The 115,343-nt window shown below is 42.8% G+C and carries 91 protein-coding genes and 1 pseudogene (2 of these 92 cut by a window edge); 42 read left to right on the top strand and 50 right to left on the bottom strand.

The features are described from left to right. Both GVO63_RS00720 and GVO63_RS00715 read right to left on the bottom strand, forming a co-directional pair. Positions 1 to 261, bottom strand: the 5' end (the start) of a protein-coding gene (locus GVO63_RS00720) for a M24 family metallopeptidase (protein ID WP_159577738.1). Its footprint begins 1,083 nt before the window's first position; the window shows 261 of its 1,344 coding nt (coding positions 1-261); it begins with the start codon at positions 259 to 261; its stop codon lies off the left edge, out of view. A 145-nt stretch (positions 262 to 406) separates the two neighbouring features. After that, positions 407 to 787: a VOC family protein gene (locus GVO63_RS00715; RefSeq protein WP_159577737.1), complete on the bottom strand. Its 381-nt coding sequence runs from the start codon at positions 785 to 787 to the stop codon at positions 407 to 409. Between the two features lie 108 nt (positions 788 to 895). Here GVO63_RS00715 and soxR point away from each other — a divergent pair, with 108 nt between their 5' ends. The 3 genes from soxR (at position 896) to GVO63_RS00700 (ending at position 5,524) form a co-directional block, all read left to right on the top strand. Then, the gene (gene soxR / locus GVO63_RS00710) at positions 896 to 1,372 is read left to right on the top strand and encodes a redox-sensitive transcriptional activator SoxR (RefSeq protein ID WP_159577736.1); all 477 of its coding nucleotides are present in this window, start codon (positions 896 to 898) and stop codon (positions 1,370 to 1,372) included. A gap of 6 nt (positions 1,373 to 1,378) precedes the next feature. Further along, entirely contained in the window at positions 1,379 to 2,335 is a 957-nt protein-coding gene (rlmF, locus tag GVO63_RS00705) for a 23S rRNA (adenine(1618)-N(6))-methyltransferase RlmF (protein ID WP_159577735.1), read from the top strand. A 135-nt stretch (positions 2,336 to 2,470) separates the two neighbouring features. Then, complete coding sequence (locus GVO63_RS00700; protein WP_159577734.1) at positions 2,471 to 5,524, top strand: diguanylate cyclase; 3,054 nt, start codon at positions 2,471 to 2,473, stop codon at positions 5,522 to 5,524. A gap of 40 nt (positions 5,525 to 5,564) precedes the next feature. Here the strand turns inward: GVO63_RS00700 and GVO63_RS00695 are convergent, their stop codons facing one another. The 5 genes from GVO63_RS00695 to GVO63_RS00675 all read right to left on the bottom strand — a co-directional run bounded on the left by GVO63_RS00695 (position 5,565) and on the right by GVO63_RS00675 (position 12,645). Further along, positions 5,565 to 6,284: a TorF family putative porin gene (locus tag GVO63_RS00695; RefSeq protein WP_159577733.1), complete on the bottom strand. Its 720-nt coding sequence runs from the start codon at positions 6,282 to 6,284 to the stop codon at positions 5,565 to 5,567. 140 nt (positions 6,285 to 6,424) lie between these two features. After that, positions 6,425 to 7,642: a BCCT family transporter gene (locus GVO63_RS00690; RefSeq protein ID WP_159577732.1), complete on the bottom strand. Its 1,218-nt coding sequence runs from the start codon at positions 7,640 to 7,642 to the stop codon at positions 6,425 to 6,427. A 167-nt stretch (positions 7,643 to 7,809) separates the two neighbouring features. After that, positions 7,810 to 9,462, bottom strand: coding sequence for a choline dehydrogenase (gene betA, locus GVO63_RS00685; protein WP_159577731.1), 1,653 nt, complete (start codon positions 9,460 to 9,462; stop codon positions 7,810 to 7,812). A gap of 21 nt (positions 9,463 to 9,483) precedes the next feature. Beyond that, complete coding sequence (gene betB, locus GVO63_RS00680) at positions 9,484 to 10,950, bottom strand: betaine-aldehyde dehydrogenase (protein ID WP_159577730.1); 1,467 nt, start codon at positions 10,948 to 10,950, stop codon at positions 9,484 to 9,486. Between the two features lie 837 nt (positions 10,951 to 11,787). Then, positions 11,788 to 12,645: an META domain-containing protein gene (locus tag GVO63_RS00675; RefSeq protein WP_159577729.1), complete on the bottom strand. Its 858-nt coding sequence runs from the start codon at positions 12,643 to 12,645 to the stop codon at positions 11,788 to 11,790. A gap of 186 nt (positions 12,646 to 12,831) precedes the next feature. Between GVO63_RS00675 and GVO63_RS00670 the strand changes: the two genes are divergently transcribed. Beyond that, positions 12,832 to 13,347: a DUF962 domain-containing protein gene (locus GVO63_RS00670; protein ID WP_159577728.1), complete on the top strand. Its 516-nt coding sequence runs from the start codon at positions 12,832 to 12,834 to the stop codon at positions 13,345 to 13,347. Between the two features lie 112 nt (positions 13,348 to 13,459). On the opposite strand, the gene GVO63_RS00665 is transcribed toward GVO63_RS00670, so the two are convergent. From GVO63_RS00665 to GVO63_RS00655, 3 genes are all read right to left on the bottom strand, one after another. Beyond that, on the bottom strand, positions 13,460 to 14,116 hold the full coding sequence (locus tag GVO63_RS00665) for a crotonase/enoyl-CoA hydratase family protein (protein WP_159577727.1): 657 nt from the start codon (positions 14,114 to 14,116) through the stop codon (positions 13,460 to 13,462). A gap of 106 nt (positions 14,117 to 14,222) precedes the next feature. After that, positions 14,223 to 14,429 carry a hypothetical protein gene (locus GVO63_RS00660; RefSeq protein ID WP_159577726.1) on the bottom strand — a complete coding sequence of 69 codons (207 nt, stop codon included), beginning with the start codon at positions 14,427 to 14,429 and terminating at the stop codon, positions 14,223 to 14,225. 1 nt (position 14,430) lies between these two features. Next, on the bottom strand, positions 14,431 to 14,724 hold the full coding sequence (locus tag GVO63_RS00655; protein WP_236552017.1) for a hypothetical protein: 294 nt from the start codon (positions 14,722 to 14,724) through the stop codon (positions 14,431 to 14,433). 244 nt (positions 14,725 to 14,968) lie between these two features. Here GVO63_RS00655 and GVO63_RS00650 point away from each other — a divergent pair, with 244 nt between their 5' ends. The 9 genes from GVO63_RS00650 (at position 14,969) to GVO63_RS00610 (ending at position 25,707) form a co-directional block, all read left to right on the top strand. Further along, positions 14,969 to 16,999 carry an aminotransferase class I/II-fold pyridoxal phosphate-dependent enzyme gene (locus GVO63_RS00650; protein ID WP_159577724.1) on the top strand — a complete coding sequence of 677 codons (2,031 nt, stop codon included), beginning with the start codon at positions 14,969 to 14,971 and terminating at the stop codon, positions 16,997 to 16,999. A 66-nt stretch (positions 17,000 to 17,065) separates the two neighbouring features. Then, a complete protein-coding gene (locus GVO63_RS00645; RefSeq protein ID WP_159577723.1) occupies positions 17,066 to 18,301 on the top strand; it encodes a hypothetical protein in 1,236 nt (411 codons plus the stop codon). 18 nt (positions 18,302 to 18,319) lie between these two features. Then, positions 18,320 to 19,177 carry a transglutaminase domain-containing protein gene (locus GVO63_RS00640; RefSeq protein WP_159577722.1) on the top strand — a complete coding sequence of 286 codons (858 nt, stop codon included), beginning with the start codon at positions 18,320 to 18,322 and terminating at the stop codon, positions 19,175 to 19,177. Positions 19,178 to 19,265: 88 nt separating this feature from the next. Next, the gene (locus GVO63_RS00635; protein WP_159577721.1) at positions 19,266 to 20,048 is read left to right on the top strand and encodes an RNA methyltransferase; all 783 of its coding nucleotides are present in this window, start codon (positions 19,266 to 19,268) and stop codon (positions 20,046 to 20,048) included. A gap of 38 nt (positions 20,049 to 20,086) precedes the next feature. Further along, positions 20,087 to 21,094 carry a ribosome biogenesis GTPase YlqF gene (gene ylqF / locus GVO63_RS00630; protein WP_159577720.1) on the top strand — a complete coding sequence of 336 codons (1,008 nt, stop codon included), beginning with the start codon at positions 20,087 to 20,089 and terminating at the stop codon, positions 21,092 to 21,094. A 146-nt stretch (positions 21,095 to 21,240) separates the two neighbouring features. Further along, a complete protein-coding gene (locus tag GVO63_RS00625; protein ID WP_159577719.1) occupies positions 21,241 to 23,514 on the top strand; it encodes a galactose oxidase early set domain-containing protein in 2,274 nt (757 codons plus the stop codon). Positions 23,515 to 23,526: 12 nt separating this feature from the next. Next, complete coding sequence (locus tag GVO63_RS00620; protein ID WP_159577718.1) at positions 23,527 to 24,447, top strand: hypothetical protein; 921 nt, start codon at positions 23,527 to 23,529, stop codon at positions 24,445 to 24,447. Positions 24,448 to 24,558: 111 nt separating this feature from the next. Further along, entirely contained in the window at positions 24,559 to 25,098 is a 540-nt protein-coding gene (locus tag GVO63_RS00615; RefSeq protein WP_236552016.1) for a WbuC family cupin fold metalloprotein, read from the top strand. A gap of 387 nt (positions 25,099 to 25,485) precedes the next feature. Next, on the top strand, positions 25,486 to 25,707 hold the full coding sequence (locus GVO63_RS00610; RefSeq protein ID WP_014950268.1) for an XRE family transcriptional regulator: 222 nt from the start codon (positions 25,486 to 25,488) through the stop codon (positions 25,705 to 25,707). 81 nt (positions 25,708 to 25,788) lie between these two features. Here GVO63_RS00610 and GVO63_RS00605 read toward each other — a convergent pair whose 3' ends face one another. Then, positions 25,789 to 27,072 (bottom strand): pectin acetylesterase-family hydrolase, encoded by a 1,284-nt coding sequence (locus tag GVO63_RS00605; protein ID WP_159577717.1) that lies wholly within the window; start codon positions 27,070 to 27,072, stop codon positions 25,789 to 25,791. A 346-nt stretch (positions 27,073 to 27,418) separates the two neighbouring features. On the opposite strand from GVO63_RS00605, the gene upp reads away from it, so the two are divergent. Then, complete coding sequence (upp, locus tag GVO63_RS00600) at positions 27,419 to 28,048, top strand: uracil phosphoribosyltransferase (RefSeq protein WP_159493793.1); 630 nt, start codon at positions 27,419 to 27,421, stop codon at positions 28,046 to 28,048. A 186-nt stretch (positions 28,049 to 28,234) separates the two neighbouring features. After that, on the top strand, positions 28,235 to 29,260 hold the full coding sequence (locus tag GVO63_RS00595; RefSeq protein WP_159577716.1) for a LacI family DNA-binding transcriptional regulator: 1,026 nt from the start codon (positions 28,235 to 28,237) through the stop codon (positions 29,258 to 29,260). A 469-nt stretch (positions 29,261 to 29,729) separates the two neighbouring features. Here GVO63_RS00595 and GVO63_RS00590 read toward each other — a convergent pair whose 3' ends face one another. Together GVO63_RS00590 and GVO63_RS00585 are read right to left on the bottom strand one after the other, a co-directional pair. Continuing rightward, a complete protein-coding gene (locus GVO63_RS00590) occupies positions 29,730 to 30,317 on the bottom strand; it encodes a thymidine kinase (RefSeq protein ID WP_159493791.1) in 588 nt (195 codons plus the stop codon). A 5-nt stretch (positions 30,318 to 30,322) separates the two neighbouring features. Then, the gene (locus GVO63_RS00585) at positions 30,323 to 32,341 is read right to left on the bottom strand and encodes a bifunctional diguanylate cyclase/phosphodiesterase (protein WP_159577715.1); all 2,019 of its coding nucleotides are present in this window, start codon (positions 32,339 to 32,341) and stop codon (positions 30,323 to 30,325) included. 450 nt (positions 32,342 to 32,791) lie between these two features. Between GVO63_RS00585 and GVO63_RS00580 the strand changes: the two genes are divergently transcribed. Next, the gene (locus GVO63_RS00580; protein WP_159577714.1) at positions 32,792 to 35,302 is read left to right on the top strand and encodes a TonB-dependent receptor; all 2,511 of its coding nucleotides are present in this window, start codon (positions 32,792 to 32,794) and stop codon (positions 35,300 to 35,302) included. 100 nt (positions 35,303 to 35,402) lie between these two features. Here GVO63_RS00580 and GVO63_RS00575 read toward each other — a convergent pair whose 3' ends face one another. Both GVO63_RS00575 and GVO63_RS00570 read right to left on the bottom strand, forming a co-directional pair. After that, a complete protein-coding gene (locus GVO63_RS00575) occupies positions 35,403 to 36,119 on the bottom strand; it encodes a hypothetical protein (protein WP_159493789.1) in 717 nt (238 codons plus the stop codon). A gap of 160 nt (positions 36,120 to 36,279) precedes the next feature. Continuing rightward, positions 36,280 to 38,529 carry an acyl-CoA dehydrogenase gene (locus GVO63_RS00570; RefSeq protein ID WP_159577713.1) on the bottom strand — a complete coding sequence of 750 codons (2,250 nt, stop codon included), beginning with the start codon at positions 38,527 to 38,529 and terminating at the stop codon, positions 36,280 to 36,282. 315 nt (positions 38,530 to 38,844) lie between these two features. On the opposite strand from GVO63_RS00570, the gene GVO63_RS00565 reads away from it, so the two are divergent. From GVO63_RS00565 to GVO63_RS00550, 4 genes are all read left to right on the top strand, one after another. Then, the gene (locus GVO63_RS00565) at positions 38,845 to 39,402 is read left to right on the top strand and encodes an outer membrane beta-barrel protein (protein ID WP_159577712.1); all 558 of its coding nucleotides are present in this window, start codon (positions 38,845 to 38,847) and stop codon (positions 39,400 to 39,402) included. Between the two features lie 220 nt (positions 39,403 to 39,622). Beyond that, positions 39,623 to 39,880 (top strand): DUF3081 family protein, encoded by a 258-nt coding sequence (locus GVO63_RS00560; RefSeq protein ID WP_159493786.1) that lies wholly within the window; start codon positions 39,623 to 39,625, stop codon positions 39,878 to 39,880. A 158-nt stretch (positions 39,881 to 40,038) separates the two neighbouring features. Beyond that, positions 40,039 to 40,974 (top strand): LpxL/LpxP family Kdo(2)-lipid IV(A) lauroyl/palmitoleoyl acyltransferase, encoded by a 936-nt coding sequence (gene lpxL / locus GVO63_RS00555; RefSeq protein ID WP_159577711.1) that lies wholly within the window; start codon positions 40,039 to 40,041, stop codon positions 40,972 to 40,974. Between the two features lie 173 nt (positions 40,975 to 41,147). Next, positions 41,148 to 41,765, top strand: a complete 618-nt coding sequence (locus GVO63_RS00550; RefSeq protein WP_159577710.1) for a TcpQ domain-containing protein — start codon at positions 41,148 to 41,150, stop codon at positions 41,763 to 41,765. 133 nt (positions 41,766 to 41,898) lie between these two features. Here GVO63_RS00550 and glnE read toward each other — a convergent pair whose 3' ends face one another. Further along, entirely contained in the window at positions 41,899 to 44,877 is a 2,979-nt protein-coding gene (gene glnE, locus GVO63_RS00545) for a bifunctional [glutamate--ammonia ligase]-adenylyl-L-tyrosine phosphorylase/[glutamate--ammonia-ligase] adenylyltransferase (RefSeq protein ID WP_159577709.1), read from the bottom strand. 293 nt (positions 44,878 to 45,170) lie between these two features. Here glnE and GVO63_RS00540 point away from each other — a divergent pair, with 293 nt between their 5' ends. After that, positions 45,171 to 46,076 (top strand): DUF350 domain-containing protein, encoded by a 906-nt coding sequence (locus GVO63_RS00540; protein ID WP_159577708.1) that lies wholly within the window; start codon positions 45,171 to 45,173, stop codon positions 46,074 to 46,076. A 103-nt stretch (positions 46,077 to 46,179) separates the two neighbouring features. Here GVO63_RS00540 and GVO63_RS00535 read toward each other — a convergent pair whose 3' ends face one another. Beyond that, positions 46,180 to 46,527 (bottom strand): GIY-YIG nuclease family protein, encoded by a 348-nt coding sequence (locus tag GVO63_RS00535; protein ID WP_159577707.1) that lies wholly within the window; start codon positions 46,525 to 46,527, stop codon positions 46,180 to 46,182. Positions 46,528 to 46,558: 31 nt separating this feature from the next. Here GVO63_RS00535 and hldE point away from each other — a divergent pair, with 31 nt between their 5' ends. Together hldE and GVO63_RS00525 are read left to right on the top strand one after the other, a co-directional pair. Then, complete coding sequence (gene hldE / locus GVO63_RS00530; RefSeq protein ID WP_159577706.1) at positions 46,559 to 47,989, top strand: bifunctional D-glycero-beta-D-manno-heptose-7-phosphate kinase/D-glycero-beta-D-manno-heptose 1-phosphate adenylyltransferase HldE; 1,431 nt, start codon at positions 46,559 to 46,561, stop codon at positions 47,987 to 47,989. Positions 47,990 to 48,150: 161 nt separating this feature from the next. Continuing rightward, positions 48,151 to 49,215 (top strand): XrtA/PEP-CTERM system-associated ATPase, encoded by a 1,065-nt coding sequence (locus GVO63_RS00525; protein WP_159493780.1) that lies wholly within the window; start codon positions 48,151 to 48,153, stop codon positions 49,213 to 49,215. 80 nt (positions 49,216 to 49,295) lie between these two features. Here the strand turns inward: GVO63_RS00525 and GVO63_RS00520 are convergent, their stop codons facing one another. From GVO63_RS00520 to GVO63_RS00505, 4 genes and pseudogenes are all read right to left on the bottom strand, one after another. Continuing rightward, positions 49,296 to 50,978: a TIGR03016 family PEP-CTERM system-associated outer membrane protein gene (locus tag GVO63_RS00520; protein ID WP_159577705.1), complete on the bottom strand. Its 1,683-nt coding sequence runs from the start codon at positions 50,976 to 50,978 to the stop codon at positions 49,296 to 49,298. Further along, a complete protein-coding gene (locus tag GVO63_RS00515; RefSeq protein WP_159577704.1) occupies positions 50,947 to 51,897 on the bottom strand; it encodes an XrtA-associated tyrosine autokinase in 951 nt (316 codons plus the stop codon). The genes GVO63_RS00520 and GVO63_RS00515 overlap by 32 nt, the downstream gene beginning before the upstream one ends. Continuing rightward, positions 51,897 to 53,502, bottom strand: a pseudogene (locus GVO63_RS00510) (XrtA system polysaccharide chain length determinant). Before GVO63_RS00510 ends, GVO63_RS00515 begins: the two are co-directional and overlap by 1 nt. A gap of 31 nt (positions 53,503 to 53,533) precedes the next feature. Next, positions 53,534 to 54,166, bottom strand: a complete 633-nt coding sequence (locus tag GVO63_RS00505; protein ID WP_159577703.1) for an XrtA/PEP-CTERM system exopolysaccharide export protein — start codon at positions 54,164 to 54,166, stop codon at positions 53,534 to 53,536. A 149-nt stretch (positions 54,167 to 54,315) separates the two neighbouring features. Between GVO63_RS00505 and GVO63_RS00500 the strand changes: the two genes are divergently transcribed. The 3 genes from GVO63_RS00500 to xrtA are packed head-to-tail and all read left to right on the top strand — an operon-like array spanning position 54,316 to position 58,087. After that, positions 54,316 to 55,728 (top strand): TIGR03013 family XrtA/PEP-CTERM system glycosyltransferase, encoded by a 1,413-nt coding sequence (locus GVO63_RS00500; protein WP_159577702.1) that lies wholly within the window; start codon positions 54,316 to 54,318, stop codon positions 55,726 to 55,728. A gap of 2 nt (positions 55,729 to 55,730) precedes the next feature. Next, positions 55,731 to 56,570: an XrtA system polysaccharide deacetylase gene (locus tag GVO63_RS00495; RefSeq protein ID WP_159577701.1), complete on the top strand. Its 840-nt coding sequence runs from the start codon at positions 55,731 to 55,733 to the stop codon at positions 56,568 to 56,570. A 41-nt stretch (positions 56,571 to 56,611) separates the two neighbouring features. Further along, positions 56,612 to 58,087: an exosortase A gene (xrtA, locus tag GVO63_RS00490; protein WP_159577700.1), complete on the top strand. Its 1,476-nt coding sequence runs from the start codon at positions 56,612 to 56,614 to the stop codon at positions 58,085 to 58,087. Here the strand turns inward: xrtA and GVO63_RS00485 are convergent. Next, positions 58,068 to 59,093: a right-handed parallel beta-helix repeat-containing protein gene (locus tag GVO63_RS00485; protein ID WP_159577699.1), complete on the bottom strand. Its 1,026-nt coding sequence runs from the start codon at positions 59,091 to 59,093 to the stop codon at positions 58,068 to 58,070. The genes xrtA and GVO63_RS00485 overlap by 20 nt on opposite strands. A 442-nt stretch (positions 59,094 to 59,535) precedes the next feature. Here GVO63_RS00485 and GVO63_RS00480 point away from each other — a divergent pair, with 442 nt between their 5' ends. The 6 genes from GVO63_RS00480 to GVO63_RS00455 all read left to right on the top strand — a co-directional run bounded on the left by GVO63_RS00480 (position 59,536) and on the right by GVO63_RS00455 (position 66,893). After that, a complete protein-coding gene (locus GVO63_RS00480) occupies positions 59,536 to 60,801 on the top strand; it encodes a putative O-glycosylation ligase, exosortase A system-associated (RefSeq protein ID WP_159577698.1) in 1,266 nt (421 codons plus the stop codon). Then, a complete protein-coding gene (locus tag GVO63_RS00475; RefSeq protein ID WP_159577697.1) occupies positions 60,802 to 61,863 on the top strand; it encodes an acyltransferase in 1,062 nt (353 codons plus the stop codon). It abuts the gene before it with no gap. Continuing rightward, positions 61,864 to 63,054, top strand: coding sequence for a glycosyltransferase family 1 protein (locus GVO63_RS00470; protein WP_159577696.1), 1,191 nt, complete (start codon positions 61,864 to 61,866; stop codon positions 63,052 to 63,054). A 23-nt stretch (positions 63,055 to 63,077) separates the two neighbouring features. Then, positions 63,078 to 64,142: a polysaccharide pyruvyl transferase family protein gene (locus GVO63_RS00465; RefSeq protein WP_159577695.1), complete on the top strand. Its 1,065-nt coding sequence runs from the start codon at positions 63,078 to 63,080 to the stop codon at positions 64,140 to 64,142. A gap of 88 nt (positions 64,143 to 64,230) precedes the next feature. After that, positions 64,231 to 65,334, top strand: coding sequence for a polysaccharide pyruvyl transferase family protein (locus tag GVO63_RS00460; RefSeq protein ID WP_159577694.1), 1,104 nt, complete (start codon positions 64,231 to 64,233; stop codon positions 65,332 to 65,334). 110 nt (positions 65,335 to 65,444) lie between these two features. Then, positions 65,445 to 66,893 (top strand): oligosaccharide flippase family protein, encoded by a 1,449-nt coding sequence (locus GVO63_RS00455; protein WP_159577693.1) that lies wholly within the window; start codon positions 65,445 to 65,447, stop codon positions 66,891 to 66,893. Between the two features lie 106 nt (positions 66,894 to 66,999). Here GVO63_RS00455 and GVO63_RS00450 read toward each other — a convergent pair whose 3' ends face one another. The 12 genes from GVO63_RS00450 to GVO63_RS00395 are packed head-to-tail and all read right to left on the bottom strand — an operon-like array spanning position 67,000 to position 82,271. Next, a complete protein-coding gene (locus tag GVO63_RS00450; RefSeq protein ID WP_159577692.1) occupies positions 67,000 to 67,923 on the bottom strand; it encodes a polysaccharide pyruvyl transferase family protein in 924 nt (307 codons plus the stop codon). Further along, a complete protein-coding gene (locus GVO63_RS00445) occupies positions 67,920 to 69,242 on the bottom strand; it encodes a glycosyltransferase family 4 protein (RefSeq protein WP_236552015.1) in 1,323 nt (440 codons plus the stop codon). The genes GVO63_RS00450 and GVO63_RS00445 overlap by 4 nt, the downstream gene beginning before the upstream one ends. A gap of 5 nt (positions 69,243 to 69,247) precedes the next feature. Then, positions 69,248 to 70,144, bottom strand: a complete 897-nt coding sequence (locus tag GVO63_RS00440) for a glycosyltransferase (RefSeq protein ID WP_159577691.1) — start codon at positions 70,142 to 70,144, stop codon at positions 69,248 to 69,250. Next, complete coding sequence (locus GVO63_RS00435; RefSeq protein ID WP_159577690.1) at positions 70,131 to 71,522, bottom strand: hypothetical protein; 1,392 nt, start codon at positions 71,520 to 71,522, stop codon at positions 70,131 to 70,133. The genes GVO63_RS00440 and GVO63_RS00435 overlap by 14 nt, the downstream gene beginning before the upstream one ends. A gap of 2 nt (positions 71,523 to 71,524) precedes the next feature. Continuing rightward, positions 71,525 to 72,634, bottom strand: a complete 1,110-nt coding sequence (locus GVO63_RS00430) for a glycosyltransferase family 4 protein (RefSeq protein WP_308469283.1) — start codon at positions 72,632 to 72,634, stop codon at positions 71,525 to 71,527. Continuing rightward, positions 72,631 to 73,695 carry an acyltransferase gene (locus GVO63_RS00425; RefSeq protein ID WP_159577896.1) on the bottom strand — a complete coding sequence of 355 codons (1,065 nt, stop codon included), beginning with the start codon at positions 73,693 to 73,695 and terminating at the stop codon, positions 72,631 to 72,633. Before GVO63_RS00425 ends, GVO63_RS00430 begins: the two co-directional genes overlap by 4 nt. After that, positions 73,685 to 75,565: an asparagine synthase (glutamine-hydrolyzing) gene (gene asnB / locus GVO63_RS00420; RefSeq protein WP_159577689.1), complete on the bottom strand. Its 1,881-nt coding sequence runs from the start codon at positions 75,563 to 75,565 to the stop codon at positions 73,685 to 73,687. Before asnB ends, GVO63_RS00425 begins: the two co-directional genes overlap by 11 nt. A gap of 12 nt (positions 75,566 to 75,577) precedes the next feature. Next, entirely contained in the window at positions 75,578 to 76,651 is a 1,074-nt protein-coding gene (locus tag GVO63_RS00415) for a GNAT family N-acetyltransferase (RefSeq protein WP_159577688.1), read from the bottom strand. Next, a complete protein-coding gene (locus GVO63_RS00410) occupies positions 76,651 to 77,667 on the bottom strand; it encodes a polysaccharide deacetylase family protein (protein WP_159577687.1) in 1,017 nt (338 codons plus the stop codon). Before GVO63_RS00410 ends, GVO63_RS00415 begins: the two co-directional genes overlap by 1 nt. Beyond that, complete coding sequence (locus GVO63_RS00405) at positions 77,660 to 78,769, bottom strand: glycosyltransferase (RefSeq protein WP_159577686.1); 1,110 nt, start codon at positions 78,767 to 78,769, stop codon at positions 77,660 to 77,662. The genes GVO63_RS00410 and GVO63_RS00405 overlap by 8 nt, the downstream gene beginning before the upstream one ends. 2 nt (positions 78,770 to 78,771) lie before the next feature. Next, entirely contained in the window at positions 78,772 to 79,737 is a 966-nt protein-coding gene (locus GVO63_RS00400; RefSeq protein WP_159577685.1) for a glycosyltransferase family 2 protein, read from the bottom strand. Then, the gene (locus GVO63_RS00395) at positions 79,734 to 82,271 is read right to left on the bottom strand and encodes a hypothetical protein (RefSeq protein WP_159577684.1); all 2,538 of its coding nucleotides are present in this window, start codon (positions 82,269 to 82,271) and stop codon (positions 79,734 to 79,736) included. Before GVO63_RS00395 ends, GVO63_RS00400 begins: the two co-directional genes overlap by 4 nt. A gap of 189 nt (positions 82,272 to 82,460) precedes the next feature. On the opposite strand from GVO63_RS00395, the gene GVO63_RS00390 reads away from it, so the two are divergent. Both GVO63_RS00390 and GVO63_RS00385 read left to right on the top strand, forming a co-directional pair. Beyond that, positions 82,461 to 83,672, top strand: coding sequence for a TIGR03087 family PEP-CTERM/XrtA system glycosyltransferase (locus GVO63_RS00390; RefSeq protein ID WP_159577683.1), 1,212 nt, complete (start codon positions 82,461 to 82,463; stop codon positions 83,670 to 83,672). Then, positions 83,669 to 84,250: an acyltransferase gene (locus GVO63_RS00385; RefSeq protein ID WP_159577682.1), complete on the top strand. Its 582-nt coding sequence runs from the start codon at positions 83,669 to 83,671 to the stop codon at positions 84,248 to 84,250. The genes GVO63_RS00390 and GVO63_RS00385 overlap by 4 nt, the downstream gene beginning before the upstream one ends. Here the strand turns inward: GVO63_RS00385 and GVO63_RS00380 are convergent. From GVO63_RS00380 to GVO63_RS00355, 6 genes are all read right to left on the bottom strand, one after another. Then, on the bottom strand, positions 84,225 to 85,316 hold the full coding sequence (locus tag GVO63_RS00380) for a GNAT family N-acetyltransferase (RefSeq protein WP_159577681.1): 1,092 nt from the start codon (positions 85,314 to 85,316) through the stop codon (positions 84,225 to 84,227). The two genes, GVO63_RS00385 and GVO63_RS00380, sit on opposite strands and share 26 nt — an antisense overlap. Before the next feature lie 3 nt (positions 85,317 to 85,319). Then, positions 85,320 to 88,013 carry a hypothetical protein gene (locus tag GVO63_RS00375; protein WP_159577680.1) on the bottom strand — a complete coding sequence of 898 codons (2,694 nt, stop codon included), beginning with the start codon at positions 88,011 to 88,013 and terminating at the stop codon, positions 85,320 to 85,322. A 130-nt stretch (positions 88,014 to 88,143) separates the two neighbouring features. Then, positions 88,144 to 89,106 carry a PEP-CTERM sorting domain-containing protein gene (locus tag GVO63_RS00370; RefSeq protein WP_159577679.1) on the bottom strand — a complete coding sequence of 321 codons (963 nt, stop codon included), beginning with the start codon at positions 89,104 to 89,106 and terminating at the stop codon, positions 88,144 to 88,146. Between the two features lie 85 nt (positions 89,107 to 89,191). After that, a complete protein-coding gene (locus tag GVO63_RS00365; RefSeq protein WP_159577678.1) occupies positions 89,192 to 90,928 on the bottom strand; it encodes an FAD-binding protein in 1,737 nt (578 codons plus the stop codon). A 106-nt stretch (positions 90,929 to 91,034) separates the two neighbouring features. Continuing rightward, positions 91,035 to 91,874, bottom strand: a complete 840-nt coding sequence (locus GVO63_RS00360; protein WP_159577677.1) for a PEP-CTERM/exosortase system-associated acyltransferase — start codon at positions 91,872 to 91,874, stop codon at positions 91,035 to 91,037. Positions 91,875 to 91,932: 58 nt separating this feature from the next. Next, positions 91,933 to 92,691, bottom strand: coding sequence for a YdcF family protein (locus GVO63_RS00355; RefSeq protein WP_159577676.1), 759 nt, complete (start codon positions 92,689 to 92,691; stop codon positions 91,933 to 91,935). Positions 92,692 to 92,737: 46 nt separating this feature from the next. On the opposite strand from GVO63_RS00355, the gene GVO63_RS00350 reads away from it, so the two are divergent. The 5 genes from GVO63_RS00350 (at position 92,738) to GVO63_RS00330 (ending at position 97,678) form a co-directional block, all read left to right on the top strand. After that, the gene (locus GVO63_RS00350; protein ID WP_236552014.1) at positions 92,738 to 93,526 is read left to right on the top strand and encodes a serine protease; all 789 of its coding nucleotides are present in this window, start codon (positions 92,738 to 92,740) and stop codon (positions 93,524 to 93,526) included. Between the two features lie 283 nt (positions 93,527 to 93,809). After that, positions 93,810 to 94,343 carry a twin-arginine translocation signal domain-containing protein gene (locus GVO63_RS00345; protein ID WP_159577675.1) on the top strand — a complete coding sequence of 178 codons (534 nt, stop codon included), beginning with the start codon at positions 93,810 to 93,812 and terminating at the stop codon, positions 94,341 to 94,343. A 273-nt stretch (positions 94,344 to 94,616) separates the two neighbouring features. Then, positions 94,617 to 95,525: an HprK-related kinase A gene (locus GVO63_RS00340; RefSeq protein ID WP_159577674.1), complete on the top strand. Its 909-nt coding sequence runs from the start codon at positions 94,617 to 94,619 to the stop codon at positions 95,523 to 95,525. Between the two features lie 11 nt (positions 95,526 to 95,536). Then, a complete protein-coding gene (locus GVO63_RS00335; protein ID WP_159577673.1) occupies positions 95,537 to 96,661 on the top strand; it encodes a nucleotidyltransferase family protein in 1,125 nt (374 codons plus the stop codon). Beyond that, positions 96,662 to 97,678 (top strand): NAD-dependent epimerase, encoded by a 1,017-nt coding sequence (locus tag GVO63_RS00330; protein ID WP_159577672.1) that lies wholly within the window; start codon positions 96,662 to 96,664, stop codon positions 97,676 to 97,678. A 23-nt stretch (positions 97,679 to 97,701) separates the two neighbouring features. On the opposite strand, the gene GVO63_RS00325 is transcribed toward GVO63_RS00330, so the two are convergent. From GVO63_RS00325 to GVO63_RS00310, 4 genes are all read right to left on the bottom strand, one after another. Further along, positions 97,702 to 98,595 carry a patatin-like phospholipase family protein gene (locus GVO63_RS00325; protein ID WP_159577671.1) on the bottom strand — a complete coding sequence of 298 codons (894 nt, stop codon included), beginning with the start codon at positions 98,593 to 98,595 and terminating at the stop codon, positions 97,702 to 97,704. Between the two features lie 375 nt (positions 98,596 to 98,970). Continuing rightward, entirely contained in the window at positions 98,971 to 101,166 is a 2,196-nt protein-coding gene (locus tag GVO63_RS00320) for a malate synthase G (RefSeq protein ID WP_159577670.1), read from the bottom strand. 98 nt (positions 101,167 to 101,264) lie between these two features. Beyond that, positions 101,265 to 102,209, bottom strand: coding sequence for a LysR family transcriptional regulator (locus GVO63_RS00315; RefSeq protein WP_071959609.1), 945 nt, complete (start codon positions 102,207 to 102,209; stop codon positions 101,265 to 101,267). Positions 102,210 to 102,491: 282 nt separating this feature from the next. Continuing rightward, a complete protein-coding gene (locus tag GVO63_RS00310) occupies positions 102,492 to 104,087 on the bottom strand; it encodes an isocitrate lyase (RefSeq protein WP_159577669.1) in 1,596 nt (531 codons plus the stop codon). Positions 104,088 to 104,633: 546 nt separating this feature from the next. On the opposite strand from GVO63_RS00310, the gene GVO63_RS00305 reads away from it, so the two are divergent. The 3 genes from GVO63_RS00305 to glsB all read left to right on the top strand — a co-directional run bounded on the left by GVO63_RS00305 (position 104,634) and on the right by glsB (position 108,323). Further along, complete coding sequence (locus tag GVO63_RS00305) at positions 104,634 to 105,593, top strand: chemotaxis protein CheV (RefSeq protein ID WP_159494487.1); 960 nt, start codon at positions 104,634 to 104,636, stop codon at positions 105,591 to 105,593. 231 nt (positions 105,594 to 105,824) lie between these two features. Then, positions 105,825 to 107,183 (top strand): alkaline phosphatase, encoded by a 1,359-nt coding sequence (locus GVO63_RS00300; protein WP_159577668.1) that lies wholly within the window; start codon positions 105,825 to 105,827, stop codon positions 107,181 to 107,183. A 231-nt stretch (positions 107,184 to 107,414) separates the two neighbouring features. Then, positions 107,415 to 108,323 carry a glutaminase B gene (gene glsB, locus GVO63_RS00295; RefSeq protein ID WP_159494511.1) on the top strand — a complete coding sequence of 303 codons (909 nt, stop codon included), beginning with the start codon at positions 107,415 to 107,417 and terminating at the stop codon, positions 108,321 to 108,323. A 57-nt stretch (positions 108,324 to 108,380) separates the two neighbouring features. On the opposite strand, the gene GVO63_RS00290 is transcribed toward glsB, so the two are convergent. The 6 genes from GVO63_RS00290 to GVO63_RS00265 all read right to left on the bottom strand — a co-directional run. Next, positions 108,381 to 109,709 (bottom strand): lipocalin-like domain-containing protein, encoded by a 1,329-nt coding sequence (locus GVO63_RS00290; protein ID WP_159577667.1) that lies wholly within the window; start codon positions 109,707 to 109,709, stop codon positions 108,381 to 108,383. A 66-nt stretch (positions 109,710 to 109,775) separates the two neighbouring features. Next, the gene (locus GVO63_RS00285) at positions 109,776 to 112,748 is read right to left on the bottom strand and encodes an ABC transporter permease (RefSeq protein ID WP_236552013.1); all 2,973 of its coding nucleotides are present in this window, start codon (positions 112,746 to 112,748) and stop codon (positions 109,776 to 109,778) included. Positions 112,749 to 112,814: 66 nt separating this feature from the next. Further along, positions 112,815 to 113,507, bottom strand: a complete 693-nt coding sequence (locus GVO63_RS00280) for an ABC transporter ATP-binding protein (RefSeq protein ID WP_159577666.1) — start codon at positions 113,505 to 113,507, stop codon at positions 112,815 to 112,817. 350 nt (positions 113,508 to 113,857) lie between these two features. After that, positions 113,858 to 114,559: a VC0807 family protein gene (locus GVO63_RS00275; RefSeq protein ID WP_159494482.1), complete on the bottom strand. Its 702-nt coding sequence runs from the start codon at positions 114,557 to 114,559 to the stop codon at positions 113,858 to 113,860. A 47-nt stretch (positions 114,560 to 114,606) separates the two neighbouring features. Continuing rightward, the gene (locus tag GVO63_RS00270; RefSeq protein ID WP_159494481.1) at positions 114,607 to 115,146 is read right to left on the bottom strand and encodes a rhomboid family intramembrane serine protease; all 540 of its coding nucleotides are present in this window, start codon (positions 115,144 to 115,146) and stop codon (positions 114,607 to 114,609) included. A 21-nt stretch (positions 115,147 to 115,167) separates the two neighbouring features. Continuing rightward, positions 115,168 to 115,343: the end of a glutathionylspermidine synthase family protein gene (locus GVO63_RS00265; RefSeq protein WP_159577665.1), read on the bottom strand. Its footprint extends 991 nt past the window's final position; the window shows 176 of its 1,167 coding nt (coding positions 992-1,167); the start codon falls outside the window, past its right edge — the gene reads right to left on this strand; it ends in the stop codon at positions 115,168 to 115,170.

The raw sequence follows: 115,343 nt of genomic DNA, 5'->3' as shown, positions 1-115,343 counted from the left end.
GGTATGGCGTCTAGCGGATATCCACGTAGAAGGCAGCATGGTTTTTAATACGGGGTCTTCGTTGTACTCTCGTGACATCAGCACCCACATATCGATGCCTTCTCGTGCCATAATTTGGGGCAATACGGAATTGAATCGTTCTACAGTGATCCTATCAATTAGCTCGCTGCGTTGCTTCATACTCAGTATGTTATTTGCCCACGAGGTTGCCGATAAAGCAAACATCACCAAACCTATACTTATCGCTAGTACCTTTCTCATCCATGTTTCCTGTCTGTTGTTATTTTTGTGGTCACCGTGCGCGTGTCTCTTCGGTCAATAAGATGAAAGAGTAAAACACGCACCAGTGAAGTTACGTTAATTTAACATCATTACTGAATTTTGAGCTAGGTGAAACCTGTGTGCGCTATGTGTATGAGACGACCTCAATCTCAATATTTTCCTGGGCCATGAAATAAAAGCGTTTACCTGGCTCATAATCACCGTGGTTAAAAGTACTATAGTTAAGTGCCAAAACCCGTTGTTCCGTTTCGCTCAAATCAGGCACGACAATGCCGATATGATTCACATAGGCTAGGGTTTTATAATCGATCTCTACCTTATTAACGGTTTTAGGTCTGTATAGCGCAAGGTAGTCTTTATCGTTTCCTACGTGAACGGTGTAGCCGTCATTTTTTGCGCCGCCGCTCCATCTCACTTTCCAGTCAAAGAGTGTGCAAAGCAAGTTCGCCAGTTCATCTGGGTTTTCAACGGTGATATTTGTGTGCTCTATGTATGCAGTGGCCATGTGTTTTCCTCGTGTAGATAATCAACGAGAAACAGCTTAATATCTAAAGTTAACTTTAGATCAAGCGTTTTTAAAGCGGCATTTGATAATTGTAAAAAGAGAGGCGCAATGGCACCGGAACCCATGGTAAGTATTGGATTTATTGCTAAGCGTACTGGCAATGCAGTTTCCCTTATTCGCTATTATGCCAATGAGGGACTTATTCCTTCTGTGCGCACCAGTGGTGGGAATAGAGTATTTCCTCGTTCTGTCATTCGCAGAGTGTCTTTTATCTTAATCGCGCAAAACATGAGTTATTCCCTTGCGCAAATAAAGCACTTATTGTCCACACTGCCTGATAATAGAACACCAACACAAGCCGATTGGGCAAAGCTAAGTACTGTGTTTAACCGACATATCGAAGAAAAGATAGCGGCACTGACTAGTTTGAAAACGTCATTAGAGGGCTGTATTGGCTGTGGATGTTTGTCATTAGAACGCTGTAGGCTTTACAATACCAATGATAAAGTAGCAGCCCGAGGCAGTGGGGCCCAGTTGCTCGATGAAAATGTACAATCTCAGTTTTTAGTTTCACACAAAAAGTAGCGCTTCATGCATTCAAAAAACCTCCACAAGAGCGGCTATCCGATGGATGCGCTGTGCCTGTCATACCCAGCGCTTAAGCCGTTTCTTGTGAGCGCCAAAAGCGGCAATACCAGTATCGATTTTACTAATCCACAAGCCGTAAAGGTGCTTAACGCCGCCTTGCTGCATCACTATTATCGGCTTGATTATTGGGATATCCCTGAGGGCTACTTATGCCCGCCTGTGCCTGGCAGAGCCGATTATATTCACAGCATTGCAGACTTATTAAAATCAACCTGTGGCAGTGCACAAGACGCTCGGGGGCTGGACATCGGCGTGGGGGCAAATGCTATCTACCCCATTATTGGCGTCACGTCCTATGACTGGTCGTTCGTAGGCAGTGATGTTGATGATGTCGCGGTAAAAAATGCTAAAACTATTGCCAGCAAAAATAGTGTGTTGATGAACAAATTCCAAGTGCGCAAACAAGCGAATAGTACGCATATTTTTAATGGCGTGATTGAAGGTAATGAGCGCTTTACCTTTACTATGTGTAATCCACCCTTTCACAAGTCTGCGCAGGATGCGCTGTCGGGCACCCGCAGAAAAACATCCAACTTGGCCCGCAATAAACAAAAGCGAAGGGGAGGAATACTCAAAGACAATCAAGCTCAAGGTTTTGGTTATGGCACAAGTTTGTTGGAACGAAAAAATCGAGACCAAGCAGCAAACTTGAACTTTAGAGGCCAAGCGAATGAACTTTGGTGCGAAGGGGGGGAGCTTGCTTTCATTCAACGTATGGTGGAAGAGAGCGTTTTGGTTAAAGAAAACGTAGTGTGGTTTACTTGTCTGGTGTCTAAAAGTGCGCACTTAAAAGCCATTAAAACTAGCATTAACTACCATGGTGCTACGCAATGTAAAGTGATCGATATGGGGCAGGGAAGCAAGCTAAGTCGCTTTATTGCATGGTCTTTTTCTCTCTAAACTTATACGAATGTTGATTTGACAGGGTTTGTTATATGAACAACTATTGACGTATTGTTTCGCTGTTAGCTCGCAACGTCATATCATTATGAAATTAAAGTTCTACGCGTCATCTGTTGTTTTATCTGAGGCAAGATGAAGAACCAAATCGTATCTTTGATAGTTACTCTCTGTTCTTTTCTTTTTGCTTTTTCAATGTTTGGTATTGTGAGCAGTGCTTCAGCCAGTTCAAGCTATCGGGTTGAGCAATGGAGCGTGGCCGGCGTACCTACGTATGAGGAGGGGCAATACGTTGCAGCAAAAGGACTTCCGCAGATCTCCATCAAAGCGATAGTGAAAGACAAGCAGGGATTTTTATGGCTTGGTACAGAAAACGGGCTTGCAAGGTTTGACGGACGCAAGTTTGAATTTTTCAACAGCATTAATACTCCAGAGCTAGGCTCCAATTGGATTAACTCACTGTTCTTAGATAATACAGGGCGCCTTTGGATAGTGACAGGAAGTAGACTGGTGAGTTTCGCTGATGGCAAGTTTGAGGCAGTAGATACAGACTTTGATGACAGGCCGATCAGACAGGTCATCGCTGATACTAAGAACAAGGTATGGGTGATGACAGATTCACTGTGGTTACGCCATGAGGATAAAGTTAATTCTGTTAACTACGTCAAAGATGACATTACATCGTCTTACTACGATATGCGCAACCTGTGGCTACTAGACTTCCAGGGTAATTTGCTACAGACAAGCCTCACATCATCAGTGCGCGAAAAATGCCGCTATCCAATTGGCGTTTCAGGTGAAACAGAGCGCTTAATAATACAAAATAACATTGCCTACCTTTTAAAGGAGCAAATACTTCATCGTTTTAAACTGTCTCCTGACCACTGTTCTTTCGAGGTTATGCCAACCATTGCAGAGCACAAATTTAGGAACCTATTTAAGCGGCAAAATGGTGGTGTGGTAGCGATTTCGGATGAAGGTCAGCTTTTTGAAATCACTGCAAAAGCAAAACCAGCGCTTAGTGACCTAACCTCATTCATAGATAAAAAGCTTGTGCTCGACAATAGTGTGCTGCTCAATGACGATGCCGTGTGGTTTCTGGGAACCAAAACAAACGGATTAACGATTTATTGGCAAACAAATGCAAAGCGTGTGGCGCCATCTCAGGATATTTACCATGCTCGAGTATGGTCTTTTTATGCAAATGAAGAGCGCCTTTATGCTGCGACCAATAATGGCGTATTTATTCGTAATTCAGAAGATGACTGGTCATTGGTCGTTCCACCAAGCGCAATCGAAGGCAACGACGCTTATAGTTTTTTTGAAGGGCGCGAAGCGCTGTGGGTGGGAACTCGCAAAGGTCTTTTTAAGGGGCGAAAGGGGGATACGCAGTTTAGCCCAGTACCTGAATTTACTGGCCTACAAATCAATACCCTATATCAAGGAGAAAATGCATTTTATGTGGCGACGGTAAAAGGGCTATTCGAGTTTGACGGTGTCGGCTTTAACCCCATCCCGGTGTTTGAAAATCAGTCCGTTCGCAGCATGCTAAGCGCGAAAGACGGTGTATTGTGGGTTGGCACAGAATCAGGTTTGTTTAGTCTAAAAGAAGGAAGGTGGCAAGAGTCTGAGTTACTCAACGGTAGTAATGTTTTTGCATCTTCATTGCTTGAAGTAGATGACGGAAGGCTGCTTCTTGGAACCTATGGACAAGGTTTGTTTATGCTCGATAAAACCAAGCAGTGGCAATTGTTTAACATCAAAAATGGGTTACCTTTTCAAGATATCTTCAGCATTACAACCCGTGGCGAACAGCTTTGGCTGAGCGGAGCAAGTGGTGTTGCTTATATCGACATTAACGACATGACCAGTACGCATATGAAAAGTACGGTTGTCTTAAGAGATGACGGCACATTCAGTGCGCGCTCAGATTTACGATGTTGCAACGGTGCCGGTAATTTCAGATCTGTGGTGTTCAACGACATCTTATATTTGCCAACGTTAAATGGTGTGGTCGCTGTTAAAAATGAAGCGAGTCGCCCGCTGTCTACGCGAACGTTTATAACGGGAATTTATGTCGATGGAAAACGAGAAAACAGCGTCGGCGAAGAGTTAAATCTGCATATTAAAAGAAATGCAGAGATTTTATTTTCCCGTCCTATTTTCTCCGCTGAGTCTGCTCCAGAGTATCGATATCGTTTGGATGGTAGTGATTGGATCTATGCTGGTTCCCGTGAAGAGGCCTTCTTAGCTAAATTGTCGGCGGGTCAAACTGTTTTTGAAGTTCAGTCTAGAATAGATGGCAAAGACTGGCTGCCGGGAGATTCAATAGCGCTGTACGTAGAGCCCTACTGGTGGGAGTCTATGTGGGTGAAGTCAATTGGAGCCCTGCTTCTACTCACCCTGTTGTTTCTGATTTATCGTCAACGGATTGCTTCGTATCGCCAACGTAATGAGATACTTGAAGCGCGCGTTAATGAGCGTACCGCCGCGTTTGAGCGCGTCAACAGCGAACTTCAACAAAAAAATAAAGCCTTAGAAGAAGCGGCGATTACCGATCCGTTGACCGGCCTATATAACCGAAGGGCTGTTAAAGGTTTTGTTCCTAACCTCTTTAATACCGTCAATACCAGATCAGAACAGCGTGAAGTCTCAATCGATCTCGATGAGGTATGTGCGATTTTCTTAATCGACTTAGATAACTTCAAGCAGTTAAACGACACATACGGTCATGAAAAAGGCGACAGTGCTCTTTATCATGTTGCTAAAGCATTACGTGCAGTAAGTCGAAATACAGACAAATTAATTCGATGGGGGGGAGAAGAATTTTTATTGGTCGTCCCTTCCATAAACCGCAGCGATATTACTGAATTTAACAAACGCCTTCATAAATCCATAGCGTCGCTTCATCATATATTGGAATTACCTACACCCATTTCAATGTCTATCGGGGCGACAAGGCTACCTTGGGATGACTGCACGCTTGATTTAAAAATATGGGAACACGCTATTTTAATTGCGGACTGGGCACTCTATAAAGCAAAAAGTAATGGCCGTAATGGCACTACTTTTATCAGCGCATCAAAAGAAATGGCAGCGTGGTCAGACTGGAGTGTCGATGGTCTTTCCACTGCTGCTGATAAAGGGCTACTGCTTTCAACGTCGTTACAAAACAATAGCCGTGAGTAATACCAGTCCGCATAGATAATTACCCAAAACTCGCTAGCTTTTAGAAGCTAAACGTTTTTGATACGCCAAACACAATGCGCTCATCGGCTGTATCGAAATCTAAGTTTGTGTTTTCAGCGGCAATTTCGAAATCAAAACCTTCGTAACTTGTTTGATAGGCCAAACGATAGTGGTAAAACGATGTATCTTCACCCTGCCAAATCCACTTTTCGCTGTCTAACGAGTTAGATAAATCGAAGCTGGCACGTAAGTTGTGATTGGGCGCAAGTTCGAAAGTGTGAGCAACCATAGCGATCGCGTGTTTTGCGCCTGTACCAAAGTAGTCCCATGTGTACCAGAAGTTTAGTTCTGAGCTACCAAGGTCGCTGGCATAGCCAAACTTGGTGTACACCTCTGGATAGTTGCCGTCACTCGAATCGTCACCACCGTGGTAAGAATAGTATGCAATACCGTAATCGATACTTATAGTATCGGTCAGCATTTGGTAACGCCCTACGTAGAAATCCCACTCTAGGTTGGTATCACCGCCAAAATCAACATTTGATGCCCATGTACCCGCATAGGTGCCATTTTCAAATGCCTTGTCAATACCTCCCTGTAATGCAGGGTCGTTTTGCGTCTGACTTACACCGTTGAACATATAGTCTGAAACTGCAGAAATATTAGCGCTCCAATCAGCGAAAGACAGTGAAGAATAAAGTGCTGCAATAAAAGCCGCCACTAGTCTTTTAGACGGCAGAAAAGCGTTCGATTTTTTCATTTTAAACACCTGTTTTTATCGTTGTTTGTTACAGCATAGTTTGCTTTTCGCACTATGCCTCTAGTGTGAGGGCACAGTGGGACTTCACTGGGTCACAAGAGCCAGTGAAGACAGAGGGAAACTAACTGCTATTAAAGGTTTTAGTTAAGACTTTCTATTTTCGTAAAGTCGATTTTGTTCTCTTTCGGGGAGGTTTTGATGCCGGTTACCGATTTAAACTTCTGACTTAGAATGAAAGCAAAGCAGCTGAAGAAGATGGCGATAACTAACGCGCCCACCCACTGTATTTGCAAGAAGTCTAGCTTAAATAATAAGGTAAGCAGCGAAAGTGCAACGATGTTAAAAGCAATGTATTTGCCTTTACCAATCCGCTCAACCGTCATATTTAGGTTGTCGGTGTACAGTCTGATGAGTGAATCAAGCGAGTTGATCACAAACACAATGCCGACAAGTACCATGGCGATATTCGTTATTCCTTCAGTGGGTATACCTGCACTGTGATAGTGGTAAAGCACCGAAAACCACGCTGCGATAGGTATTGATGGGACGACCATCATGGCCAACATAACTTGGTATGTCTTAAGACCACCTACAAAGCGAGACGTAAATTGACCTATCATAATGCTCCAACTGAACCACCAGAATAAGTAAAACTCATGATACTCATTAATAGGCAGTACAAAATTATGGATATTAGCAAAATAGCCACCAATTAAGCCTAGGTTAGTAAAGTAAGCCGTCATCTTACTTTCACCAAACACGAATGCCGCGGCCCACATACCGACGATAAGCGCAATAAACACCCAGGTTGTCGTAAGACTTAAAATCCGTACATATTTGATGTTGGTACTTGAATAAACGGCAAATGCAATGGCCGCAAAAACAATAAGGTAGAAAGCGGGCACAACCGATTCACCGTCACCTACCGAAGGCAAATACCATGGCAGGTTTGCAAGCAGTAAAGAGGCTGTAAACGCACAGGTACCGATGATTACTACGTTGTTGACAAACTTCACCACAGGGAGCTCAAAAAACTTAACCTTAGGCTCGATTACACAGAAATAAAAACAAGTAAGAAAATAAAACCCCCAAATTAAGAAACCCCAAAAGCCGAACTCGATTGCGAGTGGATTGGTGAATGCATATTCAGGACTTGCGCTTATGTCAGCATAACCTGCAAACTCGGTAAGCGGGAACATGATAAGCCCCACATCTAAACCCGAGGTAAAAAGAATAGCAACAAAGGTGAAGGTTCTTACGGGCATCACGCCAACGACTTTCATATTGCCCCACTTAAACAAAATGTAAGCAACCGAAAGTAGGGTGAATATGATGCCTGCACTAAGCCATACTGTCATTGTCACCCTCCCAGTATTGATAAAAAAGTACCATGTTTTTTCCTTTTTTCGTTATTAAATTGTCCACCCAATTACACGTGAGTGCCATGATGATGGCTCCGTGTAAGCACTATGGAAGGTGTGCTTGTAATACGACGACGCACACTGGTGCAAATTTGTTGAAACGCCTAGCGTTGCTCGGCTTGCCAATTAGGATGAACCGCCACTGCGACATCTTGGGGTGGCAATGCGGGTTTGCCTAAAATCATATCCGCGGCTTTTTCCGCTACCATAATTGTCGGCGCATTCAAGTTACCGTTCGGGATTGTTGGGAAAATAGATGAGTCCACCACGCGCAGACCTTCAATCCCACGTACATTGGTTTGAGAGTCAACCACTGCCATCTCATCTTCTCCCATTTTGCACGAGCACGATGGATGGTAGGCACTCTCAACGGCTTCACGCACGAAGGCATCTATTTCTTCATCCGTCTGGATGTGCTCGCCAGGTTGAATTTCGCCGTCTCTAAAGTCGTCGAATGCTGGCTGTGCAATGATTTCCCTTGTTAGTTTCACGCATGCTCTAAACCCTTCGATATCATCTTGATGTTGCAAATAGTTGAACAAGATTTTAGGCGGAACCGTCGGGTCAGCCGACTGAATGGTAACGCTACCTCTACTTTTTGGTTTATTGTGGCCCACGTGCACTTGAAAGCCATCGCCGTCGAATGCTGACTTCCCGTCATAACGAATGGCCGCTGGCAAAAAGTGGTACTGGATATCAGGCCATTCCACCTCAGCTTTTGAGCGAATGAACGCGCACGACTCAAAGTGATTCGTTGCACCTAACCCTGAACGGGTGAATAACCAGCGAGCGCCGATCAACCCTTTAGAAATCAAGCCCAGCTTGCGATTTAGCGTAATGGGCTGCTTGCACTTATATTGGAAATAAAATTCCAAGTGATCTTGCAGGTTTTGACCCACACCAGGCAGGTGATGCTTAGTCTCAATGCCTGCTTTTTCAAGAATGGCTTTATCGCCAATGCCAGAAAGCTGGAGAATGTGTGGCGAGCCAATGGAGCCAGCGCTTAGGATCACTTCGTTAGATGTGTTTGCAGTGTTTGTTTTACCGTTAACCACATATTCAACGCCCTTAGCGACTTTATCTTCCAGCACTACCTTGGTAACCAGCGCACCGGTCACTATGGTTAAATTTTTACGCGATTTTACTGGGTCAAGGTACTCACGGCTTGCCGAACTGCGCACGCCGTTTTTAACCGTCATGTGCATAGGCCCGAAGCCCTCTTGCTGCTTGCCGTTATAATCGCTGGTAATGTCGTAACCTGCTTGTTCACCGGCTTTGATGAAGGCCTTATAAAGTGGGTTCTTCATTTCGTTGCCGTTATTTACGCCAAGCTCGCCATTGCCACCACGATAGGCATCGTTACCTTTGTACCACGTTTCCGCTTTTTGGAAGTAAGGTAAACAGGCTTGGTAATTCCAGCCTTGTGCACCGTGCGATTCCCACTCGTCAAAATCCTTCGCGTGGCCGCGCACATACACCATACCGTTGATAGAAGACGAGCCACCTAACACTTTACCTCGTGGGCAGTGCATTTCACGGTTGTTTAAATAAGGTTCTTTCTCAGTGTTAAACTGCCATGCATACTTGTCGGTATTCATAGGAATAGACAAAGCAGTTGGCATTTTAATAAAAATGCTTTTATCCGAACCACCGGTTTCAAGCAGCAGCACGTTGTGCGCCGGATCCTCTGACAGGCGGTTTGCCAGCACACAGCCGGCTGAACCTGCACCTACAATAATGTAATCAAATGTCTGCATATACACTCCTTTGATCGCTTATTAAAACGGGCTTTCGATTTGGCTCATACCTACATAAACCGATTTGGTTTGTGTGTAGCTATTCAGCGTTTCAACACCGTTTTCACGCCCAATGCCTGACTGCTTGTAACCGCCTACGGGCATTTCAGCCGGCGAGTTTCCATAGGCGTTAATCCAGCAAATACCCGCTTGCAACTGGTGGATAACCCGGTGTGCACGCTGAATATCTTTACTAAACACACCTGCTGCGAGTCCTAGTTCAGTATCATTCGCTCGGGCAATCACTTCCTCTTCATCATCGAACACCAACACGCTCATTACCGGGCCGAAAATTTCTTCCTTAACAATGGTCATATCGTCGGTGCAGTCGGTGAAAACAGTTGGCTCCACGAAATAGCCATTAGGTGCAGAAGCTGGAGACACCGCGTTACCGCCGGTTAGTAGCGTTGCGCCTTCTTCTTTACCCTTTGCGATATAACCCAATACTAATTCCTGATGCTTCTTAGAGATAAGTGCGCCAAGATTAACGTTAGGGTCAAGCGGGTCGCCCATCACAATGTTATTCTCTGTGCGGGTTTTAAGCTCATCGATAAAAGCTTGGTATACTGAGCGTTGTACGAAAACCCGTGTGCAGTTGGTGCAGATCTCACCTTGGGTATAAAAGTTTCCTAGCATTGCCGCACTCACGGCTTGGCTTATATCGGCATCTTCAAAAACGATGAGGGGCGATTTGCCGCCAAGCTCCATCGTGACGTCTTTCAAGTTCGATGCAGCGGCGCTTTGCATCACTTTTTTACCTGTACCCACTTCACCGGTAAATGAAACCTTTTCAATATCAGGACTGGTAGTTAGCCATTGACCCACTTGTGCTGCGCCTTGAACCACATTGAATACACCGGCAGGAACACCTGCTTCTGTAAAAATTTCAGCCAGTTTTAGTGCACCCATTGGGGTTTCTTCCGAAGGCTTAAATATAAAGGCATTACCTGCAGCAAGGGCTGGGCCCGATTTCCAACACGCAATTTGGATAGGGTAGTTCCATGCGCCGATACCGGCACAGATACCGAGCGCTTCTTTACGCGTGTAAAAGAAATCGCCGCCAACAGATTGTTGGGTACCTAATTGCGTTGGCGCAAGACCTGCGTAATATTCGATGACGTCAGCGCCGGTTTCAATATCCACACAATCGGCTTCTTGAATCGGTTTACCCGTATCAAGCACTTCAAGCTTTGCCAGTTCATCATTCCGCTCACGAAGCAGCGCTACCGCTTTGTTTAGGATGCGGGTTCTTTCCATTGGCGTCATTGTTGACCACACTGCAAACCCTTCTTTCGCGCTTTTTATCGCTTCTTTTTGAATAAACTCATCAGCCACTTCTACGTGATAAATTACTTCACCGGTTGCGGGGTTGGTCACTGCAAAGGTTTCTTTGCTTTTGTTTGCCATCGGTTTTCCGTGAATGAAATTCTGATAAGTCGGTAATGACATGCATAAACTCCTGTTTTGTATGGTGCTGAAAAAGCTCAACAACCAGCATGGTCTGCGAATAAAAAAATTAAATAATTGTTAGTTAATACGTATGTAAAGTTTCAAAAGGATGACTAGTGTTGAAACTATTTTTTTTCGCTGAGCTTTTAAAGCGTCTAAATCAATTGCTTTACTCTCAATAAATTCCACCTTTTCTTTTCGCGCCAGCAGTGCATTTGCGAGCTTTTCACTACAACATCTTTGCTTATCTAAAGGTGATAATTTATTTTGATTGACTGTTCAATAAAAATAAATTGTATAGTGTTCTAATTATTATTTCAACGTTGATGTATCTTTGGACGAAGAAAGAAAGGGAGTTGAGATAAAGTGGTTTAGATTTAAATGTATGATTTATATAAACAAAGTGAGAAATATTAAATATATAAAGAAAACCCTAACTGTTGATGTTAAGGGTCTCACTGTAAGCGAATGAAGGATGGGAAATGTTTAATTGAAATCAATTAGAAATAGGTATCTCAAAAGTGATGATGCAGAGACGCAAGCGGCGATAGTTTGGCTCATCTAATCGTGTTGTAAAAACTCGAACAGAGCTAATCTGGAAAACGTAAATACGTAACAATACAAAAAGGATGCCCTTGTAGTGTGTACTCTTATTAATCTCACACTCATAAAACTTATGAGCCGAAGGCGGGTATACAGTAAAAAGCTGAGTACTCGCCACAGGGTTTCTGAAGCTGACAAATTTTGCCGTGCTGACGGTTTAACGCTTGCGTGTCAGTATTTACGTCTCAGGGCGTAACACGCAGAAGTTATTTCATAGAAGTTAGCTCACAGAAGTTAGCTCACAGAAATTATCTGGCAAAAATAGTGCCCTGAATTTATGGTAAGGGTTGCAGCATCACCTTTGTTCCAAAACACCACACCTTTGTTATTGGTGTATTTAGCGCCCGAAGCAGAACGAGACAATTGCACAATATGATGGGTGTTATTAATAGACAGGGCTAATGTGTCGGCACCTAAGGCATTAACACGTAGCTCTCTAGTACTCGCATTCGGTGTTTCACACTCATATGTCGAGATGTTTGTTGCCACGTTGGCATCAACAACATCTTGTTTCTTTGAAAGCGCCTGGGGCAACGTCTCCATTTCAGTATGGCGTGGTTTAGCGCGTATTTTTGCTGACGTGAGTGATGAATCTGCAATCACCGCTTTTACTGTTTCGTTGCTTTCGCTGTCGTAGAGGACGAGCCACGTGTTATCTAGTATCGCGAACGTTTTCGTCGAAGACAGGGCATCTACAAAGCGTTGTTCTTGCTTCATGAGCGCTGGCGCGCACATCTTTTTAGTCAGTATGATGTTTTCAGTAGCAAATACTTGAGCTTCACTGCGCTCTCCTAATGCGCCATCAGTATGATTTATATTGAGCACACTGGCGTATTGATTACAGCCTGTGCTGCCACTTATTCTGCTCGCACCGTCAATTGAATTCACGTTAAGGCTAACGTGGCTAAAGTCAATAATACCCGCTTGGTTAATGCTTTCGACCTGCCAATGGCTATTCGAGAGCGCCAACTGTTCATCCTCACGAGTTGGTTTTTGAGCGTCTGAGGAATAGATTGAAGAAACTGAACTGCACGCCGTAAGAGAGAGAAGTGTTGGGATCGCCAAAGCTCGGAGATACTTCCTGTAAGTCATGAAAACTCCATATGTTTTTTATCAATAACAATAGGAGTCAGTTTCCTCAACTTAGTTCACCTTTAGCGAAAAGTGGGGAAGAGATGTTGAGTATTCATTGATAAACGTTAGTTTGTCGGCAAAACGACAGTTTGGATAAACGTGGCAAGAGTAAACTACATGTTCGTTTTTTTTGGTTGAAGCAGTATGAAAAATTTAGAACAGCATTTAAGTGAGTATGCGAAGTATCACAGGGATCAAAAGAATATCTACACCCACTATGTCGGAATTCCGCTTATCGTTTTTTCGGTATTCTGTTTGCTAAGCAAGCCAGCCTATCTCGTTAATGTGCCGGTTTTGGGAGCCATGATAGTGAGTCCTGCATTGTTTGTATGGGCTATTGGTAACGCCTTTTATGTTAAGTTAGATGTCAAGCTTGGTGCAGTGATGACAGTGCTCACTGGCGCTATGGTATATTTTGCGTATCCAATCGCGCAGCTTGACTTAGGCCCATGGCTTTACGTTTCTTTAGGTATTTTCATTGCTGGATGGGCGCTGCAATTCATCGGTCATCATTTTGAGGGCAAAAAGCCAGCGTTTGTGGACGACATAATGGGGTTGGCAATAGGGCCTCTGTTTGTTCTTGCGGAATTGAGCTTTGAATTAGGCTTAAGACATTCACTTAAAGAAGAAATTGAACGCCGCTCTGGCCCCGTAAAGTGACCAAACAAACTAAGAATACGCGTTAACACGCTAAGAAGCGGCACTAGTAGCAGGGACGTCTATACATGGATGCCGCTTTAATAAACAGTAACGCGTTTTTACATTGCAGGCTTTACGCTTTCATTTTTGCTAATGTCTCTTTACGCAGCTGTAGCTTAGAATCAGCAAAGGATTGCCTTGGCAACATTTTGAGTTTTTCGGCATAACTCATGGCTGTAGCCAAAACTTGTTCTTGCGGTACTGCAGCATCTAAAAAGCCTGCTTTAACCGCTTCGCTTCCTTGATAAATACGAGAGAAAAGTAACGCTTCGGTTTGACTGGTATTGGCGAGTCTGGCTTTGGCGAGCTCCATGCCAAAAGGCGGAAGGACCATACCAATAGCGGTTTCATTCAGACCATACTTAGTGTCCGCATCTTTTCCTATACGCAGATCTGCAGCCATTAGCATAATTGCGCCCATTGCAATACTGTGCCCTTCTGCAGCAACTATAACCGGGAGCGGAAAGCTATAAAGGCGCACGATTAACTCAGCGCCTTTTGACACTAATTCCTGTTGTTTGGCTTTATCATCGGCTTTCATGACCGATAAATCGAAGCCACCGCAAAATTTTCCTTCGCCCCCATGTAATACAACAGCGCTTGCGTTTTTTTCTGCTTCATCAAGGGCGTCGTTAAATTGTTGTATAAGGGTAAAGCCTACAGCGTTAACTTTTCCGTCGTCGAAAGTAATTACCGCAATATCATTATTAATAGCTAAGTTAAACGCCATGGTATGTCCTGTCACTTTTAAGGTAGAGATTAATGTACGTTACGCTCTTTCAAGCGCAACTTTCATGCAATGATTGTAGGTAATTGATATCTATTATGATAGTGCTTTAGACATCATCTTCGGGATATGCGCTGTGAATATCGCTGATAATTCGGGGAAGTTCTGAAATAAGCTTCTTTTTATACCGGCGTTGCCTGCGGCGCGCCTTTGCATTATTTGCTCTCCATTGCGCCCGCTTGTCTTTGACTATTCGTTCTAAGTCCTGTCCATCTTCAATCAAAATCGCGTCGTAAAGTGATGTGCGTTTTGTCATGTTAAAAGTCCAACCTTAGCTGTTTTTTACGCCAAAATTTCGAACGTTGATTAAGTACGTGAAGCGAAACTTGTTCATTTGCTATCTGCTTCGCAAGTTTCAGTGCGGCGCTGGCTTGTTCATGAGTGAGGTTTTTGTAGGCCGGTGAGGGAATAGTCTCGTACCAGGCGCATCCGCAAATGTTATCTAAGATGACTCGCATGAAGCAGTGGTCATCATGTATGGGCCAAGTATTTTTCTTTGTTGATGCAATAGAAGGAAGTACGTTTTTTACGTAGTGGAGAACTTGATTCATACCCTTTTCATGTTCCGCTGATACGAAACGCACGTGGCCGGTTATCATTGCGTTAGTACATCACTATTTTGAATGTTTACTCGTTTAAAAAGGCTCGGTGTTTTTATGCTATTTATGCTGGCTAGAGAAACTCAAGCTTATAGTTTTGAAGAGTTTACACGACATTGGATAAATTCAGAGTTACACTAATTTTAGTCTTTTGGTTTGAGAGCCGTTTGCTCTTTATTTAATACATGGTTGTTTAATGCGCCCACATTTGAAAATACTCGTTATAGAAGATGCTGTTGACTTACTGGAACAAATTACCTCAAGTATAGGTAATACCATTAATTACTTTGATAGGAGCGATGTCGAAATAAGTCTGTTAGAGGCTAGCTCTGTGGCAAAGGCTCTACAGCTTGTTCGTGAAGACGGTGATATTCAGGCAGTCGTTTTTAGCTGGGATGTTGTCGCTAAAGTTAGCGAACTCTCAGTATCGCTATCGCCGGTTGTGCCTGTTAGAGAAGTTCAACATTTGGGTAATAATGATGCAGAAGGCGCGGTGAACAACGAGAAACCAGTAAAACAAGCGGTTTCAAACACTAGCCCTACCATTGAAAATAATGCCAGAGTCATTGACGCAATCAAACGCATTCGCCCCGAGCTCCCTGTATATGTGCTAGGCGATGCGGTAAAAGGGTTGGATATCGTAAACCAAGCCAGTGGTATTGAGTCGTTTTTCTATCGCAATGACATTATTTCAGACCCGGAGTCTATCCTGGGATATATCATCAACGATTTCGACGATAGAAACGAAACGCCATTTTGGACTGAATATAAAGACTATGTTGTAGAGTCTAATGACTCGTGGCACACACCCGGACACAGCGGCGGAGCAAGCTTTCGTAATTCACCGTATATCAGCGATTTTTACCGTTTCTTCGGGCGTAACGTGTTCGTCAGCGACTTGTCTGTAAGCGTTGACTCACTGGGATCGCTATCAGATGGCACCCATGCTATTGGCAAAGCGCAAGCGGCTGTCGCGAATACTTTCGAGGTTCGTCATTCCTATTTTGTAACGAACGGCTCTTCTACATCGAACAAAATTATTCTTCAGACGCTGTTGCGCGAAGGCGACAAAGTCATTGCCGATAGAAACTGTCACAAGTCAGTTCACTACGGCATTATTCAGGCCCGAGCGATGCCAGTATACTTAGACAGTGTGTTTAACCCTGAATATGGCATTTTCTCACCGCCTAGAATGGCGCAAATCAAGCAGCTTATTGAAGAGAATTCTGACGCTAAGCTAATCGTTCTAACCGGCTGTACTTATGACGGGTTACTTACTGATCTTAAGCAGGTGGTGAATTTGGCCCATGAACATGGCATCAAAGTGTTTATCGATGAAGCATGGTTCGCGTATTCGTTGTTTCACCCTGCGTTGCGTGACTACTCCGCAATTGCTGCAGGGGCAGATTACATAACTCACTCAGCGCACAAAGTGGTGTCGGCGTTTTCCCAAGCGTCGTTCATTCACATTAATGACCCAGACTTCGATAAAGACTTTTTCAAAGAAGTCTTTGCAATCCACACCAGTACGTCGCCCAAGTATCAGCTTATTGCGTCGCTTGATGTGTGTCGTCAACAGCTCGAAATGGAAGGCTACAAAATTCTTAATGAGCTGCTCAGCAACGTTGCCGAACTCAAGTCACAAATGGCCAAGTTTAAGCGGCTCAAAATACTGTCGTCCGATGACTTTGCGAAGATGTTCTCTCACTTTGAGAGCGATAATATTGGTCATGACCCGCTTAAAATCTTAATCGATGTGTCGGCGTTAGATTATTCAAACCAAGAAATACATCGTTTCTTGATGGATGAAGTAGGGTTAGAAATAGAGAAGTTTACACATAGCACTATTTTAGTACTGCTTACGCTAGGGGGTATGCGCTCGAAGATTGTAAGGCTATACAACGCACTAAAACGTCTTGATGATGGTGCCGTTAACTTAAGCAAGCGCAAGAGCAAAAGCCCGTTGCCTGCAGATATTCCGCCTATTCAGTTGGATGACCTTCCGTCGAAAGCGTTTTTCAGTCCAAGGGAAGCTATTGCATGGCAAAACAGTATTGGGCGAATAGCGGCAGGCCTCATAACGCCGTATCCTCCAGGTATCCCGTTGATTGTTCCAGGCCAGAAAGTTGAGCAGGCACATATTGATTATCTTCAGGCTTTGGCAAGTCAAAAGCTGACCGTTCAGGGTATCTACGACGGTGAAATTTATGTTGTTGCTGAAGAGTAAATCACATATAGAAAGCTTAAGCGATAACGAATGAGTATTGATAACAAGAAAGGGATTTTAAAAATAATGAAAACATATCTGCTGTTTTTTTTGCTAACAACGCTAACTATGGTAGTGCCCGTCAGTGCTAAAAACTATATCACGAGCGAGCAGTTGCCTGAGTGGTTCAATAAATCTTTATCAAAAGAGGCAAAGGGTCTGCCGCACACTAGAATATCTCTGCCTGCGTTTCCATTAAATGCTATTGGAGTGGGTACGTGGTCAGGCGCACAATCCGTCGAGGATTACTGGTATTTTACGGTGGATATCGGCTCTGAAACACCTGTTGAATGTTGGGCTTTTAAAGATTATGACGGCTTAGCTAATTCGCTTATCAGCATGATGAAATTTTCAATAACTAATATCTCAACAACGCTAAATAAGGCAGTGGAAAGCCAGTATAATTTCAGCTTAGATATTTCGACCTTAGGCAGCACTCCCGTATTTAGTTACAACATTCTCTATAATTTAGGAGACTCTGATGAACGGGTTGCTGGATTGATCAAGGGCATGTCTGCGGAGTCTGCGAATGGATTGCAGGTTTGTTTGCATAATGAAATTGGCTATCGAGATACCTTCAAAAATGTATTCAACTCGTTTGTTAACGCTGTTGATAAAACGGCACAAGTGCAGCCCTTCTTTTTTGCCATAAATGGAATGACAATGCAGGGGGAACTAGTAGGTATTGTGTCTGAAAAATTCTCTAAAGACGCAGATGGAGATGTGGAAATAGTTGAAACTACCTCATTAATTCTTCCTGTAGACGCTAATACAGTTTCATCAACCGATTCTGTAGTGCGCTCATGGGGCCATTCCGATGGCACCTTGATCAATTCTTATGCGTACACTGTGGAAAATGGTGAACTCAGTTCTTCCATTGGTGTTTCTAGGCCAGAAGAAAAGTGGGTCATAGATGGAGAAATTCAGGGGAAGTCGGTAAGTTCTGAGCTTTTATACGATGGTGTATTTATTTCGAATTATGGCACTTACCTTGAAACGCAGAAATTAGCGAATTCAGACAACGACTCTACACGCTATAACACGTGGAGCGTAGACGCAGATCCAACTCAGCCGACATCTACTGTGATGTATAAAAAGGGCCAAAAAAATGGTTTGCTAGAATTGCTTGCTGAGATTGAGGGCTTTAAGGTTGAGTATACCGTTGATGAAGATTTCATCATGCAGGAGGCGCAAGTTAAAATGGGGCCCATTGAGTTTGACATTATGCCTATGTACGTATCTGGCAAACCGACCAATCTATAAAATGCATGGGCATGCACAATGAAGCTTAGACATTTGAAATCGCTCAAAAGCCTTTGCACTATAACTGTAATGCTATCGAGCCTTCTTTTTAGTCATGCAGGTTATGCGCAAAGTTCTCCTTACTTTGCGCATATTCCATTGATTATCAGTGAAGAAGTTTCATTACCACTCCATCAGCAAATATTATTGGATGTTAGAGTTTATGCGCCTGATTCTGCAACCGCGGTCTTATCGAACTGGAGAGGTATAGCGGTCTCCCAACAGAAAGATAATGAGAGCAGTTTACTTTCGATATCGCTTAGTGATTCGTTAGAAAGCGCATCAGAACCGACTCCCGAAGCGCTTGCTAATTATAAGGCAAACACCTTTGTTATTGATTTTGAAGAGGACTCTGTACAAAGAGTGGTGGCCGAATTTTTAACGGAATATAGCCGCGAACAAGCAGAGGTGCACAATTCTGTATCGGTTGCGGACGATATTGAAAAATTCATGGCTAGCTATATCTCACAACCCTCTTATATTCATAGTTTTTCTTTTGCATCAACAGTGGCTAAGTCAAAAAGTGGAGACTGCACCGAATATTCGGTACTTGCTGCTGCAATAGCTCGTGCGCTTGCGATACCCGCAAGAGTTATTATAGGGACAGTTATCGTAGAGGATGAAGACACCATTGAAGCTTATGGGCACGCATGGAATGAGGTGTGGCTTGATGGGCGATGGCATCGAATCGATGCTGCAATGCATGGTACAAAAGCGCTTAAAATGTTTTACCTTCCTGCTCATATAGTAGATAACGAAGGGTTGGGCTATGCGCTTGGGTTGTCAAACGCTATTCTCAATATGCCAGAGCGCATCACGGTTCGATCAGAACGATAAACATTAAACGGCCATTACGACATGTCGCTTTGCGTTTTGCGCTGTATACCTTACACTTGCGCCGAAAGTTAAGAAAAGGCCTGAATTAATGAAACTAAGCGACGTAAAAAAGCTTCACCAAAAGAAATATCGAACCCAGTTTGGATTTTATTTGGTGGAAGGAGAGCACTTAGTTTTAGAGTTGCTTAAGGTCGTCAAAAAGGGCGTTGAGAATACTCGCGGAATTACACTTTATGTAACCTCAGATTATGAATCTTGGGTAAAAGATCACTGTGATTCATCAACGCCATTCATGAAGGTCGAAACTGTTTCGTCTCAACAAATGCAGCAGTTAAGCGACACAAAATCTCCTCAGGGAATTATAGCGCGTGTACCGCTTCCCAAGATGTCGAGCGGTGTCCAACAAGAGCCGCAGAATCGCACCTCACAAGCGAATGATGGAAACAAGTTTATTTACCTTTATGAAGTTCAAGACCCTGGGAATTTAGGCACAATATTAAGAACGCTAGCGTGGTTTGGTGAATTCACGCTACTACTCAGTCCCAATAGCGTAGATCCCTACAACTCAAAAGTAGTACGCGCAAGCATGGGGGCTATCTTCCATGTCGACATGGAATTAAATGTTTCTCTAGATGACCTAGCATCAAGGTTTGAACGATTTGCTTGTTTAGACATGAGTGGAGAGAGCATCACTTCACGTTCGTTTGGTGATTACCAGTGTTACCTTTTCGGAAATGAGGCGAGAGGCGTCCCTACTGACGCTCTGACATCACTCAATGCCAACGCTTATACCATCGCAGGACGTGGAGATATAGACTCGCTTAATTTAGCTAGCGCTGTCAATGTGTGCGCATATGAACTAAGGCGTTAAGTACAGCGTTTACAACTCGATTACGATAGGAATTAACCATGGCACTACAATGGTTCCCGGGGCATATGCATAAAGCCCTAAAAGAAATAAAAGAGTCGCTGAATCAAGTGGATATTCTTATTGAAGTACTTGATGCACGTATTCCATACTCCAGTGAAAATCCAGAAATTGCGAAAATACGTGGAGATAAACCCTGTATTAAAATTCTGAATAAGTACGATTTAGCTGACCCAGAAATAACCGCGCGTTGGCAGGAAAGTTTAGAGAAAGAGCGGGGCGTTAAAACTATTACGACGTCGAGTGATAACCCGGGAAACAGCAAGCAGATCATGCAGCTTGTCAAAAGCATCTGCTCTTACAAGGAAGGCCAACCCAAAGCGATAAAAGCCATGATCACGGGCATTCCCAATGTAGGGAAATCAACGTTAATTAATATATTGGCTGACCGAATTATTGCAAAAACCGGAAACGAGCCAGCGGTTACCAAAAGTCAACAGCGTATTAATTTAGGTAGCGGCATTATCTTATTTGATACACCTGGAGTGCTATGGCCTAAGCTAGAGAATCCACATTCTATCTATCGTCTGGCTTCGTCTGGCGCAGTGAAAAACACCGCCATGGAATACGATGATGTGGGCTTTTTTGCTGCTGATTATCTTATTAAAGCCTATCCAGAAGTGATTAAAGAACGCTATAAGCTTGATGAATTGCCCGATACAGAGATTGAGTTTTTAGAAGCGGCCGCAAAAAATCGGGGAGCAATTCAGGCTGGGGGACGCGTTAACCTTCACAAAATATGCGAAATTCTGCTTAAAGAACTGCAGTCAGGAAAATTAGGGCGAATTACCCTAGAAACCCCTGAAATGCTAGAAGTAGAGAAAAAAGAAATGGAGCTGGAAGCGATAAAGCGAGCTGAAGCAAAAGCCAAGCGTAAAGCAAAGTTCAAAACCGGATCGCTCACGCCAGATAAGAAAGACCGAAAAGAAAAGCGAGAAGAGAAACGCCAAGAACAGAGCCGCAGAATGAAGGCTAATAATAAGAAATAAAAATTTAAAAAAATAAATTTAAAAAAACTGCATCCAGGCATCCATCTCAGTCGTTTGGTTTACATGTTGTTTACATTTGAGTGATTGTTAATCAATGAAAGCTCAAGTTAAACAGCGTGATAACTCAACGATAATAGGATGCCACAATGCACAAACGTCCACTGTTAGTACCTACACTTACATTACTTACTTTAAGTATAACCTCTCACTTCGCTCTCGCTGATCGCAATAAAGGCAAAGTGCCAATCGTTACGCCAGAATGCTCAAATATGGCTGTTTGTGAGCAGCAGGGTATTTTCACTGACCCATTCGAAGAGCCGCTGGTTACGGGCGAGTTTCCCGACCAAGACAACACTAACATCACTAATCCTCTCAACAACTACCCTGATAACGGTAAGTGCGAAGAAAATGAAGACGGCGTGCTTAAGTGCAAACCTGCGGCGGGTAGTTTAGCACTGTTGAACGATGGCCGAATTCTCTACTTTAACGCGTTAGAAGGCACTGAAAACGTTGAGTATAACGCTTTGCTGGAAATTGGCTCCGCCATTATTAACGACCAAACCCGCGTGTTGACCATGAAAAATGAGAGCGCGAGTTGGATTGCACCTTCTCCTGTAGACGCTGGCGCAAACCCAGATGGCAACGATTCTGAAACCATAATTGGCGACATTACCGGTCTTTTGGGTACATCTCTGCCGCTTGATTTAAATACAGATGACGATAGAACCAATAATGATGGCGCCCTATTTTGTGCTGATTTAGTGGGCTTGCCCAACGGCGAACTCATGGCGGTGGGTGGCACCGATTACTACCACGAACCGGGGGTAAGTACGAGCCTATTGGGTGAACCAATTAATTTTGGGCTTTCTGAGTTAGAGGGCTTGAAGAATAGCCGTATTTTCAACCCTGAAGATAACAGTTGGCGAAAAACGGGGGACATGAATTTTGGGCGCTGGTATCCGAGTGCTTTATCACTCGCTAACGGCAACGTGCTGGTTGCGAGTGGTGTGACTAAGCTCGTTAAACCTGTTTATTTAACCCGCCCAGAAACGTCGGGTCGCAATGTGACCGTCACTGAAACATACGATACATCGTGTGGAGAGTGGACAGACAATGGCCCCTTGGCAGAGCGGTCATTGCCGTTGTATCCGAGGTTGCATCTACTCCCTAATGGGCACGTGTTCTACAACGGGGGCGGGCAAGCTTTCAATCCTTTCGGACAAAGCTACGATCAAGCGCTATGGAATATTGTGGCGGCTTACGACCCTCAATCAAAAACGTGGGCTGATCTAGGCTTTGCCGGCTTACCGCTTCATTTAAGCGAAGCGGGTATTTCAGACTTGGCGAGCTTCCTCAATGTTACTAACACACAGGCTGATGAATCGTTAAGCGGTTTACTAACTGGACTAACGGAAGAATTTATTGCAAATCCCTTTGATGCGCTCGCACCTATTATCGACGACCCATATCGACTTGCTGATGTGCAGGCGCTGCTTGGAGCAGGGTTTAGAGGCTCAACGTTTTCCATGATGATGCCGCTAACACCGGATGAAAATGGGACATACAATAAAGCAGAGTTCCTTACCGCTGGCGGTGTGCTCACAGGTGTTGCTGCGACAAGCCCTGGCCTTTACGTGGGAACGAACTTAGCGCGTATCGATTCTGTAACGATTGACGGAGAGAAAATGCTGTATGACTCGCGCTCTACCGGAAGCCTTCAGCAGGGGCGTTGGTACGGTACGGGCGTGCTACTACCTACCGGAGAAGTACTCGTGGTATCGGGAGCTGACAGGGATGAGGTAGTGTTACCTGGCGCAGGTAAGCCCATTTTAAAAGCTGAAATTTTTGACCCTGAGACCGAAACATTTAGACAAGTTGCCGAGCAAAATCGACCGCGTACCTATCATAACTCCGCGGCACTGTTGCCAGACGGAAGCGTGCTAATAGGTGGACATGCACCTATCAACACCGCTTATGCTTATAGCGTGACGCTACCTGGCTTCTCACCTAATGACGGCAGAGATCCTTCTTTTGAAATCTACAAACCGGCCTACATGTTTGGTGACCGCCCCTCAATCGGAACACGAAGCAAAACTGTTGCTGTAGGAGAACGCTTTCGTATTGGTCTCAGAAACACCGATGCGGCAACCGCTAAAATGAACGGGAATATTGAGTCGGTGGTGTTGATACGACGGACAAACATCACGCATCTTATCGATGGTGATCAGCGCAGCGTAGTACTCCCTATAGTGCGTTACAACTCAGATAGAATTGTCGTACAAATGCCCTCGCAGCAAGCGGTAGTCCCTCCGGGTGATTATATGCTCTTTGTTAATGCGCGCGATGAAAATGGCGAGTTGGTCCCATCTGCGTCAAAAACCATTACGGTAACAGGGCAACTCTCTGCGATGTGTAATTAGGGGGAAGTAATCATGATTATGCGATTAACGACAATGTTGGCACTTGTCCTAACATCTTCAGTTGTTGCCTCGAATGCTTACGCGCACGGTGCGTCAGCCGTGTCGGGGGAATGGCTGCCAGTCATTGATAACCCGGTTAACGATGAAAAAGGAGAAAAAGCCCCCTTTATCGTATCTCAAATACAGAGTTCGCCTTTGGGTAATGAAATACTCGTGCAGTTTGATGGAGAGGGTAAATTGGAAGTCTTAGGTAATGACAATATGCCTTTTATCCGGATTTCTAAAAGTGGTGTGTACGCTAACTGGGACCACCCTATGTGGTTTAAAGTGCAAACCGCAGGCCCAAGGCCGCTTCCAGAATGGGTGATGGATGAAAAGGTTGAATCGAAATGGGGCCGAGTTAGCGATAAAAACTACTTTGGTTGGTATGACAAACGCCTAGAGAAAACGGATGAGCACGTTGACCGTTGGAATATCGCACTAGCGGTAAACGGTGAGCGGCAGGATATCTCGGGTTATTTCAAATCGCTGGCACCGCCTAGTAAACGTACATTGGTGACGGTTGATAATAAGTCAGCACCTATTTCCGACCTGACAGCTATGGTGATCCGTGGCCCTGAACGAGCTATTAGAGTGAGTTATCGGGGCGACCATCATATGGTTGTACTCGATGAATACGACGAGCCGATGTTCAGATTTAGCCCTGAGGGCGTGGAGGCAAATACCCACAGTGAAGGCTGGAAAAAACTTGGCCGTTCACCTACCGATACAACGGCAAAATGGGTAAAACTCTCGACACAGTCAGCCTACACGTGGCCAGATAGTCGTTTAGATAATGATGAACAAAAAAATTGGAAAATCCCTGTTTTTTGTCATCAGGATAAAAAAGTGAAGTTTATTCAGGGAGGCTGGATCGAGATAGCTAGCCTTTGAGCTTGCAACTTTTTTATTGCAAAAGTAACTTAAGCGATAGTTATTTGGTGTTTGCGCCAGTGTTTTGCGCAAACACCTTTCGCTTATTTAAAACTATCAAAGGGGGCGACATTGTCAGATGTAAAAGGGAGCAATAAGAACGACGTGAGTCAAACTAACTTAAACCGCTTTGATAAAACGCTGTTCGAACGGCTTAAATATCAAGCTGAAAGCAGTGACCGTCGCCGCGCCCACTTCAACGTTCACGCAACGTATCAAGACGTGGTTCAGCGGCTCTTTATCGCTATGATGCCAGACTCTTATGTGCGCCCACATCGTCATATTCAGCCTCATAAATGGGAGTTTTTCATGGTCCTTGAGGGGGAGTTAGATATTCTCTTTTTTGATAATGAGAGGGAAGGTAAATTGGTGGAGAGAATCACCCTAAAAGCAGGTGGAGATACCCATGGTGTTGAAATTCCCCCGAATGTTTGGCACGCAACAGTTTGCCATAGCCCAGTCGTTTTTATGGAAGTGAAACAAGGTCCCTATGAGGTTAACGATGATAAGGGGTTTGCAACTTGGTCGCCTGAAGAAGGGAGCCATTTGGTCCCTGACTTTCTCAATTCACTTAAGTGCGCTAGTGAAGGGGAATTTGTCGGTTTGAGGTAGAAAACGATGTCCTTTTTTATATTTCATTATTAAAAAATTGAACACGTGAGCTATCGACTTTCCTTTTTGGAAAGTCGTTGCTATTGCTTATCGACATGGTATGGTTAAGGATGAAGATACAAAGAGGCTTATGCGTACATACAGCAGAGCGCTCTGATAGCAGCGTCGCGGCACATTGCCGTGTGCCATCCATATTGTAGAAAGAGAATTATCATGCAAAACGTTTCAACGGTTTATTTTTATAATTTTAATTACTGATTGCACCTGACCGTCGGTGTTCAGGGGCAACTATTGGCTTCTGGGCGCTGCAGGTAGAACGTTTTGCAAAAGCCCAGAAGGTAACACCATCTGGGCTTTTTTAATGCCCGTAATTCTCGGTAAAAAACAATGAAAGAAATCACACTAGGTGACATTAGAAAGCAGCATAGAGTTAAACAAGAGGTGGTAGCAATGGCGTTATCAGTGACCGCCTCTGGAGTGAGTAAATTGGAATCAAAGCGGATTCAGGATGTTTCACTGCAACGGGCAGCAGCTTACTTAGCCGCGGTGGGTGGTAACATGAAAATAGAAGTGACGATGCCAGATGGCGCTACCCTGCAAGTAGGGTAGCGATTGTGTTAACTGGCAAAGTTAATCGTTTGAGATTGATACAGCCAAGCCCATTTTTAGTAGGCGCGCCACGGTCAAACTTTACTGATAGTAAGCCGCGCTATTTTCTCTAAATCGGCGTGACGTAGCGAACGTGTAAAGCCACTCATTAAATGAAATACCCCGTGCACTGTCTTCATTGTAAAAAGGACTGGGTGAGGATACAGGGAAGGCATTGTCTTCACAGAAATCATTAAGCACCATGTGGCATGTACCTTCACCTAGGTAGAATTGGTAGTTCCAAGTAAACGCAGACAAAGCGTGAATAGAAGCGTTTGCCTGAATCTGCCAACCAAGGATATAACCTAAATCCGACTCTGTGACGCCCCAGGTTGTCGGATCTAAGTTACCTTTTGAGACCTGATCTGAAATTTTAGAGAATTGTATTTGGACAATGTCAGTGCCAGTGGAATATTGAGCAAAACGATTCCAAGGATATTGATAAGCCAAACGCAACATAACCTGCTTGTTGAGGCTTAAGTGATTGAAGTTACCAATTAACGATTGAAAGTTTTTTGGTAGAGAATCTTCTATACCCCAGGGCCCTTGATAATTAAGTACCGTTTTAGTAAATCCTTTTGAAATAACCCCAAGAGATGCATCCGCAAAAAGCGCCACTTTAGTGCGGCCAAATAGTGACTGAAAGTAGGGGAAGTTAAAAGTTGCTCCATAGCCCCCCGCGCTGCTTCCACTCAACAATACTTTGTCCACAGACAAGTCGTTGTTATTCATCTTTTCTTTTATCCACTGCATAACAACCAACGCGTTATCGTGACCGCGGTGTTTTAATGTGACGTCAGCACCCGGTACGCCCGTGACAATACCAAGTTCGTCTATATATTGGGTATCTCTGGAACCTAAATGTAAGTCGCCAGTACAATATGGAATAAAAACTTTTGACCACGTTTGAAATGGATTTTCTTCGGTATCCTCGAATATACCGCCCGAAATAAACGGTGTATTTTCCACTACAGCAGAGGGGTTATATGCCGCACGAGACATAGGATTATCGTCGAATTCGAGCTGCATAGATGCTAAGCAGGTAGCGCTATCCCAGCAAGCGCCTCCGCCGTTGAAGTAAATAAGTAGGTTGTCGCTTTCACCTTGTTCAAAGTAAAAAGAAAATGGGTTTGGCATTAATCCTTCCGGGCCTGGTAAAGCAGGAAGAGAACATGAGGGGTATGCGGTTTTTTCACCGCCGCCAGGCACGGATACAACAACATGGCTATCTGGCGTAATTTGCTCCCATTGGGCAAACGCGTTATGGGTAGAAAAGCAGAGTGCAATTACTGCAAAATAACGAAAACGTTTAGCGTAAGAATGCATAAACAATTCCTTTTGTGATTGAAAGATAAGAATGTAAGTAAAGAGCCTGTCTGAGGCCGTGATATGAGTGAAGTACTTCCTTAATCTTTCACTCCATCTTGTTGGGACGAACAACGCCATCACAAACACAGTAAATGGACGCAATTCATACAAGTTCACAATTTACACTGCGAAAGACGTTATGCAGGTGCCTCAGAACAAGACTTTAGACTAAAGCATTTATTAACGCTGTCTAGCTTTCCTACGATGTTTTGTCCTAGGGAGCCCGCATATTTTCACGACTAATCGCTTTAACAAAAATACACATGGGGTAAAATGTAGCTAAATCGATTACAAGGAGTCTTACATGGCCGTTCACGAAATTACCCATCCGCTTATTGCACATAAAATTGGGCTTATGCGATACGCTAAAATTAGTAGCAAAGATTTTCGCGAATTAGCGTCAGAAGTAGGAAACCTTCTGACTTATGAGGCAACGAGAACGTTACCCACGGAAAAGGCGACAATTAAGAGTTGGTCTGGTGACAATGTTGAAGTAAGACAAATCAAAGGCAAAAAAATAACGGTTGTGCCTATCCTTCGCGCCGGTCTGGGAATGCTTGAAGGGGTACTTAAGCTTATACCTAACGCTAAGATTAGTGTGGTAGGCCTTTATCGTGACGAAGAAACACTTCAGCCAGTTGCCTACTTTGACAAGGTAGTAAAAAATATTGATGAGCGCACCGCCCTTATCGTTGACCCTATGCTTGCGACGGGCGGCACCCTTATTGCAACCATAGACCTACTAAAGGAAAAGGGGTGTACAAAAATTATGGGGCTATTCCTTGTTGCAGCGCCTGAAGGGATCAAGGCTGTAGTAGATGCTCATCCTGATGTGGATATTTTCACTGCCGCTATCGATCAACGATTAAACGATAAGGGCTATATTTTGCCTGGACTAGGCGATGCAGGGGATAAGATCTTCGGTACAAGATAAAAGCAGTAAAAACTTAACATTAAGTTGTTCACTAATTTTGTTAAAAGGATACCTTATAAAACGTTAAATTTATTGAGTTAAACGTTTAAGAAGGTGTTACAATCGACGGGTAGTCACAGCGCATGCTTACTGCCCTTCATCATTTTAGCGATGGGAAGCAAGCTTCGTTAAATGAGTTAATAATTAATGAACAAAACAAAACTAACCCTTAAAGACGTTGCTGAGCAGTTAGGTGTCTCGACAGCGACAATTTCAAACGCCTTCAATCGTCCCGATCAATTATCCAAATCAAAGCGCGAAGAGATACTGGCTCAGTGCAAAAAGATTGGATACAGCGGACCGAACAAAGCCGCACAAATTCTCAGGAAAGGTACATCAAACATCGTCGCATTAGTGCTGGCAGACAGTATTTCCTACATGGTGAGCGACCCGGTTGCGAGTACATTCATCAAGGGCGCTTCTTCGGCGTTGCAAGAAAATGGTAAACACTTACTTTTATACGCTGGTGACTCAGACAGTATTACGGACGTTTTAGATTTCGTAGACGGTTTCATATGCTACGGACAACCTCGCAATGTTAACCTCATCAAGGAACTCGCTGCCTCGCCTAAACCTGTTGTTACCGTCGATTTTGATATTGATAACAAACCATCAATTAATATCGATAACGAGGACGCGGCATATCGTGTTGCTAGCCATGCCCTGAACGAGGGAGATTCGGTCGCAATTTTAGGGCTTCGACTTATTGACTCACCGGCAACGTGTCGCATCTATGACAGCCCTCTTATTGATGTTGAAACTTCTATTGCGCACCGTCGCTTAGATGGTTACATAAGAGCGGCCGAAGATAAGGGGATTACGGTGAGTAATGAAGCCATTTGGCACCTTCCCGAAAGTGATCGACACTTCGCTCGCCAAGCTGCGAAGGAAGTGCTCACTAGTTCTCCAAGACCCAATGTTGTGCTGTGCATGAGTGATATTATTGCGTTAGAGCTTTTGCATATGGCACTAGAAATGGGCATACAGGTTCCAGATGAACTGAGAATTACAGGTTTTGACGGTATTGAAGAGGCTGAGCGGGCGCGTCCCCGCCTTACAACAGTATGTCAATCAAGTTCTCAAAAAGGCGTAGAAGCGGCAAAATCTCTTCTCGAGCACGTTACATCGAAAAGCACGCTGCCCTTTGAAGTACGTTTGGGCGAAACGGTATAGAGGGTTATTTTCCCACTGAAGTTATACAGGGTTACACCTAAGTTATTAAATGGCCAAGCGTAGTGAGCAATAGTGGGTGCAGATTAATGTGCACCCACTTCATTTCCAGCTTAAGTTCGGCCAGTACGGAACTTTCACTTGAACAAGTTTCGTTTACAAATGTGCAGCAAAAGTGATGGGAATCTAACCACAAAAAAATCTTAATCCATTAAGTTTTTTTATTATCTTTTACACCAGGGCGTGTTGAACTTCGCTGTACGAATTTTAGCCTGTATGAAAGCATTTTAATCGCGAAACAGCCCTGCAGGCATAGTCGTTCTACGTCAAACTGCTGCAAAAGAGCACAGCAGTTAAGCTGCTATATTCAAGAGGGCAAGAGGGGAGAGAAGAGAGAAGGTAGGCTAGTGATAATCGTTTAGCCTACGCTTGAGATAGGATGTGTGTTTACTTTAAAGGGATGTATCCAACACTAGAACTGCGCATCCCAAACGAGCGCTTTAAAATGTTTTCGACACATAGACTCGTATCGGTCGTTGCCACCAATTTGAACCTGATCTCCGTTTTTAACAGCATTGCCATTTTCATCAAGCCTCACGACAAAGTTAGCTTTCCTGCCGCAGTGACACACCGTTTTTAATTCAAAAAGTTTGTCGGCCCACGCTAGTAGGTAGTGGCTGCCTTCAAAAGTTTCTCCTAAAAAGTCAGTCCGTAAGCCGTACGCAAGAACAGGAACATCTAATTCATCAACCACTTCAACAAGCTGTCGAGCCTGCTTTTTGGTGAGAAATTGCGCTTCATCAATAAATACGCAATCAGGCTTTCGCGCTTCGCAGTCCTTTTGAATGGATAGAAATAAGTCGTCTTCTTTACTGTAAAGTTTGGCGTCTGCCTGAAGGCCAATTCTGGAAGTGACTTTACCTACGCCATAGCGGTCATCGAGTGCTGCGGTGTAAATGATAGAGTGCATACCTCGTTCGCGATAATTATATGCTGATTGAAGAAGAGACGTTGATTTTCCTGCGTTCATCGCAGAGTAATAAAAATAAAGTTGGGCCATGGTTGTTAGTAATTTTCGTTGTACCAAGAAATAAAGTGATTAGCATTCATAGGCTTTGCAAAATAAAAACCTTGCAGGTAGTCGGCTCCAAGCATTGCCAAGTGTGCTTCATGCTCAGCGGTTTCAATGCCTTCTGCAATGGTTTTGCAGCCAAACTCCTTTGCCATTAAGATTGTCGCTCTCACTATGGTATCACTCTCCTCAGTCGTATTCTGTATAAAAGAGCGGTCGATCTTTATAAAGTCGAAGGGTATCGACTGAAGTCTGCTCAACGAAGAGTATCCAGTACCAAAGTCATCGATGGATATTTTTACTTTCCGTTCAACAAGTTCGCTGACTCTCTTACCGACCAACTTTTTGTCTATTGCAAATACGCTTTCAGTAATTTCCAGATGCAATTGCTCGGGCGCTATTTGGGTTGATTTGAGTGCATGGTCTAACACTTTGGAGAAGTTATCGTCTAACAGCTGCGCAACAGATACGTTAACAGAAATGGATATTTCGTTGCTAAAGCGCCAGTGAGAAAGATCAATAAGCGCTCGATTTAATACCCATGCTCCAATCTCAGGCATCAAACCGCTTTTCTCTGCAAGCGGGATGAAAACAGTAGGAGAGATATAGTCATCGTCACACTTCCATCTTAGCAGCGCTTCAACAGTAGACACAGACTTAGTACTAGCATTGATAATAGGTTGATAGAAAACAGTCAGTTCTCCATTTTCTATAGCAGTGCGAAGCCGTTCGCAAAGTTTTTGCTCCTGCTTGATTTCAGACAGCAAGGCTTCATTAAACACGCTGACCGAACCACGCTGTTTGCGCTTTTGGTCATACATGGTTAAATCAGCATGCTGAATTAAGTCAAGAGCGGTTTCGCCATGCGCAGGAAACATTGCGATACCTATGGTGGCATCAAGAGTAATCTGATTGTCATCGGCAATGATAGGGACGGTGACACCGCTTCGCATCGCAAGTGCAACAGCTTTGGCTGTATCGATATTCGCATAAGGAATAACAGCAACAAACTCATCGCCTCCCCATCGCCCCAAATGGTTATCTTCTGTGTAATTACGAAGTCTCTTTGCGATTTCGACTAATACGATATCACCTATCTTATGGCCAAGGCTGTCGTTGACTTGCTTGAACCCGTCTAAATCGATAAAGAGTACCGCAAGGGAATTTTCAAGTGCGCGCGACGTATCGAGTAGATTGTTTAGATGTTTTAAGAACCCATTTCTGTTAGGTAGATCGGTAAGAGGGTCTTTATTTGATAGCCGATATAATGCCGCCGTTCTGCGCTCGACCTCTGCCTCCAGATTTAAATTCGAGGCGTCGAGCTTTTTATTTGAGGCAATAAGCAATTGATTAACTTTTTCAGTTTCATTTCGCTCAATTTTCATCTGCTCCATTAATTTATTATTTTTAGCTTTTAAGTGTACCGTGCTGATAAAAAACTTATGGTAGCGAAACGCGCTGGTGAAAATGCCAAACCAAAATATAAGTCCGAGTATACCCAAAACAAAAAAACTGCCGTTTTCATCGAATATCGCGCATAAAGACATAGGAACCAGAAGCGCAGTGGAGTAAAAGCCAACAAGGTTTTTATTTGGAGCTAAAACGGTCCCAGCACCTCCAGACATCGCAGAAAGCACCACCATAGTAGCAGCAAGTTCAATCGTTCCCATGGTTGGATAAAAGAGAACAGAGTAGAGTGCCCAAATGCTCGCGGTGAGGTACAAACCGATTGAAAACCTGATGAGCGCAGGTCGTGGATAATATGCCGTGCCCGCAAGGTTAACACGCCAGTATATTGCATCGATAAGACGCGTAATAGACACGGCCATCATTAACATCCAGACCTGAAATTTCTGTGCGAATGTGGAGGGAGAATCGCTTTCAAAAAAAAACAAGAGACCGGAAAAGGCGAATATCGTCATCAAGAACCCGATGAAACTGTTGCCAATCAGCATATCAGTTGTATCTCGATCTATCTCTAATTGTGATATTGACTCTTGTTCTACTTTCAACGAATAAACCTTTTGATGACCGAACGCTGCGCAGTTCATTTAACGCAACTTATAGTTTTTATGCCACTTTAGGCATTTTTCAAATATCTGCGCTATATATAAAGTTAGCACAGAGTGAATATCATACTATTGGTATGATATTTTTGGAATGAGACCATCGACCGATTTGCTATCTTCTGCTGTTCAAATTGCCTGTCCTTTCTTAATCGATGTTTAGGCGTTTAACGTCTTTTTAATTCTCTGTGTTTATCGATGAGTAACCTAAGTATTAACACTTTAGTGAGAACTTGTAATACTTTCGAACTAAATTTTTTCACAGGTTGTTTACAATGTTGATTTTATGTTATACATTCTTAATCGATTAAGTATGTTTGTGTTGCCACCAGCCCTAGTAGTTAGGGTAGCGGCTACTTAGGATTTAACAACTCCAACACATTACCGGAGAAAAACATGAAGAAACATCACACACTCAACACACTGACACTTGCTATTTGTACTGCGCTTTCTGGAACGGTTATCGCTCAAGAATCTGCGACACCAGAGACTGAAGCGAAATCTAAAGAGAAATTCGAGCAGATCGTTGTAACTGCAGCGCCGGGTGGCGCAACAATGCAGGAAGCGAGTGTTTCGGTTAGCGCTTTTGATGAAGCAGATATTTTGAAGCTTGCGCCTCGTTCTACGGCGGAAGTTTTCCGTGCATTACCGGGTATTCGTGCAGAATCTTCTGGTGGTGGCGGTAACGCGAACATCACTATTCGTGGTATTCCACTTGCTACTGGTGGTTCTAAGTTCCTACAGCTACATGAAGACGGTCTTCCAGTATTAGAATACGGAGATATCAACTTCGGTAATGCAGACAACTTCCTACGCTATGACTGGTCAGTAGCGAACGTTGAAGCAGTACGTGGTGGTTCAGCATCAACATTTGCAAGTAACTCGCCAGGTGGTGTAATCAACATGATCAGCAACACCGGTGAAGTAGGTGGCGGCGCCATCGGAACGTCTTTTGGTGTTGACTATGAAGAATTTCGTTTAGATTTCCGCTACGGTGGCGAAATCACTGATGACCTTTTCTACCATATCGCAGGTTTCGCTCGCGGCGGAGAAGGCCCGCGTGAAACAGGTTACAACGGTGACCAAGGCGGTCAGGTTAAATTTAACATTACTAAAATGCTAGATAACGGCCATATCCGTTTCCACTACAAAAACCTAGACGATAAAGTTTCAACCTATCTTCCTTCACCTGTACTTGTAAAAGGTGATGGAGAGTACGGTCCAGTACCAGGTTATGACGCAAGTTCACAAGCGTTAAACTCGGCATACAATACAAACATCTCTACATTTGATAGCTTTGGAAATCCTGAAAATCGCGATGTGCGTGACGGTATCGAATCTAAAGTTAGCTCTTTCGGTGTTGAAGTTGACTTAGAAGTTGCAGAAAACCTGTTTTTACTTAACAAATTCCGTATTTCTGACATCTCTGGTGGCTTCATTGCCCCGTTTACTGATGGCTTCCCAGCAGGCCCAGGTGATGTATCAAATTTCGCATCGGCACTTTGTGCAGGCGCACTTGACGGTGATGGTAACCCTCTAAACTGCGACAGTACGACAGTGACATTGGCCAACGGCCCTGGTGCAGGTGACGTTTACACAGGCCAAGCATTTACTAACCTTCAGTTCGACACGCGTATCAATGATCTTGGCAACATGATCAACGACTTCAGCTTGCGTAAAGAGTTTGACAACGGTATTGACCTAACAGTGGGTTACTACTACTCAAACCAAGATATCGCGACGAGCTGGTCAAGCTGGCAGACCTTTATTCAAACGCTAGACGGTGATAATTCTCAGTTGTTGAATATTACTAATGGCGATGGCGTTGCTCTTGTGTCTGACGGTTTATTGTCAGCAAGTTTCCTTTCTTGGGAATGGGACCTGAACTACGTTACTAAAGCTCCGTACATGAACATTGGTTTCGAATTGTCTGACAACATCCTTATCGATGCGTCAGTACGTCACGATACCACGGAAGCGTCTGGTGAACTTATCAGTACATGCTGTGGTGGTAACGCTGATTTTGACTTAAACGGTAACGGTGTTATTGAGCAAATCGAAGATGCGTCTGCAACTAACAGTGGCTTCATCCGTGGTGGTGTAATCAATCTGAATCGCGCGGGTGCTGCTTCTCAAATCGTAGACTACAGCGCAAATAATACGTCTTACTCTATCGGTGGTTCATACTTATTGAGCGACAGCCAAACATTCTTTGCTCGTTACTCAAAAGGTGGCCGTGCTATTGCTGACCGTCTACTTCAAATTGGCGGAACGCTAAACGCAGACGGCAGCCTAACAAGCACGACGTCTGGCTACGACACGACGAAGCAGTTTGAAATTGGTTACAAATACGGTACGAAAGACCTAATGGTTAACGCTACCTTGTTCGACACAGTTACTGAAGATACACAAGCAGAAGTAACAAGCGGTCTTACATTCATGCGTGAATACGAAGCGTTAGGTCTTGAGCTTGAAGGTCGTTGGAATGCAACGGATAACTTTGTAATGTCTGGTAACTTAACATGGACTGACGCAGAGATTAGCGACGACGTAAACAATGCTGCTTTAGTTGGCAACACGCCTCGCCGTCAAGCAGATTGGATCTGGACTATTACTCCAGAGTATGTGACTGACACATGGTCTGTTGGTGCTTCACTACAAGGCTCGACTGAGTACTTCGTACAAGACAATAACGATCTGAAGCAAGACGGTTACACGCTTGTTAACCTGTTTGCGACATATTGGGTGAATGACCAGTTCTCAGTGTCACTTAACATGAATAATGCGACAGATGAGTTCATCATTACTGAGTCAGAAGAAGGTTCAGCGGCAGTAGGTAGTTACGTTCGTGCACGTCCTCTAAATGGCCGTACCACAGTACTTTCTCTAAAGTATATGTTTGACTAAAAGTGAGTTTTCAAGCTCTCAACATGCATAGATAGGTTCTTTGCATAGCGAGCTAGAAATTAAAGCGATAAAAACGCCCACATCACAGTGGGCGTTTTTTTTAATTCGCGTCGTCGCGTTTCTCTTTTTCAAGTTGTCTTTCTATGGCCGCAGAAAGACGGTCTATCAAATGAGTATGTTTTTTATGGATAACGTGAACCAGTTTATGCTCTACAAGCGGTATGTACTCAATCTTAGTCTGCTCAAATATAGCTTTTTCTGAATAGTCACTAGGTAATATCGCGTAATCAAATCGACCATTCAACAATAAACTGATCACATGATTAAAGTCATCAAATTCAAATATATTGGCATTTAGTTCGGTGGTGTTTACATGCATATTGAAGAAGAAGCGTGTGGTAACGGCTATTACCTTATCTGGGTTTTGAAGAACGCTTTTGTCGCACTGAGCACCTCTAATACACAGTAAAAATGATGCGCCATTGGAAAGGGCTGGAGGAACAACGACAATATTGTTATCAGGTTGTGCGACCACTTCATAGCGAATTACATCTGCATCTGTCATTCCTTCGTTTAAAAGCCGCAGTCCTCGTTCACCACCCACTTTTTCAAATGTTACGTCTAAACCAATATCGCGGTAGGCTTGTGCTATTAATGGTTTATAAAAGCTAATTATACGAGGGTGGTTAAGTTCACCAATAATGAAATTTGAATCATTATTTTGTGCCTTAACATTTGTTGTCAGTATGAACATTGAAGTTAAAAGGCAAAAGAGAGGTGAAACGCTTTTTGTTATAATAACTCGCGCTTTTTTCACGGCTTAAATCCTTGCTTATAAAAATTAGCTTATCTAAAGCATAGAGCACGAATTGAGCAATGAAAAGTTAGGGACGCTTTGTGACAAAGGGTGGCAAAAATAAAAAGCCCTGTCACTGCGATAGTGACAGGGCTTAATAACAATTTAGGATTGTCGCTTGTTATGCTGCGTTTTGACCGCCATCAATTGCTTTAAGCGTTTGTGACGCTGGAACAAGTTCCATATCAAACGTGTACTCGTCCACACGAACAGCTAGCTTACGCTTCTCGTTGTAGTCGTGAAGCTTCGCCGCTTCGTCAGCTGTTACCACACCTTTTTCTTGCAGCTTGTTAAGTGCGTGCTCGAAAGAAATGAACGGCACAACAGGCTCTTTACGAAGTGCTTTTTGCACTTTACCTAGTAGGTGTGCGACAGCGTGCTTAGCTTTGAATGCTTGCTCATTGATGTCGTTGCCATCTCCAGGGATAACGCGTACCAAGTGCGTAAGCTGCGCTTTAACACTGTTATCTTGCATAGCCGCGATAGAAAGCTCACGTACCAAGTCGTCACTAATACCTGCAACACTGTTAGTGTAAGTATTCGTTAGTAGACGCATTAGGCCACGTGTCGCTGTATTCGGGAAATTGTTGATGAAGTTAACAATTGCCTGATCAGCTTGCTGTAAAGACCATTGCATTGCATATTCGAAGTACGGTAGCGCAAGCTTTCTGTCTTCAATGCGCTGCTCGTAGAAACGAATCGCCGCCATCGCACCATATAGATAGCTCATTACGTCACCTAGACGTGCTGATAGAAGCTCTGCTTTCTTAAGGTCACCGCCAAGTACCGCTAGTGACAAGTCAGCAAGGGGCGCTAGCTTTGCAGAGATGCTGTTTACTCGCTTCTCATACTTGCGAACCTCTGGTAATGCAGACTCACTTTCGCGTAGGAAAGGAAGGTAGCCTTTGCCCAAGCTGCGGAATGCATTTTTAACACTGAAGCCAACGGTCTTACGAAGCACCTTGTTGAACTCCGCATCTGCTGAACTTTCGTTGCTGTGGATCAGGTCAACCATATCTTTAAGGTAAGGGTGACAACGCATTGCACCTTGGCCGAAAATCATTAGATTTCGGGTAAGAATGTTTGCACCTTCCACCGTAATCGCAATAGGAAGCGCAGCGTAACCACCCGCTAATGTGTTCTGAGGGCCGCGTTGAATCGCTTTACCTGCTTGGATGTCCATCGCAGAGTTCATTACGTCACGACCAAGTTCAGTCATGTGGTACTTAGCAATCGCTGTCACTACTGATGGCTTCACGCCTAAGCCTAAACCTTCAGTGGTTAAAACGCGCATCGCTTCTAGTAAGAACGTCTTACCAGCGATGTCTGCCATTTTCTCTTGAATACCTTCGAAGCGACCGATTGGAAGACCGAATTGCTCACGTACGAATGAATACTCAACCGTGCCTTTAAACGCAGATTGTGCCGTCGCTACGCCCATTGCTGGAAGTGAGATACCACGACCTGCACCTAGACAGCTAACTAGCATCTGCCAGCCACGACCAATGTTCTTTTGACCGCCAATAATGAAGTCCATAGGAATGAACACATCTTGACCACGAGTAGTACCGTTGTAGAAACGCACACCCATTGGGTCGTGACGGTTACCCAGTTCCACACCAGGGTGAGACTTAGGTAGAAGGGCACAGGTAATACCAAGCTCTAATTTGTCGCCGAGTAGTTGGTCTGGATCGAATACTTTAAACGCAAGACCAAGTACTGTCGCGATTGGTGCAAGCGTGATGTAACGCTTGTCCCAGCTTATACGTAGACCAAGTACTTCTTCACCGTTAAATTCGCCTTTCGTTACGATAGCTGCATCTGGAATAGCACCTGCGTCAGAGCCTGCTTCAGGGCTAGTAAGCGCGAAGCAAGGAATGTCGCGACCGTCTGCCAGGCGCGGTAACCAATAATCTTGCTGCTCGGTTGTACCGTAATGCATGAGAAGCTCGCCTGGGCCTAACGAGTTAGGCACCATTACGGTTACCGCAATTGCACCGCTTTTCGCTGCGATAGTAGCAACGATAGTTGAGTTTGCGTACGGACTAAATTCTAAACCACCAAATTTCTTTGGAATGATCATAGAGAAGAAACGGTTCTTACCTAGGAAGTCTAAAATCTCCTGAGGAATATGCTTGCCATTACCTAACTCAAAATCATCGACCATGGCCAATAGCTCTGCTACAGGACCATCCAAGAACGCTTGTTCTTCGGCGCTCAGCTTTGCCTGAGGAATGTCGCGTAATGCCTGCATGTCAGGCTTACCTTGATAAATAGAAGATTCAATCCAGACATCACCCGCGTCTAGGGCTTCTTGTTCTGTAACTGAAATTGGGGGTAATACTTTTTTTAAGCTAGTTCTGATACTCATTGTAACTCATCCGCTCATCTGACCAGTTGTATAACTTAATACTACACCTTATTTTAAAAAGATCAAATTTTGTAAAAATAAAATAACTATCAACGTGTTATGTAACGATTTATACACTTATTGGTACGAGTGTGAGGTTAAATCGTTTAACATTGCGCACTTTTAATGTTTAAAAATTGAGCGATTAGTGGTTTTTTTACCTTTCTCTGGAATCTATCGAGAGTGTTTGTGGTCAGTTTTTGTTGATGTTGCACGTTTTATTTCCATTCATTGTCTTTTATAGTTAGCGCTCTTAAACAAGGAGATGTCATAAAAATGCGCAAACTTTCACGACCATTCGCTCAATTTTTTATTGGAAGCGCTGCAATTGCCGGCTTGGTTCATTCCAGTTTAGCGAGTGCCGATGTTACTGGTTATGCTGTTGCGAACATAGGTTATGGATATGTCGATACGGAAATAGACAATGAGGCTGATGTTAGCTACTCAGCGGCGCTTGGTTACCAGTTTCATCGCCAGTGGTACATCGAGGGAGGATATATCTCTTTAATTGATGCTGACACTGACGAACAATCAATATCGAGCAAAGGGCCTTACGTTGCACTGCTAGGCAGAGCGAGCAGCCAAAAAGGGGAGCTGTATTACAAATTAGGTATCGCAGATATTGATATTGAGCATGTATCAATAAATAGTTCAGTCTGTGTTTCAGACGCCATCTGTGGTTACGACGACAATATTATAGCTGGTCTGGCAGGATTGGGGTTTGATTATTATGTAGGCCTTCAATCGATGGTGCGTGTCGAATATACGTACTTCGGCGGAAAAGACGATTTCTCAGCTCATATCGTAAATCTAGGTTTTAGATATAATTTTTAAGCATTGTCACATTTAAGCTCTCGATAGAAATAGCGAAAACTTGTCTCCTGCCAATTTTTTCCAACAATTTTGATATTACGTTGGGGGGACTTGAAGACGCAGAAATCGGTGTTAAGGGTTCTGCAAAGGACCCCTTATTTTAGTGAGTAAAAATCTTCAGATAAATCCAAAACCCGTTTGTTCATGTAAAAACAAGTAAATTCACAACCATGGATTTACAATGAAAAACGAATTAGACAGCAAGTTCTTACTTCAAGTTTTCGATAAAATTCGCCAGCACGGTGCCAAAGAAAATGAGCAGTATAAGCTAAACGGAATTACTGCGTTTACTGATCATGACGGGTACACTCTCTTTATTGAGGACGTGCATGTGAAATTGCAGTTTGGTTTTCATAACCAATATCACTTCGACTACGACTCAAAAGATCACTATGAATCGTTTGAGAAAAAGTTGAAGGAAATCGACAAAGAGTATTAAGCGGCAGAACTGCCAACGTCTGAAAAGTGCGGTGATAACCCATCACCGCCCATCTGTTTTATTTCACCGCATTCTTCCTAAAGGATGCCTGCCGTTATTAGCCCCCGAAAAAACCTTCTGCTACAATGCCGACCACTTCATTTCAAAGGAAATAGACATTGGCGGCGGCAATTAAGGCTCCTACGTTTAAACTGGCATTTTTAGGCCCGAAGTTTTGGCCTGTGTGGCTAGGTGTATTCATTTTGTATGCAATTACATGGTTACCGCTTCCTGTCATCCGATTTATCGGCGGCGGTACAGGCAGGTTGATTGCGATAATAGTCCCAAAGCGTGCCAAAGTAGCCAAACGAAACCTAGCCTTATGGAATCCTTCGTTATCTGAAAGCGACATCGAAAAGCTTTATAGAGAAAATATACGCCGAACGGGAATGGCGTTATTTGAAACGGCGATGGGATGGTGGTGGCCAAGCTGGCGCGTAAAGCGCGCGATTGAAATTGAAGGCACCGAGCACGTTGACGCAGCGCTTGCAAAAGGCAAGGGGGTGTTTGGCATGGCTCTGCACAATATGAACTTGGAATTTGCTTGTCGTGGTATTGGTTTCTTTCATCCCAGTATTGCTTTCTATAGAAAACACAATAATCCGCTGGTTGATTATCTTCAGTATCATGGTCGAAATCGTTCGAACAAATACATGATAGATAAACGAAACGCAAAAGCGCTACTCGCGGCATTAGATGACAAAGAGTTGTGCTTATATCTGCCGGATCAAGACTATGGCCCCAAACAGAGCATTTTTGTTCCTTTCGGTGGGGTAAAAGACACGGCGACCACCACCGCTACCCTTATGTTCATAAGGCGTAGTCATTCTGAGCCTATGATAATAACCTCTCAGTACACAAAGCGCGGTTACAAAATTAAAATTTATCCGCCACTCTCTCAACTTGGTGAGATGGAAGACGTTGAAGCGCTAACTTTGCTTAACGAACACGTCGACGCTGCGGTAAAAGAGCAGCCAGAAAGTTATCTGTGGATGCATAAACGCTTTAAGACTCGGCCTGAAAATAATCCAGAATCCCTGTATAAATCTTTGTAGATTGGTGTAAAACAATGGTTAATCGGTTCTGATCATCCGGTAGTGGATAAATTTAGATAAATAGAACAATGGGATTACGAGTAACAGGTAGACTAGACTAGTAATACTCATGCACAAAGTCAGGCGTGTTTTTCAAAGCGCCGAATGACTTCGCAGCAATAAATTGGAAAGTTATGGGACAGACAAGTTATTCAAGCTCATCATTTTGGGCTAAGCAAATTGGTATTGCAGTTGTGCTCGTTATCGCTGCTGGCGTGCTTATTTACATGTTACAGACGAATGAGCAAGCACCAGTGCCTGCGTCTCAGAAAGAAGAGAAGTCAGTCTCGAAAGGGCTTAGCGAGTTTTATCGTGATTTCCGCATGTCTGCGACGGACCCAAAAGAAGATGAGCAGGGCGATTTTGTCATTGATATTGCTGGTGTAGATGCGAATTTAGATAGCAAGTTAGCTAAGATGTCGAGCCAAACGCGTCCTGTAGAGAAAAACTGGACGGGAGAATATAAAAATCGCGCATTTAGAGAAGGCAACACGCTACGCGAGGCTATATCCCAATATGCACAAGCAGAAGGCATGCAGGTTATTTGGAATCTAGAACAAGATTTTGTGATTAAGTACCAGTTTCAGTTAGATAATACCGTCTCTGGTTCCTTAGCAAAGATTGCAAGTGCTATTGATAGTAGCTTCGAAGGCGAAGTAAAAGCTTACTTATGTGCTGAGCAGCGTTCTTTGGTGGTCACAGCGGAAGAAACAGAATTCCTTTCTAAAAACTGTCGATTGCTACGTGCTTGACAGAAGAAGCTATACCATTACATCAATAGCGCTAGGCCAGGCTTTCATGTGAAGGAACTCGCGCTCAAAGTGAACCGACGTTTAACATCTCAGCACATAAACGCTTTACGTTCATAGCTGAAAAATTGCTGACTTACCCGTCGTCACAAGGGCCAAAAAGTGTGTTCCAATGAAGACTTACCTGTTCACGAATCGCGTCTAATTCTTCGCTTTGATCGGCATATTTTGTATCTGCCAGCGTTAAATGGTGATATTGCTCTCGCAGTTTTAAATAGGCTTTTTGCAGTTTCGACGCTGTGTCTGGGGTAATGATATTACCTTGCACAGCGGCATCGAAAATACGCAAGTTGTCTGGATACATTGTCATACCTTCTACTGATTGCGCATGGGCGAGCACCAAATATTGCGCCATAAACTCAATGTCGGTAATACCTCCGACGCATTGCTTCAAATCAACCTTTTCATTGCTTTTAGCGAGCAGATGCTCGCGCATTTTAACGCGCATTTTGCAGACGTCAGTAGCCAGCATTTGCGCATCTCTTGTTTGGCTTAAAATCGTATTTCTCACGCGGTTAAAATCCTCTAACAGATTCGAGTCACCGCAGATAGCGCGAGCACGAACCAGTGCTTGGTGCTCCCAAGTCCATGCCTCCTCGTTTTGATATTTCTCAAAACCTTCTATATGACAGCAAAGTAAGCCCGCATTGCCAGACGGCCTTAAACGCAAATCTGTTTCATACAGCTGACCAAACAGCGTTTTCGTATTGAGAAGGTGCATAATGCGCTGTGCTAGCTTTATATAAAACTGCTGGGCTTCAAGTGATTTTTTACCGTCGGTACTGATTCCACGAGGTGCGTTATGCAAAAAGACCAGATCTAAGTCAGAGCCATAGCCCAACTCATATCCGCCCAGCTTGCCATATCCTATAACGGCAAAGCCTTTTTCGTTGCCTTCAAGGTGTGACGGCACGCCGTAGCGTTGACGCATTTGCATCCAGGCTGCATTCAATGCGTGCTCGAGAATAACTTCGGCTAAAACGGTAAGCTTGTCACTTACGTTGTTTATGGGGAGCGAGTCGCTAATATCGCTTGCGGCTATACGAAGTTGTTGACAGAGTTTGAATTGGCGAAGGCCATCCATCAGCATTTCCACATCGTCTTGTTCTACGCGAAGCATAGTTTCCCGAAGTTCAAGTTGGTATTCTTTCTTGCTGGTATGGATATCGGTATTTTGTTGCCCTAAATATAAAGGGGTGAGTAATTCATCCAAAAGGAGTGGAAAACGTTTAATTTCTTGCGCTATCCAGTCACTTCGCTCACATAGCTTCACCAATTGTTTAAGCACATCAGGGTTTTCGAGAAGAAGATCGAGGTAGGTCGTGCGTCCGGTAATCGCTTCAATGACACCGAGTAGTCGATTGAGAACCTGTACGGCATTATTCGGGTGTTGATTGATAAGTACGTACAGAATTTCTGGAAGCAATTTGTTTAATGTGTCTTCTCCTTTTTGTCCGATACGGTAGTTTCGCTGTTTATCTTTAAAGGTAGTAAGCGTTAAATAAATACCGGCAATGTCCTTTGATGACAAATGTTCGCTAAACGTTTCAGCAAACTCTTCTTCTTGAAGCGAGAGGCGCCACGCATCTTGGCACGCAATGAATAGTTGGTCTTCGTCTGAATGGGTTTCGTGCGATTCTTCGACGAGTTCATTAAAGTGACCGTGGATCCGCGCCATAGCGGCATCGAGCTGATGAAGAAACGCAGTGTGCGACTCACAGCTCATTACTTCGGTAAGCGCAATCTGCTGCCATGACTCCTCGGGTAAGGTTTGAGTTTGACGGTCTTGGCATTGTTGAAGCGTGTGCTCCACTTTTCTTAAAAAGAGGTAGTCGTGTTTCAGTTGCTCGGTAACGCTGCTTTCTACAATACCTAGCTCGCTTAATGCGCTTAAAGTTCGAAGTAATGATTTACTTTGTAGAGCAGGCTCTCTTCCGCCATGAATCAACTGAAAGCTTTGCGCAAAAAACTCCACTTCCCGAATACCACCTGGACCCAGTTTAATATTGTTATTTAAGCGACGGCGACGAATTTCGGTCGCAATCAGTTTTTTCATGTTACGCAAAGCATCAAGAGTGGTGAAGTCAAGGTAGCGCCTAAACGTAAAAGGGTGAAGAATGCTTTGAAGCCATTTTACATCCTGTGAGTTGTCGTCGTTAATGATGCGGGCCTTCACCATGGCAAAGCGTTCCCAATGCCGCCCCTGATCTTGATAATAATCTTCCAACGCAGCGAAATGCATAACCAGCGGGCCTGAGTCTCCAAAAGGTCTCAGACGCATATCAACGCGATAAACCTGACCGTCGTTCGTCACTTTATTGAGCGCTTGTATGAGCTTTTGTGCCAACTTAGTAAAAAATTGTTGGTTTTCAATATTTTTACGGCCACCTTGCGTTTCGCCTTTTTCCGGGTAAGCAAAAATAAGGTCGATGTCAGAGGAAAAATTGAGTTCCCTTCCGCCTAACTTACCCATGCCCAAAATATACATATGCATATCGTGGTCGTTGCTTTGTGGTTTGCCGTAGCGAAGAGATAAATGATGATAAATCCAGTGATATGCGCCGTTAATCAACACATCAGCTAAGGCTGAAACGCGGAGCAGCGATGTTTCAATAGGCTGTTTATTTAAGATATCGAAAAACGTGATACGGGCCATTTCTAGATTGCGATACTCGCGAAGCACTTTGAAAAGCGCGTCTTCATTTGATGTATTGGCGAGCTTGTCGTTCAACGCTGATTGATACTCAGCTTTTATTTTATTTTCAATGACATCCGCGCCACCTTCACGTTCTTGCTGCTGGTCTTCTGAAAGTGTGTCATGTTGTTCATTGGCGTATTGAGCCAGAGGACTGATGACTCGGGATAAGAAGCTTGGTTTTTGTATTAGCGTTTCTGCCAAAAAAGCGGAGCGAGAAAATGCGAGTAACAGCAACTCACTGTTTTGTTCAGCAAGGGTTCTATCATTTTCCGTTAACGAAGGTGCTGTTAACAATTGCTGCCAAAACTTTTCGGCTTGTTCAACGTTTGTCATGCTATTTTCGCTGTCTCTTGGCATAATGCTCGCATCTTTTTGATAATATTCTGGTATTTAAGAAAAGAACCGCGTTTCAGTGTTAACAATCACGTTCGACAACGCAAGTAATCTTGGCTTGGCTATTTTTGCGTCATTCACAACGACCCCTAATTCAACCAAGCATTCATTAAAATAAATCTGAACAAGTTCGTCGTCATCTTTGTACAAGCTGGTAAGAGATGACAGCTGTTCTTTTAGATGTCATTGTTTTTATGACACTAATTGAATGCACAATATCAATGTGGAACTTTGTATGTTCAAGGAGCAAAGATAACGTGGAAGCCTTAGTAAAACTAGTACCCCTAACGAAAGAGCTACTCATTTATTTGGCTATGGATGTGGCAATAGCGCTAGTGCTTCTGATGATCATGAAGTGGCTTACCGGCGCATTTAGGGAACACTCGGTCACTGAAGAGTTGGGCGTTAAGGATAACTTTGCTTTCGGAATAAGCATAGCAGGCGGCATGTTGTCTTTATGCATTGTGTTGAGTTCAGTTGTTGGTCGTCACATTGGTGTGGGCTATAAAGAAGCTGCTATCGGCATGGTTACTTTCGGAATAGTGGGGATCGTACTGGTTAAATTTGGACGCTTTGCTCACGATAAATTGGTGCTAAACAAAGTAGATACACACGCAATGATCGCTGAGCGAAGCGTCAGTGTAGCTTTGGTTGACGCGGCGAGCCTGGTTGCCAGCGCGATTGTCTTGCGCAACATTATGATTTGGGTAGACGGCAGCGACATGAATGCACTGATCGCTATTGTAACGGGCTTTACCGTGGTGCTGACGATGCTGCTTGTTATGACGCGTATTTTAGAATTCAGGTATGCCCGAGATAATCAAAATGACTCATTTCAAGGTGCGCTTGAGAAGGGGCAGTTAGCACTTGCTATCGAGCATAGTGGCAATTTGCTTGGTACCGCGATGATTGTTTCTGCAGCAAAGAACCTGCTTGTTTACAATCCATCGGGTTACGTAAGTAACGTAACGGGCTGGTTAATTGTGAGCGTCGGATTAGCAATTGCACTTCATTTACTGGTACTGGCGAATAAAAAAATCATTCTTTTCGGTATGAATTTCCGTCAAGAGGTAGATCATCAGCACAATGTCGGCGTGGCGGCTTTAGGCTTTACACTAAGCATCGGTAACGCCATGGTCATTAATGGTGTTTTAGGAGGTTAGGGAAGTTTAGTATTTGTTATTACAGAAACTTGAAGCCTTGAAACATGTCGTACTAGGCATTTTCGACAATACAATCATTGTCGATAAATTTTTGCAAAAATACTCAATCTTCAAACACTGATTTTACGCATAGTAGATCATTGAGTTGCCCTTTTCTGATGATAAGGTCTTTCTGAGGGCGACTCATTTGCTTCACCGCATATTCAAGCTTTGCTGCTTGCGTTTTATCCGCGACTTCGAATACTGCTCTAAAAATGAGGGGAGACTTGCCTTTGAGCGCTTTTGCTCCGCCTTTGAGCTCGCCCCTATGCTGAGCGATACGTCGAGTAGGATCAGTGGTTATCCCCGTGTAAATATGCCCGAGTTTGTTCTCTAAAAGATAGAGATACCAAGGGTTATTTGTGTTTCCTTGGTGGGTATTGCCGTTCTTGACTGTTATACTCTGTGTCAATGTTTTCAAAGTCTAAAAAGTTATTTTCAGCATGATATTACCAGATTTTAGCAAAGCGAAAGTCCTAATCGTTGGCGACCTAATGTTAGACCGCTACTGGAGCGGCGGTACAGGGCGTATATCGCCTGAAGCGCCCGTACCAGTGGTGAACGTGAATAGCGCTGAAGACCGCGCCGGTGGCGCCGCTAACGTTGCGGTAAACGTGGCAACCTTGGGAGCCGAGGTAACCTTGCTGGGAATGTGTGGTCATGACGAAAATGCAAAAATTCTTAAAGAGCGTTTAGAAACCCATAACATTCAGTGTCAGTTTTTTGAGGTAGAGGGTTTCGATACCATCACCAAGCTTCGCGTCATGAGCAGAAATCAACAGCTTCTGCGTTTGGATTTTGAAAAAAGTTTTGAACACGCTGATAAATCAGAATTGGAATTGGCTTTTGACAAAGCGTTAGACGAAGCTGACATCGTCATTTTAAGCGACTATGCAAAGGGGTGCTTAAGCAATCCCGCTAGGCTTATCGAAAAGGCGCGCAGCAAAAATAAGCGGGTGGTGGTCGACCCCAAAGGCAGTGACTTTGGCAAATACGCTGGTGCGACATTAGTTACCCCAAATATGGACGAGCTTCGCGGTATTGTCGGTGAAATAGATAGCGAGCAGACTTTGGTGGAAAAAGCACAGACACTGAAAGCATCGTTGGATTTAAGTGCACTTCTTGTAACGCGTTCTGAGGATGGCATGACCCTCTTTGACGGTGACAATACCGAGTTTCATTTGCCGGCTAAAGCGAAAGAGGTGTATGACGTCACGGGGGCAGGGGATACGGTTGTTTCGACACTCGCAGTTGCCATGGCCTGTAATTTGCCACTTCAAGCTGCTTGCGTGCTTGCAAATTTAGCGGCGAGCGTTGTTGTAGGTAAATTGGGTACGTCTACGGTAACCAACACCGAGCTAGCATTAGCGTTAGGTGAACAGTCTGTTCATCTTGATGGCGGCGTCATGACAGAAGACCAATTGGCTATTGCGCTTAAAGCTGCGAAGGCGCGTGGTGAGCGAGTGGTAATGACAAACGGATGCTTTGATATTTTGCATTCTGGTCACGTTGCTTATCTTGAAGAAGCGGCGCAGCTTGGTGACCGATTGATAGTAGCGGTTAATACCGATTCATCAGTGACTAAATTGAAAGGGCCTGGTCGCCCAGTGAACAACGTTAGCCGCAGAATGGCAGTGCTTGCCGGCCTGAGCGCGGTAGATTGGGTGGTACCATTTGAAGAAGATACTCCACAGCGTATTATTGCTCGATTATTGCCCGATGTATTGGTAAAGGGTGGTGATTACAAAATTGAAGACATTGCCGGTGGCACTGAAGTATTGGAAAACGGCGGCGAAGTAAAGGTGCTTACCTTTGAAGATGGTGTGTCTACCACTGGGATTATCGAGCGAATCACTCAAAATAAATTGCGTTAGCGCTCAACCAGACCAAATAGAAAGATAATACTTCGGGAATAGCGCGTTGTTGGTTACCATATACACAATCTGCACAGGTAAAAAACGCGGCGCGCTGTTTTAAAGCAACCCACATGTTTGTTTTTTGAACGCACATTTTTAATGGAATAACGGTAAATTGCATGTACGAAAGTTACTACGGACTTAACTCGAAACCGTTTCAGTTAACCCCCGATCCTCAGTTTTTCTTCGCAAGTAAATGGCATAAACGAGCCATGTCTTACCTGCAGTACGGCTTGTCTCAGGCGGAAGGGTTCATTGTTATTACCGGTGGGATTGGAACGGGTAAAACGACAGTTGCCAACAGTTTGCTTGAAGAATTAGAAGACGATATTGCCGCGGCCCAAATCGTCACACCAAAGCTTTCTCCAGATGAACTGGTGAAAATGGTGGCGTCTAAGTTTGATGTTCCTACCGAAGGTCGTTCTAAAGCCGATATCTTAAAAGCGTTAGAAATCTTCTTGTACGATTTGAATAAAGCGGGACGCCGGGCCCTGCTGCTAGTTGATGAAGCGCAGAACCTTCCTCTTGAAACCATTGAAGAGTTAAGAATGCTGAGTAATTTTCAGCTAAACGGTAAGCCGCTCATTCAGAGTTTCTTGTTAGGGCAGGAAGAGCTTCAGCCCATATTAAGAGCTCCAAACATGGAGCAGTTTAGACAGCGTATTGTGGCGTCTTGTCACTTAGCGCCGCTTTCGTTGGAAGAGTGCAAGGAATATATAGAATATCGCTTGCACCATGCAGGATGGAATGGGGCTGCGTTGTTCAGCGATGAGGCGTTAGAACGTATTCACATGTTCTCTCGTGGTATTCCTCGCAAAATCAATACTCTTATGGATAGGGTCATGCTCTATGGCTTTCTTGAAGAGCTGGAAAGCTTTGACGCTGAAGCGGTAAACGAAGTCATTGAAGAAGTGAAAGCCGAAATGTTCGAGCCTGATAAAACAGGCGCGGAAGTAACGGAACACATGGGGTTTGCAGACCATCCTGAAAGCCAAACCATTATGACGCCGAAAGGCAATGTGATTCGCGACACTAAGTACTACTTAGATATGCTGGCAGAGCTAGTGGACGCGTTAGACGACGCTATTTCACAAAAAGTCAAAATGACGCAATACGTAGATAAACTCATGAAGAAGAAGTTTAAGACCTACGTGCGGTTAAAGAGTGATGATAAGCGAGAGTGAGGGTTATTGCTTAATTATCACTGCAGATAATAAAAAAGCGCTCACAACCCATGAGAGCGCTCTTTATCGTTGTATACGCTTTACTGATAAGTATACGTAATACCAAGAGTTACGCGCCTATCAGTAAAATTAGCACCCAAAAAACCGTTTCCAGTACCGGCACCGTTTACAAGGTCGCCACTTCTATCAACAAAGTTAATGTTTGCACTCACTTCTAATGTCTGTCCAAAAGTGCGGTCAATACCTATCGTTGCATTCCAGTTATCACTCTCGCCACTGTCGAGGGCTTCTGAACGCTGCGTGATATTAGCGTAGTTTACACTTGCGTTTACATTTGTGTAGCTGCCAATGCGGTACGCCAAAGTTGAACCTACAGAATAAGTGCGTGTAAGACGGTCTTGATCAAGCGCGTCATCCTCAGAATAGCGCCACGACATGCCTAAAGTTACTCTTGAAAAATCGTAGCCAATTTGAAAGTTGCTGCTTTTACGAACAATGATGTCGTCGTTAAACTCTAAATTTTGCGATGTTATTTGAACGAATTGCTCATCAGCGTTTGGCACGTAATTTAAACTGTTGGGCTGAAAGCAGCTAGATATGCCAGAAGAGTTTACCGGACAAACAAATACGCCCAAGTTTTCGGGGTTTGCCAATAGCCTGCTCGTATTGGTTACATCTTCTGAATAACCAAATGAGGTTCTTAGATATTTCGAGTTATAGCTTATATTCGCCCCAGCGGTTTCACCAAAAAAGCGTCGGCCGTAATTCGCGTTAATACTGGTACGTGGGCTTAAAGCCCATTGTAAATCTAAACCAACGAAGGTTTCGCCATCATCGCTTTCTATATCTGAATCGGTGGTGTTAGCGGTAATCGATATGTATCGGTTGGAACTTTGACGATACGTTAAACCGGCACCATAAGAATTGAACTTGCGTACTAAGCTGGCAGTGTCATTTCGACCTGATATTTGGTTGCCTTCATGGCTGCCGGTAACCCTAAGCGCCCAGTTCTTCAAAAAGTGAATATCTAAAAAGCCGGATGCATTTCTCGATATAAAGTCGCCTTCAGATGCAACGGCCCTATCTGTATTTTGAAAACTACCTGAAACATTCCAAATTAAGTATTCAGCTCTATCGCCGTTAAACAAATTGCCAGAGAGTTGGTAGGTGTCATTATCTAGGGCAAAACCATTATTCAATGCGTTTCTTTCTGAAGCAACATCAGAATAAGACGCTTGACCGGTGCCGCGAACCCAATCACCTTGCGACATGGTGGTAGAAACACCAAATCTATTTGAACGAGTTTTGGCTAGAGCATCGGCGTTGGTGAAAAAGTCTGAAACTAAAAAGTTACCTGCCTGTGCGTTCTGGTAGCTAAGTGCCCCAGAGGCTTGAAAGACCAACGCCTCGTCAAATGGTGCCCAGTTAGCTGAGTAACTGTATTCTCCATAGGTATCCTCGCGGCTAAGATCACTGTTGTCACGCTCTAGATGAGTCAACTTTCCTTGCCACAACCCATTAAATGTGCGCGATTGATAAGCCGCGTTAACACTAGGGTTAACTGAAAGAGTTGTAAACGAAAACGTTCCGTTTTCTTCAGAATCTATGTCTTGAAAAATGCCTTCCGCAGAAGCGTTTGCTGTAATGTCGAGTTTGGCTTGCACTTCATTTAAGTTACCAAGCAGCAATGTGCCGATTACAGCGCAAAGCGGTTTGATTGCAAAACGATACTTAGTCGTTTCGTTCTGAGTAATAATATCCATAATATCCGCTTCCGTCGGTGTCATTATGTACTGATTTGTTAACTACAAAACCAATCGCCATATCGGGATTCAAGCGCTCAACCGACATTTTTATATCGCCTATTTTTGCCTTACCTTCTTCAACTACTACCACTGCTTGACCAGCGAAATTTGCGAGAATGGCACTTTCGTTGATACCAATAAGAGGAGGCGTGTCGAAAATTACAATCCGATCAGGGTATCGATTTGCAAATTCATCTACGGTTTCATGCATCTTCTGGCTTGCAAGCAACTCCGTAGATAAGTGGTGCGACTTTCCAGCAGGAATTATCTTTAGTTTGTCGATATTTGTGGGGTATAACACATCTGAAATATCGTCCACATCTCCGGTCAAATATTCCATTAGCCCCTTACGACGCTCGAGGCCTAAGGTGTTTAATACATTAGGCTTAAGGACATCCGCATCAACTAGAAGCACCGTTTTATCTTGCTCTGATGCAATACTCATCGCTAAGTTGGTAGCAGTAAAAGTTTTCCCTTCAGAAGGGCGGCTGCTTGTAACCATTATAATATTAGGGTTGTGTAGCGTTTTCGAGAGTGAACCAAACGCGTTAGCCAAAAGCTTTCGCTTAATTTCACGGTACTCTTCGTTAATTTGCTTGCGGTCACCATTTAGAGAGATATGTCCATTTTTATCGAGCCTCTCAAAATTGATTTTGAACTCTTCGAGAGGCGTCCTTTGATTAACGAACTCCCTTTCATCGGCAACGACTTCTGCCGCGGCTAACTCTGAAGAAGTTGAAGCTTCAATAGAAACTTCCGATGCTTTGAGATGACTTTCAGAACTCGCGTCTTCGATCTTTTCTTCAGCGGTAACATTTTGCTTAGCAGCGTTGGCTTCTTTCTGTTTCTGAAGTGCTTTTTCAATGGTGTTTTTCATTAAAGAAGCCCCCCAAATAAATCGATATTCATAATTTCAGCTGCGACTAACGCTCCATACATGGCCAAAATAGTACCACTTGAGAGTAAGAACACGATAAGTCGAGTTCTGTTGGTTTTGTTGATTTGCTCAATATTTAAGTGCGTAACTGTACCCCATATAGGATAGTCAGATACGTTAAGTAACTGTTTAGGACGTATTAAAATTGGATTAAGTTGGCTAATTAGAAATGCGACGGCAATTCCTGAGCCAAAACCTATCACTAGCACCGCGGTATAAAAGATGAGGCGATTAGGGCCCGAAGGGCGTTTAGGTAACAACGGAGGCTCTATTATTCTAAATTGAAGGTCTTCTGCTGATACATCTGCTCTTCGAGATAAATCAGCTGATTCACGGCGAGACAGCAACTCTTCGTATTTCTGTTTCGTAACACCGTATTCTCGGTTTAGAGAAGAAGACTCTGCTTCAATTTGAGGAATTAAGTCTACTTTGCTCTCTAATTCAGAGATCTTGCGCAATAAATCTGTTTCCTTAACTTGAAGAGAAGCTATTTGACTTTCCAAACGGCTTGCCTCTAGTTTAATTTCGCGATTAAGTTCTGAAAGCGGTTGATTTTGATCCCCTTCATCTGCGCTAAGAAAGGCCTCTATTTCTTTGTCTCTAGAGTCTTCTAAACTTTGCAATAGTGCTTTTGTTTCGACAACGTCAGGGTGTAAATCTGTAAAGCGAAGCGTAAGCCTATCGAGTTCTTCCTCTAAAGCACGTATTCGTTCGTCGTAGCGGGTGCGAAGCACGGGTTCGTCTTGATTAGTCGTAGCGGGTGCGAAGCACGGGTTCGTCTTGATTAGTGACACCAAAACTGTCGTTGCGCTTTACACCACTAATCTGCTTGTTGAGCGTATCGGCCTGCTGTTGCGTTTGTTTTATTTGCAGGCGAGTCGCTTCAAGCTCGTCGTTCAAGCTTTGCAAGCTAGAATAATACGAGCCCGCCAGTGGCAGAATGTCATTGTACTGCCGTTTAAAGTTAGCTAAACGTTGTTCAGCCTCTGTAAGGCGAGATTCATATTCTGCAATTTGCTCATCTAAAAAGCGGCCTGCAGTGTCGGTATCTTTTCGGTTGTTACCTAAAGAACCCTCAACGAATAAATCTAATGTTTCTTGAACCACCCTCTGAGCTACGGTGGGCTCTTTATTGGAAAACGAAATGTTATAAATGTTATCTCGTCCAGTCGAAGATAGCGCTATTTCTTTCGAAAGTGATGTTACAAGAGATTCAAATTCATCTTCTGTATTCGTTGTGATATCAAGGTCGCTCTCTCTGGCTATTTTCTCTACATTACTTCTGCTAAGTAAGGTTTTAGCCATCATCTGTATCTCTTGATCAGGATTCGTCTGTATCGCTAGCCCGCGAAGTAAAGGCTGTAATACCGAGCGAGTGTCCACGAATACCTGCGCTTTCGAAGAATAAACATCGGGAAGACTGGCAACATATAAAAAGCCAATTGGGCATATGAGCCAAGAAAAAATAATTACGTAACGCTTTTTAATCCAAACTCCTTTCACATAGTCAAGGATTTGGGTTAGCGTTTGCTGTAAGTCCTGCATTTTATTATTTGTTCCGTTTACTGCTTAATAACTAGAACCAAGCTTCTGGGATAATCACGATATCACCAGGCAACATATCAACGTTTTCTGAGATATCGCCATCTCTAATCAGATCATCTATATTAATTTCGAAGGTTTTTTGCTTACCGTTCACAACCCTCACGAGCTTTGCATTGTTTCCATCTGCAAACTCAGTAAGCCCGCCAACGGCTATCATTAAGTCAAGCAGTGTCATGTGCTCAGAATAACTTACCGCGCTAGGGTTTGTGGCTTCACCAATAACGCGTACCTGTTCACTCAAAGGACCTGTGAAGTTATTCACGCTTACTGTAACTCTTGGGTTGTTTATGTAAGTAGAAAGTTGCTCTTCAATCTCTCTGGCAAGCATCGTAGGCGTGCGACCTGCTACATCAATGTCTTCAACCAATGAGGTAGTAACCTTGCCATCGGGTCGAACAATGAAATTGCCCGACACTTCTGGGTTACGCCACACAAAAATAGTTAACGAATCCCCCGGACCTATCAGGTATTGGTAATCATTTACGTCGGTAGTTAGAGAAGGTCGGGTGGTTGCCTCGGGCAATGCCGTTGTATTACTACAACCATTAAGACCAATAAATAAAATGGGGGCACAGCATGTCATTAGCGTTCTAAAGCGGAACATAAGAGATCATCCTACACTCATTATGGTTAATATATGACTTTTGTCGTTTACCCTACGGGAAATGTCACTATAATGCCAATATCAATTGTAGTCTATTGGAATAAATCCCTTTATGATGGGAAATACGCCGCAGTTTTAGGGGGCCAGGGGTGGCAGTAAACAAGCGCAATCAAAATAAACGCTCAAATATACTAGTAATTACAGAAGCGTTGCTCATAGCTTACATGGGCTATATTTCTCATTTTATTCTCACGCAGATCGGAATGTCGCCTAACGTTTCCGTTGAAAAACTCGTAATCAACGTGGGAATGCTCACTGTTTCTATATTGCTTTGTTCATTGTCAGTTGGCTTATATGAAGCCAAATTACGAGAAACTTTTCGTGGAATTATTCGCCGAATTTTTGTAAGCGTGGGTCTTAGCTATTTTCTAGTAGAAGTATTGAGCCGTGCTTTTTTCGACGATTTAGTCATGGACTCTTATTTCTTACCTGCCTCGGTGTGCTCGATAATTATTACTCTAGTGGTTTTTAGGTATTTCACAAATAGGTTAGGCCTACTGGGCCTTGGAAAAGTGCGCATTTTGGTTCTGGGGGCAGGGGAAAGAGCTTCAATCATTGAAAAGCGTATGCGAAGAGATGTAGATAGAATTGGTTTTGAGCTTGTCGGGTTCATCCCAATTCCTGGAGACAATCGCGAAGACGGAATTCGAAAAGAGAAGATTATTCATCTTAAAGTAGACGAGAGTTTTCAGCAGTTTATTGCAGATAATGAAATTGAAGAAATCGTTATCGCTTGTGATCAAAGAAGAGGCACTTTACCCGTAGAAGTACTTTTTGACTGTAGACTTAGAGGGATTGAAGTCACTGAGCTTTTGGACTTCATGGAGCGCGAAACAGGGCAGATAGTAGTCAATCTAATGTACCCGAGTTGGGTTATCTATTCCAACGGTTTTCAAAGTCAAAACTACCTGCGAGACGCGCTAGACTATACGCTTAACGCCATATTGGCTTTTTTCATCTTTCTCTTTGTCTGGCCAATAATGCTCACAACAGCATTAATAATCTATCTAGATGATGGTAGAAGAACGGGCGTGTCGGTCTTTTATAAACAAGAACGGGTTGGGTTGAACGGTAAGCTTTTCAAGATTATTAAATTTAGAAGTATGCGACCTGACGCAGAGAAAGATGGGGCTAAGTGGGCGAGTAAAAATGATGATCGTGTTACCCGCATTGGCCACTTCATTAGAAAATACCGTGTTGACGAATTACCACAGCTTTTAAATGTGTTTAAAGGTGAAATGGCGTTTATCGGGCCGCGTCCAGAGAGACCGCAATTTGTTGAGCAGCTTGTACGCGAAGTGCCGTATTACAATCAGCGTCATAATGTTAAGCCAGGTTTAGCCGGTTGGGCCCAACTCAATTACCCCTATGGCGCAAGCGTTGAAGATTCAATGGAAAAGCTTAAGTTCGATCTTTATTACGTAAAACACCAAAGCTTACTGTTAGATATTCTTATTTTAATTCGCACTGTTGAAGTTGTGCTGTTTGGTAAAGGGCGATAATTATGAAATTAGATAATCGTCTTAATGCTATGACAGTAGATGTGGAAGACTATTTTCAAGTTTCTGCCTTTGAAGGGGTAGTTGATAAGAAAGATTGGGATAGTATTAGTCTTCGTGTTGGCGACAACACTAACCGCTTATTAGATTTGTTTGCTGCTAATAATGTTAAATCGACATTTTTTACACTTGGCTGGGTGGCGCAGCGCTGTCCAGATGTAATAAAAAGAATAGTAAGCGAAGGTCATGAGCTGGCGAGTCATGGATTAGCGCATCAACGCGCAACCACAATGACCGAGCAAGAGCTTTACAACGATATTAAGCAAAGTAAAGATATTCTTGAAGATATAGGCGGTGTGGGTTTAAAAGGTTATAGAGCGCCGAGTTTCTCTATTAACGATTCGAACACATGGGCTTATGATATTTTAAAAGATCTTGGCTTCGTTTATTCGTCTAGTACTTATCCAATCAACCACGATATCTATGGTGTTCCAGAGTGGCCGCGCTTCAAGTACGAGCGTGACAATGGCCTGATAGAGATTCCGATTCCTACAGTTCGCAAGAAAGGAACTAATATTGGGATAGGTGGTGGCGGCTACTTCCGTCTTTATCCTTATTGGTTATCTAGACGCCGTATAACTGAGTTCATGCAATCTGAAAGCGCGCCATACAGTTTCTATTTTCATCCATGGGAAATCGATGCCGAGCAACCGAAGTTTTCAGCGGCGCCCTGGAAATCTAAGGTTCGTCACTACATCAACCTTTCAAGAATGGAAGGGAAGGTAGATAAGCTGCTTAAAGATTTCAATTGGGTAAGCATGTGCGAAGCTTATGAAATAAAGTAAGCCTTTAAAATTTATAAGAATAAAAGGGCAGGGAGTTGCAGATGAACAATGAAGAAACGCAAGATGAGATGAAGCAAAGCTTAGCGGGTTTTTCATTTGCCAATAATAAAGTGTTTTATATTTCAAGCCTTGCTCTGTTTGGTTTGTGGTTGGTATTTTGCTGGCAGGGGCTTACCACCGTAGTTGAAATTTGGTACGGGAACGAGATATTCAACCATGGCTTTTTTATTGTACCTGGTGCTTTTTACCTTATTTACTTAAAGCGCTTTGAGCTTCTCAGTAAACCGATACAAACAAGTCCGTTAGCGCTTATCGTAATAATTCCCGCCTTACTGCTTTATGTAATTGGTGTTGCTGGCGATATCCAACTGTTTTTACATGCTGCAACTTTCACGCTTCTACCTGCACTTATTTGGCTAGTAATTGGTACGGCAGCAGCTAAAACAATTCTATTCCCGCTTGTATTCATGCTTTTTAGTATTCCAGTGGGCGAGCAACTTATTCCCTATCTGCAGGAAATTGCGGCAGATGGTTCTGTTGCGCTATTACGCTTAACGGGTGTGCCACTTTTTAGAAGCGGTTTGTATATAGAAATACCTCAAGGGCGTTTTTTGGTTGCCGAGGCCTGTTCCGGCGTCAGCTTTTTTATTGCAAGCTTTGTTATAGGTAGTTTGTATGCTTACTTGAACCTAGTGTCAGTGAAGCGTAGAGCTATCTTCGTTGCTATATCATTAATATTCCCCGTATTGGCGAATATTGTTCGAGTGTATGGCATTATTCTTATCGCATATTTGACAGACATGGAGCATGCGGCTGGCGCAGATCATCTTATCTATGGTTGGTTCTTCTTTGCTTTCGTAATTCTGTGTTTGTTGGGGATCGGTGAATTTATTCGGCAATCACCGTATGAACCTTGTAAAATCGGACCGAAAAATGCAACAACCTCGGTGAGCATTCCTGCTATTATCAGTTCAATCGCTGTTTTTGCAAGCTTTTTTGCATGGATCGTAAATATTTCAAATATTAGCAACTCTCATTTTGAACCGCGTCTCTCTACCCTGGCTTATGATTGGGACGACAATTGCCAAACAACGGATTGGCAACCCATTGTGGTAGACCCGGATTCAGAAGAGTTTGGCTTTCTTAAATATCGGGGTTGCAACGTTAAGGTTTATAATGCTTGGTTTAGCGAACAACATAATGAACTAGTAAGCGATCTGCACAGGCTATTCGACCCTGAACGATTTTCGCTTAGTCACACTAGAAGTATAACAACAAACGGTTTACACCTATCTGTCTATCATGTTGTATCGTCAAGTGGTAATAAACTCAGTATCATAAGGTTCTATGAAGTTGACGATGCGCTATTTACCAGCGCGGTTAATGCCAAAATATACCAGGTTAGAAATGTGCTATTTGGAAGTTCCAGAGGTGGAAGACTATGGATCCTTGCAGCAAATGGACATGATGTTTCAGATATAAGTGACAGTCTTTCTGCTATTTTACCTCATCTATAAATTTAGATGATTGACTATTGACGAAGAGAATTGCTTGATTAAAGTAGAATAATATGGAGTTCCAATAGTACTCAAAGGTACCTGCAGATTTATTAGCGAGTGTTATTCCATCTGCACCATCTCTGGCGACAATTGATTTGTTAGTAATATTATTTTTTATAATAACACTTTGCGTATTAGGAAAGCGGTATTCAATAGCATTCGGATAGTTTGAATTTAGGTAAATCTGATTGTCTCTAACGATGGTCTGTGGACTGCTCTCTAAGCTAATACCTACATCTGCAAAAGTATGGTCGGGGTTATCATGTGATATTGTATTAAAAGCTATGATCCCGCCCTTTGACTGATTTTTATTATTCCCTAAACCAAAACCTATCCCTCTGTCGGAGTTGATAATAACGTTATTGATAACAATATTATCAAATGAATGCTTCCAAAAATGAATAGCGTGCTCAGCAACCTTTTCAGCGGGGCTTGCGATATTTAAAAATATATTGTTAGACACTATCCAACCTCGTGCCCTATGTGCATCTATACCACCAACATAATAGTTTGGTGCAACACCAGCGGTGTATTCAAAGCGACTGTTTTTGATTACACCAAAGTCTGAATACTCACCGTTGTCTTTTCCGGACACTTTGAGTTGTTGCTGATACGAGTCCTCGAGGATGCAGTTGTCTAATAAAAAAAAATCGACGCCTTTCTCTGCACGTACTTGAATTAGGTGATGAGAAACGTTTCTTAGGGTGATACCTGAAAGCGTAACATTGCTTGCACTTATATCAAATATAACTTCAACGGGGCTTTTCTTCTCCATTCCTGAACCGCTAAGTACAACGTGCGCTGGATTATTTGAAATAGAGCGAATGGTGATGTTATCTCGTGAAATTGTTATGTTTGATGAATTTTTATACACGCCGTCATCAACTAATATCTCTATTACGTTTCCACTTTTATCATTGTTTGCAATATGAACAGCATTTTTAAGCTCTTGAGTATTAGTCACTATCAACTCTAGCGAAAAGCAAGGGGAGTACGAGGTAAACAATGTGATAAAAGCCACTATCCAAAGCTTTTTAAGAACGTGATTCATAAAGGCGATAGATCTCAAACTTTGCAAATATGATTAATCATGATAGTAACTTTATACTACCAGTGAAATTGCTTCTTTAAATATCTTTTATATTGCCACTTCAAAGTGTTATCTTATCGATAAAAGTTGAACGACTGTTTCGATATTTATTGTTTAGCCTTTTCAAAAATGTAAACTTCTGAGGTCACTGAATGGGCGTTGATAGTCTCGCAACCTTAATACATTTCTTCGTAATGATGATGATAATCATCTTCTATATTAAATTAGAAAAGAAAACCAATAAAAATAGTGTCGACAAAAAAGTAGCAAAAAACAAAGCAGAAATGACATTAAGAAGTAGAAAAGAGACTATTTAATGGTTACAGATATTTTCATGAGCTTAATTTTATTGGCTCTGATGTTCTATTCTTTTACTCGGCCGCATGTAGCTGCTTGTATGGCGGTGTGGATAAACCTTGTTAAACCTCAGAATACTTCTTTTGCCTTCTTGGCTGGGCAGCCACTTTCTTTAATTACTACGGCATTATTCTTTTTAGTTTTAATTTTTAATTTTAATAAGCTGCGTGTTCCCAAAAGTAAAACATATCACTTTATTATGATAGGTTTTATGGTTTGGGTAACGATAGCTTCATTTCTCGGTGAATATCAAAACGTCGTCTGGATTAAGTACGACTTTGTGATAAAAACACTTATTTTTGCTTACTTTATTCCTTTTACATTAACTAAAAGAGCTCATGTCGAGATGTTTCTTTGGATATGTGTTGCTTCTTTTGGGTTATTCCTTTTTATGGCTGGGATAAAAACCTTGTTAGGGGGGGGAGGTTACGGGGTTTCACTTATCGGAATCGGTGGGTTTATGTATTCAGAAGGTTCAACACTGGCATCGCTAGCAGTCTGCCTTATACCTTTGTTTGTTGCCTTAAAGTCATCCTCAAAAATTGCACAGTCATGGAGTGCTTTTCGCTGGCTGTCTTTAGCTTACTCTGCTCTATCTTTACTCACGGTTGTTGGAACTCAAGCTAGAACGGGTCTAGTAGCGTTGGCAGCGTATATAGGATTACTTCTGAAAAAGCACAAGATAAATTTTAAAGTGTTTCTGGCTATATGTATGATTCCTTTGCTTATTTATACAGTTGCGCCCAAGTCTTGGTTTTACCGCATGTCTTCTATCGAAGATGCTACAACATCTGAAAAGTCAGCGATAGGTCGAATTGTAGTGTGGAGGTGGACATTAGACTATGTTTCTCATAGGCCTTTTTTTGGGGGCGGCTTTTACAGCTACAATGCAAATGCTGGAATTTTGCACCACTATCAGCAAGGTGACGAAATAGAAATAAAACAAAGAGGCGGTAAAGCATTTCACAATATATTCTTCGAAGTGCTTGGCGAGACCGGTTACGGGGGACTATTTCTGTTTCTGTCAATTTTATTGCATACAATTTTGCTCAACAGAAGGACTATTAAGCGGTTGGGTGGAGAAGTTGGGGTCATTGGCGGTGCATTAAGCCATTCTTTAATTATTTATTGTGTCGGTGGTCTCTTCATTGGCGTAGCATTTTATCCATGGATCTATTATCTATATGGAGTCTCTCTAGCTCTAAGTACAGTAGAAGAGTCATAAATGAATTACCTTACTTCAATAAGAGGAATCGCTGCATTCTTTGTCGTTCTTTATCATATAAAGCATTGGTTGGTAGCATACGATGTACCGCAGTTTATTAGTATATTCTTTGAGAAGGGCTATTTAGCGGTAGATTTCTTTTTTCTACTGAGCGGTTTCATTATTTCTTTTAACTATATGAAACACTTTTCGAGTAATGACACTTGGCAGGCTAAAAAAGTTTTTATAATTAAGCGCATAGCAAGAATTTATCCACTTCACGTTTTTGTTCTTTTGAGCTACCTCAGCATTCCTCTTGCCTTGTATTTAACAAATAGAGTAGTACCCGAAGGAGCATTTACCGCAGAAAGCTTCTTCATCAAACTTATGCTTTTAGATCTTTGGTTTATCAGCTCCGATTTTTGGTCAATGTGGAATACTCCGTCATGGACTATCAGCGGAGAGTTTTGTGCTTATTTGGCTTTTGCATTTACTGCTGGTTTTATTGCAAAGTTCCGACGCTATGCTGTTATTGCTCTGTTAGTTTCGCTAGGCATCACCGCGATTGCCTACACGGTAATTGGAGCTCGTTCATTAGGGGATAATATTGGGGACCTAGGACTCCTTCGTTGCGTTTTCGGTTTCTTCAACGGAATGTGCCTTTACATCATCCATTACAGATTGAAAGATAAAGAAATTGCTTTTGGTAAGTGGCTTTTTTGTATCTCCTTCTTGTCTTTCTATGGATTAATTCTAACTACTACTGCCAATCACTTTTACGCGCCTGGGTTATTCTTTTGTATGCTTTTAGGGCTTCTTTTGTCTAAAGGGCCAATTCACAGGCTGCTTGAGCTTAAACCTTTTATATGGCTTGGCGACATATCTTACTCCGTCTATTTAAGCCATACCTTTTTACTCAATTGGTTTGTTATGCTATTGATGGAAGACAGTCAGAATGCCTCTATTTTTAATATTTTCGCTTATATCGCAATAGTCCTAATTTTTTCTACAATGTGTTACCAACTTGTTGAAGTCCCCGGACGTCGTTTGATTTCACGTAAATTTGCTAGTAAGGGGATTTGAATGGGTGACAAACTACAACCAGTAATTACTTCTATGCGATACAGAATAGGAATTGATGCTCGATTTGTTTTACGCCCACTAAGGGGTATGCCTCAATATGTATATATGCTTTGCCAGCGTTTGCCAAAGGTGATGCCAAATGTCGATTTTTACTTTTTTATTAATCGGCAGTTTGAATACAATGATGAGATTTCACACTACGAGCAACGTTTAAGTCGTTTTTCCAAATTTCCGAACGTAACTTTAGTTAATATCGATGCTGAGACAGAGATACTTTGGGAGCAGTGGTTGTTACCCAAGCAACTAAAAAAATACAAAATCAACCTTTTTCATATGCCAGGTAATAGGGTTTGTTTGCTGTCTCGCGTTAAACAAATAACTACAACTCATGATTTAATGGAGTGGCATTCTCTTAATATTTTTCGCTACTATAAAGGCAGAACTTTAAAAGAGAATTTTTATTTTTTAAGACAGAAGGCGTATTTGTGGGCAGTGTATAGGTTAGGCTTGGTTTTTTCTGATCACATTTTGACCATTTCAAATTACTCGATAGGCGATATCACGAGTACTTTCCCAACATTAAAGGGCAAAGTTTCTTATGTTTACCATGGTATTCCTAAAGGCTTTGTGCCACCTACTAACCCGATCTTGAAGAACGGCGTTCTCATGCTTGGCGGCGACAGTCATCAGAAGAACCCAGAGAACATGTTAAAAGCATGGGCGCAGTTACCTAAAGAGTTGCAGAAAGAACATCCCCTCACTATTTTAGGGTTTGTTGGAGGGGAAGACTCTATCATTTCCAAAACCATTCGAGCATTGGGAATTGAAAATGACATTGTTATAAAAGGCTGGGTTACCGAAGACGAGCTTATTCAAGCAATGCAAACCTCAAAGGTGTTTATTTTTGCATCGCGCGAAGAAGGCTTTGGGTTTCCTCTTGTGCAATCAATGGCTTCTGGAACACCAGTAGTAACTTCTGAAGCTGACGTGCTTATAGAAATTGGACAAGATGCGGTTTGTAGCGCAAAAGCTGAGGACTTTCTTGCGTTGAGTAGTGCTGTACGCAGCCTCCTTACAGACGAACAGCTCTACAATGAAAAAGTAAAAAAAGGCCTAACGATTTCATCCAAGTTTACTTGGGAGCATACCGCCGAACATATTGCGTCTACATATTTGACATTATTGAAATGAAAATAAAAAAAGGAATGTATTTCTTGATATCCAAGTTGGTGGAACCTTTGCGATGGCGTTTTGAACTGTATTTTGCTGAAAAATTTGATCTTTATGGCTCACTTTCATTCTACTTAAAGCAAAAGTTCACGAGGAAAAAATACTTAAAAACCGCTCCTGTCGTTTACATTTATGCAAACAAAAGAAACGTTGGGGACTATATTTCCCATCTTGGTTTAAAAGAAATAGTGGGTAAAGACGGCCCCGACCTTTTTTGTTCTCCTGTATGGTTAAAGGAGTTTAAAGCGCACATTGACTACTTAAAGCAGCATAACCCAAATGTGCTGCTGGTAATTGGCGGAGGAGGCCTTTTACAGCCAGTCTTTGAACCGTTTTGGCACGTTGTGCTTCAAAGTGGGTTACGTTTCACCGCGCATGGTATTGGCATTAATAAGATGTCTGGAAGAGGAGAAATGAAAGGTGATTTATTTCCTGAAATCGCAAAAGTCGCCGACCATTTAGGCGTGAGAGATGAATATACCTTTAACTTTTTAGAGCAATTTGCACCTAACAAACTAGTTCTTACCGCTTGCCCCTCAATAAACTATCTGGTTCCACGTTACTGGCAATCACAAGCACGTTCTTCAAACGTTCTTTTGCATCTAATCCATCCGTCAGATGTAAGGTTGGCAGGCGCTGACCTAGATACAATATCAAAAAATCTGATGGCTGTAGCTGAAGCTTTGGGGTTGGAATATCAAGAGCATACTAATATGGATTCTTCTCATGGTCGAATGTTGAAAAAGGTAAGTAATGCTCGCGTTATTGTGAGTAGTCGTCTGCACGGCTGTATAATGGGTTTCGGTATGGGAATTTCTTTCTTGCCGTTACTTTGCGATGACAAAATGAAGGCATTCTTGACGTCACACACGGAAGTTGACGGGGTTGATGTCAAGCAAGCAGAAGACGCATCTGTTTTGAAGCATAGAGTTGAGTCGCTTCTAGCTGAATGTAGCAGCGACCGAAGTAAGCTTGATGTGAAGCTTGCTGAAAATGCAGAAGCGGGTAGTTACATAAATAGCCTAGCGTCAAAAATCGCCAAAGATTAATCATAAATGCAATAAAGCAGCAAGCCATGGTGTTAATGCAAAAAATAATTTGTGGAATTGCGCGCATTGAACAAAATAAGGGATAGGTATGAATGTTACCTTTAGTGGCTTCTACGGTATGAAAAATACGGGCGACGATTGCTTTTGCAAAGTCGCAGAGTGGGGAGCGCAGCATTACTGGGGCGCTGATACCAGTTATTTCTTTTCTAAAAAAATTCCTAAGCTATCCAACAAAGCAAAGCCGATTATGAAAACATTGCCATATCGTCTGCAGTTCATTAACGAGTTATTGTTAGATAGGCATTTTAAGAAAAATAAGCATCTTGTGTATTCTGGTGGTTCCATCTTCCACGGCAAAGACTGGTGGGAAATGGAATATGCCAATAAAAACTTTGAAAAGTATGACTTAAAGATTGGGGCTATTGGGGTTTCTGTAGGTCCCTTTGATTCGGTGGCACACGAAAAGAAAGTTATCGAGTTTATGAAACGCATGTCTTTTCTTTGTGTTAGAGACCTTAAGTCTTATGAATTGGTGCAGAGTTACAATTTAGACTTAGCTTGCACACATGCCTTCGATCTTGCTGGGCTGTTGCCAAAGGTTGACAAGTTAGATTTAAAAGCAAAGCAGGAGAGCACTAAATCAACCATCGGGTTAGCACTGTGTTCGTTCAGTGGAAAAACAGGAAAAGTGCGTCACGAAAATAGCGAACGACTGCAAATTCTGGCCTCCGCAATTAATACGTTGAATGCTAAAAGGGGCGGTGATGTTGCGCTTAGACTCTTTGTGTTCAACGGCCATGAATTGCACGGTGACATGGCTGCAACGCAGGAATTTGTTCGACTTCTTGACTCGACTGTGAGCGTTGAGTTGTTCGACTATGTCACCGACCCTATGAGTATGTGGCATCAGATTGGCGAGTGTGACGCATTTTTAAGCTTTAGACTACATGGCGCAATTTACGCGTTTATGGCTCACGTTCCTTTTTTATTAGCCGAAGTGCATGAAAAAGCCAGCAACTTTCTTAAAGATATTGATTGGCCAGAGAAATTTCGGGTAGGGGATTTTGAAGTGTCGCCTGATAGTTTGGTTAGTATTGTTGAAAAAATGCTGGAAGGGCACGACTTTTCGCAAAGTATAAAGCGTTGCGAGAATGACGCTGAAAAAAACTTCACGCATGCCGTGTTTGACTGAATATTTCACTGACTCGAGGAATGTTGATAAATGAAAACTGTTGTGCGTTCTACATCAAGGCTTCTTGATGTGTGCTTTGTGTGGAACACAGTCGATAAGGATTTAAAAGTTTGAACTTAGCGAGAAAAGTGGCCAGCAGTACGTCGCTGATCCTTATTGTTCGATTATTCCAACGCGGCATAGGTATTATTAGCCTGCTGATTCTTGCGCGTTTATTAACGCCCCAAGATTTTGGCGTGGTTGCAATAGCTACAATGCTTGTCTTTCTTTTCGATACATTGTCTGAGGGAGGCACTCAGCAATATATCATTCAGAAGAAGACCCTGGATAATAGCGATATTGTAACGGCATGGACGATTTCAATATTGTCTAAACTCGCGCTGTTTGTTGCGCTGCTTGCACTTACGCCTGTACTGGCCAACTTTTTGAACGCACCAGAAGCTGAATCTGCGATACGCGCTATGGCACTTGTGTTACCAATTTCTGCCTTTGCTAGCCCCCAACTCTTTATGCATAGAAGAGATTTGGAATACGGCATCATTTCTAAAATACTCTTGATTGAGAGAGTTGTGAGTTTCTTAGTTACAGTGGTGCTGGCTTTCATTTTAGAGAACTATTGGGCCATGATAATAGGCGTGCTGGCAGCATACACCAGCAAAACACTGCTCTCTCATTGGTATGCGCCTTATCCTTTGAAGTTTTCATTGAGCCGCATAAAGGAGCAAATGAGTTTTTCATTGTGGATGCTCATTCGTTCTATTTTGGGATACGTGCGCGCCGAGTTCGACGTGATTTTCATTAGTAAAATGTACGGTGCAGATCAGCTCGGTGGTTTTAGCTTAATGAGAAACCTTTCATTCTTACCAAGTAGAGAAATAATCGCTCCTGTATCTAATGTATTCCTAGCAAGCTTTTCTGAAATAAAAAGAAGGGGCGATCCAATTGGAGAGCACATTGTGGTTGTGCTTACCATACTGCTTTGTGCGATTTTTCCCGTAATCGGTTATCTACACGTTTTTAACCAAGAACTTGTTTCGCTGTTTTTAGGACAGCAGTGGCTGCCCTTTGCGCACTTATTACCGCTATTAGCCGTGTTCACCATTACATTTGCCGTGTCCACTTTTGTTCAGCAAGGGCTTATTGCAAATGGTGATGTAAAGCTATTGTCGGTTTATGAAATGGTAACGTTGAGCTTATTATTAGGCCTGTTTGCGTTTTTCTTCTCAGGCAGTATGGAAGAATTTATTATCGCAAGGCTAGTATTCGCTTTCACTGTGCTGGGCATCTTGCTGGTGTTTTGTTCTATGCGGTTTGGGCTGCCCGTAGTTAGCTTACTGTTTATGTGTGCGCTGTTGGCCACGGCGTGTTTTGGTGCTGTCTTATCAGCACAAATGTTGACGGGGCAGGGAATACTCTATCTTGTATTAGGGAGTGCTCTATACTTTGGAGTTTATCTTGTAGCGTGTTTATTTTTTCTGTTTTTATTTAAAAGGCACAGAATACTTGAAGAAGTTAGTTCGTTAGGCTTGCGCTTTATTCGCTCTAGGCGGGCAAGTTGATTTAATGAAGAGTTATTTAGTTGTTAAATCGAATGAGTTGCAGCGTTCCTATTGCTGAGCATACTTAAAGTATGGTCAGCAATAAATAGCTTAATGAATATTGCGCTTATTCTTTCCACACTACGTTTGCGTATTTTCCTTTAAGTGAATACTCGTAAATAGCGCGTATTTTAAAGTAGTTATTACCGTATAGATTTACTGTTTTACCTAACTTAGCCGCCGCAATGGCTACGTGCAGCCTGTTGGTGTTCACCGTTTCAAAGGCGTTAATGTGCGATAAAAAACGAAATGTAGACAGCTTGGCGAGCTTAGGTTCGCATGAACTCAACTCATACAGTGCCGATACGTCAACGTTGTCTGAGGGAATGGGAATGTCAGTTTTTTCAACGTCTATTCTAAATGCATTGAGTTCACCGCTTTGAGGTTTGCTCGGGTAGGGATGACCAAACAGTGATTTTAAAGTGTAGGCAAGGTAGTGCTTCAGCGATATACCAAAATCTTCATTTTTAAAGAGTGCGCGGCGCTTCAATTCTGAACCAACACTACCCAACGCCGATTGGCTGGCAGGTTTTGATAGCATCTTTTCCACTTCTGCGCTTAAAACCATGTCATCGTGAAGGTATACGTTGGCTCTTGTTACCATTTTGCTAGCAAATTCATAAGAAACTCGTTCTCGGCAAAAGAGATGAACGGTTTCAGGAAGCGATTGCAATAACTCTTCTGCACCAAAAAGCGTGTGAGGTAACAATATAAAGGCTTTCACGTGAGAAGCGTATTTTTTGATGTAATAACCAACACGGCTATTTTCACCACCAAAATTGCCGCCTCCACCATAAACAAGAATATCATTGTCTGAGATATCTTTTTCTGACTGGCAGCATTTGTACTCTATATTGTTTCTTTCAAAAAATTGATACGTTGCACATGCGATAAGTGAGTCACCTGCATTGCCGGGATTGGGCAGGTAGTTTATCGTTCCACCAAGCTGTTGGATTAACACTACCAACTCATCATCTTTCTCTTTATTCATTTTAGTTTCTTTTCAATCCAACTATAACAATCGTCAAATGCATTCTGCTCTTCATAAAGGTAATGCATGCCATGTAAGTCATTCACTTTTACTGCGAGGTTTGAGTGCCATTTTACGTCGCTATTTTGTTCTAACTCGTAGTCTCTTATCACGTCTTGCATCATTTGCGTGGCTACGTCGCAATTCCTATTGTTTAAAATATACTCTCTTGGAGAGAAGGTTTCCTCACTGTTTAATAAACTCAATACCTTAGATTCAAGATCTTGCTCGTTTGCAAAGTAACCTGTTCGTGCATTTATAAAATCGTATTTTTCACCGTAATTATGGTTTTCTCTCATTATTACCGGTGTATCACACAGCATTCCTTCAATAATCGCCCTGTTGTTACCCTCAAACTTTGACCATAAGACGTTTATTTTTGCCCGCTTATATAATTCAGCGACTTCTTGAGGTGTTATCCATTCGTAAATCTTTACATTTTCAGCAAGCCCCATTTCATCTGCATACGAAAGGATATCAGATTGTGATATGTCACCAGGGTATCCGACTAATACAATCTTGAAGTCGGGCTTTCTTGACACTACGCCCTTCAAAGCGCGGAAAAGTGCTCTATGACGCTTGTACTTCGCCCATGCAGCCACAACAATTAAATCTATGTCTCTTTCTTCATCTTTAAGGGGGGGAGCGAAATTCTTATAATTTATAAACCAGCTTGGGCCGACCTTAATTGGAATAAGATTTGAATTGAGTGCTTTAACGAAGTTGTAGTCTCTATCTTCATAGGTTTGAATGAAAATTGGAAACTTTAGCTGCGTGTAAATAAGAATATTCGACTCGCAAAAACCTGCCCAACTAGGCTCCAGAATGAGATGATAATCTTCTAAAATTTCTTCTGCTTTGAAAAAGCGCAGGAACAAAGGGAAGTAGTAACTATAGTTAATAATAATTACGCCTTTCTCAGATCCATTAGGCTTTTTCAGTATGGTGATAATTCCATTTAGCATCTTTTCAGGTGAGGTAAAGAATTCCGCCGTATTTGATAGAGGCTCAACGGCATTAATAAATGCGTCCTGTATTTCGTTTTCATATTGCTGACCGGTAACGAAATACCGTTTTGCGTATTCTACACCTAGTGAGTAACTGCCAGACCACCCCGTTCTGAAAACTGCTGAAACCAGAGTGAACGCCTTACTTCTAGAACCAAGTTTCCATAGTACAAATGCACACAACCTTACACACCCAACAAGTAGCCCTTTTTTGCTGTTGTGATCGAACTTAATAAATTCTATTAATCGATCCTTACTATGTCCTAACTTCATATTTATCACTTATTTTTGGTGATTAAGTTAAAAAAAGTACGCAATATGCGCTTGACACTCATAGCATTCCCTTTGCATAAAAAAAGATTTAACGAACATTGCAAAGAGAAAAGGTGATCGTTTTTCTCTTCAGCGATATAAGAAAAAATAAGATAAGCACGGCATTTAGCTTCTTTTTTTAACGTGCTGTTTCTCAATTCTTCGTCGTTGAAGGTTTCATCAAGTATTTCGAGATGTACAGGTAATAATGAGCGTGCATTGCGAGACGTAGATTGCGGTTGAACTCTATAATTTAAAAGCACTTCGTCACACAGTACAATTGGATGATCCTTTGCTATTTGAAGCCATAGTTTCCAGTCTTCCAGTGCCACTAAAGACTCATCAAAGCCACAAAAGCTTCTAAAAATATCCGACTTAATTAAAAGTGATGAAGTAGTGATAAAATTTTCGACAGCCAAATGCGCGAATATATTTTCGTCATAAAGGTGGCTGTAAGTAGAGCGGTAAACCGTTTTGTCCTCGTATCCCAGACCTACATATTGCGAATCGCAGTGCGACCATGCCGCGCCTCCAATTGTATCTAATTGGCGTTCAAGCTTGTTTGCATACCATACGTCGTCCGAGTCACAAAATGCGATAAAATCGCCCGTAGACTTCGAAATAGCATTGTTGCGGGCCGCAGAAACACCTTGATTTTTTTGTCTCATAGCAATTATGCGGTCGTCACGTTCTGACCATGCATTTATAATGGTCCACGTCTCATCTGTGGAACCATCGTCAATCACAATAAGCTCAATGTTTCGGTGAGTTTGATTCAGCACACTGCTTATTGATTCTTCTACGTAGTGAGAAGAATTATAAGCAGGCATAATGACACTCACTTTTTGATTATTTTGTTTCATTTTTTAGTGTGGATACTTTACGTTTATAGGTAAGAAACAAAGGTGGTCTAGCATATTTTCCAAGCGTGTCGCCTTTTGTTAAGGAAATAAATAGCCTTCCTTGCTCAGCATCATAGTCGGCTCCACCTATTGCCAATCCTTTGTACCTTGCGGGCAAAGGAAACTTGCCGTGTTCGTAAGGTTGAAGATTGTAGGGCATTGTTAAATTAAGCTTGGCTTTCAGTAAATCTACCACGTCCCATGCCCAATAAAAGCTATAGTAATCAGATGCATCGTATGGGCATGGACCTCCGCATTTATGTCCATTGTTTTGCTCGATTTTATAGCCAATACCACTTTCGTGACCAGCTGATTTACCCAGTGTCAAATAAGTGCGTGTACCAGGGATAATGAAACCAAAAGAGGCCCCCGAAGACAGTGTCCACATTTTGTTTAACCCGTCTTCATTAATACTTAAGGGTTTAAATTCCGGTTGATATTCATATACGCTGTGGTCGTAAAGTGGGTTTTTCATGGAAAAGTCGAGCAGGGCCTGTGTTTGAACAAACCCTGACGGACCGTAAATAACATCTTTTCTTGGGTTAAAGGCAAATGCCGTCGGGCCAATAGACAACCTAGAGGATATCGCTGCGTTAGATTGTGAGCCCGTGATGTGCGAAGCGTCAAAAAGGTCGGTTAAATTAGACGGAATTTCGCTTAACCAGCCAGCTGCATGAGCTGCGCCTTGTAATTGATAAGGGCCGTACATTTTGCTCTCAGCAAGATTATTTGCATCCCATATCATAATACTCGTATCAGTTTCCGTGGCCGTTGCATCATACCAGTTGATGTAGTTGACCATTAACGCATTATCAATTTGCTTAATGCCAGTAATGCGAAAGTAACCCCCAATACCGGTTGAAACTCTTGGGTTATTTATTAGCGGAATAAAGTTCTGCAGAACAGTTTCGCCTTTCACAAAATCCCTCAAGTCTTCTGACTTTATTATTGGAGGGATAAGGAATTCACCAATGCCTCCTAATCTTGGGTTGCTAGCCACAAACATTGATTTTTTAGATGTACTAAGACTGAAAATACCCAATGAAAAATCTATAGTTGAATTCTCCGCTTTGCCAGCGCGTTTGGTCGATAGCCGGAAACCGCCTTCGTATTCCCATGCCGAAATGTCAAGTTTAGGAGAATGAATTAATTCGTACGCTTGGTTTACTTGCGAGCATGTTAACAATGCTTTTTTCTGGTTTAGCCCCAGATATTGCGATACTTCTTGTCGTTTATCGTCACATTGCTCACTGGCAGAAGCTTTAGTCACACAGGTTGAACCAAAAACACTAACCACAATTAGCAGGAGGAGTTGAGTAGAATGTTTTGTCAAACACATAGTTATCTTCCTGTTATTTCCCGATAAAGATGAGCGTATTGTGCCACCATATTCGTCGCATTAAACTTTTCGCAAAATACCCTATAGCCATTGGCCCCCATTTCCTTGAGAGACATGGGGGATGAGCAAAGTGTATTGATAGCGCTAGTGAATGCCTTCTGATTTGCGTTTTCTGTAACCAGGCCAGTTTGTTGATGCTCAACAATCTCGGAATTTCCACCTGCATCGGTAACAATGCAAGGCTTAGACAATGACATAGCTTCAAGCAGCGTCATTGATGTGCCTTCACTCAACGAAGAAAGTAGAAAAATATCCATTATGGCGAGATGGTGGCTTGGATCTTTTATATAACCAGTAAAGCGCACATGATCTTCAATTCCTTCTTTTTGCACAAGTGCTTCAAGTGTTGGTCGCATTTCACCGTCTCCAACAAGTACAAGAATTAAATTTTGATTTTCTTTCAAAGCTGCTGAAAATGCTTTTATCATCATTTCTTGATTTTTAATCGGGTCAAAACGCGCTATCGTGCCAAGGACAATACTCCCCTCTGGAATGGCTAGTTCGCTTTTTGTAATGGCCTTTATTGTATTATCGACTTGAAGTGATTTAATGCCGTTATAAATAACGTCTATTCGTGCTTTAGGAATAAACTCATATTCTTCGAGCGCGTCTTTGGTGGCGTGCGAGATTGCAGTTGCCTTTTTAGTTGCTCTCATTAGAACTGGGTTTACAAGCTGGCGTTTCCAGCTCGTTGAATCAGGGTAAAATCTGCCGTGTTCTGTGAAAATAACTTTGGCTTTAGTGAACAATGCGGCAAGCGTGCCGTAAACCCAAGGAGTATACTGATGGCAATGCACGACGTCGATGTCATAGTGCTCGATATGCCGTTTTAACGATTTAATAAGCGAAGTGTCAAAGCCAGGTTGACGATGAGCGGTAGAGATATCCGTGCCAGCTTTTCTCAGCTCTTCTCCCCAAGGTCCTAAAGGCTCTTCAATACAGAATATCGACATCGCAATGGAACGATCAGAATTGCCGTCAATAATATTCTTTATTACCATTTCAGTGCCGCCAATACGCATGTCATAGGTAACGTGTAGAACTTTAATCATATACCTTCCATCTTCATCTTTTGAGTTCTATCGTTGTGCGCACGGGACTGCGAAAACGAAAACTTAGATCGAGACTTCATAAAAGGCAACTCTACAAAGCGATACAAAAATTCAGATAACAGCAGAGTCATAAACAACGCCGCTACGTAGTAGATTGGAAAAGAAGTGTTGTTAAGGTCGAGTTTATTTAATACTGCAAGTGCGTCAACGTGCAATAAGTACATGGCATAAGAACGTGTAGATATGTGCATGACAGCGCGCGACGCTATACCTGTTGGATTGAAGTTGGTTTGCTCGCCCCAGACAATCCAAATCCCAAACATGAATGCAAGCCCCAAGCTGCTAGGGTCACCGATTTCCCACTCACGATTGTACCTGGCGATATAGAAAAACGCGTAGGCTGCAATTGAAGCAATAAAAAAAACGTTAATTTTTTTCTGTGCTTCACCCCAAACATGCTGCTTATAGTGCTTCAAATAAGCTAGTAATACACCCATCGCGCAACAATCTAACCTAACGTGAGTTTCGGTATGAGAGGAGTAAAGTTCGAGGTAACGAAAAATAGAAGGGCAAACTAATAACGTTAATAAGACGAAAACTTGATACTTTTTGTCGAGAGCTAATGTAAGTACGAACAATGGGGCAATAAATAAGTAAAATTGCTCTTCCACGGATAAAGACCAACTTACATAGAAAACACTAAGATCACCAAGGTAGTTTTGCAAAAAGAACAGATGAGTCCAGGGAAAAGAGAAATCTTCTTTTGTTAAATAAAGCTGTAAAATAGTGACAAGTAGCACAGCATAATAAGCTGGCATAGTTCGCATCCACCGCCTGATCCAAAAGCGCGGTACATCAATATCACCAAATCTTTTCTTTTCCAGCAATAATTGGTTGCCTATTAGCCAGCCTGACAACACAAAGAAAAGGTCCACGCCAGTTCCTCCGAATTGAAACGGCGCCAAAATGGCAGGTGCACCAAAAGCTAAAATGCTGTGTGCGGTAAATACCAACATAATGGCGAGAGCTCTAAAGCAATCCAATGAAAAATTACGCTGCATATTTTTCAAACCACATTTGATACATCAACATACTCCACAGTACTATGCCATGGTCAGCTTTGCGCGTTTGATGTTCTTCCCAAAGTTTGTTTATAACACAACTCTCGAATAAGTCCTTAAGCCCGCGCTGTGAATCAATGATTTGAGATTCAGACAGTGATTTCAATTCACCTCTAAACCACTCATCTAGCGGCGTGCTGAAGCCCATTTTCTTTCTATACAACAGTGAATCGGGTATAAAGGGCTTAAAGACTTCTTTAAGTAAGTATTTTTTCTCACCGTCGCGATATTTCTGTGAAGAGGGCAGGGTAGCGGCGAACTCTGCAACTTGGTAATCCAGAATTGGCGCTCGTACCTCTAACGAGTTTGCCATACTCATACGATCAACTTTTACTAAGATGTCGCCTGTCATGTAGGTCTTAATATCAGTGTAAAGAATTTTGCTTAAATGGTCCGGACCGTCGGCTTTGTTATACATGTCTAAGGTATATTGACTAGGGTGGTAATCGGCGAGTTGCTGTGCAACTTCAGGCTTAACTAAGCTTTGCCACATTTCGTCGGTCATCATACTGTTAGTTATATAAAAGCCCATCGCTGGCTCGTGAGATAAGCTTGTAAGCAATGATTTGGCTTTTTTTCCAATCGTGCCTGGCACTTTCCCAACTAACTTGGCTAAATGTGGAAAAACAGACTTGCGGACCGCTTCGGGAAACTTGTTTCTTAGCTTGTTTTCAACATCGTCTATCGAGTACTTTTCGTAGCCAGCGAACATCTCATCGCCGCCGTCTCCTGCGAGGGCAACGGTTACAGCCTTTTTTGCCAGTTCCGAAACGAAGAAGGTCGGCACAAGCGAAGGGTCAGCAAAAGGCTCGTCAAAAAAGCTTACAATATGTTCTAATCTGTCGCTTACGTTTTGGTGAACAGTAAATTCATGGTGCTCTGTTTCGTATTTTTCAGCTATTTCACGAGCGAAATCCGCTTCGTTAAATGCTTTATCATCAAATCCGATGGTACAAGTTTTTACTGGAGTTTCGCTGGCTTGCGCCATCATAGCGACAACACCCGAGCTATCCACACCGCCGCTTAAGAAAGCGCCAAGCGGAACATCACTGATCATTCTTTGTTTGGTTACTTTTTCAAGTAAGGTCTTTAACTGCGCTTTATTGGCATCTTCACTGGCACTTGTGGTGTTTTTAAAGCTCAAATCCCAATATTCATGAATGCTGAAACCGTCTTTATTAAGAATTAAATAATGGGCAGGTGGTAACTTTTGAATGTGCTTAAAAATACTCTTTGGGTCGGGAACGTATTGATACGCAAAGAAGTCATATACAGCGTCTAAGCGAATTTCCCTTGGAATGTTCTCCAACGCCAATATAGCTTTAATCTCAGAGCCAAATGCAAATCGACCATTATCATTAAAATAGTAAAGGGGTTTTTTACCCAATCGATCTCGTGCAATAAACAATTCTTGCTTGTTTTTGTCCCACAGAGCAAAGGCAAACATTCCGTTTAGTTTATCTAAACACTTGGTTCCTTCGCGCGCGTATAGTTCTAAGATAACTTCGGTATCTGTATGGCTTTTAAATGTAACACCGTCGTTTTCAAGTTCGGCTCGCAATTCAAGGAAGTTGTAGATCTCGCCATTAAAAACAATAACCAAGTCACCCTCTTTCGAGTACATGGGCTGATTGCCTGCTTCTGAAAGATCAAGAATACTCAGCCGCCTATGACAAAGGCCGATATGTTCATCGATATACGTGCCGCTGGCATCTGGGCCTCTATGATGAATAGCCTTGTGCATAGCCTCTAATGAAGTTTCACCGCCTTCGTTGAAATTAAAAAGGCTAAATCCTGCAATGCCACACATGAATGGTTATCCCTACAAACTGATATAAGGTCGAAGAATTGACCCAGTTACAATGGTAAATTTTAAGGGAAGTTCACGCCAAATGTTTTCGGCTATTTCTCTTACCTTGCTTGAGCCTGACTCAGCGTCGCTTTTAGCGTCTATCAGCTCATTATTCTTATCGAAACTCTGCCAATTAAGCAGTTGAGGCTCTGCGCCCCATTGTTTTTTAAATTTATATGTACCTTCTTCAAAGGTTGAGCGGCCAAAGTCAAAAACTTTCACGCCATTGTCGGCGCAATGGGAAAGCAAAGACCAATACAGCAACATATTAGGAGCAAGACGATTGAAGTCACGAAGTGTTGAGGCCCATGGAATAGAAGCGTTGTCGCCCGACTTTATGATAATGCCACCACCAATAGGCTGGCCATCGTGATAAACCACGCTAATTAAACTACTTTGGCCGTAACTTTTTATAATTGCCTTGAACCATTTTTCGGCATGAACAGGAGAGCCGAGATCTCTCATGTTTTGAGCATATACGTTGTAGAAATCACTTATCAGGACGTTCGATGTGCCTAACTCAAAGGTAAGCCCATTTTTTTCCGCCTTCCTTATTTGGCTGCGTAATTTAGATTTGAAACTTGATAACAGTATTTCACTTGACTCGGGCAGAGGCAAAAGCATACGTACTTTTTTGTTCTCAAACTGAGTTTTGTTTAAAGGTGATTGTTCTATACCTCTAATTTCTAATTTTTTTCCTGTTACGTTTCGCATCTGCGCAGCAAGAAGCGCATGCATGTCATTTAACACCTTGTCGTTGTCGGCTAAGCCATAGCCTACATCGCAATAAGGTAAGGAACATATTTGCTTGCCCAGTAAAGGTATATTCATTAAAACAGCAGGGAAAACACCAACAACTTGCCCCGTATTAGCACATGTGGCAATAACGCCAAGCATTGAATGACCGTAAGCGGCCCTTACCGCTTCAAGCCACGCAAACTTGTGATAAGCGGAAGCATTTTTGTGTTGTGATACATAGGCATCCCACAAAGGTTTGTCGCTGGCTGACGCTATTCGTAACGTTGTATTTTGATGTGCCGTCATTAATTTTGGTCACCTTTAACAACACCGTTTGAAGCGCTGCGGTTACTTAAGTGCACCTTGGCTTCTGAGATAGTGCAAAATTTAACATTGGCATTTTTCGCTAAGTGTTGAGTTACTACCTCAATGCGCTGGCATATTGTTTCAAATGCATTTGGCCCGTCTAAAAGGCCCGTTGCTCCGTCGATTAGACTAGAGCTGTGTAAATACATATGAATAACGGGTTGTCTTTTCTGAATGCTTTGGTCGACTAACGCAAGCATGTCTTCGATTTCGGTAAGCTCTGGACTCAAATAAATCTTTCTTAAAAGTCTACTGTGCCAAAGTAGACCGACAGATTTAAACCAATTAAAAGGCGGTTTAGATAGTCGATTATGAATGCGTTCACCAAAAGAGAAGTTTTGAATATTAAACCCGGCAGTTACCGGAATTTCTAGCAATTGTCGCTGTTCCCCAGGCGCCAATGCATTGTCAAAAGAGGGCCAGTAAGGTGATTCTGGCGCACCAAGGCAGCTAAAATAGTCATTCCTGTAAAAGGGGTAAACGCTTGAATCTACGACATAGCCTCTTGATGCAAGTAATCTAAGCATTTTGGCACTTACGCCCCATCGCCCGCTTCTAAAGGATTGTGGACGAACGCCTATTTCGTTATATAAGAGGGCGTTTAGTCCATCGAGTTTTTGTTCGACTTGCTCTAAAGGCAAATTAATAACGTGAGACTCGGCCTCAGTTGTCTTACCGAAATAGGGAGGGTTACACCAAGGGTGTAAATGTGCTCCAATCTCCGCGCTGTTAGATTTAGCAAACGTTCGAAGTGTTTGACTACCAACATTATTGCTTGCTACGGCGTAATCGACAAAATAGGTAGGACGAATACCCAGGTTTTCACAGAAAGTTTGAAATGCAGGAAGTTTTTTAACGTTTTCAACTGAACAGTTATGCTGCGGGAACTCTTCATCCCACTGCCATTCTTCTTCAGTATCAATAGTTAAAACAAATAACATGTCCTGTTTATGCATTTACACTCTCTTTCAGGATGCCCTTGAATAATTCAAGGTATTCATCAGCCATTCTCTTGGCAGAGAAATGGGCTTCTACAAACAACTTTGAGTTTTGAGCTAATGAAGAGGCGAGCGCCTTGTCATCTAGCAGCTTCTCCCAATCTTCCTCAAGCTGCTTGCTGTCGTGAAGAGGGGCCAATAAACCAGACTCGTTGTGAGTTATTAGCTGGTCGATACCCGCAATATCATAAGCAGACACCGGAATTTCCATGGCGCATGCTTCCATTAAGCAGCGAGGAATGCCCTCAAGCGTTGATGTCATCACGAATAAGTCAAAGTCGCGCAGCAGTTGTAATCTGTCGTTCCTAAAGCCTAAAAAATGAATGTCGTTGGCACTAGCAAGTGTTTTTGAATACGCCTCTAGGCTAGGGCGATCCTCGCCGTCACCCAATAGTACCAATTCAATATCTTGTCGCTTTTTATATAAAGACTCGAAGCAGTCTAAAATGGCTTTTATATTTTTCCTGCTGATCATTTGGCCCACAAAGCCAATGGTCTTCTTTTCTTTTGGCTTGTCTGTTTTCGTTTGTCTAACGGCTTCTACTTCAGACAAGTCAACGCCATTTTGGATATACTCAAGCTTGTCAGGCGATATATTAAACTTCTCCACATCACTCATTAGTTGCTTAGAAAGTGGAACAACTTTGTCGGCAAAGCGCATCGACTGACACCCTAACCAAATAAAGAAGCGTAGTTTCAAGTCTGAAGCATTTTCAAATCCATGAGGTGTGACAACACACGGAATCCCTGCTTTTCTAGCGGCCATCACCCCTAAAATATCTGACTTATAGCCATGAGTGTGGATAATATCGATATCTTGCTCTTGAATTAAATCCGCGAGTTTTGAAACGGCACGCAAATCAAAACGGCCCTGCATAGGAATCTGGTGAGTCTTTCCTATTGCTTTGAACTGCTTGACAAGCTCTAGCTCTTCAGTACCTGGTTCTAAGGTAACAACAAGCTCACTCGAGACACTTTCTGGTAAATGCTTTGATAACGCTAACACCCATCTTTCTGCCCCGTAAAATCCGGTTGAACAAATAAACTGTAAGACTTTCATTGTTATTTATGCGAGCTGGTACTAACAGCGCCGCGTACTCCTATTAATGTTCCAAATGCTCTAGCCGGAAAATAAAGCAGATAAAAAAGTGCACAATGCCACCACGTTACTTGCTGCTTAACAAGCCTTTTTAATCGCGACGTGTAAGCAACAAAAGGCAAGAAAGCGCCTATTAACATAACCGTAGCCACACTATATATCGAGAATATTATTGCGAGAAACGCAAGTAAAATGCCACCTGTAAATGCAAAAGGAACGATGAAACTTGGCCATTCTCTTAGCGGAATGTGCCGCCCTTTCAAAGATGCAATATTAGACTGGCCGCGCCATATCTCTTTTTTATACATCGGCACGTAAGCTTTGTCTTCGCCAATGTGAATATACTGGGTTTGCGAGGTGTAAAACAACTCACCTAGCTTATTAACCTTATCAGTAAAGAAATAATCTTCACAAGTAAGAAGATGTTCAGGAAACTTACCTGCCGCCTCAAACGTTTCTTTTAGAAGAAACAAGTTACGGCCAGGTAGAAAGCTGACAGGCACATCAAGTTCGGCATTGCTTAACGCCGTTCTTATTCTCTCTAAAGGCGGCGCGTTAAGGCTGTTCACCTGCATAGCGCTAACTAGAGCCGTATTGTCTCGCGTATTAAGAATATCAATCATCACGTCTAGCCAATTGGAAGCAAGTGACACATCTGCGTCTAAGAATGCCAAGTATTTACCTGTCGCCAAGCCGGCACCCAGATTCCTAGAATGTGAAATCGTATTATTTTCGTCGTTATATACAACTCGCAAATTTACTGTTTCTTTAAACTCGCTAAGCGCTGTTGAGATTTCTTTGTTTTGGCTAACCAAGATAACTTCATATTGTTCCTTGGGTGTTACTAGTTCCGCAATGCTCGTTAACGTTTCAATGAGCATGTCTTCACGCCCCTTATGCGGAATGATAAAAGACGTATTAATACTCATGGCTTACCTAACCACTTCTGAAGCTGTGGAAATCGTTTCACTAGCTGTTTTCTCTCTCTCGAGGGAGAGAAAGCAAAGAGGTGTGTCAAAAGATAACTCAATGAACTGGATTTCTTAGTTGAGGTTTGGCCTTTTTGTGTCGACGTCGTCAAAAGGGGGCGGGCAGCCTGCTTGAAACCGGAATAATGACCGTTTTGCATCATTAAACAAAGAACGCGCGTAGTGTTCGTTTCGGTACTCGCACTAAGACGTTGATAAATTGTATCTGCTAGTTGCTCGGCTTTTTGTTCAGCAATCGTGCGTTGGGTTTTAGTTAAATAGTTAGACGCAAAATACAATACACATAGTTTTCTTAAGTCTTGTCCAGTCCACGTCTGATTCGGAAACTCAAGAATGTCAGGCTTGTCCAGATAAGCATATTCGCTCACTGCCATCCAATTGGCATAGTGAGTAAGTGAGTCTACGGCGTACCGATAGCTTGAGTCACACTCACAACGCTGTTCTTTAAGTGATATGAATCGGCAAAGGGCTTGTAAAAACACCGTATAAAACCAGGCTGCCTCAACATTATCTAACTGCAATTGGTCGAAATCATCATTAGGGGAAACGGTATGTTCTATAATATAAGACGCGGCTTCAATGTCGCTATCACAACCTTGTAGCTCGTACCTATCTAGCCTTGCTTGCAAATAGTTACCGGTTCCTCTATCTAAAGGATACTTTCCTGTTTTTACATTTTTTACACCCGGAAGGTCGCTATTTTTTAAAGCGAGTAACGCTCCCAACAGCGTGCCGTCACCTTCATAATAATTGGTTACCCATTGCGTAATAGATAATGCGGCGTCTCGAGACGGAGTGTAGCCAGTAAGCAAATAATGCAAAGTGAGACCATTAGTATAACAATGCTGCCCACCAGGACCGCCGCCTCCAGCATGATCATCATAAACACCAGTAGGCTGGTGCTTTGAATATGTTCTGTGAGAAGCCGTATATGCCTGAACATAGTGGTCAGTATGCCAAAATAGTCCGCCGCTATATTCAGGTTTATCGTCGCTGGTGTGATAAACATCAATATCTGCAACATGCTTAGCAAGATCGTCGGCTAGTTCAAACCATCTTATGTCTGCAGTTAGCAACCATTGAGTCAACATTCCAAATATGGGGTCGTATTGATTGTTGTAATGTGACACGAAAAAGGGGGCGTCAGGTTCGAGAGCTTTTTCATGATCTGCGTACAGCTCGCCAAAATGTCGCCAGCCAAACTCGTCAATATCAATACGCTTTTGAAAGAAGGAAGACGGGCCTTCAATACCAGCTTTTATTAGAGAGTCAAACTTGCATGGCCTAGAAGGAAGAAATGGCAGTACAGATGTACTTTTTAACCAAGCACTATCAATAACGACCTGTAACGATTGCACCTCAAAAGGCGCGATTGAGATGCTACGTGTTTTTTGTTCGCCAGGTTGTAGTTCAGTATTTTTACTATGTCTTGAGCCTAACAAGCTTACGCTAACCTTGTTTGCCGATAATAGTGCTGACGAAGGAAAGTTTTGCCAAAACTTGTCTACATGAATACTGAAAGTGCTACCGCTGTTTGAAATCTTAATTTGCGGTTTCGCTTGGTCACCCGAAAGCAATAAATGGTCTGGTTGGTAAAGCTTAAAACCGCGAAACGGAAGCGAGTTAACGTTGTCGCTATTTACATGAACTGGGCTTTGCCAGTGTTCGAAACCACTGGAAGCCTGATGAAGTGTAATCTCTGCATGTTCACATGACCTGAAGACTTCAGCGTCTAATGTGAGCGAAGATTCTAGAGCGTCACCTGTAAACGTTAAGCAGCACTCTTTTAAATAGATACTATTTGGATCACCTAAGTCCCATTTTCCATTGGGATGCAAAGCTGCGCTTGGGTTTCGTAACGTTACGTGACCACAAACCGTTCCGGTGCTGAGGAAAATTGAGGCTTCTGTTTCTACGATTAGCCTTTTATTGTTGCCAAGACCTATTTCATATTGTTGTTCAACGGTTACTGCGCTGTATTCATTGTTGTTGCAATGAAGAATATAAGAGAATGCAGTAGGTGTTATTGATTGTGGAGCAATATCAACAATATCGAAAGAGTTGGAGAAGTGTTTGCCGGTCGCAAACTCAAAAGGCTTGGCTTTGTTGATTGTGAATGTTGTGCCATTGCCCAGTGACAGTGAAAGCGCCTCATCGTTATTGTTTACAGGCGAGACGAGCTTGTTCGATGGTGAGTCGCTTTCCACCGCGTCTAACGTCAGAACTACTTCATCGCTTACCGAATGGTGCTGTAAATCAATTAAACCTTCACATAACAACCACTTGATTGAACCATCTGGCCATAGCTGCGAGGTTTTGATAAACGCATCAGTTAGGAGTATTCCGTTTGCGGCAAGCCGAAATTGAGCAACGGCGGGCCACATTCCCTTGGGGCAGGGTAATCCTAATTTAAAATGTCCGCACGTCTCTTTGACTAAAGAGGCAATCTGGATAGTTCCAACCGTTTGTGTCATTACTGCTTTCTTTATTTCTTCCGTGAGCAATGTTCTTGATGAACATATGCATAATGACTCTAGTATGCCAATGGAAGTGCCACTTGTGTAGTCTTACTATATCAATTTGTCACTTTGACCTTATATTTGCTTCGAAGTAGTATGATTGCAGGATAAATAAAAACACTAAATCTAGCTTGGAAGGCACTAATGTCGAAAGTTTGCGTGTTGTCGCAACGAGTACCGTACCCCCCGAACAAGGGCGAAAAACTGAGAACTTACCACCAGATTGAGTTCTTGAAGCGCTGGGGTTATGAAGTCGAGGTTTTTTCTCTCATAGAAACAGCAGAAGATAAGAAAAATGCCGAAGCGTTAGCCAAGCATCTTGGTATTTCTGTTAACCCCTACCAGTTGGGCAGTAAATTTACGCGTTATGTTTCTGCTTTACTGAAAGGTTTGCCTATAAGTGTAGGGGCGTTTTACTCAAAAACACTTCAACATGTTATTGATGAAAAACTAAAAGAGGGTAACGATGCGCTGCTGTTAACCGCGTCGAGTTTAAGCTATTACATCTTCAATTCGCCTTATTACAACAATACCCATTGTCGCTTGTTCATGGACTTTATGGACGTTGATTCAGATAAGTGGGCACAATACGCAGATTCTTCTTCCTTCTTCATGCGCCGCGTATACCAGCGTGAAAGCAAGGGGATAAAAAAGCTTGAGGCTAAAACAAACAAACGGTTTGATGAGTGCTTTTTGATTGCAAGGGAAGAGGCGCAGCTATTTAATTCCTCAGTAGACTCAACGAAAGCGATAACGGTGCTTGGAAACGGATTAGACTTCGATGCGTTTTATCCAGCGAAAGCGCAGCCTTGCGCGGCGACAATAAGCACTGAGCCGCATTTCTTGTTCACGGGCGTGATGGACTACAAACCCAATGTAGACGCGGTACTTTGGTTTGTTAAAAATTGCTGGCCACGCATTCGTGAAAAAGCGCCGAATGCAAAGTTTACCGTGGGTGGTATGAACCCTGTAGAAGAGATAAAGGCGTTGTCAGACCGCGATGGCATAGATGTCACGGGCTTTGTCGATGATATATTGCCTTATTTTCACCAAGCTCATGCGTTTGTTGCGCCATTTAGGTTGGCAAGGGGCGTGCAGAACAAAGTGCTTCAAGCGGCAGCATGTAAACTACCGATAATAACCACGTCTATGGGAGCTGAAGGGATCTCGTTTGCCAACGCCGACAGCATGTGGATAGTAGATGACGTAGAGAGCTTTGTAGCTGCATGCGTAGAAAGTATTGAAAACTTTGAACTATCACAACATAAAGCACAGCGTAGCTACCAAGCAATAGTTAGCGAGTATAGCTGGGAACAACAACTGAGCCCGTTGAAAGAAGCAATGGCACGAATATGAAATCAATAATTAAAAAAAGTTTTTTTGTCCTTTGTGCACTAGTAATGCTTCCTTTCACGCTTTTGTATTTAATACTGTCTATTGCAGTAAACAAAGATTCGCTGCTTTCTTCTTTTAGCCAGTTGCTATCGCTTATACCCGGTAAACTAGGGTGCTATTTGCGCTCGGGCTTTTATCGGTTTGTTATGACCTCGTGCGCGCCAAACGTTCTCATTGGTTTTGCCACGTTGTTTTCACAACAAGATACTGAGATTGACGAGGGGGTGTACATAGGGCCGCAATGTAACATTGGTAAATGCGCTATTGGGAAAAATACTTTGTTGGGGAGCGGTGTGCACATTATGAGTGGCAAAGGTCAACATAACTTCACTGATCCTAATAAGCCAATTAAAGATCAGGGGGGCGTTTTCACCAAAGTCATTATCGGAGAAAATTGCTGGTTAGGTAATGGCGCCTTAATTATGGCGAACGTGGGCAAGGGGAGTGTTGTAGCAGCAGGTTCCGTGGTAGTTTATGATGTGCCAGAAGGGGTTATTGTAGGTGGGAATCCTGCTAAGATTTTACGAACTCTGCGATAATAATTTTTAATTTTGTCAGATAATTTTTCGATCGTGTAAGAATACCTTTGAATGTCTTAGTTGGAATTTGTAGAGAGTGAAATACTACTGTGTCATTAGATAATGTTTGTTTGTATTGGCTGGCTCCGCCCATAAAGTCGTACCAACTTAACCCTCGTCGCGCATAATGTTCCATTAAAGCAAGGTGAAGAACATAACCAGGCTTTATATGCTTAGATGTAAACTCAAGGTTTATTCCTGAACAGTAAAAGAAGACAGTGTCTCTTTGTATTAAGTTGAGTGTATATCCTAGTAAAGCGTCTCCTGCTGAAACTTTTGCTATTTCACAAAGCTCAACATCATTTTTTATGAGGCTCTTTAGTGTGCCTTCGAATACGTCGTTTTCAAATCCACTCCCATAAGCAGAGTCTCCCCATCGCTTTATGTGGAGCTTTTTTAATCGCTCTAGAAATGAAAGTTTTTGGTTTAAACCTTCAGCGATGGTCACATTAATTTGGCCAAATTGAAGTTGTAACTCTTTAACACTTCGCCGTAATTTGCTTCGACTATTCGCAGAAAGGCAAGAAACTATTTTCTCTACAGTAGATTCACGCGAAAGACTTCGACGAAAGCCCTGCGATGTATGAGCGTTACTATAAAGGTTGCTGAGATACTTTTTTGGAAAAAGAAACTCACATGTCATTGAAACATTGAGAATATCGAAGTTTTGGCGCACTAATTCTTTCAAGAGCAAATAAAAAAAACGGTTTCGACGCTCCGGCAAACCAAATGACGTGTTGTACTCAATCCATACTTGGTCGTCACGAGGGCAACCAGTTTGGTTAATATGAGCTAACTTAAACGTCAGCCCATATTTACGTTTAAAACTCTCGCCGATTAACGCAAACTGGCTCAAAGTTCCTTGCTCGTGAAATAAAAACATATGAACGGGTAATGTCTTTTGGGAAAACCACGCTTGAAGAAATTTTTCGTTCAAAAAAGGCGAGAAGTTTTCACAGTTTAAATCATATAAAACTGAGGAAAGTTGCTCCCAAGTTACATTTTTTATCCATTCCGTTTTTTCCATGAACTAGTTTTTTATATCTTTTGTTACACGCTCGTATAAAGATAAATCTTCTTTACTCAATCCCGATTTTTCTACTTTTGCTAACGCCTTTTGAGCTAAGGTCTTTTCGTCAAGATGTATATATGCATTTGCTAGCAAAAGAATATTAGTGTTAGAACTAGCATTGGTTGAGAAGCTTGTAATCTCAGTGTAACTGTTAGTGGAGGTTAAAATTCGAAATAAGGTATCTAAATACTCTTGGTTTGAAGTATTCAATTCGACCACACTCTTAGCTATTCTGAGAGCTTTGTCGCTTTTGCCGCTAAGGTGCAGAACCCATGCATAGTTATTTAATACATCGGTATTGCCACTAGTTTGACTTACTATTTCTTCAAATATAGCTATAGATTCAGCATTATCTTTCCCTATTAATGACTCAGCTAATAGTGCTTTTATCGATAGGTCGTTAGGATGCTGACTAAGGTGATCTTTGAGAATGCTGTTGTCTACAGCTCCGCGCCTAAGTTTAAGTGCATAAAGCAATTTAAGCGTATGAGAGTTACCAGTTTCGCCGTATGCTTTTGAAAGGAACGAAACCGCTTCCTCTAAATTATTTTGCTTTATCGCGTACGTGCCTTTTAGGTAATCCAATAACCCCATTGGCAGGTTGGATTTTTCCTCAAGTTGATTAATTTTATACTTCGCTTTAGATAAGTTCCCTTGATATATGTAGAGTGACGCTAGTTTTGCATCCAGCGCAAGGCTATCTTTTGGTTGATCAAGAGAGCGAGGGATTTGTTCCAATGCTGAAATAGCTTCTTCAAGTTGACCAGCTTTCTCAAGATAAGTTGCAAACGCGATATTCGGGCGTGTGCTATCGGGGAACTGTTTATTCCATGCCTTGATAATATCTCTTGATTGATTTTCGTTATTTGAACGGCTAGCAAGGTAAAATTGCAACTCCCAGTACTGATTTATTAACTTTGCCTTATCGGTATCGACAGTGTCTAGAACTTTGTAAGCAAGTTCATTCGCTCCTTGAGTAGCGAAAATACCCGCTTTCATTAATTTAAAAAGTACATTGTCGTCAAATTCTGCAATAGCGTTATCAATATAGCTATGTAATTTCGATTCGTATTTTTCACTTTTAGAAAGCTTTTGGAAGGCAAGGTATAGTTTCAATACAACGACATCGTTGAGATTGTTTTCTAGTATTTTATCTAGAGATAACAATGCACCCTCATAATCTTTATTCTTTGCTGCAGACTGAGCCATGAACATGTGAGCGGCTCTATTTGTAGGCAAAAGCTCCAATGAGTCTTCATAAACTGATGTTGCGCCGTTTCTGTCACCTTTAGCAATAAGAATGGCTGCTTTGTAGTTCATGACTTTTACTTTGTCGCTTGTTTTTTCCAGCCATTCGTCAACATAAATTAGAGCATCGTCAAATTGAGCTTTGTTCATCATCATTGCAACTTGAATGAGATTATAAGTGCTATCTGAAGTGTCCCCTGGTTTGCTCAACGTTTCAGAACTGCCTTCACGTGCCAACTCGATAAGCCCACTAAGAACTCTTGCTCTCGGAGATTCACTTTGAGATAGCTTTGATTGTAAGGTCACCCATTCTCTGGACTGCCTCTCAGTTCCAATGAGTTGCCCTATAGTAGATACATCCAGCTCTGAAAAACTGTCTTGGGTTGCCAAGCTTTCTAAAGCGTCATCAGTAATCCCTAATTTGACCTTAGTCGCGACAAGCATTGTATTGGCTAATTCGTTGTCTGGCGCCATCTGGGATGCTTTCTCAAAGCTGCTTAGCGCTGATTCATAATTTTGAGAGTTGAACTCTAAAAGCCCTTTCGTCAACGAAACAGAAGGAGAGTTCATTCCATAGCTGTCGGCTAACGAGATAGCACTGTATGCCTCAATTTTTTTATTCTCGCTCAATAAAATTAAGCTATTAAGATAGTTAGCCATTGGGTTTTTAGAAAATTTTCCAAGGACTGGGTAAACAAGTTCTTTAGCTCTTTTAATATCATTTTTAATGAGCATTGCTTGAGCCAATGGCAAATTAATATTTAAAACGTTAGGGTAATGTTTTTTATATGCATTGTAAGCTGTAATCATTCCGTCTAGGTTATTTGCTCTTCTCAATAAATCCCCTATAACAAGAAGTTCAATATCAGACGTCGAACTATTAATTAATGATGAAATATCTAAACGTGAAAGGGTACTGTTGTTAAATGCTTCAAAGACTTTATACGCAATCGTGTCGCTATCAATCTTTTGTAAATCTACTGAATTTGAGGATGCTAACCTTGCCCATGCTTCTATAAATCGGCACTCTTGGCATTTGGCTTCGCTTTCTGAAAGTCTCTGGTAGCTAATATCAAAGTTAAGAATAGCTAAGTGCGCATTTAAGCTTTCAGCTTTGTTTTGCTCAGGTGGGGAGAGTGTTTCAACATCGATTTTCTCGATCTGCTGTATAGCGCCGATTGTGTTGCCATTTAACAAGTAAACCTCTGTAAGTAACAATCTAAGGGCAGACGTTGGCTGCTCACTCATTGCTTGTTTTATTAATACTTCAGCCTCCTTTGTTTGTCCTTCCTCAATTGCAGCTTTGGTCAGTTGAATATAGTCTTTTTGACCCGTTGGAGAGCAACCTATACAAGTTACTAAGGCTAGAGCAACGGCAAATCTGATATTTTTTTTTATTAGCATTTTAACACTTCTAACGTCCGTGAATTTACCTTAATAAAGGTATCGTGCTTTTTAATGACTAACAAGAAGTATTAACATAGTACAAAAAAAAAGCCGGATTATAATCCGGCTTTTTTCATTAAAATAATGTTTACTTTTGTTTTCTACGGCGAGCTGTTAAGCCCAAGCCAAGCAAACCAAATGCAGCCATCGCTAGTGTAGTGGGTGCTGGAACAAGCGTGGTTTGAACCGTTGATGACTGAGAAATCGTTAACTGATAAGTACCAGCACTAACGTTTGCCCAGCCTGACGTGAAATCTACGTCGTTACCTGAACGAACGATTAAATCGCCTAGTCCAGGTTGGTCAATTGCGATATCGTTAAATGTCACACTTGATGGGCCACCTGTGAGAGACACTGTATCTCCAGTGTTAAAGCTTACTAACTCAATTCCAAATGTCGCTTTAGCGGTAGATGTAGCAGCTCTTAAACTATCATTAGCGATATCAGACGAGATAAATGCATCAACTAAATAATCCATTAGTGCACTAAATCTGACGTTAATATCTGTCAACACACCGAGTGTAAAGGTTGTAAGTATATCGTTAGCGATATTACTATTAGAGCCAGCGCTTTCATTGTTACCAGCTGCAATACCCGCATCCGCGTATGTAAAACCAGTAGCACCAGAACCAATTGCACTCCCTGTTACTTGAGCGTCAGCGACTGAATAATAAAACGCATCACTTGCAACTAAATTACCGCCGTCAACAGACTGGCCGTTGTTGGTAAGGCCTAACACTCCGCAAGATGCACCAACGCAAAGCAAATCAGCATCAGAATCAGCTGTTGCAGAAGTTTGTGAATCTAAGTCTGAGTCTGAAACACCATTGTTGTCGGCGAAAGTACTTGTTGACCTTGAACCACCACCAAGGATAGAGATAAAAGCAAGAGGATTAACTTGATCTGGAACCAAGTCGCCATCGGTATCGATTTGAACAACAAGATCATTTAATTCTAAATAAGCTGTTGCAGACACACCAGCAGTTGCATTTGAAGCAGCAACAAGCGCTCCCGCAATCGCTGCATATTTGATAGTTGTTGCAAATTTCATTTTCCACGCTCCGTTGTTTTGAACAGTAGGTCTGTTTTACATTTTTAATATAAGCATGCAGCGTGCCACTTTATAAGTGCATGATTTATATTGTTTTGTTATTCTCTTGGTTTTTTTTTGTAAAATTTGTAGACACTAATTGATACTTTGAAGGAGAGATTACATTGCAAGGATCAAAATACGATTTAAGTTCAGGGAGCTCAATAGGTAGCGGTAAATGCTGACGATTTAGAAAGTGATTGGAAAGCGTAGACATCCTATATTGAAGGAAGCCCATGGAAGCACATTTAAGCATTATTTCTTGATAGCAAGCTAAAGCTTGTTCTTCCTCTTTCTCTTTTTGTCTATCCCACGAAAGAGAAAGTACACACTCCATTGTCCTTTCATTTATGAGGGTTACTGAGATTGGACTTTCAAGGCCATACTTCTTACATGTTTCATTCATAACAGAGGTAATTAATTGAAAGTCTTTGCTCGATATTTCTGAGCAAGGCGCTCCCCACAATAAACCGACTTTATCCTTACTTGGATTTGGGACTGAATCTCTCAATTTGTGTAGGTTTCTCCAGTAGATAGTTCGAAGAAATTCATTGCTAGGGATTCCTTGCTTTATCTTACACAATTCCAAAAGGCTTTTCCTTAACGCAAGTTTAGCGCCTATTTTTCTAGCCAGACCGCTATCACTGGAAATTAGTTTTTTAACCAAAGCCTTGTTATATTTGGGTGAAAAAGACAACGTACTCTGAATAAAGCTGAGTTTTCTTTTGTCTATAAATAAAGGTTTTAAACCCAACTTCTTCATTGCGGTCTTTAGATCTTTTATATGCGCTTTAACTTGGTTTTGCGTTCCGTACATTCCTCCAGACAACGTCCAATCATCTATACCGAAATTAATGATCAACTTGTTTATCTCATCATAATCATAAGATTTGAGTAGTTCCGGAAATTCTGCAGCAAGTAACTGGAGCGTCTTCATACTGTTTCCGATATGAGCAGCGCTGTGTATGGTGTTTTGTTTTCTCAGCATTGCACAAGTATCAATCATTTTTTCACTATCTTCTTTGCTAAATGGGATGAAATAAGCAACGAAACATTCTGGTTTTTTCAAAAGCTTTATGGTGAGGCTTGTTACAATTGATACATTATTTTGAATTACGAGCCCAGTGAGGTCAGGGCCGATGCTATAGGTTCTGGACTCTATTCTTCCGTTAATTTCAAACGTGGTACCGTCGGTTGATGTCACAAAATGTGTGGGTGCCTCGTTTTTATTATTGGGAGTGATAATTTCCGCATGAAGAATATTCTTAACGTGCTCAGCGAGTGGAGTATGACCAAAACCACGCTCAAGGTAGTTACCAACAACACTTGCACATTTTGGCGCTCCCGTAGTGTCATGTATATGAATATCACCATTCTTAATCAAAAATGTACTAATGGCTTCTTGCGATACCCCAGGCTCTATTGTCACGTGTCCGCTTGTTTTCTTGTAGTTAGTTATTCTTTTGAATGCGCTTAAATCCAAAGCAATACAATTTTGGTCGTAGGGTTCTTTACCACCATAGCCTAAGTTCGCACCCTTACTGTAGGGGTGCACAGCAAAATCATAATATTTCGCAAGTTCTATTAGTTTTATGATTTCGCTATACCGCGAGGTTTTGTCTGATTCAGAAGGATACGGTTTGACAACGAGTAAAGCAGGGTTTTTTTCGGGGTACGTGAGGTAAGCATCGTCCTTATCTACTGCGAAAACCTGTGATGCTTGAAAGCCCGATTTCAATAGAAGGTTTGTCAAATTATCTAAATCGAAGTTTGGTGTTCTCATAAAGGTTTCCTGAGGCGCTCGAAATTAAAGTGCAAGACTAATATACAAAGTACTGACTCACTATTACTAGGTCCGAGAACGGCAATTATTCGATTTAGACAATTCTCTAGTCTCGAGGGTATTTCTCAACCTGATGTTGAATGTTCTTCAACATTAACCTAAAGCTAGGCCTTAAGTTGGCGTAGAGAAGTGATGGATTTATATAGTATGGAGCACGCTTGCCATGATAGTCGATAACGGGGCCCACCTGCTCAAACTGAATACCGACAAACCTCATACTTCGGGCAAGACGAGGCTCCATCATAACGTACGTATGTTTTATGTCATTATGAATAACTAAGGCGGCAGCAGAAAAATAAAGCCCAATAGCGATAAATGGGAAACACCTTAATTCATTCTCGGAATAAGTATGCTCATTAATTACACCGGTCGCAGCCCCAGAGAATCGGTCCATTTGACGCTTACGGAATTCAAGTGGGACAGCAAGTCGAGAAATTTCGCAAATATCTTTCCGCGCAAAGTTGCGCGGGTCTAGAGTTTCATGAGTGATTGAGTTAATACAATATTTTTCAATGGGAAGGAGTTGGTCTTCAAACTGTGGCCTGACTAAACGGACTGTTCCAGCATAATGACCTGAGCGCCTGTGCTTAATCAAGCAAGGGCTAGAAAAACGATCGAATTCGTCTGTCTCGAGGAGGTTATCTCTGCATGGTTCAAACCCGAGTTCTTCACAGTAAACTTTATGTCTAATGTTATAACTCTCTGCACGCGTATTGCTGGATTGTGCAACCACGGGCTCAAGAAACTCAGAAAAGTGTTTCGAAATGAATTTGGCTTCCTGAAGCTTTTCTAAGCCTCCAAGTGCTTTGCCCAATTTGCTGTCTCGGCCGACGATTGACTTTACGCGCCCTATGATTGTTTTATTAGCCACTAAACTTTGGTCCACACAAAAATCATCCTTCAAATCAGTTTAGCAAATATTTTTCACAAATTATTTAATCCTTTTATACTATTTTCATCATCATTTTGTGCTTGGTAATGGCTAAGTACTCATATATTGCTTTCCTGACTCTTTCGAGCGCGAGAATTGACGGAGTAGTTATGAAAGGCTTTAACTCTCCTGAGCTTTGAAAATCTACGCTTATGATTTTAGATTTTATTCCTAATTGTTCACTTATCATCCTAACCCGTATACGATGTGTAGCACTTGTTATCGTTATAATTCGCTTTTGATTGAATAGGTTTCTTAAGGCTTTAAATTCAGAGAAAGTAGTAGTGCCATTGGGTATTGAAATAATATTTTCCGAGGGAACTCCCAACATCTCAAGTAAGCTCTTCGCTTTTTCTGAGTAACTTACGGTTTTGTCGGCTAGAAAGTTGCCACCTGTCACGACGATTGGCAGATGTAGCTTTTCAGATAGGATTTTAGCTTGAACTAAGCGCTGCAGTGAACATTCATGCCACCGTGAAATTTCAGGTAAATTATAGCGAGTCTGGTAATAGCAAGCAGGGACAAAAATCGCATCACTTTCTACTATTTCTGCTAATTTGTATGGTTCACGACTATGCTCTAGTGGATAGAGTAAAACGTCGGAAACCCATGGTTGTGAAAAAACTAGCAATATGAGAAAACCTGAGATGAGTAAACGTTTGGCGGCCTTACCATTCTCTGCGCTTTTAAAAATAAAAGACGCAGAAATTAAAAGTAAACTTATCACAAGCGGTGATATCAATAGGAGAGTTATTTGTTTAAGAAATAACATATGTCTTAGTACATAGTTTTTGATTTAAACTCTAAGCTAACTCTCAATGGACGAAAAATATATGAAAATGTTTTATATTAGTACGCTTTTTTTGTTAACTACGCTAGGAACAGTACTTAGAGCAGAACAACACGAAGTTCATAATTTTACTGATGTAGTTAAGTTAGTTTCAAAAAGCACTATCGCCATAGCTATTGACGCACCTATTAAACATTCATCTCCTCGAGTTTTAGGAACTGGCTTCGTCGTTGCTGACGGCCACTTTGCAATTACGAATTACCATGTTGTGTCAGAAGACTTGGACCCGACTATCGTAGAAAATTATGTGGTCCTTAGCGGACAAGGTAGCGTGGTAAAAAAAATAAGGGCAGAGGTTGTCAAAATAGATCCCAAGCATGACCTAGCCTTGTTAAAGCTAGATTCTCCGCTAAATGCGCTTGAACTAGGAAGCGAAGAATTGATGCTGCCAGGGTCGGAGGTTGCGCTCACAGGTTTTCCAATTGGTGCTATTTTAGGCCTATATCCAGCTACACATAGAGGATATATATCAGCTATAACACCAGATGCAATTCCCGCTTCAAATAGCAATCAGCTAACAATCGAGATGATGAACCGCCTTCAAAATGTAAGTCTAATCTATCAATTGGATGCAATCGCCTACCCTGGCAACAGTGGTAGCCCTTTGTACAGCCCAACGACTGGTGAGGTTATTGGAGTAATAAATAAAGTCTTAGTTAAAGACACGAAAGAAAGTGCTTTGTCTTCGCCAACAGGTATTTCTTATGCGATTCCTGTTAAGTATGTTCATAATCTTATTAGAGATGTTAAAAACTGACACACTGTGAGATATAATGCGGAGAACTAGGTAAAGAATTGTTTTCTTACTTATAGTAATTTGGTTTTTATTTAAGCTATACTTTGTCTAAAAGTCGCCAGTTGAAGTGTGTGAACTGTCAGGTTTTTTGACGCCTCACCTCAAGGTGTTAGGTAAGTTTATGATATGATTGGATTTTATGGTTGGCTCTTTTTTTTGCTTTTAATTCTTTCTAACGCTGTAATTAATAAGACCCGAGAAATATATGAAGCATTCGAACACTAATAAGGATATTGATAGAGGTATGAGCTCGCGCCGTAAATTTATCACAAAGGCTGCAGCCGGTGGGATCGTAGCTGCTATTGCTTCCAAAACAGCGTGGGCTGGAGGCTCAGGCTCTGCAACAGGATGTTCTGTTTCTGGTAATTTGTCGGGAAATTTGTCACAGGCGAGAGATTGCACCACAGCAAATATCAAAGGCGAATCTCCTTACATATGGAAAAAGGTTCTTAATGGTAGTAGGCCACAACCTACATCCGAAGCTGTTACAAATTTTAAATGGAAAGATGTTTTTGACGAAACTCGTCCACCTTTTGGCTTTTCAAGTAAAAGCGATAAGACCATTCGAAACTTTTTGATATCCAGCAGAGACTATTACTATGCGACTAACGAAGCTTTAGTTGTTGCATATCTGAATGCTCGAAGTGGATTATATCCGCTTCCTAACGGAACGAGTGAATCGAGTGCTCGTGCTTACGTTCAAGGCCTTTACGACGATATTGACAGCGGTGTATTTCAAGAGTCGGATGTAGTTGACGCTGTCCGAGCTACATACTGATCGTAGAGTTGATTTAGTTGCAGTCCATTAGTGTTTTTTGTGCTCCTGATTGTTCAGGAGTTGCAGTTCAGCATATACCCTCTTACCGAGTGCTATTCCTCCCACAGAAATATGAGAGCTATGTAAAGGCGTGGAAGAGTTCCGCTAACTTTCCCGCGTTGCCGAAAATGAGTGAGTGTGACTTTGGTCTTACTAAGGACGATATTGCTGAACTCACTGACTTACTTTCTCAAAATAACCTGATAGATTAATAGTTTTCTGGGGTGTAGTGCTTTGTTATTGTCAGAGTTAGCCGATACTCAATACCTGAATGCTGTAAAAGAATCTGAATTGAATATCGAATTTGGCTTGATATCAGTGAATGTAAGTTCTTCTTTTTCACAGGTTACAAAAACTATTGCAGAGCTTTATCGAGATTATGAAGTCTCTGTACACTCAGATTGGTTCGATTTTAATATTTCAGTAGAAAAGCCTTCGAATTTTCGTCGATTCATCAGAAGTCAGGCTGTGTTCAAGTTGGATGGACATATTCCGTTTAAGCCGTTGCCTTCGGCACATGCATACCCTCTATTCGAATGGGGAATGAATTGGTGTGTTGCAAACTTTTATCATAAATATTTAATCTTCCACGCTGCTGTACTCGAAAAAAATGGTAAAGCTGTCATTTTTCCTGCACCACCCGGCTCGGGGAAGAGTACATTATGTGCTTATCTCGCAATGTCTGGTTGGCGATTATTGTCTGACGAAATGGCGGTGCTAGATACAGAGACAGGGAAAGTTTTACCTTTCGTTCGCCCCATATGTTTAAAAAATAATTCTATATCACTTGTTAAAGACTGGTTTCCCGAAGCTTTTATTTCTGATATCGCGACAGATACTCAGAAAGGTGATGTAGCACATGTAAGGCCTCCCGCTGATTCTGTAAGGCGGTGTGCAGAGAGTGCCGACTTATTTGCTGTGGTTTTTCCGAAGTATGCTGCTGGTAGCACGACAGAAATCTTTTCTATGACTCAGCTTTCCACATTAAATATGCTGATTGAAAACGCTTTTAATTTTGACTTATTTGGTCACGAAGGTTTCGAGTTCATCTCTAGAAAACTACCTAATCTTCTTCTATTAGAAGCGACATACAGTAACGTAGATGAGTTGAGGAATATCTTGGAAAACGAGGTGCAAATTTAGTGTCTCGCTGTATGCAAAAAATCTTAACGGATATTTTGACGGGTAACCACTCTGATTCGCTTTCGACTTCAGAATGGCGTGACGTGATTCTTGTTGCTCGGGCTAATTCTTTGCTACCGAGAGTCGCTTCAATACTTTTGCGTGACAAAGCTAAGAATTTTCATATACCGTCTCAAGTACATGCTCATTTCGTTGCGAGTATCCGTCATGAAACCCTTTTCCACAATCAAGTAAAAAATGAAGTGAAATTCGTTAATACAAAAATTTCTGAGGCATTAAATAGAAAGTTGATTGTGTTAAAGGGAGCGGGGTACGTAGTTGCCGACAGTTGCGCTGCAAAGGGGAGAATTTTTTCAGATATCGATCTTTTGGTGCTTAAAAGTGATATTCCGAAAGTTGAAAGAGCACTTCACTTGTTTGGCTTTGTCTCGGATACACAATCTGAATATGACCAGAAGTATTACCGAGAGTGGGCCCACGAAATTCCTCCTTTACGCCATTTTCAGCGAGGAACTGTTTTAGATGTTCACCACAACATTATTCCCATTGTAAGTGGTCGAGCGCCAGACATTGACCTCTTTATAAGTTCAACTAGAGAAACAGAGTACGGTGTTGAAGTGCTTCGGCCTGCAGCAATGTTCCTTCATTCCGCTATACATTTGTTTTTCTCAGAGGAATTTACTAACGGTTTTAGAGATTTGTCGGATTTATCGTTATTGCTAGATGAAATCATTGATGACGATGTCGAATTAAGTTATTTGTTTAGCCTTGCGGGGAACACCGGCTTTGAAAACGAATTATTTTTAGCATTTAGATATCTAGAAAGAGTTTTTGACAGACAAATTCCAGCCCACATTTATCGACGCTTCAAACAGCCATTACCAAAGGGCATTAGATTAGGATTAAATGATTTTATATTTGGTAAGGTTCTTGCTGCAAATCACCGCTTAGTTGATGTAACGTTTCGGGGTCTAGCACAGTGGTTAGCTTTCGTTCGCGGACATTTATTAAAAATGCCATTTAATATATTGGTGAAACATACTGCCTCTAAACTTTGGCGAAGCATTGTCAAATCAGTTACAGGAGATGTTGAAAATCGTCATCATGTCCAAAGAAAAGATGTTAAGGAGCAATAAATGAAAATCTTAGTCACCGGCGCAGCTGGTTTCATCGGAGCTGCTGTATCGCAATACCTTATCAATCGTGGTGACCAAGTTGTCGGGATTGACAACATTAACGATTATTACGATGTGAATTTAAAGTACGCTCGTCTAGACGAAATTAAATCATCAACGGCTGCTGATTTATTTTCTTTCGTAGAAATGGGTGTTGAAGAGCGCGATAACATGGCTGCGCTTTTCGAAGAGCACAAATTTGATAGAGTGGTGCATTTGGCTGCTCAAGCTGGTGTGCGTTATTCCCTAGAGAACCCGAACGCTTACGTCGATTCCAATATCGTTGGTTTTGTGAATGTTTTAGAAGGGTGTCGCCACAATAAAGTCGAGCACCTGGTGTATGCGTCATCTAGCTCGGTCTATGGCGCGAATGAAACAATGCCGTTCTCAGAACAGCACAATGTCGATCATCAAGTCAGCTTGTATGCCGCTTCTAAAAAAGCGAACGAGCTAATGGCGCACACTTATAGCCACCTGTATAACTTGCCCACAACAGGGCTACGCTTTTTCACGGTTTACGGCCCCTGGGGCCGCCCAGATATGGCGCTGTTCAAATTTACCAAAGCCATATTAGAAGGCAAAACTATTCAAGTTTATAACTACGGTAATCACCGCCGTGACTTCACTTATATTGACGACATTGTTGAAGGGGTTATTCGCTCACTGGATAATGTGGCGAAACCCAATGAGAACTGGGATGGCAGCAATCCAGATCCAAGCACGAGTAAGGCACCATACAAGGTATACAACATTGGCGCACAAACGCCTGTTCACCTTCTGAAGTTTATTGAGACGCTAGAAAGTGCATTAGGCATTGAGGCGAAGAAAGAACTTCTTCCTATGCAGCCAGGCGATGTGCCTGATACCTATGCTGACGTCTCGTCACTGGTGAACGATACCGGTTATCAGCCTTCAACAGATGTAGAGACCGGCGTAAAGGCCTTTGTCGATTGGTACCGAGACTTTTATAAGATTTAATTGAACAGGCGCTTGCAAAGTGGTTAAGACACATCAAGCGCACTGTTTTTCATAACCCCCGCACACTTTTTGGGCAAAAACTCTTTTGTGGTGGCATACCCAAGCTCAAATAGGGTGTTTTTAATTTCCGGCGATAAAGAAAAGTCTACCGCTGAAATTTCGCCGGTATTCACCACCACTGTATTGTGCCAATATTTGGCGTTCACATACTCCCTGGATATTGCTGTCATAAATGTACGAATGAGCATGCCGACGTATTGAGGCAGCTGCAGCATATTCTTTTTTATAACTTTGCGCTTTTGCAAAGTACTTTGAAGTCTGAAACACACTGAGGGCGTGCCATCACCTCGCCAATCCTCGAAGAGAGCGTCTTCTGATAATATGGCGCCATCTACTAGCAAATACTCTTTGAACGGCTTAAACGAAAATATAAGTGGGATAGACATGGAGTAACGCACAGCTTCAGACACTTTCATATCAGGTGCCGTCTTTTTGTTAAATAAAACAGGCCCGCCGCCGTTTACGTCAGTGGCTAATATATTTAAATCCATGGGCATCTCGCTAAACACAGCCCCGTCGAGTTGCTTATCTATCCATTTTTGAAAGACATCCCCTGATGAAAGTCCGCCCTCGCGAAGCAACCTGATGAGTGAAAACTCGGTAAATTGTTTGAAGTCAGTAACTAGCGCTAGCTCTCGCATTTGTTCAACAGAATAACCTTTGGCATAGAGTGACGCGACGATAGAGCCTCCTGAAACACCCACTAAGGTATCGAAGCCAATACACATATCGTTCAATGCCTTGATTATGCCTATATGTGCGCTAAGGCGCGTTCCTCCGCCTGAAAAAATGGGGACTATTTGTGTGATGCCCGCCTGTAATAGATCATTAGGAATGGTTGCCGAGGCTAGCTGCATGTGCATACTCCGTAGTAATAAGGTGGAATCAATTGCCGTTTTTTATGTTTTTACTGTAATTGTCTCACCTCTTATCAAAAGCTTAGTTTACTGGCCCTATAACGGCAAAATAGCGAGGCTATTTAGTTGAAATCTTTAGTCTAGTGTGTCGCTCCCTCGCTACACAATATGAGGTAGAGCACCTCGTATTTATGTACTAATGGGAAGCATTCAGCTAAAAAGACGCCATCTGCAGAAGAGGCCATAACAAAAAAGCCCAACTCTGGTATAACAGCAGGTGGGCACGGTTTTGGTACTCGGGCGTGTTGATTTTTGCTGTGCACTTTTAAAGCAAAGATCAACGCGCCCTAGACGTTTAGTTATTAATAACTAAACCTATTTGGCAGCAAGCTTCGCTTTCATCTCCCGTCGACGGGCGTGTAACAGAGGCTCTGTGTAACCACTAGGCTGCTCTTTACCTTTAAAGATAAGGTCGCTTGCGGCCATGAAACCAATTGAATTGTCTAAATCAGGCGCCATTGGAATATATTCTGGGTCGCCCGCGTTTTGCTCATCTACCAGCACTGCCATACGTGCAAGCGACTCTTTAACTTGGTCTACACTCACAATGCCATGTTCTAGCCAATTCGCAATGTGCTGCGATGAAATACGCAAGGTCGCGCGATCTTCCATAAGCCCAACATTGTTGATGTCTGGCACTTTAGAGCAACCTACACCTTGGTGAACCCAGCGTACCACATAGCCTAAGATACCCTGAACATTGTTGTCTATTTCACGCTTAATGCTTTCGCGAGTAAGCGTTGAGGCGTCTTCTAACAATGGAATGGTCAAGATATCGGCTAAGCCGTCGAAGTTTTCATCTAACGACTTCTGAACGTCAAACACATTTACATCGTGATAATGAAGTGCATGCAGTGTCGCTGCAGTAGGAGAGGGTACCCAGGCGGTATTCGCGCCGGCCTTTGGATGACCTATTTTGGTTGTCATCATATTTTGCATTTCATCAGGTATGGGCCACATCCCTTTACCGATTTGTGCTTTACCGGAAAGGCCGCAGCGAAGGCCTATAGCAACGTTTGCGGTTTCATAAGCCTTTATCCACGGCATAGACTTTAGTGCCGCTTTTTCTGCAAAAGGGCCAGCGAGCATTGAGGTATGAATTTCGTCACCGGTTCTGTCTAAGAAGCCCGTATTAATAAATACAACGCGTGAAGTTGCTTCGGCGATACACGCTTGAAGGTTGATGCTCGTGCGGCGCTCTTCATCCATAATGCCCATTTTAAGGGTATTGGCTGGAACGTCGATAATGGTCTCGATAGCGCCAAATAATGCGTTAGAAAAGGCAACCTCTTCAGGCCCGTGCATTTTGGGTTTAACAATATAAATACTGCCTTCGCGGCTGTTTTTAAATTTGCTGTTTCCTAACAAATCATGTTTTGCGATAAGTGAGGTGACTAACCCGTCCATGATCCCTTCAGGCACTTCTTCGCCGTCAAAGAGCATGGCGTTGTTCGTCATTAGATGGCCTACGTTTCTTACGAACATAAGGCTTCGACCAGAGAGCCGCAGCTCTCCATCTATTAATTGACTCTTTGACGCGTGTTTAGAGGGTTGATAGCTTCTATCGTCGTGCATAGCGCGAACGAGCTGCTTGCCGCCTTTTGTCATTTCAATGCTTAGCGTGCCCTTCATCAGGCCTAACCAGTTGCTATACACCAAGGTTTTGTCCTCAGCGTCGACCGCAGCAACGGAATCTTCGCAGTCCATGATCGTTGTAAGCGCGGCTTCAACCAGCACGTCTTTTACGTTTGCGGCATCGCTTTCGCCAATAGGATGTGTCGGGTCCAGTTGAATTTCAAAGTGCAGACCGTTATGAGCGAAAAGCAGGCTCGAAGGGGCACTGATATCGCCTTGGTAACCTTGCCATTGCTCAGTATTTGCTAAGGTAGTTTCATCGCCGTCTGAAAGCGTGATGGAAAGCTTGCCTGTTTCAATTTTGTATTGCGTAACATCGGCATGGCTGCCCTTTGCGAGCGGAATCATACTGTCTAAATAGTCTTTCGCTTTAGCAACGACTTTAGCACCGCGCACAGGGTTGTAGCTTTTGCCAGGCTCTGCGCCGTCCTCATCGCTTATAACGTCAGTACCGTACAAAGCATCATATAAGCTTCCCCAGCGCGCGTTGACAGCGTTTAGCGCGTAGCGGGCGTTATTGATGGGCACAACTAGCTGTGGCCCTGCCATTGTTGCAATTTCTGCATCGACATTTTGTGTCTGGGCGCTTACATCTGATGGCTGTTCAACAAGATAACCAATGTTTTTTAGAAAGTCGTTATATTCGCTACCATTAACTGGATTTCCGGCTTTGTGATAATCATCGATAGCGCGCTGTAGTTGTTCACGCTTTTCTAGGAGTGCGCGATTTTGAGGAATGAATTTTTCGAAGAGGGTTTCTGCACCTTTCCAGAAGGTGTCTTTATCTACGCCCGTACCAGGAAGTGCCTGTTCATTAATAAAGTTATCGAGCTGTTCGGCAACCTGTAGTCGGCCTCGAGTAATATATCCTTGCATAACTACCTCTATACATTTGTCTGTTAACCCAGTGTAGTGTGTATAGAGATAGTTTTTTAATTTATGGTTTGTATTTTTGCCATATATCTTATGAATGTTTAGCCTGCATTCATTTCACTGGCCACGTCGCTGATTAATCGGCGCAACCAAATGTGACCTGCATCGTGATGAAGTAGGGCACTCCATGCCATTTTCAGCGCGATAGGTGGTATGTCAAAAGGCGGCTCTTTAATCACCACGTCAGGGTCGTGTTTAAATAAGCGGGCAGCTTTACTCGGCAAGGTAGCAATAAGCTTCTGCTTTTTCGCAATTTGAAGGGCTGCATGGTAATGGCGAGTAAACACGCGAATTGCCCGTTGTTTACCAATTTTTGTTAGTTCAGCATCAACCCAACCCAATTTTTGCACTTCGTTCGGATCGATACCTACGCCAACGCCAAACCCTGTCTTACTCACCCAAATGTGTTGGGCGCTCAGGTAACCCTCAAGATTGCATTTTTCTACAAGGGGATGGTCGGCGCTCATTACGCAGCTAAAGGTATCATACCAAATCACTTTTTGGTGAAACGACAGAGGAAGCTCGTCGAAGCGGTTGATTGCCATGTCTACTTTGCCTTGCTCAACGTCGTGAAACGTCACGTCGCTCGGTGTAATAAGGTCAAGGGTAATATTAGGTGCTAAATCGGCAAGCCGTCCAACTAACTCTAGCAACAACGTACTTTCCGCATAGTCACTGGTCATAATGCGGAAGGTTCTGTCACTGGTTAAAGGGTCGAAATCAGTTTCCGGCTGAATGGAGCTTTCTAATCGGCTAAGTACATCGCGAATAATAGGCTGCAGCTCTAACGCGCGTTTAGTTGGGGTCATTCCATCGCTGGTACGAACTAAAAGCGGATCTTTAAACAAATCGCGAAGGCGCTTTAGGCCGTTACTCATTGCTGGCTGAGTAATGCTTAGCTGGTTTGCGGCTTTCGTTACACTTCCTTCGCGTAACAGCACATCTAAATAAACCAATAAATTCAGGTCGACCTTCGCTATATTCATTATTCTAATGCTCTTCTTAAACCTAATTAAACACAGCTATTATAAAGCTTTTTTATTTCGATGTCAGATAAGCGTTTAGTCTTAATTTGCGTGTTTTTATACTTATAAGCTATTGAAAATTAATTAATATACAGGTTTTTTATGAAAGTTATAAAAATATGGTTTGTTTTATTTAACGTAAAAAGTATAAGTGGAGTGAATGATACGCACAAAAAAGGGCACCCGAAGGTGCCCTGTAGGAAAGGTTGGGATACTTTCCGTTTAACTCATTGCTGTTTGACCTTATACGTCAAACTGGTTCATGGTGTTGTCTTCACCCGACGCTTTTAGTGCACCTTCACCAGAGAAGTACTCTTTGTGCGTATCACCTAGGTCAGAACCTGCCATGGCTTGGTGCTTAACGCACGCTAGACCTTGGCGAATTTCTTGACGCTGAACGCCGCGTACATAAGCAAGCATGCCTTCTTCACCGAAGTAACCTTTCGCAAGGTTGTCAGTAGACAGTGCTGCCGTATGATAAGTCGGTAGCGTGATAAGGTGGTGGAAGATACCTGCTTCACGTGCTGCATCAGCTTGGAAGCTCTTAATCTTCTCGTCAGCCGCTGTTGCAAGTTCGCTGTCATCGTAGTCAGCAGACATCAGTTTCGCGCGGTCGTAACCAGAAACATCTTTACCTTCTTCGCTCCAAGCATCAAATACTTGCTGGCGGAAGTTAAGCGTCCAGTTGAACGATGGAGAGTTGTTGTATACCAGCTTGGCGTTTGGTACCTGCTCGCGAATAGCGTTAACCATTTCAGCGATTTGACCAACGTGAGGTTTTTCAGTCTCAATCCAAAGCAGGTCAGCACCGTGCTTAAGTGACGTTACACAGTCAAGTACTACACGGTCAAAGCCAGTGTTGTCTTTAAAGCGGAATAAACCGTTTGGTAAGCGCTCAGGCTTAACAAGTTTGCCACCTTGCTTAAGCACTAGGTCACCTTCAGTTAGGTCTTCAACACCTGCAACTTCAGTAGTTTTAAGGAACGCGTTGTACTGAGCGGCTAGGTCGCCCTCTGAGGTAGATACAGGGATCTTCTGAGTTAGACCAGCACCTAATGAGTCAGTACGTGCAACAATTACACCTTCATCAACACCTAGTTCAAGGAATGCGTAACGTACTGCGTTAATTTTCGCTAGGAAATCTTCGTGTGGTACCGTTACTTTACCGTCTTGGTGACCACATTGCTTCGCATCTGATACTTGGTTTTCAATTTGAATACAGCATGCACCCGCTTCAATCATTTGTTTTGCAAGTAAGTAGGTTGCTTCTTCGTTACCAAAGCCTGCGTCGATGTCAGCAATGATTGGTACTACATGCGTTTCGTAGTTGTCGATTTCAGCTTGAATTGCAGCTACATCACCGCCGTTTTTCTTAGCGTCGTCTAGTTTGTGGAATAGGTCGCCCAGTTCACGCGCATCCGCTTGACGAAGGAAAGTGTAAAGCTCTTCGATAAGTGCAGAAACTGACGTTTTCTCATGCATTGATTGGTCAGGAAGAGGACCAAATTCAGAACGTAGTGCTGCTACCATCCAGCCTGAAAGATAAAGGTAACTTTTATTGGTTGTGCCTTGATGCTTTTTAACAGAAAGCATTTTCTGTTGACCTATAAAGCCATGCCAGCAGCCTAGCGACTGTGTGTACTGAGACGAATCTGCGTCATATTCAGCCATGTCTTTGCGCATGATGCTTGCAGTGTAGCGAGCAATGTCTAAACCAGTCTTGAAACGGTTTTGTACCTTCATGCGTGCAGCGAACTCTGGATTAATGCCTTCCCAAGTTCCGTTTTGTGCTGCCTTTAATGTGGCGAAGTTATCAATGTCTTGTTGATATTGCGACATGAGCGTCTCTCCCGACTATAATTAAAATACTTAACGTTGTTTATGTTTACGCTGTAGGGCGTTCCCGTTGATTCCATTTCATCCTAGTGCCGGAATTGGGATAAGAGAAATATATATTTTGCATTGCGGTCATTTATTTTGTGAATGTGTGTATAAGGACATACCATTAAGTAGTTTATGTGTGGTGAGTTAGATAATTGCATCGGGGAAGCGTGCGATAGGATATCGGGCTCTCAAACGCTGTTGAGAGCTACAGCGGATTGTTGGTAGCTTGCTCTGAGAACTAAGGCAGCGATCACCATCATGGTAAAGAGCCAAGATGATGAACAGTGCTGTTTCAGACGCGGGAACAAATAGTAATGGCGTGTTTGCCTAGCTTTGGTGTTGTAAACTGAGCACGCTGTTGATTATGCAATCAGTCTATTAGCAAAAAGGGTAATGGTATTGTGTGAGTGGTCAGGGTAGATTTATTGCGTGTAAATTTAGCTGAGACGTTTCTACAATACTTTCGCTAGCTAATTGATATTATGAGAAAAAGTGGGTTTTATGAGTAGCAGTGTACTGTCGTCAGTTGATCAAAGAACCAAGCTTGTTGGAGAAAACAGGCTTGAATTATTGATGTTTCAGCTTGGAACGCGACATATTTTTGCGATGAACGTCTTTAAAATTAAAGAAGTCATTAATGTTCCAAAACTCAACATCATGCCAGGCTCTCACCACAATCTCAGAGGTGTGATGAACTATCGGGGGAGTTCAATCCCTATTATCGATTTGCGTCAGGCGATCAAAATGCGAAACGTATCCACGGAAGAAACCGCAAAAAACGTAATCATTACTGAATATAACAGAAGTGTTCAGGGTTTTATCATTGGTAACGTTAAGAACATCGTGAATACTTCTTGGAGCGCGATACAGCCGCCACCTTCAGCAATTGGAAAGTCGAACTATTTAACCGCCATAACTCAGGTGAATGTTGAGGGTAAACAAGAGCTGGTAGAGATCATTGACGTCGAAAAAGTACTGGCGGAAATTATCGATTACGACACGTCAATTTCCGAAGAGGTCTTAGATAAAGACATTGTTAATCACTTTTTGGGTAAGAAAGTGCTGATTGTCGACGATTCGAGCACAGCAAGAAAACAAATCAGAGATACGCTTGAGCAGCTAGGCATTTCCATTATAGAACGTAAAAACGGAGCTGAAGCATTGGCTTTGCTTAAGAAGTGGGCTGATGAAGGAAAAAATCCCACGGATGAGATATTACTCATGTTTACCGATGCTGAAATGCCGGAGATGGACGGGTATCGCCTGACATCTGAGGTACGTAGTGATCCAAGAATGAGTGACTTGTTCATTGCGCTTAATACGTCGCTAAGCGGTAGCTTCAACGATGCGATGGTAGAAAAGGTGGGATGTAATCGATTTATCTCAAAATTCCAGCCCGATATGCTCGTCGACGTTGCACAGCAGCGCCTGCGCGAATATTTAGACACGACTGAAAAGTAAAAACCTTTCCCCGACAGGCGCTAGTTTTAAAGGGTGAACAGATGGTCATCTTATGGAGACGTTATTTTATCCAAAAGCTTTGAGCATCTGGCTTGCCTGAATTACACTATCGGGTTTTATCGCTTTATAAAACTTAAGCACTTACTTCGAATGAGAGCGATAGCGTCGTTCCTTAGTATCTGCATCTAGAAAAATGCGGTCAGATACCTTTACTTACTCAGGGAAGTTTAAATGATTAAACAATTTTTTCGCACATCCGTTTTAAGCTGTGCGTCAATCGCCGTTCTTGCGAGTTGCGGTGTCACTGAACCTTCAAGTCATACTGCCAACTCAAATAACGTCCAGCCTGAATCGGTACCGAAAAATATTATTATGGTTGTGGCCGACGGCATGGGGCCTGCTTATACAACGGCATATCGCAACTATGTCGACGACCCTTCTACTCCCCACATAGAACCCGTGGTGTTCGACGATATTCTAGTGGGTAATGCGTCGACTTACCCTGCATCGGTTTCTGGCTATGTAACAGACTCGGCGGCAGCGGCTACAGCACTTGCGACCGGCATTAAGTCTTATAATGGTGCAATTGGCGTCGATGTAAATAAACAGCCTGTGAACTCGGTAATGTATCATGCCAAAAGTAAAGGCATGCGAACGGGTTTAGCGGTAACCTCTCAAATTGTTCATGCGACGCCGGCTTCTTATATCGCTCACAATGAAAGCCGAAAGAATTACAATGAAATCGCTGAGGATTTTTTCGATGTTCGCGTAGACGGTGAATTTGTCGCAGACGTTATGTTAGGTGGCGGCACCTCATATTTTGAACGTGACGACAGAGACATCTTGGCCGAATTCATCGACGCAGGCTACGTGCACGCCGATTCATATGATCAATTAGCAACAGTACCGCAAGGCAGCAACGTACTGGGCTTATTTGCTCCTGTCGCGCTTCCTGCAGTACTTGATGACGAGCGAAAAAATCGCCTCGAGTACTTGGTAGAAAACGCGATTAAGCATTTAGAAAATGACAATGGCTACTTTCTTTTAGTGGAAGCTAGCCAAGTCGATTGGGCCGGTCATTCTAATGACATTGCTTCTGCGATGGCTGAAATGCACGATTTAGCGTTAACAATGGAATATTTGCGCGACTACGTCGCAGCGCATCCAGATACCTTGGTAGTGCTAACGGCTGATCACAGTACGGGCGGTTTAACAATTGGGGCAAATGGCGACTACCGCTGGAGCCCAGAGCATTTGAAATCAATGTCTGCATCGGTGATGACCATTGCGCTTGAAATGGCTAACGAAGACAATCCTGGCGAATTTGTTGCGAATAAGCTTGGTTTGACTTTGAGCGAGGAAGAGCTTGCTACGCTTGATAGCGTATCTAACCAAGATGATAAGACACGCTTTATGGCAGTGAAAACCTTCTTAGACACTAAAACCAACACAGGCTGGACGACCGGTGGTCATACGGGCGTGGATGTTGAGGTGTTTGCCTTTGGTGCTGGCTATCAATCATTTATGGGGCAAATAGATAATACGGATATCGCGAAGAAAATCTTCGGTTTTATCAATAAAAAGCAGTAGCTAAAGATCGCGCCTCAAGAAAAGAAAGTATCTACAAACATAGAGCCCTCGTCAGACAAACACGACGTTGGTTTTAATGATTTAAAGAGGATTGGCACTGCAAAAAATTAATTCAAATCTTTTATTGATTTGAAATCTGCCAAGTCACAAGTAAAGCGCCAATGTTATGCATAACAGGCGCTTTCTTTTTATCGGTAAAGAATGAGGACATTACAGAGAATGGAAAACGAAATGCTGTCGTTACTTCAAGATATTTTTGAAGAAGTGGAACCTATGTTGGGGATGGGGAAGGTGGCTGACTACATTCCTGCTTTGGCGACGGTAAATCCGCGACAGTTTGGTATTTCAATTTGTGATATCGAAGGGCGAATTACTTCTATTGGCGATGCAAGCGTTCCTTTTTCTATTCAAAGTATATCGAAGGTGTTCAACTTAGTGTTGGCGATGAATCACTATGGTGACACGATGTGGGAGCGCGTAGGATGCGAGCCTTCGGGTCTGCCGTTTAACTCGCTTGTGCAGTTAGAGTATGAAAACGGCATTCCACGTAACCCCTTTATCAATGCCGGGGCGCTGGTGGTGAGTGATATGGTGCAGTCCCGTTTTGCCTCCCCCTTTATTGCCATGCGGGATTTCGTACGGCGCTTAAGCTGTAACGGAGACATTGTCGTTAACAAAATCGTGGCAGAGTCGGAATTTGAGCACCGCTCTCGCAATGCGGCGATGGCTTATTTAATGAAAGCCTATGGTAACTTCGAAAATGAGGTGGAAGATGTGCTCCGAAACTATTTCCACAACTGCGCATTAGAAATGAGCTGTGAAGATTTGGCGCGCGCTACCAGTTTTCTTGCTAATGCCGGTTTTTCAACGTGCGCCAACGAGCAAGTGCTTACGCCGTACCAAACCAAACAGGTGAACGCCCTGCTAGCGACCAGCGGCATGTACGATGAAGCCGGTAGCTTCGCATTCAAGGTAGGCTTGCCTGGCAAAAGCGGGGTAGGCGGTGGTATTGTTGCTGTAGTACCTGGCCGATTCTCGATTTGCGTATTCTCACCCGCGCTCAACAGCGTCGGTAATTCCCAGCTTGGTGTCGCCGCATTGACCTCGCTTAGCGAACGCATCAACTGGTCTATTTACTAGGGCCTAATGTTCTTTTCTGTACATTTGTTGCATCACAATAAGTAGGTCAACAGGTCCTTAGTACCCCGTTAATTCCATAAAACCACTCCCCGAGTGGCTTCCTTCTATTTCAACGCGCCCTTCGTAGTAAGGGAAAACGCTGTCATTCCATTGGTCTTTCTTAAAAGCAGAGACAGACACATCGATGTTTTTTGACGGGATCATTATTTTCCATTGAACAGGAACAAGGTGGCTGCGATTTTCCCGCTCTATCATTTCACGCTGTATCGGCGAGATAGAAATATCATCTGCGCTCAGGGTTTCTTTGTCTCCATTTTCAGTGATATAGCTAGCGGTCGTGTAGATCTCGTTCATGTGGTTTTCGCCACTATTTTCACTATCTTTCTCGTTCTGGTTGGTAGCGTGCATGCGAAAAGCCATCAACTTGCTGCCATTATCAAAGTGCAGTGAGAACCAATCCCAGCCCATGGCTTGATTGTTTGCCAAATGACTGGTCCATTCATGATCAAACCAGCCTTTGCCTGTTACGTTAAATACTTTGCCTTCAACGTTAATCGTGCCCTGAGCCTCAATAAAAGGCTGGCTGTAGTAATAAGAGCGTAGCCGTCCGTCTTGGGTCTTTTGGCTATAGCCTCTTTCTCCGTGCTTCACAAAAGGGCCTGAAGCAGTAAGGTGCAGTGAAACGTCTACAGCGGCTTTATTGAGCTTTTGCTCTTTCGTTATTGCGGTTGGTTCTGAAGGCTTTTGCGCTTCTTTTTCTGACGTGGTTGGCGTAACTTGCTTGGGCTGTCCAAATGCAAAAGACAACGTAGAGGGGAACATAGCTTTGCTTTCGCGTTCGCTATTGTTATTTAATTCTTGCGCTACACCTTGCCACGTCCAATCATCTATCACTGCACTAAACGGTTGTGATTTCACAAACGCGTTGCCCACGCCACCTGAAGCAAAGCTTTCTTCAAAGTAATGCGTGTTGATGGTATGAAGTGAGGCATGCCCCATCCATTGCTGTCCGTTTGACCAGCTATCGTTAGTGGCATCGGTATTCTCATCGTCATTGGTATTAAAACGAAAGAGGGTATATTGAAGGCCTAGCGCTTCGCCTGTTTCATTTTCCAGAACGAAGGTTAGATACCACCATTCAAGCTGAAAGTCAGGATGGCTTTTATGATCTGAAGGTAGCGTTAAGGGCGAATTACGCTCTACGGAAGCAAAGCGGGCGCTGGTTTCCATGTTTCCGAAGAAGCGGTTCGGAGCGTTATTTACTTCATTGTTCGTACCGTCATCAGGCGAACCGCAAGCGGTTAATAAACAACACACGGCAATAACACTGAGTTTTGCAGAGAACGCTATTTGCCAGATCTCTTTCTCTGCTCGTTCTTTTAACAACCTTACCCATTGTTTTATAACAGTATCTTGATAAGTGTGTTGTTGATTTCTTAGCCGTGTATTGTCTCATAGCTGAACCTCCTGCCTTAAATCGATTTTAGGCTTTAACTTGCCTAGTGGGAGCATAAGTACCAGCGATACGATAAGCAGAGACCAGCCTGCACTTGACGCGATTACAGGTAAGTCAATAGCCAACGGATATGTCCAGTTGAACGCATGTCTGTTGACCAAATGAATGAATACGTAAGCTAAATAGATACCGAAAGGAATAGCGAGAAGCGCGGAAACAAAACACAGCAACATGTACTGCATAAACAGGGCAAATTTTACTTTGATTTGACTTATTCCAATGGCCCTGAGCACCGATAGCTGTGCAGCGCTACCAAGGGTTAATACCGTAAGTGAAACTGCAAATGCTATACCTGCAACCAGCAGCGTTGTAATGTTAAGACCATTGGTTAACACGAAGGTCCGGTCAAAGGTTTGCATAGAAACATCGAGTAAGTCTTGCTTAGCATACAGGGTGTATTTGCCTTGCATGTGGGGTTGTTCGTTCAGCGCTTTTTCTACTTGAGCTTTAAATTCAAGGCTGTTTGCCTTAACAAAGGCCGGAAACCCTTCACTTCTTTCAACGTCATTATCGTTCTTATTTGGAGCGCTCTTCTTTTCAACTTTACGAGTTTGGTCCTTTGGGGACAGCGCCATTACGCCAGAAAATAATGCGTTTTTGACCGTATCATCTTGCGTTGCAAAGAAGGGAAGTGGAACTAATACCTGACCATTTAGATTTCCATAATCAGGGTAAATACCGAGTACTTTCCACGTAGGCACATCTGAAAAGACGGCTAAGTTCTTCTGTAATTCAGACTGTGATATTTGCGCATTAACTGTAGCGTTGCCTGACTGTCCAAGGGTTATATTTGAAACGGTTAAAATGTCTCCTAGCTGTATATCGTTCTCATACGCTAACTGCTGATTAATAAACACGCCTTCACCGCCAACAAACTTTTGCCACAGGGTATCTAGCTGATTATTCCACTGTGCCGATGATTGAGATGTAGAGGTAGTGGATGAATGTAGCAATGAATCAAATACTAGCGCGTGCTTTCCTGCGTCATGAATAGGATAACTGCTTATCGATATTTTTGATGGCGCGTCTTGAACTCGAAGCGCGTTATCTAAGCGACTGCTCACACCCGTTACTTCCCCTTGTACTTTTAAGAGCGGCGTTGTGGCAATCGATGGTGAAAGGTTAACGCTTGAAAGCAGCTGGTCGGTGGATAAATAAAAGGGGGCGTAAAGCCTCTGTGCTAACCATTGTTCGGTGGCATTTCTGAAGCTATCCGTCATGGTGTTCATGCCGATATTGGCCGTGAGTGCGATGAAAAAAGCGCATACTGCAAGGCGTGTTTTACCCGATAGCGCGTGCATATTGGCAATGACATAATGAAACATTGGCCATTTTCTCGGTACAACCCTCGTCATTGCCCTTGCGAAAACGGGAAGCCAAAGCAGTACTAGCGCGCAGCTTGATAGTAGAAGCAGTGCAACGAAGATAAGTGCGGAAGCGGTTGAGGCAACATACTGCTCAACAGCAAAAAGTAGCAGCAGTGTGAGTAAGGTTGTAAGTAGAACGAACAAGAGTGATACACGTTTTGTGCTCTTTGCGTGATTGACCGTAAGCGCCCGTGAGAGCATCGAAACCGGAATGCAAGCAAACAGCACCAGCGATAGAAATGTAACCAATAGCGCCAAACCAAATAACGACAGTAAATTAATATCAGGGTTAATAAATACCGCATCGAACAACGACGCAAAGGTACCGCTAATTACCGGGGACAGGAAAGACGCGGTTTGAAAGCCCATAAACATGCCAATAGGGATGCTGATGAGGCAATATAGCAATAGTTCTGCGAATAAAGCGCGCGTTAATATTGAGGCTGAAATACCCAGTTGACGAAAGCGGATGATATTAGGTAGACGCGTGCGGTACATGAGGTTTAGCGCATTGAGCACGATGAATAGAGCGACGACACCCATGAGCGCACTCATCGCCCACAGATTTAAACGGAAGCTATCGGGTAACGAGCCTGTGTCATTCATGGCATCTGAACGCTTAAATGAAACAGGTATTCTCAGCAACGTTTCCATAAAGCTGATGTCTTGGTTGTTAAGCGCAGTTAAAGCAATAAACCCCTTAAGCTGTAATTGCTCAGAGACCGCGGAACTCTCTGTACGATCTCCGCCCTTATAAAAATCTTCAATGGAAATCACCAGGGTATTTTGAGGTACCAGGCTTGTCACACTGGCTGTTATCTTGGCTGGCCAGAGAAGAGGCGTCTCATTATTGCCTGAAGACGCTTCTTTCGACGGCATATGACGATTATGACAAGCAAGTTTGGTGCTAGTAGCAGGATGTATAAGCCCCTTTACCGAAAATACGTCTGGCCCAGCTTGTCTAGATAACGGTGGGCTAGATAACGCTGGGTTAGATAACGCTGGGTTAGATAACGATGGGTTAGATAAAGATGGGCGAGTTAACGGCGGGCTGAAAACCCGTGCGCCAGATGAGTGCGTATTGTTTTTTGATGATTCAGGTGATGTGGAGACTGAGTTTAGAAAAAACGACAGGTCAGGTGCAGACAATCCGCGGTATCGACTTCCCAAAAGTGGCTGAGAATCGATACCTAAAAGTGTAACCTTGGCGCTACCTTTATTCTCTTGCGCTTGGCGGTCACAGGTTAACGTTATATCTCGCGCAGTAAACGCAATAAGCTGAGTAAAGCCATTTCTGCGTAATAACGAATATTGCTCTTTGGTGAAATAGGCTTTGTTGCCTGTTGGCGTTATAAGGCTACTTGTCAGAAGGCTTTGTTTATTTTGCAGTAGCTCCCCCTGTGCAGCGCCTTCGTTTATGAGTAGCACGGTGACCAAACCGGCATTTGCCAATACTATGGCAAACACAATGAGCAAAGGCTCCCATGGGCGCGTTCGCACCATGGCAAGTAAGGCGAGGGTAGTGAGCAAAAACGTACGCAACGGCTTCTCCTCTAGCGTGTTCTATTCATTTTTATTCTTCGTTTTGAGTCACTAGAACGTTATGCATTAAAAAGTGGATGATGCAAAAGCATCCTCAGGCATCGCATTTTCTAATACACCTTTGTGTAGCCTCATAGCGCGGTCTGCCCGTTTGGCCACATCGTTGCTGTGCGTTACCACCACTAACGCGGTATTTGCTTGTTTGCAGGTTTCATAGAGTAAATCAGATACACTGTCGCTGGTGGCTTCGTCCAAGTTGCCGGTAGGCTCGTCGGCGAGTACAAGGGAAGGGCGATGTACTAGTGCCCGCGCAATAGCGCAGCGCTGTTGTTCACCGCCGGATAGTTGACTCAATGGTTTTTTGGCAATTGATAAAATACCCAGTTGGTCCATCAGCGCTTGTTGGTATTTTTTATCGTAGTTCCCCTTCAGCCTTGCGGTGAACGCAATGTTGTCCCATGCGTTGAAGCAATCAAACAAATTAAAGCTTTGAAACACGATACCCATCTTATTCTTGCGGAATTGATCGATGCGGTGAGCGTTATTCTTACTTTCAGTAACAGACAAGTTATCAATGATAATATCTCCACTGTCAGGATGGTCAAAACCAGCAATCAGTGAAAGCAAGGTAGATTTTCCACAGCCGGATGCGCCCTGAATGCTGAGTGATTCGTCGCTATGAAGCGAAAGGTTAAGATTGTTAAGCAGTGGTTTTTCTGTATCAGAAAACGATTTCTTTAGCTTGTTTATAATGAGCATAGGTAAGCGTATTTTTTGTTTGCGGTGTTAATGCCAATAGTATGCAACAAAGTAGGTATACGCAGGGGAAAGGCTTTTGGGCTTAAAAGGAGCAGGTATTTTTACCTATTTAAAAAAGGGGCTCAATGCCCCTTCATATTAAGGCGTGCTGGTATTTTTTGTGCGAATTTTTGGTCTGCATGAAAGCATTTTAATCGCGAAACAGCCCTTCGGGCAGCGCTTGTAAGCTATTTATTCTGCGTTGACTGTTTTTGATTTAGGCCCACTAGACCTGCAAACAGTTGTCTTGCCTAAATGGCGCACAAGCTGCTGCAAATGCGCACAGCAAAGACCAACACGCCCTAACAATGTTATTGATTAATAAAGTTATCGAGTTCTTCGCCAGTTATTTTTTTGATTTGAGCAAAAAGGTACCACAGCGCAGCAATCAGCAAAATCATGCTCGGGATCACAATCACGGGATAGCTAAGCGCCGTCATGCGGCCAAGCTCTTCAGTGTATGCCGTCGTGCCCGGTTCACTGACCAAAATCATTTTGGCTAAGATATAATTTAGTGCTGAAGAGAGAAAAAATGAGCTAGCAACAATATAAGAGCTTACCGCTACCTTCTTTTTAAACTCTGGCTGTTTTCCTTTGGCGTCTAACACTTGATTTAGGTGCGGCCAGTTTATGATCTGGTCGTTCAAAATAAGCATTTTGACCAACGGCTTATTAGAATATTGGGTTACCAGTACGGCAATGCCGATAATCCCGGGGATAGCGGCTTCTTTAATTGCAATATATTCAGCGGGAAGTTTAAGTAAACTAAAACCGCCGGTAAGTAGAACGCTGATTATGCCCAATACGGAAAAGCCATTGACCTTTCCTGATTCTTTTAAATCCCACAGTCCGTAGCCGATAGGAAAGCTTAATGCAGCGACAATGCTCCACGCAGGGCCTAGGTAATCTTCGGAACTTGCATAGCTCATCAGCACCACGGGTATAACGATGTTAAACGCGAGGTTGCCAAAGAAGCCTTGGTTTTTTTGAGTCGGTTCTTGTACTGCTGACATATCTTTTAAAAAACGTCTTATGTTGTGGCCAATTATACGTAAACTAACTAGCGTGCCCAGTGCCATGCGGCAAATAAGCCACCAATAAAGCCAAATAAATGATATTCAAAGGAAATAAATTTCGATGTAGGAAGTACACCTACCAGCATTCCGCCGTATAGAGCGGCAACCACCAGTGAAATAAGTAAATAACGCACTTTATTGCTGCGAAAACCAGCCAGAACGAGAAAGCCGAAATAGCCGTATACCATACCGCTCGCGCCAATATGCGTTGCCGTTCTGCCAAATAACCACACGCCCAAACCGCCGATAAGAAGTGCACTCACAGTGGCGATAATAAACGTGCGCTTTCCCCATTGCATGGTTAGCCACATAAACAACAAAAGCGGCACTAAGTTAGCCATTAGGTGGGTAGGCGTGCCGTGAAGGAAAGGGGCTGTAAAAATATACGGTAACGACGAGAGTGTACGCGGGACAACGCCGAACTGATTTAGCGCATTGCCCGTAAGCAAATTGACTATTTCGATAATAATTAACAGTGCCCCAAGGGTGAGCAACACGCGAATTTGAAAAGAAAGCGGCTTCATAAGTTTTGGCCCCGTATAAAATTACAAAATAATGTGGGGAAGGTAGCGAGACAAATCTTGGGTAACGGCAGACGCGTCCTCGCGTACCGAAATACCTGCTGGCATATCGTCTACCAACCAACTCCCTATAAGGGTATGATTACCATCGAATACGGGTAAAGGTTCAAATGCCTGAACAATAAAACCTTCTTCGCCGT

Source organism: Alteromonas sp. KUL106, from assembly GCF_009811415.1.
Taxonomy (GTDB): Bacteria; Pseudomonadota; Gammaproteobacteria; order Enterobacterales; family Alteromonadaceae; genus Alteromonas.
Note: the sequence above shows the minus strand (reverse complement) of the source record. Positions and strands in the feature narration are given on the sequence as shown.

Bases quoted from the DNA above. Each gene is read 5' to 3' on its own strand.
- GVO63_RS00715 (WP_159577737.1), bottom strand. From the start codon at position 787: ATGGCCACTGCATACATAGAGCACACAAATATCACCGTTGAAAACCCA.
- soxR (WP_159577736.1), top strand. From the start codon at position 896: ATGGCACCGGAACCCATGGTAAGTATTGGATTTATTGCTAAGCGTACT.
- rlmF (WP_159577735.1), top strand. From the start codon at position 1,379: ATGCATTCAAAAAACCTCCACAAGAGCGGCTATCCGATGGATGCGCTG.
- GVO63_RS00700 (WP_159577734.1), top strand. From the start codon at position 2,471: ATGAAGAACCAAATCGTATCTTTGATAGTTACTCTCTGTTCTTTTCTT.
- GVO63_RS00695 (WP_159577733.1), bottom strand. From the start codon at position 6,284: ATGAAAAAATCGAACGCTTTTCTGCCGTCTAAAAGACTAGTGGCGGCT.
- GVO63_RS00690 (WP_159577732.1), bottom strand. From the start codon at position 7,642: ATGACAGTATGGCTTAGTGCAGGCATCATATTCACCCTACTTTCGGTT.
- betA (WP_159577731.1), bottom strand. From the start codon at position 9,462: ATGCAGACATTTGATTACATTATTGTAGGTGCAGGTTCAGCCGGCTGT.
- betB (WP_159577730.1), bottom strand. From the start codon at position 10,950: ATGTCATTACCGACTTATCAGAATTTCATTCACGGAAAACCGATGGCA.
- GVO63_RS00675 (WP_159577729.1), bottom strand. From the start codon at position 12,645: ATGACTTACAGGAAGTATCTCCGAGCTTTGGCGATCCCAACACTTCTC.
- GVO63_RS00670 (WP_159577728.1), top strand. From the start codon at position 12,832: ATGAAAAATTTAGAACAGCATTTAAGTGAGTATGCGAAGTATCACAGG.
- GVO63_RS00665 (WP_159577727.1), bottom strand. From the start codon at position 14,116: ATGGCGTTTAACTTAGCTATTAATAATGATATTGCGGTAATTACTTTC.
- GVO63_RS00660 (WP_159577726.1), bottom strand. From the start codon at position 14,429: ATGACAAAACGCACATCACTTTACGACGCGATTTTGATTGAAGATGGA.
- GVO63_RS00655 (WP_236552017.1), bottom strand. From the start codon at position 14,724: ATGAATCAAGTTCTCCACTACGTAAAAAACGTACTTCCTTCTATTGCA.
- GVO63_RS00650 (WP_159577724.1), top strand. From the start codon at position 14,969: ATGCGCCCACATTTGAAAATACTCGTTATAGAAGATGCTGTTGACTTA.
- GVO63_RS00645 (WP_159577723.1), top strand. From the start codon at position 17,066: ATGAAAACATATCTGCTGTTTTTTTTGCTAACAACGCTAACTATGGTA.
- GVO63_RS00640 (WP_159577722.1), top strand. From the start codon at position 18,320: ATGAAGCTTAGACATTTGAAATCGCTCAAAAGCCTTTGCACTATAACT.
- GVO63_RS00635 (WP_159577721.1), top strand. From the start codon at position 19,266: ATGAAACTAAGCGACGTAAAAAAGCTTCACCAAAAGAAATATCGAACC.
- ylqF (WP_159577720.1), top strand. From the start codon at position 20,087: ATGGCACTACAATGGTTCCCGGGGCATATGCATAAAGCCCTAAAAGAA.
- GVO63_RS00625 (WP_159577719.1), top strand. From the start codon at position 21,241: ATGCACAAACGTCCACTGTTAGTACCTACACTTACATTACTTACTTTA.
- GVO63_RS00620 (WP_159577718.1), top strand. From the start codon at position 23,527: ATGATTATGCGATTAACGACAATGTTGGCACTTGTCCTAACATCTTCA.
- GVO63_RS00610 (WP_014950268.1), top strand. From the start codon at position 25,486: ATGAAAGAAATCACACTAGGTGACATTAGAAAGCAGCATAGAGTTAAA.
- GVO63_RS00605 (WP_159577717.1), bottom strand. From the start codon at position 27,072: ATGCATTCTTACGCTAAACGTTTTCGTTATTTTGCAGTAATTGCACTC.
- upp (WP_159493793.1), top strand. From the start codon at position 27,419: ATGGCCGTTCACGAAATTACCCATCCGCTTATTGCACATAAAATTGGG.
- GVO63_RS00595 (WP_159577716.1), top strand. From the start codon at position 28,235: ATGAACAAAACAAAACTAACCCTTAAAGACGTTGCTGAGCAGTTAGGT.
- GVO63_RS00590 (WP_159493791.1), bottom strand. From the start codon at position 30,317: ATGGCCCAACTTTATTTTTATTACTCTGCGATGAACGCAGGAAAATCA.
- GVO63_RS00580 (WP_159577714.1), top strand. From the start codon at position 32,792: ATGAAGAAACATCACACACTCAACACACTGACACTTGCTATTTGTACT.
- GVO63_RS00570 (WP_159577713.1), bottom strand. From the start codon at position 38,529: ATGAGTATCAGAACTAGCTTAAAAAAAGTATTACCCCCAATTTCAGTT.
- GVO63_RS00565 (WP_159577712.1), top strand. From the start codon at position 38,845: ATGCGCAAACTTTCACGACCATTCGCTCAATTTTTTATTGGAAGCGCT.
- GVO63_RS00560 (WP_159493786.1), top strand. From the start codon at position 39,623: ATGAAAAACGAATTAGACAGCAAGTTCTTACTTCAAGTTTTCGATAAA.
- GVO63_RS00550 (WP_159577710.1), top strand. From the start codon at position 41,148: ATGGGACAGACAAGTTATTCAAGCTCATCATTTTGGGCTAAGCAAATT.
- glnE (WP_159577709.1), bottom strand. From the start codon at position 44,877: ATGCCAAGAGACAGCGAAAATAGCATGACAAACGTTGAACAAGCCGAA.
- hldE (WP_159577706.1), top strand. From the start codon at position 46,559: ATGATATTACCAGATTTTAGCAAAGCGAAAGTCCTAATCGTTGGCGAC.
- GVO63_RS00525 (WP_159493780.1), top strand. From the start codon at position 48,151: ATGTACGAAAGTTACTACGGACTTAACTCGAAACCGTTTCAGTTAACC.
- GVO63_RS00520 (WP_159577705.1), bottom strand. From the start codon at position 50,978: ATGGATATTATTACTCAGAACGAAACGACTAAGTATCGTTTTGCAATC.
- GVO63_RS00515 (WP_159577704.1), bottom strand. From the start codon at position 51,897: ATGAAAAACACCATTGAAAAAGCACTTCAGAAACAGAAAGAAGCCAAC.
- GVO63_RS00505 (WP_159577703.1), bottom strand. From the start codon at position 54,166: ATGTTCCGCTTTAGAACGCTAATGACATGCTGTGCCCCCATTTTATTT.
- GVO63_RS00495 (WP_159577701.1), top strand. From the start codon at position 55,731: ATGAAATTAGATAATCGTCTTAATGCTATGACAGTAGATGTGGAAGAC.
- xrtA (WP_159577700.1), top strand. From the start codon at position 56,612: ATGAACAATGAAGAAACGCAAGATGAGATGAAGCAAAGCTTAGCGGGT.
- GVO63_RS00480 (WP_159577698.1), top strand. From the start codon at position 59,536: ATGGTTACAGATATTTTCATGAGCTTAATTTTATTGGCTCTGATGTTC.
- GVO63_RS00475 (WP_159577697.1), top strand. From the start codon at position 60,802: ATGAATTACCTTACTTCAATAAGAGGAATCGCTGCATTCTTTGTCGTT.
- GVO63_RS00470 (WP_159577696.1), top strand. From the start codon at position 61,864: ATGGGTGACAAACTACAACCAGTAATTACTTCTATGCGATACAGAATA.
- GVO63_RS00460 (WP_159577694.1), top strand. From the start codon at position 64,231: ATGAATGTTACCTTTAGTGGCTTCTACGGTATGAAAAATACGGGCGAC.
- GVO63_RS00450 (WP_159577692.1), bottom strand. From the start codon at position 67,923: ATGAATAAAGAGAAAGATGATGAGTTGGTAGTGTTAATCCAACAGCTT.
- GVO63_RS00445 (WP_236552015.1), bottom strand. From the start codon at position 69,242: ATGAAGTTAGGACATAGTAAGGATCGATTAATAGAATTTATTAAGTTC.
- GVO63_RS00440 (WP_159577691.1), bottom strand. From the start codon at position 70,144: ATGAAACAAAATAATCAAAAAGTGAGTGTCATTATGCCTGCTTATAAT.
- GVO63_RS00435 (WP_159577690.1), bottom strand. From the start codon at position 71,522: ATGTGTTTGACAAAACATTCTACTCAACTCCTCCTGCTAATTGTGGTT.
- GVO63_RS00430 (WP_308469283.1), bottom strand. From the start codon at position 72,634: ATGATTAAAGTTCTACACGTTACCTATGACATGCGTATTGGCGGCACT.
- GVO63_RS00425 (WP_159577896.1), bottom strand. From the start codon at position 73,695: ATGCAGCGTAATTTTTCATTGGATTGCTTTAGAGCTCTCGCCATTATG.
- asnB (WP_159577689.1), bottom strand. From the start codon at position 75,565: ATGTGTGGCATTGCAGGATTTAGCCTTTTTAATTTCAACGAAGGCGGT.
- GVO63_RS00415 (WP_159577688.1), bottom strand. From the start codon at position 76,651: ATGACGGCACATCAAAATACAACGTTACGAATAGCGTCAGCCAGCGAC.
- GVO63_RS00410 (WP_159577687.1), bottom strand. From the start codon at position 77,667: ATGCATAAACAGGACATGTTATTTGTTTTAACTATTGATACTGAAGAA.
- GVO63_RS00405 (WP_159577686.1), bottom strand. From the start codon at position 78,769: ATGAAAGTCTTACAGTTTATTTGTTCAACCGGATTTTACGGGGCAGAA.
- GVO63_RS00400 (WP_159577685.1), bottom strand. From the start codon at position 79,737: ATGAGTATTAATACGTCTTTTATCATTCCGCATAAGGGGCGTGAAGAC.
- GVO63_RS00395 (WP_159577684.1), bottom strand. From the start codon at position 82,271: ATGACACAAACGGTTGGAACTATCCAGATTGCCTCTTTAGTCAAAGAG.
- GVO63_RS00390 (WP_159577683.1), top strand. From the start codon at position 82,461: ATGTCGAAAGTTTGCGTGTTGTCGCAACGAGTACCGTACCCCCCGAAC.
- GVO63_RS00385 (WP_159577682.1), top strand. From the start codon at position 83,669: ATGAAATCAATAATTAAAAAAAGTTTTTTTGTCCTTTGTGCACTAGTA.
- GVO63_RS00380 (WP_159577681.1), bottom strand. From the start codon at position 85,316: ATGGAAAAAACGGAATGGATAAAAAATGTAACTTGGGAGCAACTTTCC.
- GVO63_RS00375 (WP_159577680.1), bottom strand. From the start codon at position 88,013: ATGCTAATAAAAAAAAATATCAGATTTGCCGTTGCTCTAGCCTTAGTA.
- GVO63_RS00370 (WP_159577679.1), bottom strand. From the start codon at position 89,106: ATGAAATTTGCAACAACTATCAAATATGCAGCGATTGCGGGAGCGCTT.
- GVO63_RS00365 (WP_159577678.1), bottom strand. From the start codon at position 90,928: ATGAGAACACCAAACTTCGATTTAGATAATTTGACAAACCTTCTATTG.
- GVO63_RS00355 (WP_159577676.1), bottom strand. From the start codon at position 92,691: ATGTTATTTCTTAAACAAATAACTCTCCTATTGATATCACCGCTTGTG.
- GVO63_RS00350 (WP_236552014.1), top strand. From the start codon at position 92,738: ATGGACGAAAAATATATGAAAATGTTTTATATTAGTACGCTTTTTTTG.
- GVO63_RS00345 (WP_159577675.1), top strand. From the start codon at position 93,810: ATGAGCTCGCGCCGTAAATTTATCACAAAGGCTGCAGCCGGTGGGATC.
- GVO63_RS00335 (WP_159577673.1), top strand. From the start codon at position 95,537: ATGCAAAAAATCTTAACGGATATTTTGACGGGTAACCACTCTGATTCG.
- GVO63_RS00330 (WP_159577672.1), top strand. From the start codon at position 96,662: ATGAAAATCTTAGTCACCGGCGCAGCTGGTTTCATCGGAGCTGCTGTA.
- GVO63_RS00325 (WP_159577671.1), bottom strand. From the start codon at position 98,595: ATGCAGCTAGCCTCGGCAACCATTCCTAATGATCTATTACAGGCGGGC.
- GVO63_RS00320 (WP_159577670.1), bottom strand. From the start codon at position 101,166: ATGCAAGGATATATTACTCGAGGCCGACTACAGGTTGCCGAACAGCTC.
- GVO63_RS00315 (WP_071959609.1), bottom strand. From the start codon at position 102,209: ATGAATATAGCGAAGGTCGACCTGAATTTATTGGTTTATTTAGATGTG.
- GVO63_RS00310 (WP_159577669.1), bottom strand. From the start codon at position 104,087: ATGTCGCAATATCAACAAGACATTGATAACTTCGCCACATTAAAGGCA.
- GVO63_RS00305 (WP_159494487.1), top strand. From the start codon at position 104,634: ATGAGTAGCAGTGTACTGTCGTCAGTTGATCAAAGAACCAAGCTTGTT.
- GVO63_RS00300 (WP_159577668.1), top strand. From the start codon at position 105,825: ATGATTAAACAATTTTTTCGCACATCCGTTTTAAGCTGTGCGTCAATC.
- glsB (WP_159494511.1), top strand. From the start codon at position 107,415: ATGCTGTCGTTACTTCAAGATATTTTTGAAGAAGTGGAACCTATGTTG.
- GVO63_RS00280 (WP_159577666.1), bottom strand. From the start codon at position 113,507: ATGCTCATTATAAACAAGCTAAAGAAATCGTTTTCTGATACAGAAAAA.
- GVO63_RS00275 (WP_159494482.1), bottom strand. From the start codon at position 114,559: ATGTCAGCAGTACAAGAACCGACTCAAAAAAACCAAGGCTTCTTTGGC.
- GVO63_RS00270 (WP_159494481.1), bottom strand. From the start codon at position 115,146: ATGAAGCCGCTTTCTTTTCAAATTCGCGTGTTGCTCACCCTTGGGGCA.